Consider the following 113,335-nt stretch of genomic DNA (forward strand, 5'->3'; position numbering starts at 1 on the left):
CAAACGCATCAAGGTCGGCGACTTCTTCGCAGGAGGGGGCCGCCAGATAGAGCCGCGCCTTTAATCCGGCGCGTCGCAGCGTCGCCAGGGTGTCGGATGCGCCGGTAAAGTCATCCGCGACAAATATATAGCGCATGCCTAGCGCTCACCGAAGAAGTCGAGCGCCCTGGCAAGCGCTGGGCGGTTGGCGCACTCTAACGGCGTGTCTGCTTCAATGCTTTGCCAGGCCTCTTGAAGGCTTGCCACACCGGCAGCCACGCCGTCAGGATGCGCCAAGATGCCGCCTCCGGCTAAAAACATAAAGTCAGCGCTTTGGATTTTAGTGCAGGTAAGCGGCAGGGTGCCTGCCCATTGGCCAGATGAAAATACCGGCATCACGCGATCATCTGTACCCCCTAGTGTGTTGAGCGAAAGCTTGGCAGCATGAGCCACTTCGTCGGTTTGGTCGGCAAACTTTCCGCCCATGCCATGGACGTGCATGTGATCAATGCCCGCCAGGCGGTACAGCGTTTGATAGGCGGAAAAATCGATGCCTAAAGCAGGATGGCGTGCGAAGGCGCCAAAGCCGTTACGATGGCCGTGAATGGCTAGCGGCGTTGACGCGCGCAAACTTTGCAGCGCAGAAAGCCCACACCAGTTAAGGCTCGCCATCACGCAGCTGCCGCCTTCGGCCTGAACGTGGTCTGCATGGCGGCGCATGGCATCCAGCTCGTCGGTGATATTGAACGCGACCATGACGTTGCGGCCGGTACGCTCTCTAAATTGCCTGATACGCTGCATCACCACGCTGACGCGTTCTTCTACCGGCGCATACGGGTGATTACCTGCGATTTCGTCATCCTTAATGAAGTCGACGCCAGCCTCGCAAAGCTGCTCGACAAGGTCGGCGGTTTCAGTGGGGCTCATACCGATATTAGGCTTTAAAATAGTCCCAAACAGGGGGCGATTTGCCACGCCTGTTGCACTGCGCGTACCGGCAATACCGTGAGTCGGCAGCGAGTAGCGGTCGCGATATTCCGGGCGCAGCTGCAGTTCCATCAAGCGTAGCCCAGTGAGCTCGCCTAAGTCGAAAAGATTGCCGGCGACGGTCGCGGCAAGGTTTGGTAAGTTAACCCCTACGTTGTCTTCGGGATATTCAATCTCCACCGCCACTTTTTTCCATGGGCCTTTAACACCCTTGCGCTCAAGATAGGCGCTGTGAAGACTGGGGGAGTCCAGTTCCTCCAGAACGTTTAAGTGAGTGACCCTGGCACCAAAGCGCTCCCTGATGGCGTCGGTCTCGCCCATTACTTTGACGAAGGTGCCTGAGCTTTGCTCACCGGCCATCATCTCTGCCACGAGCGATGGATCAAGTGGTGTCTCAATCTGATAGGCAGCGCGAATCATGCTTCTGCCTCTTTCAGGTTCGGGAAGGGGCGCACGGGGTCTTTACCGTCCCAGTTTTCGGACGCTTCGCGGATCATGCGGAACATTTTGCCTTTGGGGCCCAGCACCTCGGAAAGCTCAATAACAGTACCGGGGTGATATTCACGATCAAAATACGCAAAACGCCCATTGGCACCCACTTCACCGCTCATTTTGACGTGATAGCCCCTGGCCTGCATGGCGGCAAGGTCGGTGTCATAGTCTTCCGTCCAAAAAGCAACATGCTGTAAACCTGTATTGCCCGCTTGTAGAAAATCACGGTACATGGAAGGGGCATCGTTGCGTGTTTGGATCAGCTCAACCTGAATGAAGCCCGAGTTAGCCAGGGCCACCGAGTTATGCACGTCATATTGCTTGCCGTCATACGTATAGTTCTCGATAGGTACGCGCGGGTTGTAGAAAAAAGGCCCCACGCCCATCACTTTGTTCCAGTACTCCATGGCCGCTTCGATATCGTTGACCACATAACCTAATTGACGAATAGCTCCAAGATATTGGCTCATGACACTTCCTACATAACAAGGTTAGGCAACCAGGTGGACAAAGAGGGCACCAGAGTGACCAACGCCAAGGCTGCAAAAAGGGAAAGATAGAAGGGGGCCACACCGCGAATAATCGAGGAAAGCGGCATCTTGGTAATGATCGATACCATATAAAGACTCATGCCTACCGGCGGGGTCAGCAGTCCAAGCATCAGGTTGAGTACGAACACCACGCCTAGCTGTTCCGGGGGTACACCTGCTTGCAGCAAGGCGGGTGTCACAATCGGGGCGATGATAAGGATCGCGACGATAGCTTCCAGGAACATGCCCACAACCAGTAAAAGCAGATTCAGTAGAAGCAGAAGAACGAGCGGATTATCCGACACGCTCAATAACCACTCACCTGCATGGGCTGGAACACGATCCATGGTGAGTACCCAGGCAAACAAGGCCGCGGAGGCGACAACAAAAAGCACGTTGGCGGTCGATAACACGGTTTCCCGGGTGCAGGTCAGAAAAGAACGAACGGTTAAAGTGCGGTAAATAACCACGCCAATAAGAATGGCATAGGCAGTGGTCATGCCCGCCGCTTCCGTTGGCCCGAAGTAACCGCTGACCATCCCGCCGACTAACAGCACCGGGGCGAGTAAGGCAGGCAGAGAAATCAGCGTTTTTCTACGAAAGGCGGCAAAGCTTGGCTGTACATCATCACGCGGCAGTTGAGAGCGTCTTGCCATGACCGCGACTTGTATCATTAACGCCGCTGCCACTACGAGCGCAGGGACGACGCCAGCCAACAGCGCACGAATGGTGGAAACTTCAGCCGCCGTGGCAAAGATGATCAGGGGAATCGACGGGGGAAAGATCGGCCCAATCGTCGCCGCGGCAATCGTAAGACCGGCTGCAAAGCGCTTGGTGTAGCCCTGTTGCTCCATTTGACGAATTTGAATCCCGCCCAATGCCCCGATATCGGCTAATGCTGCGCCGGACATGCCGGAAAAGATCAGGCTGGTGAGTACATTAACGTGTGCCATACCGCCGCGAATGCGCCCAACCACCATACGCATCAGTTCAAACAGATGCGTGGTGACACCGGTGGCGCCCAGCAATGACGCTGCGAGTATGAAAAGCGGCACCGCCAACAGTGGCGTACTGTCCAGCGTATTAATGGCGCGCTGCGCCATGACAGTGAACGGCAGGTCGTAGAAAAAAATCACCAGTCCAGCGGACAGGCCCAGACTAACCGCGACCGGCGCACCAATCAGCAAGCTTCCCGCAAAGATGAGCAGTAGCGTTACGGACATACTAAAGCCCTCCGCTGCATCATCCGCCCCAGGCGATAGACTGATATCACCGCCAGCAACCCGATGCTGATAAGCGCTGGCATGTATAGCCACAGGTTGGGAATCCCCATGGCGGGCGAGGAAAAGCGCCCCGCGCGCAATAGAAAGCGATAAAACCCGTAAAGTGTCAGGGCGCAAAAGCCTAACGTTGCGAGTTCCGCTATCGCTAAACACAAGGTGCGCTTAACGCCTGATAGCGCATCCGCCAGCATGGTGACTGCGACATGCTGGCCGTGGAACAGCAGGTAAGGAGTCGCCAGATACACCATGGAAATACCCGCAAACCGGGAGGCTTCATCCGCCCATGGCAGCCCAGTGCTAAAGAGGTTTCTGGCGAGTACCTGAGCGACGACCAGCACGGTGATGATCATCAGCAATAGCATCGCAATACCCACACAAATCTCGGACAGCCGGCTAAGACTTCGCCCTAATAGAGGTTCTTGACCGTCCATGGCTTAACGCGTTTCGCTGATGAGTTGATAGAGATCACCGTATTGGCTATCGAACTCTTCGGTAATTCGCGCTTGCACACGGGTACGAAAGGCATCTACATCCAGGCCTTCTTCTGGGCCAATAATCTGCATACCTGCCTCGGCAAGTTGCGCAAGGTCACTGGCTTCTGCTTCTTGCATAGCGGTGGTAGCGCGTTCGCGTACTTCCAGCGCCGCTTCAGCGATAGCCGCTTGATTCTCGTGGGATAAGGACTGCCAAGTATCATCGTTAATGACGATAACCTGCGCGGCACTGATGTGGCCCGTCAGCATCATGTGGCTTTGTACTTCATTAAGTTTGGCGCTGACCACCACGTTGACCGGGTTTTCCTGGCCTTCAACCACGCCGGTTGCAAGTGCCGTGGGTACTTCTGACCAATCCACCGGCACCGGGATGGCGCCCATTCCTTCAACGGTCGCCATATAGATGGGGAATGGAATCGAGCGAATTTTGACACCGGCTAAGTCGTCAGGCGTATGGATCTCCTGGTTGGCCGTAAGATGACGGGTGCCAAAGTAGAAGGCATACAGCAAGCGTACGCCTGAAGCATCAGCCAGTTCTTCGTTCAGCGTGCTCATCACCGGAGAATCGACATCCATCACCTTCATCAGATGATCAACATCGCGATAAAGGTAGGGTGTATCAAAGGCGGCGAACGGAGCGTAGAGAGAGCCAATAGCACCCGCGGTATTGTGGGAAAGCGCAATGGAGCCTGTGGAAACCGCTTCGGCGAGTTCCTGCAGGCGGCCTAGCTGGGAGTTGGGGTAGATCTCAACGGCCACATTGCCGCCCGTTTTTTCTTCAATGGCGTCCGCCAGCCATTCGGCCTGCATACCCGCAATGGAGTTGGGCGTATGCATATGTCCGTAGCGAAGAGTGACTTCCTGCGCGGCTGCACTTCCTGCACTTAGCGCGAAGGCGCCTGCTATTAAAGCGAGATGGCTATTGCGAACTAGTTTAACTAGCATTGTTATTCTCCAGGCGATGATTGTTTTTTATTGTTTTGTAGCCAAGTGTTTTCCACCTGCTACTAACCAATAGGCTAGGGCAGGGCTGCTCTTTTAAGCAATGAGGAATTCATGATGGTTTTTGATGTAAAGCGTCCCTTGATACCCGACATTGCCATGGCCGCAGGCGTCTCAACGGCAACCGTGGATCGCGTTCTGAACAGGCGGCCCGGCGTGCGCAACGTTACGCTTCATCGCGTGCTGGAAGCGGCAGTTAAGGTGGGCTATTTAGGTGAAGAGGAGGTTAAAGTCCGCCTTGGACCCGCCTTTTCCAAGGTGGTGTTTTTATTGCCGCAGGGTACCAATCCGTATCTTACCGGGCTAAATACCTATGTAAGAGCCTTGGCAGAACAGTCGGTGGAGCCTCTCAAAGTGCGCAGCCACTTTATCGAAAGCTTCAATCCAGAGGCGTTGGTTCACGCCTTGCGGCGCTACGGCAAAACCTCTGATGCGGTGATTTTCATGGCCATTGAGCATCCCAAAGTGCGCCAGGTGATCGATGAGCTGGTGAATGCCGGAAAACGCGTCGTTACCATTATCTCTGACCTGCCCACCTCGAACCGGCATGCCTATATCGGGATTGATAACTTTGCCGCAGGGCGTACCGCCGCCAAAGTAATGGGACGCTTCTGCCGTGCCCCTCAAGGTAAGTTGGCACTCGTGGCGGCGAGCCGCGCTTATCGCGCGCATATGGAAAGGGAAATGGGATTTTTGGCGCTGATCGAGGAGAGCTTTCCTCATTTAACGGTGATTGGGCCTCAGGAAGGCCACGATAACCGGGATGAAAACTACCACAACACGTGCCGTTTATTGGAGCAGCACCCGGATATTGTCGGAATCTATAATGTCGGCGGCTCATCCGACGGAATTGGCCGAGCGCTGCATGAATCAAAGCGCGACAAAGAAATATGTTTTATAGGACATGGGCTAACCCCCGATACGCGCAGCATGCTGGTCGAGGGCGTAATGGATATGGTCATCACCCAGAACCCCAGCGCCATCTACGCCCGGGCCATTGAAGTAGCAAGCGGTGAAAAAACGGGTAGCGGCGCTGTCTCGATGGAAATCTACTTTTCAGAAAACCTTCCGATCGTAAACCCTTCGTAGCCGCCGTAGAGGAGGGTTTTGATGGAAATCGTTAAATCCATTGAAAACGCCTTGATCTTTGCTGATCAAGGCGTTTTTTTATGCCTCACCCGTTATCTGACGTAGCAGGCAAAGTGGACTTCAATTGGACTGGATTAAAGCCTGGTTATTGACTTACCCAGGACTCATTGACGCGAACGTACTTGATTCGCTGGCGGAAGTAAGTGAAAGCGATATGCAGGTCGCCTTCCTGGCCCTGGATGATCGTGGGGTAGGAGTACTCACGGTTTTTCTTTTCTGTCGAGTTATTAGTCATGCAGTAACCGTCACCGATTTCCAGGTCGCGGCGAATGGGCCAGCTGCGCCCACCATCGGTTGAGACCGCAAGCGTCATGGGCGCGCGCGGTGCGCCCCAGAAGGCTGACTTTCCAGCGTTGCTGGCTTGATCTACTAATTCGCCGTGGTCCTCGGCGTCTTCAATATCGTCGTAAAGCGAGGCGCGCCGTTCGGCGTTAGGGGAGGCTCGGCGATGGTTATACACCAGTGCCAAGTGACCATTGTCCAGGCAGGTGAACTGGATGGACGAGTTGTTATTAGGCAGCTCGGTTGCCTCCGGTGCGCTCCAGTTAACGGCATCTTGCGAACGGCTCAGGTAGATGCAATCCGCCCAGCGGCTGCGATAAAGCGCGATGAACGAGCCGTCCTTGAGCGGCTGAATATTCATGTGTACACAGCCAACGCTTTCGGGAACGTCCTGCTGTTGCCAAGTATTGCCAGCATCCTTGGAGATCATGACGGCGCTGATATCATCGTTCCCGGTCCAGCGCTCGCCTTCGGCGACACGGCACAGAAATACCGGAAGCACCCAACTGCCATCCTGGGTGAATACCGGGGGTTGGCGAATAAAGATGCCTGGCGTTTTGAATAAATCTTCTGTCGCGCTCCACGTCTTACCGCCATCGTATGAGCGTCGGCGACGTACGATGGCCGTGTTCTGATGACCAGATAACTGTGCAGTATAAGTCAGCCACAGCGCACCGTCGGGGGCGGTGAAGAGTACGGGATTCTGTTCAGAACGGGTGGCATCGTCAGAGAGTTTGTGGGGCTCTGACCACTCTAGCTCACCTTTGGCGAGCCTTGCCACGAAGATGGAGATATCCGGCACGCCTTCCTGTGTTCCACCAAACCAGGCGCATAGGAGATCGCCATTATCGAGTTCATGTAGAAACGAAGCGTGATTTTGCAGGCAGGGAGTAGGCAAGTATGCTTCTAGTCTTCCGCCATCAATCGCTGCAGTGTGCAGTTGACCAGCTGGGGGGGAGAAAGTGAATTCGTTCATGTTCATCCTCAAAATCGTTATTCAGGAGTGCTGGTTGCGACATGCGGGCGAGGTCTGATGCGTCGAAACACGTAGCGCAGTAGCGGTAAATAAAGAGGTAATAATGCTATGGCCCAGATAACAGCACTGATAGGGGTGATGAAGTCCAGATAGTTGCCGCGGGTTATCAAAAGCCCACGAGCGATTTCGCTTTCAATGATCGGGCCCAGCGTCATACCGATGACGATAGGCGCACGCGGAATACCGGCCTTTGCCATGTAGTAGCCAAAGACACCAACGCCCAGCATGACCAGAATATCCCAGGGGTTATTGCGGAGCGCGTAAGCGCCAATGATGCATATCAGCAAAATGATCGGTAAAAGAATGCTCTCTTTCACCTGAAGCGCCCGAGAGAAAAGCTTGGCGCCTGGAAGGCCGATCAGCAGCACGATGAAATTGACGATAACGGTGGTGGCAAAGAACTGATAGACCAGCGGCGCATGGTCTCGCATCAATAGCGGCCCCGGTTGCAGTCCGTGAATCATGAAGCTGCCGATGATCACCGCGGTGACCGCCCCGCCGGGTAGGCCAAGGGTCAGCAGGGGAATCAGGGCGCCCACGCCCGAAGCGCTGTTGGCGGTTTCTGAGCAGGCAATACCTTCGGGCTCGCCCGAGCCGAAACGCTCACGGTACTTAGAAAGGTTGCGCCCCTGGCTGTAGGAGATAAGCGAGGCCACATCGGCGCCAGCGCCGGGTATTGCCCCTACGATGGTGCCGATGCCGGTTGAACGAAGCTGGGCGGGAATCAACCGTCTCAGTAGCGGCCAGGAGGGCAAAACTTTGGATACTTGTACGATAGGCTGAGTGCGATGAGAAATACGCTCGAAGCGCTGCATGATTTCCGGGATAGCGAACAAACCGATAATCACCGCAATGAACGGGATGCCGCCCATCAGGTAGGGGAGGCCCATCGTAAAGCGGGGCTGTCCGTTGATTTCATCAAGCCCGACAGTGGCTAGAAAAAGCCCGAGCAGACAGGCGATCGCTCCCTTCAGGAACGACCCGCCAGAGAGTGAGGCGACGGCCATCAATGCCAGCACGGCAATGGCGCAGTACTCACGTGGGCCTAATGAGAGTGCAAACTGCGAGATAGGATAGGCGAGGACGATCAGTATCAGTGAAGCAAGCACACCGCCGATGAACGACGATATCGTACTGAGCCCCAGCGCCAATCCCGCTTGTCCCTTGCGCCCCATCGGGTAACCATCAAATACCGTGGTGACCGCCATCGCCGAACCGGGGATACCAATCACCGTGGCAGGGATCGAGCCGCCGAAAACAGCGCCGATATAGATACCCAGCAGGCAGCTGATACCGGTGAAAGGGTCGAACACGAACGTTAATGGGCTTGCAATCGCCACCCCAAGCGAGGGGGATATCCCCGGCATGGCACCTACCACGATACCAATGGCGACCGCCCCTACCAGTAGCAGTAGCAGAATTGGATCCAGAAGGGATGCAAACCCTTGTATCAATAGCTCAAACATGCAGGGCTCCTTACCAGATCGATCCTAAGGGGAGGGGAATACTAAAGACGTGATAAAAGACCATGTAGGTGCTTACCGCGATCACCACGTTGATGACCCCGATCTTTATCAGCCCGGTGACACTCAGCTCGGCGCGCAGCAGCGCCATGATTAGTGATGTGACCAGGATGGACGTGAAAATAAAGCCCACGATATTCATCAAAAATGGAAAGAGCGCAATTGCCAACAGCGTAATGGGGATGGCATAGGCGCGGCCACGGGCAGCCTGGGCCTTTACCGCAATACCCCGGGCACCCTGGTCTGCCAGTGCGCCCAGAAGTGTCTGTGCGTACTCTGAATTACTTGAGTGCCAGGGCACCTGTACATGCTGAAGCTGCGCGGTAAATGCTGGGGAGCCAAATGCCTTTTCAAGGCGCAGGGTATTTTGTTGGCGGGCCTCGTTTGCTTGATCATCAGGTACGAAAAGCGCCGCCCAGTCGCCATAGATCAGACCGCTCTTACCAGAGGTTGTGCCATCAAACGCTTCTAACACCGTGAGCTCATTGGCCTGTAAGGATTCCTCAAGCCCGGATCGAGCGGCTAGAACGGCGTCTATCTTGCCCTCAGCTAGCGCCACGCGTAGCGCCTCAATCTCCATGGGCTGCCACTGCTTTTCAAAAGGCCTCGAAAGTTCTGGATGCTGTCGCAGCGTCTCCAAGAAGACGGTGTCGTCAAGCAGGTTGTCGTATCCTATCTTGAGTTGTCCAAGCGTCTCGTTAGAGGTAGTAGTGCCGAGGCGCACCGCTAGAACGAAGGCATCGAAGTAGAGCAGCGTCAGTGGCGTAAAACCCCTCAAATGCTCTTTTGCAGCCAGTTCTGCATTGACTTGAGTTGCCCGTGAAGAGGCGGCGAGAACTGAAATGTCGGGGTGGCTTCGCTTGATAACACTCAGTGCTGAAAAACTACCCAGCCCCGTATGGCTTGAGAGAGTAAAGCGGTGACCGTTTTGCGTGTTAAGAGCCGTTGTTAGAGTCTTAAAGGTAGTATCGTCTTCAGAGCCTTCGGGAAAATTGGTATAAATCTTATGGTGCGGGTTAGTCAAGAACCGCACCAGTGCAACCAGCGTACAGCTGAGAAGACCAACCAATACAATGGTGGGGATAAAGCCGGGGCCTATGGTGCGGCGCATCTCAAACGGCATGCCCAGGGCCTGGGCAAGAAAATAACTTCCCGCTAAAAACAACAAGAGTAGTGTCCAAAACTCTATGGTTTTCACCCGGTATTTAAGGGTCTGATAGTTCATCAAAGCGCTATCCCTACGAAGTGAAGGAGCATTCAGTTCGAACCTGAATGCTCCTGCTTATGGGTCGTGGTTTACTGCTCCAGTAGGCCTGCAGCGGCGGCAAACGCTTCGTTCTGGCGTGTGAGCCACGCTTTGAAGTCGTCACCGGTGCGTAGCTGAACGTTAAAGCCGATACGGTTCATCCGCTCAACGAACGCTTCATCCTGAGCGATATGCGTGCAGGCATCAATCAAGTAGCTCTCGACGTCTTCAGGCAGGTTGGCCGGCGCGCCGATGGCACGGAAAAGGCCGATGTCCAGCGGGTAGCCCTCTTCGGCAGAAGTGGGAACATCCGGCAGGCTCTTGGAGCGCTCGTCACTGAAGAAAGTCAGCATGCGAAGCTGATCGGCCTGAACTTGTGAGTAGGCTTCTGCATCGGAGACCACCGCGCCATCCACGTGGCCACCAATAACGGCAGTAATCGAGTCACCCGAGCCAGAGTAAGGAATGAGCGTGGGGTCGGTGTCGGTAACATTGCCTGCCGAGAGTGCGATTAGCTCACCAATAGAGGTGTAGCCCAGCGCGAGACGGTCAGGGTCTTCTTGGGCAATCGATACCCAGTCCTCAAGGGTTTCGATATCGCTGCTGGCGCTAACGGCAATGCCTACAGGCTCGGCGGAAAGTAGGCAGATCGGCGTGAAGCCATCAATGCTTGCTGGAAAGCCGTTAATAATATGGGGGTTGCCGACCAGCGAGCTGTTGATCATGGCGATTGTATAACCATCAGGGCGAGCCGATGAGGCGGCATGAAAGCCCACCGCGCCGCTTCCGCCTGTACGGTTGACCGGCAGAACATCCACATCTGAGTACTCGGCCAGGGATTGAGAAAAAGCGCGACCCACCAGGTCATTGCCGCCCCCCTGACCAAACGGAATGACCAGTTCGATCGAGCGTTCCGGGTAATCGGCAAAGGCCGTCACAGGAACGAGTAGCGAAGTGGCGAGAAGTGCTCCGAGTGATTTACGTACCGTCATGTGGCTCTCCGGTTTTTTATTGTGCAGTGCATTATGAGTAAAGGTGTGATGCAGAAGGCTTTCATCAATGGGTATTTTCTAACGCGCTAGTCCTTCTATGCCTACAAAATGATTGAATTGATCACTTGATGCATTTGCACTTTTGTCTTATATGCTAAAGTTAATTCACTTAAATTTTTATTATTTACAGTCATTTATATTAAAAATGACTGTTTTGATCATTTTTTATTGCGTGGTTTGCTTGCGATATCTTCTCGAATCAATCATTTTTGTGATCGATTTAGTCGAAAATGCATTCAAAGGACGCCAGGCTCATGACGCTATTCAAAGGGATTATTCCCGCCTTAATTACCCCCATGAACGACCGTCAGGCGGTAGATGAAGCCGCACTGCGCACGTTGGTGGATACCTTGATCGAGAAGGGCGTTCATGGGCTGTTCGCGCTGGGCACCAACGGTGAGTTCTTCGCGCTCAACGAAGATGAAAAATTGAAAGTCGCTCACATCGTTGTTGACCAGGCGCGGGGGCGAGTGCCTGTCATTGCAGGTACCGGGGCCTTTACCACACAGGGCGTGATCGATATGAATGCCAGGATGGAGCAGGTCGGCGTGGATGCCTGCTCGATTATCACCCCTTACTTCAACGCGGTGTCCCAGCACGAGCTTGTGGTTCACTATTCGGCGATTGCTGAACAGGCGCAACTGCCCTTTATGCTTTACAACATTCCGGCTAAAACCGGCGGCACGATCAGCGTTGATACTGTTGAGGAGCTTTCGCACCTGCCGATGGTGCAGGGTATCAAGGACAGCGGCGGCGATTTTGACCGGTTAACGCAACTTATTGGCTTGAAACGTGACGACTTTGCCGTGTTCACGGGTACCGATTCGCTCATTCTTTGGGGCCTTTTGGCCGGTGCCGATGGCGCGGTAGCGGCGACCACCAACGCCGTGCCCGATGTTGTGATGACCATCTATAACGCCTTCCAGGCGGGCGATATAGAAACAGCGCGAGAGGCTCAGGAAAAACTGCGCGTGCTGCGTACCGCCTTTGGCATGGCCACCATGCCGGTCGTCTTGAAAGCAGCGGCCGAGTTGATGGGTATGCCAGCTGGTCCCACCCGCGCACCAGCGCTTCCCCTAAGCGAGCAGCAGCGTCAGCAGCTCGATGAACTTATGCAGGTTTATCGCTGATGGCCGGGGAGTCGTCAACGTCTCTGGCAGACACCACACAGCTTGTCATGCTAGCCGATGACCTTTCGGGTGCGGCTGACTGTGCAGTGAGCTACGCCAAGAGCGGTTTGACCACCGCCATTGAGCTTACCCTACAAAACAGGGCCGATGCCCAAGTAGTGGTTTTCGATACCGACTCCCGCCATCTGGCTGCCGACCAGGCCGCAGCTTTGAATGTGCAAGCTTTGAAAGCACTGCGCAGCACGAATCTTCGGCTGTATAAAAAGATCGATTCGACGCTTCGCGGTAACTGGGCGCAGGAAGTCGCGGCGCTGATTCCCGAAGCGGGAATGGCGATAGTGGCGCCGGCAATGCCTGCCATGAGGCGCTTTACTCGCCATGCAAGGCAGTACATCGACCAGATACCCGTTGAAGAAACCGAGGTATGGGGCAATGAGGGCCGTTCTGGCAGGGCGTCGCTCAGCGACATGTTGCGCGAGACAGGCGTTGACGCCGAGTACTTGCCGCTTGCCACGCTTCGCCAGTTATCCCCGGATGTGCTCGAACAGTGGTTTTCAACGCATCAGCAAAATCAGGTGGGGGCGGTGGTTATCGATGCCGAGAGCGACAGCGACCTTGACCGTATCGCTCAGGCGACGCAGCGTCTTCCCGGCATTTTCTGGGTGGGGTCGGCAGGGCTATCCAAGGCGCTTTGTCCCTACGTGCATGAGCATCTAAAGACGCTTCCTGAAAAGCAGGGGGCGGTGTTGGCGCCCTCCTTCACGGTAAAGGGTCCGGTGTTGATGGTGGTGGCCAGCATGTCGCCTATTTCACATCGCCAGATCAATCATTTGTTGCAGAAGGGCGGTGACGCGCTTGCGCATGTCCAAGTGGATATCGCCTCGCTGATGGCATCCCAGGAAGCACCTTCGATGCTGAACAGAGCGCTGAATGCGCTTGAGGCAGGGCAAGATGTACTCGTGACTCTCGCTCAGCAAACACCGGATCCTTCCATTGACGGCTATAGGCTGTCTCAGCGCCTGGCCAGCCATCTGGGTGGCCATGTAGAACGGCTCGGTGCTTTGGTCGCCACGGGGGGCGAAACGGCCAAGGCGTTGCTCAGGGCGGCCGGTATCGATCATCTGCGTCTCCTAGATGAGCTTGAGCCGGGGGTCGTGCTTTCAATGAATAATCAATGCATGCCGGTGGTCACCAAGGCAGGTGCCTTTGGTAATGAAGCCACGCTTTTTAAGGTCTGGCGTATCTTGGCCGATAAGCGCGAAGCCGGTTTATCTCGCCGCTGAGCTTTTCAAACGACTTACTTCGGAGTAACAACACCAATGAGCTACCTTCCAGTCGTAGGTATTACCATGGGGGATGCCGCCGGTATCGGCCCTGAAGTCATTATGAAGGCGCTTGCCCATGACAGCGTATACGACACCTGTCGACCGCTGGTGATTGGCGATGCAGGCCGCTTGAAAAAGGCCGGGCAGATTGTCGGCAGTCAGTTAATCCTGAACATGATCGACGATGTTAGTGAGGCGACATTCACGCCGGGCACAGTGGATTGCATCAATCTGGGCTTGATCCCTGAAGACCTGGCGTATGGTCAGGTATCGCCGGTTGCTGGTGATGCAGCTTATCAGTTCATCGCACGTACCGTTGAATTGACTCACAGTGGCGCGCTTGACGCCATCTGTACGGCACCGCTTAACAAGGAGGCGCTGCACGCCGGTGGGCATATCTTTCCAGGGCATACGGAGATGCTAGCGCATCTGACCGGTATCGAAGAGGTCTCGATGATGCTGGTGGCGCCCAACCTTCGTGTGATTCATGTGACTACTCATATCGGGCTTTTGGATGCCATTAACCGCATCGAACCAGGGCTTGTTAAACGTACCATCGAGCGGGCACATGAAACGCTGGTACGCTCGGGGATCGACCATCCGCGCATCGGTGTTTGCGGCATCAACCCACACGCAGGTGAGAACGGTTTGTTCGGCTATGGTGAGGAAGAGGAGAAGATTGTTCCCGCGATCGAAGAACTCACCTCAAGGGGGTGGGACGTTCAAGGGCCGCTTCCCGCCGATACGCTGTTCTTCCGTGCCGGGCGGGGTGACTTCGATGTGGTAGTCGCCATGTATCATGATCAAGGGCATGGCCCGGTGAAAGTGATGGGGCTCGAAGCGGGCGTCAACGTGACCGTAGGGCTGCCGGTCATCCGTACCTCGGTGGATCATGGCACGGCGTTCGATATTGCCGGTAAAGGAATCGCCGATGAACGCAGCCTTCTTGAGGCGCTCAAGCAGGCTGTCGACCTTGCCAACCGCCGTGAAAAATCCGCTGAATCCAGTACCGCTAAGGGGAACATCTAATGAAACGTATCGGTTTTATCGGTTTGGGCCTGATGGGCGCCAACATTGCTCGTAACATCATGCAGGGCGGCTATCCAATGTCCGTCTTCGACCCGCGTCAGGAGAGCCTCGCGCCGCTTCTGGAGCAGGGCGCGCAGGCAGTAGACTCACCCATGGCGCTGGCGCAGCGCTGCGATATAGTGTTTATCTGTGTACCCGGCGCTCCACAGGTCGAGGCGATTGTCGAAGGCGAACAGGGGTTGGCGCAGGGTGCTCATGAGGGGCTGGTGATTATCGATTGTTCGACCTCCGACCCGACTCTGACGCGACGCTTGAATGAAGCGCTTGCCGCCAAAGGAACCATCTTCATGGACGCTGCGTTGGGCGGCACCCCGACCCAGGCAGAATCCGGTGAACTTCAGGCGATTGTGGGGACCGATGAAGCGACGCTCGAAGCTATACGCCCGGTGTTAAACTGTTGGGCAGGTAAGATATTGCACGTGGGCCCCGCCGGTGCTGGCCATACTATGAAGCTTCTCAACCAGTTTTTGGCGATGGGCTACGGCGCGATCTACTCTGAAGCGCTAACCATCGGCGCCAAGGCCGGCGTGACGCCAGCGGTATTCGATAGCGTCATTCGCGGCAGCCGGATGGATAGCGGTTTTTATCAAACGTTTTTCCAGTACGTGCTGGAGCGCGACCGCAACGCACATCGCTTTTCGTTGGCCAATGCTGGCAAGGATATCCGCTACGTTGCCAATCTGGCAGACGACCTGAACGTTCAGGCGGGTGTCGCTCACGCCATTAAAGAATTATACGCAAGCGCGCTGGACGAGGGTGCTGGTGAAAGCTTCGTACCCGAGCTTTCCGATATCGTCGCCAAGCGTCATGGCGTCTCTTTTTCATCCTGATAACGGGTATTCGATACCGCTTTAAGGAGCCTCAATGAAAGTCGCCAAGCGACGCAGTGCCATGCTAGAGGCGGTTCACAACGGTATTACTGATGTGGAAACGCTTTGTGAGCGTTTTCAAATCTCCGAGGCGACCGTTCGGCGCGATTTAGCATCGCTCGCCGATGAGGGTTACATCGTGCGTACTTATGGCGGCGCGGCGGCAGTGGTGGGCAAGCGTGAGCCGGAGCTTTCGCTGGTTCAGCGCCAACATGAACGGGGCGACATCAAGGCCCACCTGGCGCGCGCAGCGCTTGAGCATATCGAGGATGGCGATACGCTGCTGCTCGACGGCGGGTCTACCACCACCGCACTTGCCAAGCTCCTAGGCCAGCGCCGCAGACTGCATATCTTTACAAATAACATGACTGCGCTGCCCGCTTTGGCGGCTATAAAAGATTGTAAAGTGACGTTTCTAGGAGGGGATTTACGCTCCGCTAGCATGACCACCTATGGCGTGACGGCCCAGGCAGCGCTTGAACGCTTGTCGGTTGATAAGCTTTTCATGAGTGCCGACGGAGTAGTCGCGGATTTAGGGCTTTGCGAGGCAAGCGCCGAGCAGGCCTATCTCAAAGAGCTAATGATTCGACGCGCTCTGAAAGTGGTGGTGCTCGCTGACTCCAGTAAGTTGGGTAACGCGCGACAACAACACTGGACGCCTATGCTCAGCCACTGGACATTGATTACCGACAACCAGGCCGGTGATGACCGGTTAGAAGCGTTCAAACGCCGTCGTGGCGTTACGCTTGAAGTGGTCAAGACATAGCTATAGTGGTCGAAGACACTGATTATTGAAAACATAGCTATTAAAGACATAGCTATTAAAGAAATAGTTAGTAAAGAAATAGTTATTTATAGGTCAAACTCGGGAAAATGGATCCATGCATTTATTAGTGACAGGGTGCAGTTCGGGAATTGGATTGGCGATCTGCCAGCATCTGCTTGAACAAGGGCATGAAATTACCGGGCTTTCGAGGCGTCCTGCACCCATTGAAAGCGAGCGTTTTCATTGGGTAAGTGCCGACTTGGGGGCACTTTCCTCTACTATGCTCAAGCTCGATTCAAGCAGCTTCGATGGTTTCGTGCACGCAGCGGGCATCATGCATACAGGTGATATACAGGCCTATGAGCATGAGCTCGCCCAACAGATGTGGCGGCTTCATGTCGACGCGCCAGCGCTATTGGTTCAAAAACTTCTCGCCGAGCAGGCACCCTTGACTCGGATAGTGCTGATCGGCAGTCGAACCCAGCAGGGCGCGCTTGGCAAAAGCGCTTACGCGGCCTCGAAAGCGGCTCAGCAAGGCTTGATACGTTCCTGGGCAATGGAGCTGGTGGGCAAGCAGGTCACCGTGAATTTAGTCGCTCCGGGTGCCACGCGAACCCCCATGCTTGAAGACCCTAACCGGGCTGGCGTGGCGCCCAAGCTACCCCCGATGGGTCGATTTATCGAACCCGATGAGATTGCCGCAAGCGTTTCATTTCTACTCAGCGACTCCGCACGTTCTATTACCGGGCAGACACTGACGGTCTGTGCAGGCGCCTCGCTTTAGGCACCTCCCTCACAGCGGCGTTTTGCTCGCTTCCCCAGGCACTTCGCGCACTAGCCTGGGCATTAAAAAGCCGGGTAAGTGCTCACGCAGCTGAGTGACGAGTGTACGCGCTTCGTCATCCGGCACATCAAAATGTGCCGCTCCCTGAACCGGGTCTAGAACATGCAGATAGTAGGGCAGTACGCCCGCCTCAAACAGCCGCTCGGAAAGCGTTGCCAGCGTTTCGACGTCGTCATTTATATCGCGTAGCAGCACGCTTTGATTAAGCAGCGTCACACCTGCTGCTTTTAGCCGGGTGCAGGCATCAATAACCGCTTGATCGATCTCATTGGCGTGGTTGATATGCAGCACCATGACTTTTTGCAGACGCGTGGTGCCCAGCCAGTCAAGCAGTGCGCTATCCACCCGGTCAGGTATCACCACCGGTAATCGCGTATGAATACGCAAGCGCTTAAGGTGGGGTATTTTTTCCAGCTCACCCACCAGCCAGGCGAGTTGACGGTCGTTAGCTGCCAGCGGGTCGCCGCCCGAGAGAATCGCCTCATGGATGGAGGGATCGTCACGTAGATATTGCAGCGCGTCCTGCCACTCGGCGCGTGAAGGTGAGTTATCGCTATACGGAAAATGGCGGCGGAAACAGTAGCGGCAGTTAATCGCGCAGTTGGGACTCGCGATCAGCAGCACCCGGCCTGAGTACTTGTGAATCAGGCCGCGGGCGGGTCGATGCTCGGCCTCTTCCAGCGGGTCGGTGACATAGCCTATGGCTGACACGGCCTCATTACCCAGCGGCAACACCTGGCGGAGTAAGGGATCGTCCGGCGTGGCATGGGCGATTCTTGAAAGGTAAGCGTCGGGCACGCACACTTCAAAGAGTTGATGCCCCTTACGAGCACCAGGCAGCCACGCCTCGCTTAACCCAAGGCGTTGGCAGAGCTCATGCGGATCGCGAATGGCACTTGAAAGCTGCCGTTGCCACGTCGGGCTTTGGGCTTCGTTGAATCGCTCGTGCTTATCCGAGGCAACGATCATAATGTTCTCCTGCAAAAAGGCCCTCCTTCGGGTTATCATGCGCGCACTTATTTGACGATGCTATCCACGCTGCGGCGAAGTATGCTGCCATGCATCGCTAACTGTAATAGCTAACTGAAATAGATCACTGAGAGGCAACATGGCTAACTATTCTACCAATGAATTCAAAGGCGGTTTAAAAGTAATGCTCGACGGCGATCCTTGCTCGATCGTTGAGAACGAATTGGTCAAGCCCGGCAAGGGCCAGGCGTTCAACCGCGTTAAACTGCGTAACCTGATGACCGGCCGTGTGGGCGAGCGTACCTTTAAATCCGGTGACTCGCTGGAAGGTGCTGATGTCATGGATCTGGAGATGGAATATCTCTACACCGACGGTGACATGTGGCACTTCATGAAAACCGATGGTTCTTTCGAGCAGTACGCCGTTGAAAAGAAAGCCTTGGGTGATACCGCAAAATGGCTCAAAGAGCAGGTGCCCTATACGATTACGTTGTGGAATGACAAGGCGATCTCCGTCACTCCGCCCAACTTCATTGAACTTGAAGTTGTCGAGACTGACCCTGGCCTTAAAGGCGACACGGCGCAGGGCGGCTCTAAGCCAGCAACCCTTTCTTCGGGTGCCGTTGTACGTGTACCGCTATTTATTAACCAGGGCGAAGTGCTGAAAATCGATACCCGCTCTGGCGAGTACGTTTCCCGCGCCTAAAACACCGTTCAATCAGTGCGTAGCTTGAGTATATTGGCTACGCACTAAACGGCACGTGTACTACCTTATTGCCACGCGTTAGCGTGGCTTTTATTTTGTCTAAGGAGCGGTAATGGCCATTGATTGGCGTCCCAGTGCGGAAATTACCACGCTGCGTGAGCGTGCCCACCTGCTTGCAAACGTACGAGCATTTTTTGCCCAGCGTGACGTTATGGAAGTGGAAACCCCCGTGCTTGGGCAGGGGGGAGGCACCGACGTGCACCTGGTGTCGCTGGTTACTCAGGCGCGCACCGATAAAGGCCAGCGCCGTTTATGGCTGCAAACCTCGCCTGAATTTCATATGAAGCGGTTGCTGGCTGCAGGCAGTGGGCCTATTTACCAGCTGGCGCGAAGCTTTCGTGATGGTGAAGTCGGCTCCCGGCACAATATTGAATTCACCATGCTCGAGTGGTATCGCCCGGGGTTCGCGCTGGGCGAGCTGATCGATGAGACGACCAATCTGGTGATGACGCTGTTGCCTTCGTTTGCCGGGCCGGTCGTGCACTACCGGTATCGTGAGTTGTTTCACACCTATCTGGCGGTCGACCCGTTTACCACCTCGCTTGAAAAGCTGCGTACGCTGGCTTCAGAGCGGGGGCAGATGCCCGCGGGGACATTGGCCAACGAAGGTCGCGATACCTGCCTTGATTTACTGATGAGCATGGTGATTGAGCCGCAGTTGGGCCAGAACGAATTAAGCGTGGTGCTGGAGTATCCTGCTAGCCAAGCGGCACTGGCGCGCCGCCATCAAGACGTTGACGGTGAGTGGGTGGCGTCGCGCTTTGAGCTTTACCTGAACGGTATTGAGCTGGCCAATGGTTATCATGAACTGACCGATGCCGCCGAGCAGCGAGCGCGCTTTAATGAAGACAACGCCGAACGGCGTCGCCTGGGCCTGCCTGAGGTCGATATTGATGAGCATTTGCTTGCCGCGCTTGAGCACGGCATGCCGGAAGGTGCGGGCGTCGCGCTGGGTATTGACCGCCTGATTCAGCTAGCACTGGGTAAAGCACGCCTGGAAGACGTGCTGGCGTTCGCTACGCCCAACTGTTGAATTTTGGGCTAGCTGCCCGCTAAGCCTTGAGGCGTTTGAGTAAAAATACCAGTGGCACCGTAGCGATATAAATCAGGCCCAGCCAGGTAAAGATGTCATTGAAGGCCAGCACCTGGGCCTGCTGTGAGACCCGCTGCGCAAGTAATCCCACGGCGGCGTGGTAGGCATCGGGTACCGTGCCACTTAGCATGGCCTCATACTTGGCGATCTCTGCCACCACCACATCGCGCCCAGTATCGATAGCCGGAATTAGCTGGTTCCAGTGAAAGTCCTCGCGGATATCACGCACGGTGTCGAGTAGTGCCAGACCCATGGCACCGCCCAGATTGCGCATCACGTTAAATAGCCCGCTGGCGTTACCCACTTCGCTTGGGGGCAGGGTGCCGAGAGCGATCCGCGATGCCGGTATGATGCACATGATAAGACCCATGCCGCGCACGATTTGTGGCACACAGAACTGCCAGAATCCTGACTCTACCGTGAGGTTGGCGTTCATCATGGTGCCCACGCCGACTAGCAGCAGACCCAAAAACAGCAATACGCGCAGATCCAGACGGTTGGAGGCTTGGCCGATGATGGGGGCGCATAGGAACATGGTAATTCCAGTCACGAACATCACCTGGCCGATTTGCAGGCTGGAGTAGCCACGCACATAGCCAAAGAAAAGCGGCATGATGTAAACCAGCCCATACAGGGCAATGCCGATGATAAAGCCCATCCCCGCGCCGATAGCAAAGTTGCGGTTGGCGAAAGCGCGCAGATCGACGATGGGATGATCGCTGCGCAGCGTACGCGCAAAAAACCAGATGCCCGCGACTAAACAGACCAGGCTAAACAGGGTGATCTGGCGGCTGGCGAACCAGTCATCGCCCGGACCTTCCTCGAGCACGAACTCAAGCGTTCCCAGAAATACCGCGATAAGGGCCAGACCGACAAGATCCAGCCTGCGCGCGATGGCGTGGTTGGGTTTATCGATATCCAGAAACGTCCACGCCGCCCAGCACACCAGAATGCCGGGAATCACGTTGGCCAAAAATAGCCAGTGCCAGCTCTGGGTTTCAGTAATGTAGCCGCCCACGGTTGGGCCAATCGACGGTGCCATGGTAACGACCATGCCGATCACCGCCTGAACGCTACCCATCACCCGCCGGGGGAAAATCGAAAAGCTGACCGCCTGGGTGATCGGAATCATCGCACCGCCCATGAAGCCCTGAATGGCGCGCAACACAATCAGCTGCTCAATGGATGTGGCCAGCGCGCAGCCAAGGCTCGCCAACGTAAAACCCGCGCAGGAGAGGGTAAAGGCGACCCGGGTCGAGAGAATGCGCATCAGCATGCCCGAGAGCGGGATCATCACGATCTCCGCAATCAGGTAGGAGGTCTGTACCCAGGATATCTGGTCTTCGCTGGCCGAGAGCCCCGATTGGATCTCGTTAAGCGAGCTCGCGACGATCTGGATATCCAAAATGGCCATGAACATGCCAAATACGGCAGCGATAAAGCCAATTCGCTGCCGCCAGGGCGGCATGTCGCTGACGCCCACCGCTGGGCTTGCGGCTGCCTCGCTCATAGCCGGGGATGTTGCTGAGACGCGTTAGTGGCGTTTGAATGGGCAAGCCGTGCGCTATTTTCCCGCTGGGGTTCAGGTTCAAACTTAGGCTCAAGTTCCCGCGTATCGATTTCGGGAATGGCTGAAAGCCCCGCGCGCAGTAGAGGTAACGCTTCTTCGGGGGCGGTAATCCGAATCTTGACCGGTACCCGCTGAACGATTTTGTTGAAGTTGCCGGTCGCGTTGTCCTGGGGTAGCAGGCTGAACTCGGTGCCCGTGGCAGGCGATAAGCTATCGACGATGCCTTCAAAGATTATATTGGGGTAAGCGTCCAGGTGCACCTTAACCGCCTGGCCGATACGAATTCGCTCAAGCTGGGTCTCTTTGAAGTTGGCTGCTACGTAGGCCGACTCGATGGGCACCAATTGCAACAGCGTTAACGACGGCTGCGCGACAGTGCCAACTTCAACCCGAAGGTTGCCGATCACTCCATCACGCGGCGCAAGAATGCGGGTTTTGTCTAGCTGATGGCGAGTGTAGGCAAGATCGGCACTCGCGGCGTCCAGGTTGGCTTCGGCGCGGGTCACATCGCTCTCAGCCACGGCCAGTTGGCGTCTGGCCGAGACAACGGCTGCCTGGCTGCTGGCCAGATTGGCCTCAGCGACGCGCAGCGCAGTTTGATCATCCTCACGCTGCTGGCGCGAGCCGTAGTTGTTGGCCGCCAGTGACGATGAGCGCTCAAGGTGCTGGCGCGCTCGGTCAACATCGGCCTGGGCAGCATCGACCTGGGTTGTCGCCTGATCGATGGCTGCCTGCTGAAGCTCCACCTGGCGACGCGACTGGACAATCGAGGCTGCCGCCACCGCTTGTTGAGCCTCGGCTTGCGCCACCTGATCGCGGTAGCTTTCATCGTCCAGGCGCACCAGCAGGTCACCTTGCTTAACCGTCTGGTTGTCGTTCACCGCAACCTGTGCGACGCGTGCAGAAAGTTCGGCGCGCACAGCCACGCTGTCGGTGCGCACATAGGCATTGTCGGTCTCTTCCATAAAGCGTCCGACCTGCCACCAGCCTACGCCCCACCAGATAATCCCGGCTAGCGCGATGAGGCCTACCAGCACCGCCAGAATCTTGCGCTTGGGTTTGCCGCTGGAGTGGCTGTTGGCGAGCGCCACTGACGCATCGCTTTGATGTGTATCCGGGGTTTCGCTTTGCTTGCCATTTGAGCTCATGGCCACTCCTCAACGCATGTCATCCCGTTGAACGGTCATCGGGTAGGAAGCTATATAGTGTAATGAATGCTACACTACATAGCTACTTTGTTAGCACGCTACATGTAAAATTAAAAATGGCGTTAGCGTCTGAACAGCTATATGCCATTACAACGGTTTGAATAGGAGTAAGAATGTCACGCTTAAGGTCTTCTGCTACCGCTGAACAGCCTGACAATGAAGGCGTTACGTTGACCGCACGCGGGGTAGCGCGGCGCGAGCGACTGCTGGACGCTGCCCGGGATGTTTTTCTTGAGCAGGGCTATGCGGGCGCCAGCGTCAACGAGGTAGTGGCACGCGCCGGCGGGTCGCTTGCGACGTTATACAAGCAGTTCGGCAATAAAGAGGGGTTATTCACGGCGGCGATGGAGCGCCATATTGGCGCGGCCTGGGCAGTACTCGAAGAAGGGCGGCGGGACCGTCAGGCCCCTGAACAGGTGCTGTACGAACTAGGGCGGCGTATGTTGATGCTGATATTTAACCCGAGCGTGATACGGCTAGTGCGCGGCCTGGCGTTCGAGGCTGAGCGGTCCCCTGAGCTTGGCGAGCTGTTTTTGACCCGGGGGCCTGATCAGACCCGCCAGGCGCTCGCCAACTATCTCAGTGATCAGGTGGCAAGCGGCCGTCTGGATATTGAAGATCCGCGCGAGGCCGCCGGGATTTTCATGGGGATGCTGATAGGCGAATGGCATATCGATGCTTTGCTTGGCCGTGACCTGCAGCTTGACGAGGCGCAGTGCAACGCGCGGGCGAAACGCTGCTTGACGATCTTTCTTGCTGGCGTAACGTCGTCTTCAAACTAAGGCTTGGCGCTGTATCGGCTGGCTTACAAAATCGCCTAGCGTTTGGCCCATGCTTACCATGGTTTCCGGCGGATAATCGGCAAACGCGACCGGGTTGGCAAAGCACATCACCACGGTAGAGCCGAGTTTAAATAGACCCATTTCCTCGCCGCGCTCAAGGGTGATCGTGTTGTCAAAGCGCGTGCGTTGGGGCACGCCCGCCAGCGGCGTTACCTGCCCAGACCACACGGTTTCAATGGCGGCAACCACCATTGCGCCGACCAGCACCATGGCAAACGGGCCATGCTCGGAATCAAAAATGCACACCAGGCGTTCATTGCGTGCAAATAGGTTCGGCACGTAGCTTGCGGTGGCTTTATTGACCGAGAAGATACGTCCAGGCACATAGATCATCTCGCGCAGCGTGCCGGTCATCGGCATATGTACGCGGTGATAGTCACGTGGCGAAAGATAGACGGTCGCAAAACTCCCCCCCATGAATTCTTCAGCCAGCGCCGCATCCCCACCCAGCAACGTTTGCGCTGAATAGGTATGGCCCTTGGCTTGAACCAGCTGGCCCGCCTGCAGGCGGCCATGGCGCGAAAGCGAGCCGTCGGTCGGGCTTAGTATGCCTTCACCCAGCGGGCGGGCATCGGCTTGTAAAACGCGGGTAAAGAACGCGTTAAAATTGGCATAGGCCGTCGGGTCCGGTTCAAGCGCCTGGCTCATGTCGACGTTAAACCGTTTGATAAACGCTTTAATCAGCGCGTTTTTCAGCCACGGCACCTCGCTCTGCGCAAATTTGCCGGTCAGGCGCGAGATGGCGTGATGCGGAAGCGGATACTGGAGTAACGAAAAAGCTTTTTGAGATAGCGTCACATTAATTACTTTTAGCAGTGGTTAAACGTAGAGCCAGCACGGCCGGCCACGTTACTTTTCAATCGGCGTATCGTCGCGGTTGCCCCATTCGCCCCAAGAGCCCGCATAGCCGCGTATATTAAATCCTAGTGCTTTACCCACCAGCCAGGTAAAGCTGCTGCGGTGGTGGCTCTGGCAGTGGGTGGCCACTTCCATATCTGGCGTCAGGCCCATGGCTCCAAGCTCGGTGATAAGCTCGGCGTAGTCGCGAATACGCAAGGCGCGAGTACGGTCCATGGCATTAAGCCAATCCATGTTTACCGCACCTGGGATGTGGCCAAGATGCTTGTTATTGCCTTTCTCGCCGTCATATTCGCCTTTGGAGCGGGCATCCCAAACCGCAAACTGCTTGTCACCCAGCTTGGCTTTAATCTCATCACAGGTAATGAGCGCCTGCGGGTTTAAAATCTGCGCATGGTATTCACTAGGCGAAGGGCGTGTTTGCTCGGTGCTTTCGGGCATGCCCGTATCGCGCCAAGCGTGAATGCCGCCGTTTAAATAGGAGTAACGAGTGTGTCCAATCAGCTCCAATGTCCATAAAAGGCGCGCAGCCCAGCCGCCGCCTTCATCATCATACGCCACAACATGGGTATCACGCGTAAGGCCGAGTGCGCTGAACAGCTGAGATAAAAACTCGACGCTGGGAACGTCGTTGGGCACCGGCCCTTCGCCACGCATCAAATAGCGGAAATCGAGATATACAGCCCCAGGCACATGCCCCTGGCGGTAGCTGTTCGGGTTGACCGGCACATCAATAATCAGCAGTTCAGGGCTGTCTAGATGAGGCTTGAGCTGCTCGGGTTCAACAATGAGCGGCAGAAAATTTGATTCTGATGACGGGTGCTCGGTGCTCATGGACGGCTCCTATAAAATTCAGGCATCTAGGCTATCGAGAATACGACGATAGCTGGCAAAACGTTCTGGATGAATCTTGCCTGCCTCAACCGCTTCAAGTAAAGCGCAGCCGGGTTCCGCCCGGTGCCGGCAATCGCGGAAGCGGCAATGTCCAATAAAGGGATGAAACTCAATAAAGCCGTCGGTCACGTCCTGCTCGGTCAAGTGAATCAAGCCGAACTCACGAATACCGGGGGAGTCGATCAGCTCACCGTCTGTGACTTCATCACGGTTCATGGTGTAAAGCCGAGCTGTCGTTGTGGTGTGCGTGCCCTTACGCGAATCTTCGGAAAGCGCGCCGATACGCAGCGATTCATCGGGTAGCAGCAGATCGATCAAGGAGGATTTACCCACGCCGCTTTGGCCGACGAAAACCGATGTGCGGCCTTCAAGCTGCTGACGTAAAGGTTCAAGCCCTGCTTCATTAGCCGTGGTGGTACGCACCACCGGATAGCCCAGGCTGTGATAGCGCTCAAGCAGTTTGCTTAACTCTCCGCCGTCTTCCGGAAGCAGATCGATTTTATTAAGCACAAGCACAGGCGCGATATCGGTCGCTTCGGCGGCGACTAGATAGCGGTCGATGAGGTTAGGGTGCGGCGCAGGCTCCACGGCGAATACAATCAGTATCTGATCAATATTTGCGGCAACCGGCTTTAAAAGCCCGCGGGCGTCAGGACGTTTGAGGACGCTGTCACGCTCTTCGCGTGCTACCACAACGCCTGAACCGTCTTGGCCTGCGCGCCAGATCACCCGGTCGCCGGTTACCAAGCCTTCCAGATTAGCGCGTAGATGGCAGCGTATGGGGTTGCCATCGGCATCGCGTACTTCCAGCGTGCGCCCAAAATGGGCCATTACGCGGCCTGGTTGTTCGGCGCCATATTCTCCGGCGGCGAGTTTATCCGTATCCTGCACTTCACGCTTTTCAGCGCGTTGGGCACGTTCGGCCTGGATCTTGTCGACCCGCCATTGCTGTTGACGGCTTAATTTACGTTTGCTCATGACCACCCGATGCTCGGTACAATAGACTTATTGTACCTGTTAACTGACGCCGGGTAACTCGACCCGTCGGCTATCTTGGAGAAAAGCATGAACGACACTACCGCACCGCGCAGCGATCTGCTGGTATGGATTGACCTTGAGATGACCGGCCTGGATCCGAATAAAGAGCGCATTATTGAGGTCGCCACGTTAATTACCGATGCAGATCTAAACGTCGTGGCTGAAGGCCCGGTGATTGCGGTGAAGCAGTCGGACAGCCTGCTCGCCAGTATGGATGACTGGAACCAGAAAACCCATGGGGAATCGGGGCTGGTTGCACGCGTTAAGGCAAGTAACGTCGATACGGCCAGTGCGGAGCAGCAAACGCTGGAGTTTTTACGCCAATACGTAACGCCCGGTAGCTCACCGATGTGTGGCAACAGTATTCATCAGGACCGACGCTTTCTGGAGCGCGAAATGCCCGCGCTATGGAGCTTTTTTCACTACCGCAACTTGGATGTTTCAAGCGTTAAGGAGCTCGCCAAGCGTTGGAACCCAGGGGCGCTTGCTGGTTTTAGCAAACGCAACGTTCACCTGGCGATGGATGATATTAAAGAGTCGATTGCCGAGCTTGCCCACTACCGCAATACCTTCTTGCGCGTAGCTGGAGAGCATGACGAAGAAGAGTAAGCCTCGGCAGTGTTAGCGCGCGCTCGTGGCAATACGTGCATCGCGCTTAAAGCGCTGCTCTTCCAGTGCCCAGGTGACATGCTCACGTACCAGGGCGCTGGGGTAAGCCCGGCGTGCCCAAAGTGCGGCTTCAACGGCTTCGCTCCAGGGTGCATTGCCCAGGCCAATGGCGATATTGCGCAGCCAGCGCTCATAGCCGATACGCCGAATGGGACTGCCAGCGGTTTTATCCAGAAATTCCTCTTCGCCCCAGGCAAACAGGTTGATGAGTGACGCGCGGTCGAGGTCGTGGCGGGGGGCAAAATCCTGCTCGTTGCTTACCCGCGTGAAGCGTGTGAAAGGGCATACCAGCTGGCAGTCGTCGCAGCCATACACGCGGTTACCCATGGCGCGGCGAAACTCCACCGGAATCGCGCCGTGCAGCTCAATGGTCAAATAAGAGATGCACTTGCGCGAATCAACCACCTTGTCATCGACAATCGCACCGGTCGGGCACGCGGTCTGGCAGGCGTCGCAGCTGCCGCAATGCTCCCGTTCATAGGGCGGGTCAACAGGCAGGGGCAGGTCGGTATAAAGCTCGCCCAGAAAAAACAGCGAACCCGCTTTGGGGTTTAAGAGCATGGCGTTTTTGCCAAACCAGCCTAGGCCCGCTTTTTGCGCCAGGGCACGCTCCATCACCGGGGCGGAATCCACAAACGCGCGGTAGCCGAAGGGGCCTACTTCCTGCTCGATTTTTTTACCCAGCTGGGCCAGACGCTTGCGTATCAGCTTATGATAATCACGGCCCAGCGCGTAGCGTGATACATAGGCTTTGCTGGGCTGACCAAGCAGCCGGGTGGTTTCGACTTCCGGGGGCAAATAATCCATGCGGACACTGATCACCCGCCGTGTGCCCGGTTCAAGTTCAGCCGGGCGAGTACGCTTGGTGCCGTGCTTATCCATAAAGCCCATTTCACCGTGGTAACCTTTGTCCAGCCACGCGTTGAGATGCTGCTCGTGGGTATCGAGCTGCGTATCGGTAATACCTACTTGCTGAAAGCCAAGTTCGCGGCCCCAGGTTTTGATGAGGTCGGCAAGGCGTGCCAGCTCATGGTGAGAAAGTGCAGAAGCAGTGGAAGAGGGCATCATCAGTCTACGGTCGAGCATTAGTCGCGCTATGCTAACGCATTGACCGCCATCAAAACATGCGAAAGGAGAGATTGTGCTTACCTTGAGTGCTTCCACACTACGCCCATTATTTACCGCAGAACAGGTTCGTGAACTGGACCGTCGCACCATTGCCGGGGGCATTGAGGGCTTCGCCCTCATGCAGCGAGCCGCATCCAGTGCCTGGCATAGTTTTCGGGCGCGCTGGCCCCAGGTGCGTAGTTTAACGGTGCTGTGTGGTGGCGGTAATAATGGCGGGGATGGCCACGTGCTGGCGGCGTTGGCCATTCAGTCGGGCCTTAAAGTACAGCGTATTACGCTTAAGCCGCTGGATACATTGACGGGCGATGCTGCTCGGGCAGCGGCGCTAGCTACCTCGGCTGGCGTCGGCTGTGAAGAGTGGCAGGCAGAGTGTATTTTTACCGGCGAGGTGATTATCGATGCCCTGTTAGGTATCGGTGTAAACGGAGAAATCACGGGACCAGCCAGGCAGGCGATTAGAGCGATTAATGCGGCCAAGCGTCCCGTAATGGCGATTGATATTCCTTCGGGGCTTGCGGCCGGTACCGGGGCAGTGCTGGGCGAAGCTGTCCAGGCCAGCTGCACGGTAACGTTTATCGGTGACAAGATGGGCCTGCATACCGGAGAAGCTCCCGCCCACACGGGGGAAATCGATTTTCGTCCTTTAGGCGTTAAGGCGCAGGCATTTGTTGATATTCCGCCCTTTGCATGGCGGTTGGATGAGGCGTGGCTCAAAGAGGCCTTTGCTCCGCGCTCGCGAACCAGCCATAAAGGCGATATGGGCCATGTGCTGGTGCTTGGCGGTGCCCCCGGTTTTGGTGGCGCGGCGTTATTAGCCTCTCGGGCGGCGGCGCGGCTGGGGGCCGGAAAAGTGAGCCTGGCAACAGCGCCGGAGCACATCACGGCCAGTTTAATCAACTGTCCCGAAGTCATGGCACATGGCGTGCGCGGTGGTGCTGACTTGGATGAACTGCCTCAGAAAGCTGACGTGATGGTGGTGGGACCAGGTACAGGCCAGGCTGCCTGGGGGCAAGCGGTGCTTCAGTATGCGTTGGCCTCTGAGGAGCCGCTGGTGATTGATGCCGATGGGCTGAACTTACTCTCAAGCCACTGGCCGGAGGAGCGCCGCGACAACTGGATATTGACGCCACATCCCGGTGAGGCCGCACGCCTGCTGGGCTGTTCCACGGCGGATGTTCAGGCGGATCGGCCTGCCGCAGTGCGCGCATTGCAGAAAGCCCGCGGTGGGGTGGTGATTTTAAAAGGCTCGGGTAGCTTGATTGCCAGCCAGTATGGGCTGGCAGTATGCCCTTACGGAAACCCAGGCATGGCCAGCGGTGGCATGGGCGATGTACTTAGCGGCATGCTGGGCGCGCTGGTGGCGCAACGTGGGGATGCCGAACAGTGTGCCTGGCTTGGCACGCTGGTGCATGCTCTTGCTGCAGATCGCGCCGCTAAGGTGTCAGGAGAACGTGGCTTGCTGGCAAGCGATCTGGCATTCTATGCGCGAGAATTGATCAACCCGTAAAGGCAGCCCGCATGCAGGTGCAATTGGATAACGAAGAGGCACAAGTCGCCTTTGGTGAGGCGCTAGGACGCGCATTGCAGGGGCGTGGGCGTATTTATCTGGAAGGTGACTTAGGTGCCGGTAAAACGACGTTAACGCGCGGCATATTACGTGCCTATGGGCACCTTGGTGCGGTAAAAAGCCCGACCTATACGCTGGTCGAACCTTATGAGCTGGATGAACAGCGTATTTATCATCTGGACCTCTATCGTGTGGCAGACCCTGAAGAGCTTGAGTTTATAGGCGGTCGCGATGTGCTTTCAGACGAGGCCATCTGCATCATTGAGTGGCCAAGCCGAGGTGAAGGCTGGCTGCCCGCGCCTGATATTCGCTTGTCGCTTGCGGTAGCTGATCTGGGGCGTCAGGTTACGTTAACTCCCTACAATGAACATGGCGAACGCGTCCTTAACAGGCTGCAGTCCACTATGTTGTTCAAGCAGTCAGAAGACGGTACCCCTTCATGGTCATAAGCAGTAAAAAAACCGGCTTTATGCGCTTTATAACGCCAGGGCTGATTGCGCTGATGGCAGGGATCTCTTCGGTGCAGGCCGCCAACGTTGAAAGTATGCGTTTATGGGCCGCCCCTGACCATGCACGACTTGTATTTGATCTTTCCGGGCTAACGAGTGCTAACGTTTTCGCACTTGATAATCCCGAGCGCTTGGTGATTGATCTGGACGAGAGTGTTCTGAATACCGATGCCTCTACGCTTCCATTAGAGGGCAGCGCTATTGACGCTGTGCGCACCGGCACGCGCGACGGTGGCGGTTTGCGCGTAGTGCTTGAGCTCAATCGCGAGGTTGAACCGCGTCATTTCGTGCTGCCCCCCAATGATCAATACGGCCACCGCCTGGTGGTTGATCTTGAGTACCCTGGTGAAAGCGCGGTTGAAAACCCCATCGACCCGATCGAGGCGATGATTCGCGACCAGGAAATGCTCGCCCAGCAGAGCAATGCCCAGGCGCAAGCTCAAGTGCCGGGCAGCCAGGTGGCGCCTGAGGCGCCGGCCGCGCCTGTTGAAGTGCAGCCAGCACAGCCTCATCCCCAGCGCGATATCATTATTGCGGTCGATCCGGGCCACGGTGGTGAAGACCCAGGCGCTATTGGCCCCGCCGGTACGCGGGAAAAAGACGTGGTGCTGAACATCGCACGACGTTTAGCCTCGGATATCAACAACACACCGGGCTTTAAGGCGGTGCTGACGCGGGACAGCGATTACTATATAGGGCTACGCCAACGTACCCAGCTGGCGCGTGAGCAAAAAGCGGACTTTTTCGTTTCTGTGCATGCGGATGCCTTTAATAGCCCGCGACCTGAAGGTAGCTCGGTGTATGCGCTTTCACAGCGTGGTGCTACCTCGGAAACCGCGCAGTGGCTGGCCGATAGTGAAAACCGCGCGGATTTGATTGGTGGGGTGGATGGCAGTCTTTCACTGCGTGATAAAGATCAGGTCCTGAGAGGCGTTTTGCTCGATCTGACCATGACGGCTACGTTAAATGATTCGCTCTCTATCGGTGGGCAGGTGCTCGAACAGCTGGGGCGGATTAACCGTTTGCACAAATCACGTGTCGAGCAGGCAGGCTTTATGGTTCTGAAGTCACCTGATATTCCTTCGCTTTTGATTGAGGTCGGGTTTATTTCCAACCCCGCCGAAGAGCGTCGACTGCGTGATCCTGTTCACCAACAGGGGCTTGCGACGGCTATTTTTAGTGGTCTACGCGCGCACTTTGAGCGTAACCCTCCGCCGACGAGCCTATTGGCATGGCAGCGCGATAACCAGCGTCGGCCCACGGGTAATGAATATCGGATTCAGTCCGGCGATACGCTCTCTTCAATTGCTGTACGCCACGGCGTGCCGGTGAATCAGCTTCGTCAGGCCAACGATTTAAGTGGTGATGTTATCCGTGTGGGCCAAGTTTTACGTATTCCCAACTCTTGAGGTATCTGGTGTCTGAGTCGACCTCTCTATCGGCGCGTATTCAAGTCCTCGACCCTCGCCTGGCTAACCAGATTGCTGCGGGGGAAGTGGTTGAGCGCCCGTCTTCGGTAACCAAAGAGCTGATTGAGAATGCCATTGATGCGGGTAGTCAGCGCATCGAGGTGGAAATCGAGCAGGGCGGTGCACGGCTCATAAAAGTGCGCGATGACGGTATCGGCATTGGCGAAGACGACCTTCCGCTGGCGCTGGCGCGGCATGCCACCAGCAAAATCGGCAGCCTGGAAGACCTGGAGGGCGTCAGCTCACTGGGCTTTCGCGGGGAGGCGCTGGCCTCAATAAGTTCTGTGTCACGGCTTGAGCTTATCTCTAACGCCGACGAAGATCCGCGCAGCGGCTGGCGAGTGGTGGCGGAAGGACGCGGTATGGAGGCGCGGGTAACGCCGGCGCCGCATCCGCGTGGTACAAGTGTCGCAGTGCGCGACCTGTTTTTTAATACCCCCGCGCGGCGCAAGTTTCTGCGTACCGAAAAAACCGAATTTGCTCACGTGGAAGAGGCATTTCGGCGCCAGGCGCTTTCGCGCTACGACATTGCCTGGGTATTGCGCCATAACCAAAAGGTCGTGCATCAACTGCCCCCCGGCCACTCAGCGGCAGCACAGGAACGGCGCATCGCCTCGCTGCTGGGTAAAAACTTTATCGAGCACGCACGCTACATCGAGCGTGAGGCAGGCGGCCTGCGCCTGAGCGGTTGGGTGGGCTTGCCTACGCATTCGCGCTCCCAGGCAGACCAGCAGTACTTTTTCGTTAATGGGCGAGTCGTGCGTGATCGCCTGGTGGCCCATGCGGTGCGACAGGCCTACCGGGACGTGCTGTATAACGGTCGCCATCCGGTGTTTGTGCTGTATTTGACTCTGGATCCCGATGTAGTGGACGTCAACGTTCACCCTACCAAGCATGAAGTACGCTTTCGCGATGGGCGCATGGTGCATGATTTTCTCTACTCCAGCCTGCACCACTGCCTGGCGACATCCAAGCCGACGCAAGATAGCGAAGATGAACCCATTAACGCGGCAAGTCCGTCAGCGGAACAAGACAGCGGTGAGGTAGCTGAACCTGGCACTGAATCTGGTCAAACTCAGGCCACGCCCGCGTGGCAGCAGCAGGGAATGGCGCTTTCGCAAACGCCAGATCGTCACCCCGGGGCTGAAAAAGTGCGCCGCTTTATGCAGGCCTATCAGGCGCTGCACCCTGGGCATGAAGAAACACTGCTAACCCCGCAAACGCCGGGTGCCTGGGCTGCTGAGGCTCCGCCTGCCCGTGAGGTTCGGGAAGCCCCCATTGTGATGCCCGAAAGCGACCCTACCAGCGCACCGCCGTTAGGCTTTGCGCTGGGGCAGCTGCATGGTATCTATATTTTGGCGCAAAATGCCCAAGGGCTAGTGCTGGTGGATATGCATGCCGCGCACGAGCGGATTGTGTATGAGCGCATGAAAAACCAGCTTGCAGCGGCCGAGGGGATTGATACCCAGCCGCTGCTGGTGCCTGTTTCTCTGGCTGCCAGCCGTGCGGAGGTAGCCACGGCTGAAAGCGAGCAGGAGGCCATTTCCCGGTTAGGAATTGAGCTGGATATTGCCGGGCCGGAAACGCTTTTAGTGCGCCAGTTGCCGGCACTCTTGGCCCAGGCAGACCCTGAGGCGCTGGTGCGTGAAATGCTTGAAGAGCTAGCCCGTTTCGGGCGTACTCGCCAGGTCGAGGCGCGGATTCATGAATTGCTTTCCACCATGGCCTGCCATGGCAGCGTGCGTGCCAATCGGCGGTTAACCATTGAGGAGATGAATGCGCTGTTGCGCGATATGGAGCGCACCGAGCGTAGCGACCAGTGCAATCATGGCAGACCTACCTGGACGCAAATGGGTTTAAAAGCGCTTGATCGATTATTCTTGCGCGGTCAGTAGTCACACGGCCAGTCACCGTTAGGCTGGCCCCTTCCTGTTATTTCTTTTTGGCGGAGTTTGCCACCAAATGGCTGATACACGCCCCTGGGCGATTTTTTTAATGGGGCCCACGGCGGCCGGAAAAACCGATACCGCGATAGCGCTTCACGAACAACTTGGGCATGAGCTGATTAGTGTCGATTCGGCGATGGTTTACCGCGGCATGGATATTGGCAGCGCAAAGCCCAATGCTGCGGAACTTGCCCGCGCGCCGCATCGGTTGATTGACCTTCGTGACCCCACGGAGCCTTATTCGGCGGCTGATTTTCGACAAGACGCGCTCAATGAGATGCGGCAAATTAGCGCAGCGGGAAAGGTGCCGCTACTGGTTGGCGGCACCATGCTGTATTACAAACACTTGGTGGAAGGCGTGGCGAATATGCCCGCTGCTGACCCGGTGATTCGTGAACGCTTAGCCGCGCAGCGCCAGGCTGAAGGCTTGGAGGCGTTGCATCAAACGTTGATGGATGTGGATCCAATATCCGCGCAGCGGATTCATCCCAACGACCCGCAGCGCCTGATGCGCGCACTGGAAGTCTATTACGCCAGTGGCCGACCGATGAGTGAGTTATGGAAAGAGCAGCAGCCAGAAACCTTTCCCTGGCGGGTGTTGTCGATAGCCTTGTCGCCCAGCGACAGAAGCGTTTTGCATGCGCGTATTGAAAAACGTTTTACCGCTATGCTGTCAGAGGGCTTGATAGATGAGGTCGCCGCCCTCAAAAAGCGTGATGACCTGCATATCGACCTTCCTGCCATGAAGAGTGTCGGCTATCGTCAGGTGTGGGAGTATCTTGATGGTGAGTACGATTACGCGGCGTTGAAAGAGCGCGGTGTGATTGCTACTCGCCAGTTGGCTAAGCGTCAGCTAACGTGGTTAAGAAGCTGGTCGAATCTTACCTGGATTGATTCACAGCAGGCGGGCGTAGTGGATAAGACGCTGAAATTCGTGCGTGAAAGCGGTGCTTAGCGTAAGATAGTGATTTCGTAAGTATGTGTTTTCAAGTGGCCGGATGGCGCTTTGACAACACAGGCCTTTCGGGCAAAAAAAGATTGCGGCGTAGCACCAGTAGGGCGCGCCATTAATAACCAACCCCAACGACAGTTTTAGGGAGAGCAACATGTCCAAAGGGCAGTCCCTTCAAGACCCGTACTTGAATATTCTGCGCAAAGAGCGCATTCCGGTCTCTATCTTTTTGGTGAACGGCATTAAGCTGCAAGGCCAAATCGAATCGTTTGACCAGTTTGTCATCCTGCTGCGTAATACGGTTAGTCAGATGGTTTATAAGCATGCTATTTCCACGGTGGTGCCTTCGCGCAATGTACGTTTGCCGGCACAGGATCCAGCCGCACCCGATGCGGATATTTAACACCGCTGGATGAGCCATAGAGTCCACGAGGTATTGATTGTTTTTTGAACGCCCTGAAGCCGGTGAGACGGCAGTTCTTGTTCATGTAGACTTCCATGATGAGCAAGCACGTGAAGATCCGGGTGAGTTCTTGGAGCTCGTGCGCTCTGCAGGTGCAGAGCCCGCGACGCTGCTCACCGCCAGTCGTCAGCGTCCTGATTCTCGAACCTTTATTGGCTCGGGCAAGCTGGAAGAGCTGCGAGCGTTGCTCGCGGCTCACCAGGCGGAACTCGTGATCTTCAATCATAGTTTAAGTCCTTCCCAGCAGCGCAACCTTGAGAAAGAACTCAAGTGTCGTGTTCTCGACCGTACCGGTTTGATTCTCGATATTTTTGCGCAGCGGGCACGAACCCATGAAGGTAAGCTGCAGGTTGAGCTTGCTCAGTTAGAATATATGTCCACGCGCCTTGTACGCGGATGGACGCACCTTGAACGCCAGAAAGGCGGTATTGGTCTGCGCGGCCCCGGTGAAACGCAGCTGGAAACCGACCGCCGCCTGTTAAGAGGGCGCATCAAGTCGATCAATAAGCGCCTGGATAAAGTGCGCAGCCAGCGCGAGCAGAATCGCCGCGCCCGTGCACGCGCTGAAATTCATAGCGTATCGCTGGTAGGCTATACCAACGCGGGTAAATCAACGCTGTTTAATGCGTTAACCAATGCCGAGGTATACGCCGCCGACCAGCTGTTTGCAACGCTAGACCCAACGTTAAGACGCCTTGAAATTGAAGACGTGGGCCCCGTGGTAATGGCAGATACGGTTGGTTTTATCCGGCATTTGCCCCACAAGCTTGTCGAGGCGTTCCAGGCAACGCTCCAGGAGGCGGCTGAGGCCACGCTGCTGGTGCACGTTATTGATGCTGCCGACCCTGATCGCGAGCTAAACGTCGAGCAGGTAGAGCGGGTGTTAAAAGAGATCGGCGCCGATAACGTGCCGGTGCTCCAGGTAATGAATAAGATCGATAAGCTTGATAGCGCACCGCGTATTGAGCGTGATGGTCATGGCGTACCTGAAGTGGTTTGGCTATCAGCCCAGCAGGGGCAGGGGCTTGAGTTACTTCACGAGGCGCTTACCGAGCGCCTGGCAAATGACGTTATCGGTTTTTCACTGACGCTGACGCCGGAGCAGGGCAAGCTGCGGGCGGGGCTTCACGAATTGAACGCCGTGCGTGAAGAAGCGTTTGATGAGCAGGGGCGTTCGGTGCTGGATGTTCGACTGCCACGCCGCGACTTTAATCAGTTAATGGCGCAGCTCGGTGAGCGTGCCAATACGTATTTGCCCGAAGCGCTGCGCGAAGCTGATGAGTGGTAAGTGGTTAGCTACCGATTATGTAAAAATTGTAATAACAGCTTGATATAGCAATAATTTCAATAAAGCGCATCGGTTTGCCCGCTGGCATGCGGTGTGCAGGTGAGCACCTTAGTGGAGACGAAGTATGGCCTGGAATGAGCCTGGTGGTGGCAACCAGCACGACCCATGGAGTGGTGGTGGCCGACGCGGTGATAACGATGGTGGTAACCGTGGCGGCAACGATGGGGGCAATCGTGGGGGGAATAATGGGGGCAACAACCAAGGGCCTCCCGACCTTGATGAAGCACTCAAAAAGTTTCAAGACAAGCTGAACGGCATGCTCGGCGGTGGCGGCAAGAAAAAGGGCGGCGGTAGTAAGCGAGATGGCGGTGGTGGTAAACCACGCAACTCACTTGCATTGCCAGGCCTTTTGGTTGTCGTTGCACTGGCGATATGGGCGGCATCCGGTTTCTATCTTGTCGATCAGTCCGAGCGTGGCGTAGTGCTGCGTTTTGGCGAGTATCAGGGCGTTGTTCAACCCGGTCTGCAGTGGAATCCGCCGCTGATTGACGATGTGCGTATGGTAAACGTCACGCGAGTGCGTTCTGTGTCACAAACGCAGTCGATGCTGACGCGCGATGAAAACATCGTGGAAGTGGAAATTTCTGCGCAGTATCAGGTACAGGATCCACGCGATTTCGTACTCAACGTGCGTGATCCTGCGCTGTCTATCGAAAACGCGCTTGATTCCGCGCTGCGCCACGTCGTAGGTGGTACGGATATGATCGATATCCTGACGTCCGGACGTGAAATTCTGGGCAGCTCGGTGGCGAGTCGTCTGCAGTCTTACCTGGACGCTTACGGCGCTGGTGTTCGTTTGCAAACGATCAACATTGAGTCTACGTCTGCGCCGGCGCCCGTCATTGATGCCTTTGACGACGTTATTCGTGCACGTGAAGACCGTCAGCGTACCATCAACGAAGGTATGGCCTACGCCAATGCAATCATTCCTGCGGCTCAAGGTCAGGCGCAGCGCGTGGTCGAGCAGGGGCAGGGTTACCGTGAATCCGTAGTGGCCGAAGCACAGGGTCAGGCTAACCGCTTCAATGCGCTGTTAACCGAGTACCGTAACGCACCGGACACCATGCGTGAGCGTATGTACCTGGATACCATCGAGGCCGTATTTAGCAGTACGCCCAAGGTCCTGCTGGACGTCAGTGAAAATGCTCCGCTCATGTACTTGCCGCTTGATCAGATGCGCGGTAATAACGAGCGCAGTGGTTCAGCATCTGGCGGTAGCAACAACAGCAGTAATACGGGTGGCGAAGAGCTGGATCCGCGCGTAATTGAAAGCCTGCGTGGTAGCCAAGGTAACAGCAGTTCTTCATCTTCAGGTAGTAGCTCCATCCGCAGGGAGGGCCGGTAAATGATTAATAATCGATCCCTGCTGATCGTAGGCGGTTTGGCAGTTGTGGCGTGGTTGGCAAGCAATAGTCTGTATGTTGTCGATGAAACTCAGCGTGCCGTCAAGCTGCGCTTTGGTGAAGTCATCGAAGAAAACATTCAGGCGGGTTTGCACGTTAAAATCCCGGTTGCCCAAACGGTACGTAAGTTTGATACCCGCTTGCTAACCCTTGATACCGACACCAGCCGTTATCTGACGCTTGAGCAGAAGGCGGTAATTGTTGATTCCTACGTCAAGTGGCAGGTCATCAACCCGACTCGCTATTACGAGGCAACGGCAGGCGATGAAATGATGGCGATTCGCCTCATTCAGCCGCGTGTTGATGAAAGTCTGCGTAACGAGTTTGGCCGGCTAAACCTTCAGGAAATTATCGCTGAGCGCCGTGACGACCTGATGATCGGTCCCACGGAAGAACTTGATAACCTGATGCGTGAAGAGCTGGGTGTGGCGATACGTGATATCCGAATCAAGCGTATCGATCTGCCGGAAGATGTATCGGCCGCCGTATTTGAGCGTATGCGCTCAGAACGTGAGCGTGAAGCCCGCGAATGGCGTGCCCAGGGTCAGGAGGAAGCCGAGCGTATTCGTGCTAACGCCGACCGTCGTCGTCAGGTACTTATCGCTCAGGCCAATGAGCGTGCGGAAACTCTGCGCGGTGAGGGTGACGCCGAAGCAGCCGGCATATTCTCTGAAGCGTATGGTCAGGATCAGGAGTTTTTCGCTTTCTGGCGTAGCCTGAATGCCTACCGTACAAGCTTTGCAGGAGATGATAATCTCATGGTGCTTGAGCCGAGCAGCGACTTTTTTCGCTACTTGCGCAGCGCCAACCCTGGCACAGAAGCGGGCGACGAAGAGTAAGCCTGTGTGGGGATGAAGTTTGCCAGGCAGCATGATGCTTGGCGGGGTTCATCCCTGCGATAAACGTGGTAGACTTAATTGAACCGGGCGTCGCCCGGTTTTTTTGTGGCCCTCGTTTACCGTTAATGCGTTAAATGCGTATTTATCTGGCCCAGGGCTTTCATTGTCTTGCAGGATTGTTCACATGACCATCGCTGACCGCTGGCTGTTGCCCGACGGCATGGATGAGGTGCTTCCACCTCAGGCAAGCCGCATGGAAGAGCTGCGCCGTGCGCTACTTGATCTTTACCATTGCTGGGGTTACGACCAAGTAATGCCGCCGCCGGTGGAGTTTCTAGACTCCTTGCTTACCGGTACGGGTACCGACCTTGATCTGCAAACCTTTAAGCTTACTGACCAGTTAACGGGCCGTATGATGGGCGCCTCGGCGGATGTAACGCCGCAGGTGGCGCGTATGGATGCCCATTCGCTCAAGCGTCAAGGGCCGGTGCGGTTGTGCTACTGCACCAATGTATTGCGCGCTAAAGCCGATCAGCATCAAGGCGGTCGTAGTCCAGTTCAGGTGGGCGTTGAGCTGTTTGGTCATGCAGGATTAGAGGCCGATAGTGAAATCATTCACTTGGCGCTGGCCAGTTTAAAGGCAGCGGGCGCTGACGAAATACACCTGGCTCTTGGCCATATTGGTATTTATCGTAGTTTGGTAGAAGCTGCTGCGCTGAATGACCAGCAAGAGAGCGCGCTGTTTGAAGCGCTGGCATTAAAGTCACCTGGCCAGTTGGCACAGCAAGTAGCGGCGAGCGTGAGCGACCCTGCCTTGGCTGATATGTTCATGGCGCTGGGCGAGCTTCACGGTGATGCCGGAATACTGGGTCAAGCGCGCGAACGCTTTGCCGGTGCGCCCGTGTCGGTTACCGCCGCGCTTGATCAATTGGATGCTCTTTATCAGGGCATATTAGCCCGCTTTGATGTATCGCTTTATTTTGACCTTGCGGAGCTGCGCGGGTACCAATACCACACGGGTATGATGTTCGCCGCCTATGTGCCGGGCTACGGTCATGCGCTGGCCAAAGGCGGCCGCTATGATGATACGGGGCGCGCCTTTGGTCGTGCGCGCCCGGCCACTGGCTTTTCAATGGATCTCAAGCAGCTGGCATCATTAGCCCTGGCTTCGCCAGGCAACGGCGCGATTTGGGCGCCCGCCGAAGAGAACGAGTCTCTCAACGCTGCCATTGTTGCACTGCGAGAGCAGGGAGAACGCGTGATTCAAGCGCTGCCTGGGCAGCGTACTGGGCCGGCGGAGCACGACTGTGACCGCCGTCTTGAGTTTATCGATGGCTGTTGGCAGACAACGGCCCTGACACAAGAGACGAGTGCATAATGGGTAAGAATGTCGTAGTCCTGGGCACCCAATGGGGTGATGAAGGTAAAGGCAAAATCGTCGACCTGCTCACTGAGTCAGCGGCGGCGGTAGTGCGTTTCCAGGGTGGCCACAATGCGGGCCATACGCTGGTGATTGACGGTGAAAAAACCGTGCTTCACCTCATTCCGTCGGGCGTTTTGCGTCCGGGCAAAACCTGCGTAATCGGCAACGGGGTGGTGCTGTCTCCCGAAGCGCTGATCAAAGAGATTCGCGAGCTTGAAGACAAAGGTGTACCGGTGCGCGAGCGCTTGCGCCTGTCGCCTGCCTGCCCGCTGATTCTGCCGTACCACGTGCGTCTGGATCAGGCGCGTGAAAAAGCCCGCGGCGTTGCCAAAATTGGTACTACCGGCCGTGGTATTGGTCCTGCGTACGAAGACAAAGTCGCTCGCCGCGGCCTGCGTCTGGGCGATATGCTCCACCGCGAGCGTTTTGCCTCCAAGCTGGGTGAAGTGCTGGACTACCACAACTTCGTACTGGTCAACTACCACGGCGAACCGGCGGTAGACTTCCAGGAAGTGCTGGATAGCGCCATGCAGATGGCTGACGAGCTGCGCCCGATGGTGTGCGACACGGTCAGCATGGTGCATGACCTGCGCAAGGCCGGTGAGAATATCCTGTTTGAGGGCGCCCAAGGCTCGTTGCTGGATATCGACCACGGTACCTATCCCTACGTGACAAGCTCTAACACCACAGCTGGCGGCACGGCAACCGGTTCTGGTGTAGGCCCGCTCTATCTGGACTACGTACTGGGTATTACCAAAGCGTATACCACCCGCGTGGGTTCCGGACCGTTCCCCACGGAGCTGTTCGATGACCACGGCCGCCATTTGGCCGAACGAGGTCACGAGTTTGGTGCGACCACCGGTCGTCCGCGTCGCTGCGGTTGGTTTGATGCCGTCGCGCTACGTCATGCGGTACAGATCAACTCGGTTTCCGGTATCTGCCTGACCAAGCTTGACGTACTTGATGGCCTGGAAAATATTCGTGTCTGCGTAGGTTATCGCAGCAAAGATGGCGAAGTGCTGGACAACCCGGTTGATTCTGAAGGCTACGAAGCCGTCGAGCCGCTGTACCAGGATCTGCCGGGCTGGAAAGAGTCGACCCTGGGTGCTAAAAACGTTGATGATCTGCCGGCTAATGCGCGTTCTTACATCAGCTTTTTGGAAGAGCAGGTGGGTACCAGCATCGATATTATTTCAACCGGTCCGGATCGCGTTGAAACCATCGTGCTACGCAACCCGTTTGATAGCTAATTCCGCCTTTGCGGTAGGTTATAAATAGTCACAAACGTAGTTGTGTAAAAGTAGTACGAAAGTAATGAGGGGCGCCTAGGCGCCCCTTTTGCGTACTTATACCCAAGCGTTTAAAAGTCGATGCCGCGACGAGCCTGCAAACCATTATTGAAGGCGTGGCGAATTTCCTGCATTTCCGTCACCGTGTCTGCCATGGCAACAAGCTCGCGGTGTGCGTTACGCCCGGTGATGATCACGGTCTGTTCACGGGGGCGATTTTCAAGCGCCGTCTTGACGGTTGCGATATCCAGGTAGCCGAATTTAAGCATGTAGGTAATTTCATCCAGCACGACAAGGTAGGTGTCGGGATCGGCCAGCATACGCTCGGCTTCTTTCCATACCGCTTGGCAAGCCAGGGTGTCGGCTTCACGGTTTTGTGTCTCCCAGGTAAACCCTGTTGCCATAATGACCACCTCCAGATTGGGGTCCGCTTCCAGGCGATTGCGCTCACCACACTCCCATAAGCCTTTAATAAACTGAATAACACCCACTTTATAGTCATAGCCCAACGCGCGGGTCACTGTGCCCCAGGCCGCGGTCGTTTTACCTTTACCATTCCCGGTGTTTATCAACAGCAAACCACGCTGCTCGGTTGCGCTGGCGATTTTCTCATCCACGTGATTTTTAAGCTTTTCCATTGATGCTTTATGACGCGTATCGCGATCTGTCATGGTTACTCCTTCACCCTGCGTGTCGATTCAAGCGCCAAGTAGCGTACGGCATCTCACACGCAATGCGAATAAAAGTGAGTGAAATTTGTACAGTATGTAAGGTTTCACCCCAGGCGCATTAAAATTTTTAGCAGTAATTGACAACAGGATTGGCCGGTAGGGGGCTAGCTGCTCTAAAATAATGGGTCATGTCTTGTTAGGATAAATGCCATGCCCTCTTTTGATATTGTGTCTGAATTCGATCAGCACGAAGCTCTGAACGCTATCGATCAAGCAAACCGTGAAGTTCAGTCGCGCTTTGATTTTAAAGGTGTTGATGCAAGCTTTGCCCTTGAAGGTGAAAAAGTACAGCTGGAAGCCCAAGTTGATTTTCAGCTTAAGCAGATGCTGGATGTACTGCGTGGCCGGTTAATCGCCCGGGGCATCGATGCGCGCTGCATGGATGTCAAGGACCCCGAGCTTTCCGGGGTAAAGGCGCGTCAGGAAGTTGTGTTAAAGCAGGGGTTGGATGCGGCAGAAGCCAAGGATGTGGTCAAGCGTATCAAGGCCAGCAAGCTTAAAGTACAGGCGCAGATCCAGGGCGAAAAAGTTCGCGTGACGGGCAAAAAGCGCGACGACTTACAAAGCGTTATGGCACTGCTGCGTGGCGAAGAGGGCCCTGAACTGCCGCTGCAGTTTGATAACTTCCGCGATTAAGTCCTATCACGTGTAGGGGCATACGTTGCCCCGGTTATCGCCTACTATCAATTATCGTTCATTACAGGAGCCAAGCACTATGTCTGATCCGCAGCCGGTTTATTTAAGCGACTATCAGCCGCCCGCCTACCGAGTTACCCATACCGAGCTGACGTTTGATCTTGACCCTGCCGCCACCCGCGTAAAAGCACGATTATTGATGGAGCGTAACGACGAGGTAAGTGACCAGGCGCCATTGGTGCTCAACGGCGAGCATCTGGCGCTGATCTCGTTAGCCATAGACGGCACGCCGCTAAGTAACGCCGATTACCAGCTGGATGAAAAAAACTTGTGCATCCCTAAAGTGCCGGCATCCTTTAGCCTTGAAAGCGAAGTAGAAATTGCGCCCAGCACCAACACTGCTCTTGAAGGTCTTTATCAGTCGAGTGGTATGTACTGCACACAATGTGAAGCGGAAGGCTTTCGGCGTATTACCTTCTATCCAGATCGCCCTGATGTTATGGCGACCTTTACCGTTACGGTGATTGGTGATCAAGAAAGCGAGCCCGTTTTGTTGGCCAACGGTAATCCCGTGGACAGCGGTAAGCTTGAGAATGGCCGTCATTTTGCAACCTGGGAAGATCCGCACCCCAAACCGTGTTACCTGTTTGCACTTGTTGCAGGCAATTTACACAAGGTCGAGGATCACTTTTCGACCATGAGCGGGCGTAACGTCACGCTGCAAATCTGGGTCGAAAAAGACAATCTGGATAAAACCGAACACGCCATGGCCTCGCTCAAGCGTTCAATGGCGTGGGATGAGCAGACCTATGGCCGTGAATACGACCTTGATCTGTTTATGATCGTGGCGGTCAGCGATTTCAATATGGGCGCGATGGAGAATAAAGGGCTTAATATCTTTAACTCCGCTGCCGTGTTGACGCACCCGCATACCGCCACCGATGCAACCTTCCAAAATGTTGAAGGCATTGTGGCGCATGAATATTTTCATAACTGGTCGGGCAATCGCGTTACCTGTCGAGACTGGTTCCAGCTGTCATTGAAAGAGGGATTCACCGTCTTTCGTGATCAGTGTTTCTCCGCCGATACTAATTCAGCGCCGGTAAAGCGGATTCAGGACGTATCGTTTTTCCGTACGGCGCAGTTTGCCGAGGATGCAGGGCCCACAGCGCATCCAGTTCGCCCGGATCATTTTATTGAAATCACCAATTTTTACACCCTGACGATTTACGAAAAGGGCGCTGAAGTCGTGCGCATGCTGTGCAATCTGGTGGGGTGGGACAATTTCCGGCGCGGCGCCGATCAATACTTTGACCGCTTTGACGGCCAGGCCGTCACCATCGAAGACTTCGTGGGCTGCATGGCGGATACCTCCGGTGAAGATCTAAGCCAGTTCATGCGCTGGTATGCACAGGCGGGCACTCCAGAAATCGATGCCCACGGCAAATATGACTATGTAAAGAGCGAGTATCATTTAACGCTTCGTCAGCGTACCCCGGCGACGCCTGGGCAAGCCACCAAACAGCCGCTGCATATTCCGGTACGTATGGGGCTGGTGGGTACCAAGTCTGGCCAGGATTTGGCGCTTACTTTAGAAGGCGAGACGCTGGGTAAAGACGCCGTCATTCATCTGCGTGATAACGAGCAGACCTTTGTGTTTACCGATGTCGCCGAGGCGCCTGTGCCCTCGCTGCTGCGTGATTTCTCCGCCCCTGTAAAGCTGCATTTCCCCTATTCGCGTGAAGAGCTGGCGTTTCTGCTCACCCACGACAGCGACGGCTTCAACCGCTGGGATGCGGGGCAGCGCTTGGCTATGCTGGCGTTGGATGATTTGATTGCCGCGCACCGTAATGGCGTTGAAAAAGTCATGGATGCCCGCGTTATCGAAGCGTTTAGAACACTTCTGACAGGGTCGGTTTCCGATAAAGCGGTACTCGCGGAAATGCTCACGCTGCCATCTGAGGCCTATATTGCCGAGCAGCAGCCCATCGTGGATGTCGATGCGATTCACGCCGCTCGGGAATTTGTACGCCAGTCGTTGGCGTTGGCGCTTCGCGATGAGTTTGTTGCCACGTTTGAAGCCAATCGCTCAGATGAGCCTTATGCGCCGACACCTGAACAAATTGCCCAACGTAGCCTCAAAAACATAGCGCTTAGCTATTTGATGTCGATTGAAGATGAGCAGGCTATCGCATTTTGTCAGGCGCAGTTTGCTGCTGATCATAATATGACCGATGTGCGTCATGCGTTAACCCTGCTTGTACACAGCGATCGCGACGATTTATCCTCGCCCGCTTTAAAAGCCTTTGGCGAAAAGTGGGCGCATGATCCGTTGGTGATGGATCAGTGGTTTACGATCCAGGTGACGCGGCCCCAGAGCGATGTGCTGGAGCGCGTACAGTTCTTGATGCAGCATCCGGCGTTTTCCATCAAGAACCCCAATAAAGTGCGTGCGCTGATAGGTGCTTTTGCGCAAAATCGAATCAACTTCCACCGTTTGGATGGGCAAGGGTACGCATTACTCGCCGATGTGGTTATTGAGCTCAATCGCTTGAACCCTGAAATAGCGGCGCGGCTTATTACCCCATTAACGCGCTGGCAGCGGTTTGATGAAGCGCGCCAGTCATTAATGCGTACTCAGCTTGAGCGTATCAAGCAAGAGCCACTATCTTCTAATGTGTACGAGGTAGTCGAAAAAGCGCTGGCATAAACCTTACCAGCGACTCAACCATGAAAGGGAATACATTGGTGAAAGACTTACAACAGCGTTTTTTACTTATTGTAAATGGTAAGTCAGCCGGGAACCCGGCATTGCGTGAAGCCGTTGAAGAGCAGCGGGAGGCAGGGATGCCTATTACCGTTCGCTCGACCTGGGAGGGCGGTGATGCAGCCCTTTTTGCCGAGCAGGCCGCCGACATGGGTATTACCCATGTTATTGCCTGTGGTGGCGATGGCACTGTCAATGAAGTGGTGAACGGGCTGATGCGCGTTCCTCATGACAAGCGTCCTGCACTGGGGATCGTTCCATTAGGCAGCGCCAACGACTTTGCAACCTCCACGGGCCTTCCTTTAGAGCCTGGCCCTGCCTTGGCGGCGGCCAGAAACTTAACGTCCTATCCGATCGATATCGTTCGGGTCACGGCTGAAGCGAATGACAAAAGCGTCACTCAGTATTACGTCAATATGACGACCGGCGGGTTTGGTGCGGAGATAACGTCGACAACGCCGAAAACCCTCAAGCGTATGCTGGGCGGAGGCGCTTACTCTTTAATGGGAGCGCTTAAAGCCTGGCGGCATCGCAGCTATCGGGGCACCTTGCACTGGGGTGACAAAGAGCAGGACGCCTCGCTGCTTTTATTGGCCCTGGGTAACGGGCGGCAATCCGGCGGTGGGCAAGTGCTTGCCCCGCGTGCCAAGCTTGATGATGGTCGTTTGGACGTACTGCTGGTGAAAGACTTCAGCTCCGTGACAGAGCTACCTAGGCTGATTAACGAACTGCAGAACTTTCCGGCTGAAGGTGAGTACGTGCGTTATTTTACAACGAGCCAGTTTACCGTCACTACTCGACGTGAGGATCCTGCCTGGCCGTTAACACTGGATGGCGAGGCGTGCCACTACGATCGTTTTTGCGCTGAGGTAGTCCCATTGGCACTGCGCGTATTATTGCCTGAGGACTGCCCGCTATTATCGGCAAACGATCGACACTGATTCGGCACTGATCTCGCCACCCTTTAAAAGTTTTTTAAGGAGAGGGATTGAATGACAAATCGTTTATGGCTGCCTGCGCTTGCCGCATTAGCACTGTTACTTAGCGCATGTGGCGATTCTCAAGAAGAGTCCAGCGTGACGCTTGATGAACCCTCGTCGGTTTCTGATGATGAGGTCGTGCAAGAGGAAGAAGCGCCTGCAGCGGCTGAGAATGCTGCCGAGATGCCAAGCCCAGATGAGGTAGAAGATGATATTGAGTCGCGTCAGGCTGCAGAGGAGCTTGAACGAGCAGAAGCGCTTCGCAGCGATACCCAGGAAGACCCGGTTAGCGCTGATGAGCCTCTGCAGGAAGTAGAGGCAAATGAGGATACGTTGGCAGCCGACCCCGATGATGTATTGGAAGAGGGCGGCGCGATGCCTGGGGAAGCGACCCGTTCCGATGTGGATCAGATGATCGAGGAAACCGAGCAGCGTTTCGAGGAAGCTCAGCGTCGGTTGAATGAGCAGTTTGAAGAAGTAGAGCAGCAGTCGGTTGAGCCGGATGCTTTTGATGAAGATACGTTCTCGACCGACTGGGAAGTGGAAAGCAGCCTGCCCGAAAACCCACGGCTGGAAGATAACCTGGAAGCGACCGATGTTGACGCCCTGATTGAAGACACCGAGCGTCGGTTTGAGGAAGCCCAGAAGCGTCTTGAAGAGCAGTTCAAAGAAATCGAACGTGAACATGATGATAGCCGTAGCCGCGGCGCTATTCTGAGTGAAGACGCAGACGCAGACGCAGACGCAGACGCAGACGCAGACGCAGACGCAGACGCAGACGCAGACGCAGACGCAGACGCAGACACAGCAGAAACGACTAATCAGACTAATTAATCAGTAGGTAAGCAAGCACAAAAAAGGCCCGCCTAGGCGGGCCTTGCTACATTCGGCTGCTTTTAGGCAAGACGAATGTTAGACGCCTGAAGGCCTTTTTTACCCTGAGTTACCTCAAAGCTGACTTTCTGACCATCCTGCAGGGTCTTGAAGCCTTCAGCCTGAATTTCTGAGAAGTGGGCAAAAAGGTCGTCGCTGCCATCATCAGGAGAGATGAAGCCATAACCTTTTGTATCGTTGAACCACTTGACTGTACCAGTTGCCATTGTCGTTTCCTTAACGTGCTTATAATTAGGCGGGCAGACATACTGTCTGCCCGCCAAAATCAATGTAGATGCAAAAAAACGGGTCGTCCAGTGACGATCTAACGTTTCTTTATTCCTTATCGAGTGCGCCTGTATGTCGCCAGTAAGCCTGTTGGATTCGCAGTTTGTGCCTTTTTTGATCGCTATTACGCTGCTATCAATTACCCCTGGAGTGGACACCTTGCTTGTCATCCGCAATACCGCGCGGGGAGGAATTCGCGACGGCGTGGCCACGAGTATTGCGATCTGCTGTGGGCTATTTGTCCACGCGACGATTTCGGCGCTGGGCATTTCGCTGATTCTGCTGCAATCGGCCTGGGCATTTCATGTGCTGAAGCTTGCGGGGGCGGGCTATCTGGTATGGCTGGGTATCACAAGTCTCATGGCCGCTCGGCGCGGGCAGCCCTTGCCAGTTAAGGGCGCCATGGGTGCTGTGGCGCCTGTTTCGCTCTGGCAGCCGATTAAAGAGGGCGTGCTCTCCAACGTGCTTAACCCCAAAACCGTCATTTTCTATATGGCTTTTTTGCCGCAGTTTATCGCTCCAGGCGACCCGGCATTAATCAAATCACTGTGGTTGGCAGGCGTGCACTTTGTGATTGCCAATATCTGGCAAATTGGCGTGGTGTTCATGGTGGGAGGTGCCAGCCGATGGCTTGCCAGCGTGCGCTTTGCAAAGACGCTAAATGCCGCCACGGGGGCCGTGCTGATTGCGTTTGGGGTGCGCCTGGCGTTGGAACAGCGCCCGATTTAGCCGGGCGCTTTGATCCAGGTGTTTTCAATCGATGTGCTAGCGGCGGGCTAGCAGTGCTCGGTCGTAACGTACCTGCTGTTCGTTTTCATTGAGTAGTGTAACGCCTTCGCTGTTGCCGCCATTGGCCAGGCTTTCAAAAATCACCCGGTAGCTGAGCACCGCCTGTACATAGTCACGCGTTTCACGAAAGGGAATGCTTTCGACAAATAAATCAAACGATTCCATGCCGTTGCCCAGCCACTGATCCACACGCCCTGGGCCCGCGTTATAAGCGGCGGCAGCGGCCAGTCGGTTGCCTTGGTAGCGGTTCAGCTTATCGCGCAGGTAGGTGCTGCCTAAGCGAATATTAAGCTCTGGATCCAGAACGCCGTACGGGCCAGGGTCATTGATACCCAACTGGCGGCTTACCAGGCTTGCGGTACCCGGCATGAGCTGCATTAAGCCGCGTGCGCCAGCGGGGGACAAGGCCTCAGGGTTGTATGCGCTTTCCCGACGGGTAATCGCCATCAGCAGGTAAGGGTCAACGCCGGTTTGGCGGCCCCAGTGTAAAAAGCTATCCCGATAAGCCTCAGGGAAGCGCCAATCAAGGGCGTCCCACATGCCGCCTGCAATAGTGGTCTGCACTAAGCGCGCATGCCACTGTTGATGTGCGGCATAATCAGCCAGCGCGCGCGCCTGCTGAGGAGAGCCGTTTTGCACTGCATACAACCACTCGCTATTCGCCAAGCCGTCTTCACCAATACGCAGCAAGGCTTCGGTACGCTGTACCACGGGAAGCCTTGCGGTATGCTCGCGCGAGGCTTCGTCAAAACGGTTGCGTTCAAGATTCAACTGGTAAGGCTGGCCGAGTTTTTCGGCCGCCGCAAAGCCGAAAAAGCTTCGATCAGTGGCGGCCTGACGGTAGCGGGCCATCGCTGCTTCCTGATTACCCAGTTGCTCATTGGCACGCGCCAGCCAATACTGCCAGCGGCTATTTTCCTGTTGGCTTGCCGGCATTTCGGCTATCCAGTGCAGTACGTCCTGCCACTGGCGTTCGGCCAAGGCACGACGCACACGAAGTTCCAGAACGCGCTCGCTTTCCAGGGAGGGGAGTACGCTATCCACCCAGCCTAAGGTGCCGGGCACTTCGCGCACCAGAGCGTAAAACGCAAGCTCTTCTTCAATGACCTGCTGGTCGCTGGGAAGCAGGTTCAAACCCTGGGCCATGGTTTGCCAGGCGCTGAGCGCTGCGGGCGTATCTTCTCGGGTAAAGCGCTGCATGGCGGCCTTGTAAAAACTCGCCGTGGCCGCACACTCAGGTCCGAGGCAAGCAGGCGCCGACGTGACTGCTCGAATGTTGGCGTCAACGTTATCCGCAGTTTCGACAGCAGTTTGCCATTGGCTATTAAGCTGCCCATTTAAATAGGCTGACAAGCGGCCTTCACCGGCCTGCCAGGCAAGCATTTTACGTTCCCAGATAGCCGTTGAATCAATAGTGCCATTGGCACGCAGGCGATTAAACAGCGGGTCGCACGCATCAGGTTGCGATTTGCCCTCAAGCCATAGCGCAAGCCCTGCAGTGGCCGACTGTTGCGGCTGAGAGTCCAGCAGTGCCGTGTAGTAGTAACACTGACGGGCCGTGCCCGCGGGCTCGCCATCGGCAATGCTCAGCAGATCGCTATAGCGCCCGGAGTTGCCGTACTTCGCGATGGCCTGACCGCGCAGCCACTCCGAAAGCGGCGAGTCGCTATGCTGGTCGATAAAGCCTTGCACCTGAGCGGGCGAGACGTTGGGTAACCGGTTGCGCAGCCGGTGATACTCGACATAGCCACTCAGAATATGGCCTTCAATGGCGCGCTCATCAACGCGGCTCCATTGCTCTTGTCGAGCCGCTTCCAGCGCATCGCGCATCGCGCTGTCGGAGGCGGCCCAGGACGCCGTGGGTATGCTTACCAGTAGCGCCGCGCAAAGGGTGCGAAAAGGGGATTTGAATGACGATGCCTGCATGACACTCTCTCTTGATCGCTAACGGATTAACAGCCGCTATAGTGAACTAAATGGATAAAAATTGTTCAGACAATCGTGACACTTGGAGGATTCAATTACGATGGCCCGATTATCCACTTGGTGGTTATTTCGTCGACTTAAGTCCCGAGTTTGGGCGGTAAAGCGTATTGGACGAGCCTTAAAGCTGTTTATCCCCATGACGCGTGATGTGGTCAGTGGCCGCTTTCGTCCCATCCCCTGGTCTGCGTTTGGCATGATGGCGCTCGCGCTTGCCTATCTTGCAATGCCGTTCGATTTAATCCCAGATTTTCTCGTATTCATAGGCCTGGTTGACGATGTCTTGATTGTCGGCTGGCTGCTTAATCGTATCGATCAACGCCTGGCGGATTACCGTGCCTGGAAAGACGGTGATATCGATATTGCGACTTCTCAACACTCACCTTCTTGAAATCGCTCTGCTTATCCCCATATTCACTTCACAGATTTTTCGTTCCTGTCTCACGCTAGACAGGAACACTAAACAAACGTGATTGATGAGGGCTAAGCGCATGACAACGGCGACTCACGAAGAGACGTTAGGCTTCCAGACGGAAGTTAAGCAACTTCTCAACCTGATGATTCACTCCCTGTATTCAAACCGGGAGATTTTCTTACGCGAGCTTATCTCTAACGCCGCGGATGCCTGCGATAAATTACGCTACGCCGCACTGGATAACGATGCGCTGTACGAAGGCGATAGCGAGCTGCGCATTGAAATCGAGCATGATCGCGAAGCCAATACCGTGACGCTGCGTGATAACGGCATTGGCATGAACCGCGAGGACGTCATCGCTAACCTGGGTACGATTGCGCGCTCCGGCACGGCGGAGTTTCTTAAGCAGATGTCCGGCGAGCAGCAAAAAGATGCCAAGCTTATCGGACAGTTTGGTGTCGGCTTCTACTCAGGCTTCATCGTCGCTGACGAAGTCGCCGTGCGTACCCGTAAAGCCGGTACCGACGCATCAGAAGGCGTTGAGTGGCGCTCCAAAGGTGAAGGCGAATTCACCGTTGCCGATATTGAGCGTGAAGTTCACGGCACCGAAATTATTCTTCACCTGAAAGACGACGCCAAAGAGTTTGCCGACGATTATCGTCTGCAAAGCTTGGTGCGCAAGTACTCTGATCATATTGAAGTGCCGGTGCGCATGCCCAAGACTGAAACTGCCAAAGACGATGAAGGCAACGACATCGAAGGCAGCGAAGTGACCACTTGGGAAACCGTTAACGAAGCCACCGCACTCTGGGCGCGCCCCAAGAGCGAGGTTTCTGATGACGAGTACAAGGCATTTTACAAGCACGTTGCCCACGACTTTAGCGACCCGCTTACCTGGAGCCATAACAAGGTAGAAGGCAAGCTTGAGTACACCAGCTTACTGTACGTGCCGGGCCGTGCGCCGTTTGATATGTACGAGCGTGACGGCGCCCGTGGCGTCAAGCTTTATGTCCAGCGCGTGTTTATCATGGACGACGCTGAGCAGTTCCTGCCGCTTTACCTGCGCTTTATCAAAGGCGTGCTGGATACGCGCGACCTGTCGCTCAACGTCTCCCGCGAGCTTCTCCAGCAGGATCCCAAGGTCGACAAGATCAAAGGGGCGCTTACCAAGCGTGCGCTGGATATGCTTAAAAAGCTGTCCAAAGAAAGCGAGCAGTATCAGACGTTCTGGAACACGTTTGGTAGCGTGTTGAAAGAAGGCCCGGGTGAAGACGCCGCCAACCGCGAGAAAATCGCTGGCCTGCTGCGCTTTGCGTCCACCCATACCGATACGTCGGTCCAGGAGCAATCGCTCGCTGACTACGTCGAGCGGATGAAAGAAGGCCAGAAGAAGATTTACTACGTGGTGGCGGATAGCTTCAATGCTGCGAAAAACAGCCCGCACCTGGAAATCTTCCGTAAGAAAGGCATCGAAGTACTGCTGCTGTCTGACCGTATCGATGAGTGGCTGATGAGCCACCTGACCGAGTTTGACGGTAAATCCTTTGCAGATGTGGCCAAAGGCGAGCTGGACCTTGGCGACGTGGAAGATGAAGCCGAGAAAAAAGCTCAGGAAGAAACTGCCAAGGCCAAGGAAGATCTGGTCAAGCGGGTAAAAGAAGCGCTGAGCGACGGTGTGCAGGAAGTTAAAGTTACGCACCGGTTAACCGATTCGCCAGCCTGTGTGGTACTGCCTGAGCATGAGATGGGTTACCAGATGCGCCGCATCATGGAAGCCGCCGGACAGCCGCTGCCTGAAGTGAAGCCCATTTTGGAGCTTAACCCGGAGCACCCACTGGTCGCCCGTCTTGAAAGCTCGGAAGGTGATCTGTTTGGGCAGCTAGCGCATATTTTGCTGGATCAGGCGATCATTGCCGAAGGCGGTCATTTGGATGACCCCGCCGCTTACGTTAAGCGCCTGAATAGCGTATTGACCGCTTAACACGACGCGTTTGAAAAATAACGGCCCGTTTGGATTCCCAGGCGGGCCGTTTGTGTTAAGAAAATAGGTCGTTAGTTTTGGTAAAATAGTTAGTACGCTTTCATGAGACTTTAGGACATCCTTATGGCTGAGCAGCAAATCAAGGTCGCGGTGCTGGGTGGGGGCAGTTTTGGCACTGCCTTGGCAAGCATCGCGGCGGATAACGGTGCCCATGTGCGTCAATGGATGCGCGATGAAGCGCTCGTGGCGCAAATTAATCAGGAGCATCGCAATGGCCGCTATTTGCCTCACTACGCGATTAACCCTGCGGTTCAGGCCACAACCGATTTGCGCTCGGCGTTAGAAAACGCTGAGCTGGTATTGATTGCGATCCCCTCAAAAGCATTTCGTAGCGTGGTCCAGGCCGCAAAGCCGTGGCTCACGGCGCAACAAATTCTCGTAAGCACCACTAAAGGCATTGAGCAGGACAGCTTTTTGCTCATGAGTCAGGTGCTAAGCGAGGAGACCGGTTTTACCCATATCGGGGTGATCGCCGGGCCTAATCTGGCGTCTGAAATTGCCGACAAGCAGCTAACCGCCACGGTGATTGCCAGCGCCGATGCACTTACCCGTACCCGGGTACAGCAGGCGCTGGGCTGCCGCTATTTTCGCGTGTATGCCAGTGATGACCGCCATGGCGTCGAGCTAGGCGGAGCACTTAAAAATATTTATGCAATTGCCGCCGGCATGGCCGCAGCGTTGGGCATGGGCGAAAACACCCGCAGTATGCTGATGACCCGGGCGCTGGCGGAAATGAGCCGCTTCGCCGTGGCGGAAGGCGCTAACCCGATGACCTTTTTGGGCTTGGCGGGAGTCGGCGATCTTATTGTTACCTGCTCGTCCAATCTTTCGCGCAATTACCGAGTGGGCTATGCCATGGGTGAAGGGCGCAGCCTGGAAGACGCTATCGCTGCCCTGGGCCAGGTAGCTGAAGGCGTCAATACGGTTAAGCTGGTATGCGCCAAGGCGAAAGAGCTGGGCGTCTATATGCCGCTTGCTGAAGGGCTTTATCATGTCTTGTTCGATGGTGTTCCTGCGCAGGATATGGCACGCACCCTCATGATGGGCGAGCAGAGCAGCGACGTGGAGTTCATTCTGCCCCGTGAAGCCGTGCAGCAGGCGCATCTGGATAATCGAGGCTGGCATGAGTAGCTTATTGATTATGCGCCACGGGGAGGCCGCGCCAGGCTTTCCTGATAGCCAGCGGATACTGACGCCGCAGGGTGAAAGCGAAGCCGCTGGCATGGCGCGTTGGCTGGCGGCGCGTAGGGCGAAAGGGGAGCTTGCCTTGCCCAGTCTTTACGCAAGCCCCTATGCGCGCGCCCAGCAGACGGCGGGTATTATTGCTGATGCGTTGGGTTGTCCGCTCAATACGCTGGACTTTATCACGCCCGAGGACGACCCGGCCGAGGTATGTGATTGGCTGTTAACTCAGCCGGAAAGCGCGCTTATCATGTTGGTCAGCCATATGCCGCTGGTAGGCAATCTGACGGAGCTGCTGGTAGACGGTAGGTTTGGGCAGGGATTGGGCTTCGCTACTGCAGGCGTTGCTGAATTAGAGGCGGACGTTTGGGCGGCGGGCTGCGCGCAGCTAAAGCGCTATACGCCACCCAGCCAACTGGCTTAGCGTTTATCTGGCAACCAGAGTGCGACACTGACTAAAACGGGCGGCCCAAGGGCCGCCCGTTTTTTACGTGAACACGATATCTGTTGGCTTACAGCAGAGCGTCAAGCTTCGCTATCAGCACGCCGTTAACCTGCTGGGGGTTTGCCGTGCCGCGTGAGGCTTTCATCACCTGACCCACAAAGTAGCCGATCATCTTGCCGCGTTTCTCAGGCTCGGCATCACGATACTGGGCCACCTGGGCCGGGCTTTCGGCAATCACCTGGTCGATCATGGCTTCAATCGCACCAGTGTCCGTGACCTGCTTGAGGCCTTTAGCTTCGATGATTGCATCGGCATTTTCGCCTTGGCCGTTCCACAGCGCCTGGAAGACCTGCTTCGCGGCTTTGCCATTGATCGTGCCGTCAATCACCCGGCTTAGCAGGCCACCCAGCTGGCGCGCCGAGATTGGGCTATTCGTGATGCTCAGGTTCTCACGGTTGAGCGCGCCGGAAAGCTCGCCCTGCACCCAGTTGGCGGCCTGCTTGGCATCACCACACACGTGATGCACTTCCTCGAAGAACTCAGCCATTTCCCGACTGGCCGATAGCACGGCGGCATCGTAAGCAGAAAGGCCCAATTCACTTTGGAAGCGCTCGCGTTTGTCGGCGGGCAGTTCGGGCAGCTGGCTGCGCAAGTGATCCAGGTAGGCTTCATCGAGCACGACCGGAAGCAGATCCGGGCAAGGGAAGTAGCGATAGTCGTTAGCTTCCTCTTTGGTACGCATGCTGCGAGTTTCGTCGCGTTCAGGATCGAACAGGCGTGTCTCTTGAACCACCGTGCCGCCATCTTCAATCAGCTCGATCTGGCGCTCTACTTCAAACGCGATCGCGCGCTCGACAAAACGGAACGAGTTGACGTTCTTGATCTCGGCCCGCGTACCAAAAGCTTCCTGCCCTTTGGGGCGTACCGAGACGTTGACGTCGCAGCGCATGGAGCCTTCGGCCATGTTGCCATCGGAAATGCCCAGATAGGTCACGATGGCATGGATCGCCTTGAGATACGCCACCGCTTCCTTGGCGCTGCGCATGTCCGGCTCGGAGACGATTTCCAGAAGCGGCGTGCCGGCACGGTTAAGGTCGATACCGGTCATGCCCAGGAAGTCTTCGTGCAGCGACTTGCCGGCATCCTCTTCCAGGTGGGCGTGGTGAATGCGAATACGCTTGGTGGTGTCGTCATCCAGCGTGATATCCACGTCACCCGGGCCGACGATGGGGTGGTACATCTGGCTGGTCTGATAGCCCTTGGGCAGGTCAGCGTAAAAGTAGTTTTTACGATCAAACACCGATACTTCGGCGATATCGGCATGTACCGCCAGGCCAAACTGAACGGCCATGGCTACGGCCTGCTCATTGAGTACCGGCAATGTCCCGGGAAGCCCCAGATCAACCGCACACGCCTGGGTGTTGGGCTCAGCGCCAAAGGCGGTTGAGGCGCCGGAAAAAATCTTGGAACGGGTCGCGAGCTGAACGTGGACTTCAAGCCCAATTACGGTTTCCCATTGCATTAGGCGTTCTCCTCGGCGAAAGCAGGAAGTTGAAGGTGCCAGTCAGTCGCTTGCTGGTACTGATGCGCCACGTTTAAAAGCTGCGCTTCGGCAAAATGTGTGCCCAGAATCTGTAGACCTATCGGGCGGCCACCTGCAAAGCCTGCTGGAACGCTGATGCCGGGAATACCCGCCAGGTTCACAGCGATGGTGTAGATATCCTGCAGATACATCGAAACCGGGTCTTTTTTGGCGCCCAGGTCAAATGCCGGGGTCGGCGAGGCCGGGCCCATGAGCACGTCAACGTCTTCAAAAACGTCGAGGAAGTCCTGGCGAATCAGGCGGCGTACTTTTTGCGCTTTGGTGTAGTAAGCGTCAAAGAAGCCTTCTGACAGGGTATGGGTGCCAATCAGAATCCGCCGCTTGACCTCTTCACCAAAGCCTTCCGCGCGGCTGCGCTTGTAAAGATCGATCAAATCGACCGGCTCTTTACAACGATGACCAAAACGCACGCCGTCGTAACGCGACAGGTTGGAGGAAGCTTCCGCCGGGGCGATAACGTAGTAGGCCGGAATCGCATAGTGGGTATGCGGCAGGCTCACTTCGCGCACCGTTGCGCCTAATGATTCATATACTTTCACCGCATCGCGTACGGCTTGTTCTACGTCAGGGTCTAACCCGTCGCCAAAATACTCTTTCGGCAGGCCAATTTTAAGGCCTGAAAGGGGGGCGTTCAGCGTTTCGGTATAGTCCGGTACGCCGCGGGCAACGCTTGTTGAGTCGCGCACGTCGTGCCCGGCAATCACGTTCATCAGGTGGGCGCAGTCTTCGGCGCTGCGTGCCATTGGGCCCGCCTGGTCCAGGCTTGAAGCGTAGGCAATGATGCCGTAGCGCGAAACGCGCCCATAGGTGGGCTTCAAGCCGGTAATGCCGCAAAACGCCGCCGGCTGACGGATCGAGCCGCCGGTATCGGTACCCATGGCGGCCGGTACAAGGCCTGCGGCCACCGCCGCGGCACTTCCGCCGGAACTGCCACCCGGCACCGCGGTTAAGTCCCAGGGATTTTTAACCGCGCCATAGTGGCTGTTTTCATTGGAGGAGCCCATCGCGAACTCATCCATGTTGGTTTTACCCAAGCTGATGGTGCCTGCCGCGTTAAGCTTTTCAACGACTGTGGCATTGTAAGGGGCGATAAAATTATCCAGCATTTTGGAGCCGCAGCTGGTTTTTACATCGCGGGTACAAAAAATATCCTTGAGCGCCAGCGGAATGCCGGTAAGCAGGCCTGCGTTACCCGCGGCGCGCGCTTTATCAGCGTCTTCTGCTTGATTGAGTGCCTGTTCGCCGGTCACGGTAATAAAGCTATTGAGCGTGCCGTCGGCTTTCTCAATTTTTTGCAAATAGTGCGAGGTCAGCTCGCGACTGGAAAACTCACCACTTTTTAAGGCGGCAGCGAGTTGCGTTAAAGTTTTATCATGCATGACCCGAAAGCTCCGTTCGAGAACGAAAGAGAAGTGTAGAAACTGCGCCAGGAAAGCCCGGGACTTGCTTATTCAACAACACGGGGAACCAGATACAAGCCGTTTTCCACTGCCGGTGCACAGCGCTGAAACATGTCGCGCTGATTGGTTTCCGTGACTTCATCCGCACGCAGACGCTGGGTTGCGTCCAGCGGGTGAGAGAGTGGGGAAACGCCTTCAGTATCAATGCTTTGAAGCTGGTCGACCATGTCCAAGATGCGGCTTAGATCGTCGACAAAACCGGTGGCTTGGTCATCGCTGACGGCGAGTCGGGCCAGGTGTGCGGCCCGGCGCACATGAGATTCTTCAAGCGCCATGATCGAAAAGTCCTCGCTAAAACGTGATGGAACGTATTCCGCTTTGTGCGGTATACAGACTGTCATCGAAAAAATCGTCTTGTGTAGCAGACGTGGAAAATAGCCGCAAAAGGTACCACATCTTGGCCTTCACGGGCAGTGTTCAGCGCGACTCGTGCTTGCTGCCAGGGGGTTGCGGTGATACCGTTTGCATCCGCACAGGTTCCCGGTCTGCACTAGGTAACAACATCCATGTTCAAACGTTTGAGGGGGCTGTTTTCCAGCGATCTGTCGATCGACTTGGGTACGGCCAACACACTGATTTATGTACGCGGGCGTGGCATCGTTCTCGATGAACCGTCCGTAGTCGCCATTCGCCAGTCTGGCAATATGCGCAGCGTTGCATCGGTAGGTGCTGACGCAAAGCGTATGTTGGGACGCACGCCTGGCAATATTACCGCCATTAGGCCCATGAAAGACGGCGTGATCGCTGACTTTACTGTCACCGAGCAGATGCTTCAGCACTTTATTCGTAAAGTGCACCAAAGCACCTTCCTGACGCCTAGCCCGCGCGTACTGGTATGCGTACCGTGCATGTCAACGCAGGTTGAGCGGCGAGCGATCCGTGAATCGGCTGAAGGGGCTGGCGCCCGTGAAGTGTTCCTGATCGAAGAGCCAATGGCCGCGGCCATCGGTGCAGGACTGCCGGTTGAGGAAGCGCAGGGTTCCATGGTGGTGGATATTGGTGGTGGTACCACTGAAATTGCCATTATTTCGCTCAATGGCGTGGTCTATTCAGAATCGATCCGCGTAGGCGGTGACCGTTTCGATGAGGCGATCACCGCGTATGTGCGACGCCACTACGGCAGTTTGATTGGCGAAGCCACGGCTGAGCGAATCAAGGAAGAGATTGGCTGCGCCTACCCTGGTGGCGAACTGCGTGAAATCGACGTGCGCGGGCGTAATTTAGCTGAAGGGATTCCGCGTAGCTTTACGCTGAACTCCCATGAAATTTTAGAAGCGCTGCAGGAAACGCTTGGCTCGATTGTGGCCGCCGTTAAAAGCGCGCTTGAGCAGTCTCCTCCCGAGCTTGCCTCCGATATTGCGGAGCGCGGTTTAGTGCTCACAGGTGGCGGCGCACTGCTGCGTGATCTGGATAAGCTGATTGCCGAAGAAACCGGTTTGCCGGTGATCGTGGCAGAAGATCCGCTTACCTGTGTTGCGCGTGGTGGCGGTAAAGCGCTTGAAATGATCGATCAGCATACCTTTGAGCTGCTGTCGAGCGATTAATTTTTAGCGGTTTATCGCGGGGGATTGCCTATTAAACCGCTATTTTCACACGGGCCGCTGCCGGGTTACCGGCTGTTTTTTTGCGTGTTGGCGGCAAGCATTCTGATGTTTGTCGACCATCGTTTTACACGTATGGAAGACGTGCGCGCCCAAATGACGATGGTTGTTGCACCTATTCAATGGGTTGTTAGCGTGCCTAGCGACTTGTTGAATTGGGGTGCGCTTGCGCTGTCTGATCAACAGGCTTTGGTCGATGAAAATCGTCGACTGCGCGAGCAAATTTTGACGCTGTCTCATCGAGGCCAGAGGCTGGCTAATTTAACGGCTGAAAATACCGAGCTGCGTCAATTGCTTAAAGCCGGTGAGCGGCGTCATATTCCTTATATTACCGCTGAACTACTTTCGCTGGATAACGACCCGTTTAGTCATCAAATGGTGATTGATCGTGGGCATCGTAATGGGGCGTACGTAGGTCAGCCGGTCATCGATGCGTCAGGCCTTGTCGGGCAAGTAACCGCAGTGTCGGCGTACTCCAGCCGCGTACTGTTATTGGCCGATGCAAGCCACGCACTTCCGGTTCAGATTAACCGCAACGGCTTGCGCTTTATCGTGCAGGGAGCCGGGCGCTACGGTAGCGTTAATGTGCTCCATGTGCCTGATACGGCTGATATTCGTGAAGGCGACCTGTTAACCACATCGGGACTTGCAGGGCGTTTTCCGCCGGGGTATCCCGTTGCCAGGGTTACCGAGGTCTATCACGACCCCGGTCAGCCGTTTGCTCGGGTTACCGCTGAGCCGACGGCGCAATTGCAACGTGCCCGCCACTTCCTGCTGTTATTTCCACCGCCGCGTGAAGACGTCGACGACCCTATTTGGGATGAGTCAATGGATATCTCAGCCGAAGCGATACACGCTGCCCAGCGGCTTGCTCCCACCGATCCAGCTGATGCTCAGGAGGACCGCTAATGGCGCGTGTGCCTGTAGTGCCGCTGGTAGTGGTGTGGCTTAGCCTTGTCCTGGCGCTTTGCCTGCAAGTAATGCCGCTGGCGGAAGGATGGCAGGTATATCGTCCTGAATGGATCGGCTTGATGCTGATTTATTGGTGCATGCGTGCGCCAGATCGGGTGGGCGTCTTTCACGGGTTCGTGCTCGGGGTGCTGCTGGACTTGATCGAGGGCACATCGCTTGGTCAGCATGCGCTGATCTTATCGCTGTTAGCGTTTTTGTGCGCGCTGGTCTATCCGCGCTTTCGCGCCTACTCGCTGGTTCAGCAGTCGGTGCTCGTGCTGGTACTGCTTGGTTTGGTACAGCTGATCGAGCAGTGGCTGCGTACGTTGACCGGTGAGTTCTCGATACACCTATCCTTTTTAATACCGTCATTAATCAGTGCGTTTCTATGGCCGTGGTTAGCCACTATGTTTAAAGCGTTGGAACGACGCTTACTGGGGCCTTGATCATGCCGCCTGCGCTGGATACTACCTCATCACCTATGCTGTGTTTGGCGTCTGCCTCACCCAGGCGGCGCGATCTGCTGGCCTCTATTGGCGTCACGGTCAGCATTCTGCCCAGCCATGTGGACGAGACGCCCAAAACGGGTGAAGCTGCCAGGGCTTATGTAGAGCGCCTTGCCGTTGCCAAAGCCGAAGCGTCGGCGCCGCTCACATCACTACCTACGTTAGGCTCGGATACCGCGGTTGTGGTGGATGGCGTACTGTTAGGCAAACCCGTGGATGCAGATGACGCCGCCGCCATGCTTGCGCGCCTTTCCGGTCGATGGCATGAGGTGCTTACCGCGGTTGCCGTTACCGGCCCTAAGGGTGTGCTTTGCCGCTGCGTCACCACGCACGTAAGAATGCGCGAGATTTCCGCGCGTGAAATTGCCGCCTATTGGCAAACCGGTGAGCCTGCAGATAAGGCAGGCGGGTATGCTATACAGGGACTGGCCGCGATTTTTGTGGAAGAAATCAAGGGTAGCCACTCAGCCGTGGTTGGTTTGCCGCTTTATGAAACGGCGCAGTTGCTAAATCAGCAGGGGGTGCCTATTTGGATGGGGCATTATTACTCGCACACCTAGTCGTCGTCTCATTGCCTATAGACGGGCGTGAAATACGTGAACCGAGAAGGAATTTTGCATGAGTGGTGAAGTCCTCATCAATTTAACGCCCATGGAAACCCGCGTTGCGCTTGTTGAAAACGGCGTTTTACAAGAGGCGCTTATTGAGCGCTCAAGGCGGCGTGGGATCGTAGGCAATATCTACAAAGGCAGAGTGGTTCGTGTATTACCTGGAATGCAGGCTGCCTTTGTTGATATTGGCCTGGAGCGAGCAGCGTTTATTCATGCCCACGAGGTCATGCCTTCCGGCACCCCAAGCGACGAGCAGCAAACCATCGGGCAGTTATTGCACGAGGGGCAGGCGCTGGTTGTACAGGTAACCAAGGACCCGATCGGTACAAAAGGGGCGCGCCTTACCACGCATCTCTCAATTCCCTCGCGCTATCTGGTATATATGCCGGATTCTCCCCACCATGGCGTGTCACAGCGTATAGAAGATGAGCGGGAGCGCGAGCGCCTTAAAGCGCTGCTGGATACCAGTATTGCCGAGCAAACGCTGGAAGTTACCGGCGGCTTTATTGTACGTACGGCGGCAGAAGGTGTGGGGGATGAAGAGCTGGTAAGCGATATGCACTTTTTGCTGCGAATCTGGCGAAAAGTCGCCGAGCGCAAAATTACCGCGGCGCCATCCAGCGTTATTTATGACGATCTACCGCTATTTATGCGCACTTTGCGCGATGTGATGCGCGATGATATCGAAAAGGTGCGTATCGATTCGCGAGAGAACTTCGTCAAGTTAGTCGAGTTTGCCGAAGAGTTTATGCCCGATGCCGTGGATAGAATTGAGTACTATCCTGGCGAGCGGCCTATCTTTGATCTGTATAGCGTTGAAGATGAAATTCAAAAGGCCTTGGGACGCAAGGTACAGCTTAAATCGGGCGGTTATCTAGTTATCGACCCTACCGAGGCGATGACCACGATTGATGTCAATACGGGCGGCTATGTTGGGCATCGCAATCTTGAAGAGACTATTTTCAAGACCAATCTGGAAGCAGCCACCGCCATTGCTCGCCAGCTTCGCCTGCGCAATTTGGGCGGCATTATCATTATCGACTTTATCGATATGATAGAAGTGGAGCACCAGCGGCAGGTGCTGCGCGTGCTTGAAAAAGCGCTGGAGCGCGACCACGCCAAAACCAAGTGTACTGGGGTGACGGAATTAGGCCTGGTGCAGTTAACCCGCAAGCGTACCCGCGAAAGCCTTGAGCAGACGCTGTGTGAGGCATGCCCAACGTGTAGCGGGCGCGGAACGTTGAAAACACCCGAAACGATATGCTATGAAATTTTCCGTGAAATCCTGCGTGAAGAGCGGGCCTATAGTCCGGAAACCTATATGGTATTGGCGTCTCAGCCGGTCGTTGATCGCTTGCTCGATGAAGAGTCAGCGGCTGTCGCTGATCTAGAAACGTTTATCAACAAAACCATTCGCTTTCAGGTGGAGCAGCATTATTCACAAGAGCAGTACGATATTGTGTTGATGTGATTGTATGAAGATCCATTCTCTGACGCGTTGGAGCTTACTTCTGCTCGCCTGGGTTCTGGGCGTTCTTGCGGTTGTAGTGCTGCTTTTTAGGCTTGCGGTTAGTCAGGCGGATGCCTTGACGCCGCACCTTGAAAGCTGGCTGGAAGCCAAGATTGGCGTACCGGTGCACATAGAGAATCTTGTTGTTTCCATGGCCCGTAATGACCTGATTCTTAAGCTTGAAGGTTTTGAGGCTGAAACGCCCAGCGGGCAGGCGCTATTTTCACTGCAGCAAGCCGAACTACGCCTGGATATAGTGGCTTCGCTAGGCAATTTCCTACCCATTTTCAGTGATATCAGGCTTCATCAAACAGAATTCCACCTTTACCAGGGGCTTGAAGATCAGTGGCAATGGCCAGAACCGGCTCACTTACCCCTTGATATAGCACCTGAACCAGAGGTTGATTTAGCCACCATTGATGGCCTGACAGAGTGGCTGCTGCGTCAGCGTATCTGGATCGACGATACCCGTGTTGTGCTCCATGGCCAGCAGGACCGCGTCATACTGGAAGCCCCAACGTTACTCTTGACGGGCAACTCGCAAGGCACCAGCTTGCAGGGCACGGTGGATATTCTTTCTGCCGACCAGGAAGAAGCACCATCAATCCCGGCAGTGCAACTGCTGGCCGAAATGCAGCCGGGCAAACGTGGTATCGATGATTTTTCTGCCACGCTCTCCCTGGAAACGCAGTTTGATCAGCTTCTGGTATTGGCGGAAATGTTTCGTCCCGACCATGTCCCTTTTCTAGAGCAAATGGGCGGCGATGCTCGTCTATGGGGCCGCTGGTATGAAGGCCGCCTACAGGAGGCGCGACTGGCTGTCGATGTTCCTCAGCTGGTTTTGCGTCAGGATATCCAATACGCCGTATTAAAAAATATCCAGGCGCATGGCGAGTGGCAGCGCGATGGCGATGGCGGAGAAGCGTGGCTAAGAGGCAATGCGCAAAACGTTGAGTGGGCGCAGCCGGAAGGCGTCACCGAAGGGCCTGCGCTGCCGCACTATTGGTATCTTGCTCATCAGCCCGGCCAGTGGGAACTACGTACCAGCGCATTCGAGCTTGCCTCATTGACGGCATGGCGTGATTACGTTTTTCTCCCCGAATCGGTAACGCGTGTTTTGCAGACGCTGGCTCCCCGAGGCCAGGTACAGGGGTTGCGCCTGGGCCAGAATGAAGGCCGCTGGGGGGTCGATGCGGCATTAACCAATGTGGAAGTATCGCCCTGGCAGCAGGCACCCGGTGGCGGGCCTGTGGATGCCTGGGTACAGGCGCGAGATTTTCGTGGGCGTGTCACGTTCAATAGCGCTGGCCGAAGCACCCTGTATTTCCCCGACCTGTTTCTCGTTCCCATGCAGCTTCAAAGCGCAGAAGGCGTGGTGGAGTGGGTCTACGACGGCCCCAGAACCATGATAAGTGGACGTCAGCTCAATGTGGATTGGGATGATGCCCAGGTAAGCGGTGGTTTTGGTTTGATCGCTAGTGAGAATTCGGGCCAGTTTGGACTGGATATCAATTTTGCCAACGTGGACGCTTTGGATCGCCCGCTGGCGCAATGGCTGCCGCTCAACGCTTTCGATGAGGAGCTGCGCACCTGGCTGCTTGACGATATCGGTGGCAAAGTGCCCAATGGCTCGCTCAAACTTAGCCTGCCGCTTGGCGGGGGCGTGACCGCTGATGATATATCTGCAACGCTTGCTCTGAGCGTTATTGAGGGGCATCTGCCCATTGCCCCCGATTGGCCACGTCTTGAAGAGGTGCAGGGGCGGTTGAAGTGGCAGAACCAGGTGCTTGAAGCCCACATCGACCATGCGCAAAGCCATGGGGTAACAGCTTCTCAAGGCGAGCTGGTCATGGAGGATGAAACGCTCAACGTATCGGGGAATTTGCAGAGCGATGGGGCGTCATTAAAAGCATTTCTACAGTCGATGCCCGATATTGATCTGGATATTCTCAACGATCTTCAGGCGGAAGGTAATGTGGAGGGTGATCTAGCCTTGTCGCTGCCTCTCTCAACGCCTGAAGCGCTCCAGCTTGAAATCAATGCAACGCCTGCCTTCACTCGTATTGTGTATACGCCGCTTAACCTGGCCCTGCAAGCTCTGCATGGCCAGTTAACCTGGCAGCAGCACGGTGAGAGCATGGCTTTGATAGGCGATGTGGGCGGAAAGTTACTCGGTGGTGATATCAATGCTGAGCTGCATACCCAGCGCCACGGCATCGCCTTGCGCGGCCAAACCCCGCTTGCACCACTGTTCCCATTGGCGGGTATTCCTGCCGAGCAGGGCACGCAGTTATTTAGTGGCGCGATCCAGTGGCAGGGCAACGTGTCGCTTGAACCAACGCCACGTTTGACGCTGGAAAGTCAGCTGGCGGGGGTGACCAGTGAGCTACCTGCGCCATTTGCTAAAGCAGCGGGAGAGCCTTGGCCCTGGACGCTCAACGCTGATTTTGAAAGCGGGCGTGTGGAAAGCCGCCTGTCGGATATTGCCCATCTGCGCTTACACCAGCACGGCGGATTGTCTGCCAGTTTGCATGTGGCGGAGGCGGATGTTAGTCCGCCTGAATGGCCTTCACAGCCAGGCGTGAATTTACAGGCAAGTATTCCCCGCATTGATCCTAAAGCTTGGCAGCAGGCCATAGCCCCGCTGTTGGCCGGTGATCAAAGCGTATCAGCAGGCTCAATGAGCAATCATCCTCCGCTTAAAGTAGACCTGGAAACCGCTTGTCTGGTGTATCAGCAGACCTGTGTGGGCACGGTGGCGTTAACCGGTGATATGTACAACGGGGCTATCAATGCAGCGCTTGATGGTGATTTGATCGCGGGGCGGGTTCATTATGACGCCGCCTCCCAATACCCGCTGGATATCACTATTGAGCAGCTGGCGCTGGATCCGCTGTTTAATTTGGCAGAATCCTCCGAGGCAGATGGCGCGACTTCGCCTGATTCCTGGATGCAGGAAGTGGAAATTCATAAGGCCACGCCAGCGGCTATTCCCGATTGGCTTGCCCAAGCGCCCGATGGCCGACTCAGGCTTGCAGAAATGAGTATGGGAGCGAGCCGGTTTGGGCCTTTATCGGCCTACTGGCATACTGATGACGACCGATTCTCGTTGACGCCGGTTGGGCTGACGCTTGGGCAACTTTCCGCCCGCGGTGAACTCTATTGGGAGGGCGATGCTTCTACTAGTCGTACCCGCGCCAATATTTCACTTCAGGGGGGCGATATAGGTACAGCACTTGAGCGGCTGGATCAGCCCGTTGCCTTGCGCAGCCGACGCACTGATGCAAGCGCCAACCTTTCTTGGGCGGGTGCGCCGTGGCAATTTGAGTTAAGTCAGGCCCAGGGCGAGATTGATGCCGATCTTCAGGATGGCCGCTTTATGACCCTGGAGTCCGCCCCGGTGCGGCTCGTTGGCCTACTAAACTTGGATAATATTTTTCGCCGCTTACGCCTGGATTTTTCTGACGTAACCGGCCAGGGCACTGCTTTTGATAGAGTTCATGGCTCGGCGAATGTGGCGAATGGTCAGCTTTCCTTGAACGAGCCATTGCAAATTGAAGCGCCTGCCGCCAACTTAACCTTAACGGGCAACGTTAACCTACTTCATCGCGAGCTCGACCAGCGCCTGGGCGTTGTACTGCCAGTGACACAGAGCTTGCCAATTGCCGCTATCGCAGTGGGTGCACCTGTGGTGGGTGGCGCATTATTTATTGCCGACCAGCTATTTGGTGATGCGCTGGATCGAGCGACGACCATTCATTATCGCGTGCGAGGCCCCTGGGCTTCGCCGCAGGTTACTTTAGAAGGCCCCCAATGACCGCAATTAAGAGCGACATAGAGTCCGCTGTTTCCATTCTGCTCACGCCGGGTGGTCTCGACCTTGATGGCCTTGATAAAGGCCTTGAATACGCCATGGGTGCGGGTGTGGATTATGCTGATCTGTATTTTCAGCGTACCTGGACGGAAGGCTGGGTATTAGAGGATGGCGAAGTCAAAGAAGCGAGTTATAACATTGACGGTGGTGTCGGCGTACGTGCGCTGGCAGGCGAAAAAACCGGCTTTGCCTACTCCAATCAAATTACGGCCGATGCGTTGATCGATACCGGGCGTACGGCGTCAGGTATTGTGCGTAGCGGCAAGCGCTTGCCCGGGCAGGTGGTAAAGCCTGTTGCAGCAGCGTCTTTTTATGCGGGCGTGGACCCTTTGGCGGGGCTAACCGCTGAAGAAAAGGTTGCCATGCTAAAAGAAGCAGATCGCGCGGCGCGCGCCGCAGACCCCAGCGTTACGCAGGTTAGTGCGTCGCTTTCGGGTACTTATGAAGTGGTCATGGTGCGCGCCAGTGACGGCACGTTGGCGGCTGATATCCGCCCGCTAGTGCGTTTTAACGTGAGCGTGATTGCGGTGAAAAATGGCCGCCGAGAGCGGGGCGGCTCAGGCGGTGGTGGACGCTACTCGATGTCGCGCCTGCGCGATGAAGGTGTCGCTGAGCGTTACGCTAAAGAGGCCGTACGCCAGGCGCTGGTGAATCTTGAGGCCGTTGACGCGCCTGCCGGGCAAATGCCTGTGGTGCTGGCTTCGGGCTGGCCGGGTATTTTGCTGCATGAGGCTGTGGGCCATGGCCTTGAAGGTGACTTCAACCGTAAAGGCAGCTCGGCGTTTTCCGGACGTATGGGACAGCGCGTGGCGGCTAAAGGCGTCACCGTGGTGGATGACGCTACCATTGCCGACGGGCGCGGCTCGTTGAGCATTGATGACGAAGGCACGCCGGGCCAAAACACCCCGCTGATCGAAGACGGTATTCTGACCGGCTATATGCAAGACAAGCTGAATGCGCGGCTAATGAATATGGCGCCAACCGGTAATGCACGCCGTGAGTCGTTTGCGCATTTACCCATGCCGCGTATGACCAATACGGTCATGCTGGCAGGCCAGGATGAGCCTGAAGACATTATCAAAAGCGTCAAACGCGGGATCTACGCCGTCAGTTTCGGTGGAGGCCAGGTGGATATCACGTCGGGTAAATTCGTGTTCTCCGCCAGTGAAGCCTATTTGATTGAAGACGGGCGTATCACCGTGCCGGTAAAAGGTGCCACGCTGATAGGCAATGGCCCCGAGGCGATGGGCCGCGTTTCCATGATTGGCCATGATATGGCACTGGATACCGGTATTGGCGTATGCGGTAAAGAAGGGCAGGGCGTGCCGGTAGGCGTAGGTCAGCCCACGCTAAAATTAGATGAGCTGACCGTTGGCGGTACGCAGTCTTCCTAAAGAGGTTAAAACTTAGGGCGTTAAAGCGCCAGCGTCTCGCGTAGATGTTTAAACAGTTTACGCGAGCTGGTGGGCGGTTTGCCCTGGTCACGTTCGCGCTGGGCATTACGGATTAATTGACGTAGCGCCTGGCGATCGGCGTCGGGGTATTCCGCCATAAACAGGTCAACGGCAGGATCGCCTTCTTCAACCAGCCGGTCCCGCCACTTTTCAAGGCGGTGAAAGGCATGATCACGCTGCTCTTTTTCCTGCTCGATGGAGTCAAATACTCCTTGAATCGCGACCAGATCCTCTTTGCGAATGAGCTTGCCGACGTACTGCATATGACGACGGCGCCCTTCGTGGGAGCGGATACGCGAGGTCTCTTCAATGGCCCTGAGCATATCGTCAGAGAGAGGAAAACGAGCACGCTCGGCGGGCTTCATGGCGATTAAGGTTTCGCCAAGCGCTTGAAGCGCATGCATTTCGCGTTTGAGTTGCGATTTGCTCGGCCGCTCTTCGGGCTCTTGAGTATCAAAGGGCTCGGGGCGTAGTTTCGGCATAATTAGACTCACAGACAAGATTCGTTGGCAGCATTATATCAGGCTGCGACCATAACATTGATTCGGCGATGCGATTCGTACGAAAAAGGAGGCCATATGGCACAGGCATTTGATGCATCCTCGCAGCAGGCACTTCTGACAGCGCGCGCGGAAGAAGCGCTGGCCCTGGCCAAACGACTGGGCGCAGATGCCGCCGAGGTGGGCGCAAGCGTCGATCAGGGCACAGGTGTCAGCGTACGCTTGGGTGAGGTAGAAACCGTTGAGCTTTCCCGCGACCAAGGCATTGCGGTAACGCTTTATGTGGGTAAGCGTAAAGGGAGTGCATCTTCAAGCGATGCAAGCAGTGCCTCTATTCAGGCCGTGGTTGAAAAGGCATTGGCGATTGCCCGATACACCGGTGAAGACCCAGTCGCTGGGCTTGCAGACGCTGACCAGATGGCCACTGAGCTTCCGGATCTGAAGGTGCATTATCCGTGGGCGCTGTCCACCGAGCAGGCTATTGAGATTGCGCTTGCCTGTGAGCAGGCGGGCCGCGGTGTTAAAGGTATTAGCCAGTCAGAGGGCGCTTCGCTCTCCAGTGGCGAAGGTGTACGGGTTTATGCCAATAGTCACGGCTTTTTAGGCACCCAGAAAGGCAGCAGTCATTCACTTTCCTGCATGTTGATCGCTCAGGATGATAGCGGCATGCAGCGCGATTACGACTATACCTCTGCGCGTAACCCTCTGCATTTACGTGACCCTGCTGAGGTTGGTCGAGAAGCGGCTGCGCGTACATTACGCCGGTTAGGTGCCCAGTTACCCCCGACGGGTACATTTCCAGTCCTGTTTGATCCTTCGCTATCTGCAGGGTTAATCGGTCATCTGCTCAGCGCCTTGGCTGGCGGCGCGCTGTATCGTCAGTCCTCGTTCCTGTGCGATCGTCTGGGGACACCGCTTTTTCCCGAGTGGTTCAATCTTGAAGAGCGACCTATGGAAGTTGGAGCCACGGCCAGTACGCCGTTTGATGGTGAAGGCGTTCAAACGCGCAACAATCGCTTTATCGATCAGGGCAGCATCGCAAGCTACATGCTCTCATCCTACAGCGCTCGTCGCCTGGGCATGCAGACCACCGGGAATGCGGGCGGTGCACGCAATGTGCGCCTTGACGCGCCCTTGAAAACGCGCGAAGCGCTGCTCAAGGAAATGGGGCGGGGTATCTGGGTAACCGAACTGATGGGGCAAGGCGTCAACGGGGTGACGGGTGACTATTCTCGCGGGGCGGCAGGTTTCTGGGTGGAGAATGGTGAGGTTCAGTATCCAATTGAAGAGTTCACCATTGCCGGAAACCTGGAGCGCATGTTCTCAGGGTTGGTAGGTATCGGCAGCGATACTGATACGCGTGGCAGTGTTCATACGGGTAGTTGGCTGATTGATGCGATGACGGTGGCGGGTAGCTAGGCGCTACTGGTCTTCGTCAAAGCGGGCGTCGAACAGGGCTTGTATGGCTTCAAGCGCGTGTTCGGCGTCGTCACCTTCCGCATGAATACGCAGTTCGGTGCCGCAAGGTGCTGCTAACATCAAAAGCGACATGATATTGGCAGCGTCAGCCATTTGCTGCTGTTTGTACACATGAATTTTGGCGGAGTATTGTTGGCCGCACTTGACCAGTTTGGTTGCTGCGCGGGCATGTAGGCCACGTTGATTGGTAAGTGTTAGCGTTCTTTCTGGCACCCTGGTTCCCTTTCTCCGAGTGGTGTCATTAATGATGTATGCGGTATGCGTTTACTGAGCGCTAGGTGCCCGCTCGGCTAATGAAGCTTTATCGAGCGGCTCTGCTTGCGTGCCGCTTAACGTATATTGCAGCCCTAGCTCGCGATGGCGCAACTGTACTTCGCCTATTAAAGGCGCAAGCTTTTGGGCCAACTGCTCGGCGATATACACGGAGCGGTGCTGCCCGCCAGTACAGCCAATGGCCACGGTCATATAGCTACGCTGACTATTCTGATAAGCTGGCAGCCAACGCTCTAGCAAAGCCTGAATGTCGTTGCTCATGTCTTCGACAATCGGATAGCCGCGCAGAAACGCAATAATCGTTGCGTCACGTCCTGTGTACTGACGTAGCGTTGGGTCCCAGTAAGGGTTGGGCAGGCAGCGCACGTCAAACACCAAATCTGCATCCATGGGCACGCCGTGCTTGTAGCCAAACGACTCAAAGGTAAGCGTTAGCTGATCTTTATGCTGATGGGCTACCTGGTCGGCTATGCGCCGACGCAAATCGTGTACCGATAAACGTGAGGTATCGATCCTGAGATCGGCTAAGTCGCGTATCTCATTAAGCGTCTCTTCCTCTTTGGTGATCGCCTCTTCAAGCGTCATATGGCTATCACGCGTTAATGGATGGCGTCGCCGTGTGGCAGAGTAGCGCTCAAGCAAAATGCGCGCATCGGTGGTCAGGTAGATGACCTGACAGTCAATCGGCCGCTGACGTAACTCTTCAAGCAGTGTTGGCAATCTTTCCAGCGCCGTAGGCAGATTGCGTGCATCAATACTCACTGCTAGATGCGTGCGCCCGCCTTCTTCACAAAGCTCATCTACCAGCGAGCCAAGCAACATTGCAGGCAGGTTGTCGATTGCATAATAGCCAATATCTTCCAGCGCCTGTAAAGCGATAGATTTGCCGGACCCTGAGCGGCCGCTAATGATCACCAGTTGCATAATGGCTCTCTTTGCGTGCTTTGGTAAAAGCATGGATGTGAAAGCGAGAAGAGATGCCGAACGCTCTAAAGGCTACGTTGTTGCCTGCTCACGAATTTTACTCATAAGCAGATCAACCAACTCACGCTGGCTATTGGTTTTTCGTAACGCTTGGCGCGTGCTGGCGTCATTCATAATGGTTGCCACCTGACCCAGAAGCGACAAATGCGTATCATCAGCCTCTTCAGGTACCAGCAGTACAAATACGAGATCAACCGGATCACCGTCTATAGCGTCAAAATCAACGGGCTCTGATAGCTTTAGAAAACCTGCAATAGGCGTAGCACAGTGCGGGCTACGCGCATGGGGAATGGCAACGCCGTTACCGATTCCCGTGCTGCCAAGTCGTTCGCGGCCAATCAGGCGGCTGAACACTTCTTGGCTATCCAGGCTGGGTGTGTTTTGAGCGATAAAGGTGCTGAAAAACTCCAGCACCCGTTTTTTGCTGCCCCCAGGCACATCGAAAAGCACGCGCTCTGGGGGGAGGATGGTTTCCAACGTCATTGAATTAACGCACGCCAGCGCCTTGGGCGCGGGCTTGTGCTTTTTCCTTATGCTTAACGAGTTGACGATCGATTTTATCGGCTAATGCGTCAATGGCTGCATACATATCGACATCTTCCGCATCGGCATGTAAGTCGGCGCCTGCCGCATGAAGGGTACACGCCGCTTGCTGGCGCTCCTTCTCAATGGATAAGGTTACTTGTACCGTGGTGATATTGTCGTAATGACGTTCGACGCGTTCAAGCTTTTCATTAACATAGTCACGCAAGGCGTCAGTCAGTTCTACGTGATGACCAGTGATGTTTACTTGCATTGACGTGCTCCTTATCCATCGGACTGTATTTCGATTGTAACCCTTTTTACCGTGTTGCAAAGCCCTTGTCGCGAGTTTTGCTGTTTCTCTTGTACAAAACTGTCTCAAACCCTGTCTCAAGTTCAGTCTCAAGTTCAGTCTCAAGCTCTGTCTCAAACCCTACCTCAAACGGCGGCGTTCACTGGAGGAGGGAATGCCCAGCGACTCGCGATATTTAGCCACGGTACGCCGTGCCACGGTAATGCCTCCCTCTTCAAGCAAGGTGACCAGACGGCTGTCAGATAGCGGTTTGCCGGGCGGTTCGTCTTGAATCAGCTTCTTGAGCCGGGCACGAATCGCCGTACTTGAGTGGCTGTCGCCTCCGTCCTGGCCGCTGATCTGGCTTGAGAAAAAGTATTTAAGCTCAAAGACGCCCCGGGGGGTGTGAATGTATTTTTGCGTCGTTACCCGTGAAATGGTGGATTCATGCATTTCCACGGCTTCCGCAATATCAGCAAGAATCAAAGGTTTCATGGCCTCTTCACCTTGCTCTAAAAAGCCGATTTGACGGGTGATGATTTCACGCCCTACGCGCAGCAGCGTATCGTTGCGGCTGGAAAGGCTTTTGATCAACCAGCGCGCTTCTTGCAAGTGCTCTTTTAAGAACTGGTTATCCTGACTCTTGTCGGCACGCTTGATTAAACTGGCGTAGTCGGGCTGGATGCGCAGGCGGGGAAGGGCTTCAGGGTTAAGCTCCAGGTGCCAGCCTTCATGATCGTGGCGTACCACCAGGTCGGGTGTGATATAGCTATCGTCGGTCACCCCGTAAGCGCTGCCAGGGCGTGGGTCTAGGCTTCGGATCAGGCCGATCACATCGTCTAACTGCTCATCGTCCAGCCCTAGGCGGCGCTTGAGTAGCCGCATATCATTTTTGCCGAGCGCTTCAAGAAACTGGCGTACCAGACGGCGCGCCGGGACGAGCAGGGGGGTGTCATCAGGCAGGGTGGCCAGTTGAAGCATCAGGCATTCGCGCAGGTCGCGCGCGAAAACGCCGGTCGGCTCAAACTGCTGCAGACGCAGCAGGATGGTTTCCATCTCGCGCTGACTAAGCGCTTCGATATTTTGAGCACGCAGTCCGTCGCGAATATCGGTTAACGGCTGCGTCAGGTAGCCATTGGCATCCAGCGCGTCGATCAAACTTTCCGCAATTTGCTGTTCACGTGCGCTGAAGTCGGTCATGGCAAGCTGCCAAAGCAGATGGCCGTGCAGGCTTTGACCTGCCGCCTGACGCTCAAAGTCAGGCCCTTCAGTGCTGCTGCCTGAACTGCCTACATCCTGGTAGGTGTCGGACCAGTCGCTATCAACGGAGAGTTCGTTGGGTATGCTTTCCGCCCACTCCGCTTCCTGCGTTTCAATGGTTGCCTGCTCACCGAATTCATCTTCCTGTTCCAGCATCGGGTTGGCGTCCAGCGCCTGCTGGATTTCCTGACGCAGATCCAATGTAGATAGCTGGAGCAGGGCAATGGCCTGCTGCAGCTGAGGTGTCATGGTCAGCTGCGTACCGATACGCAATTGGAGAGAAGCTTTCATGACCATCTGAGAACCACTCGTTAATCGGAAAGCTTCACCCTAGTGCGAGTCATGTTCATGTGCAAGTGCAATAAGCATGCCATTGATAATAATTCTGCTGCAGGTGCCTGTTTAAAGGCGGAAATCAGCACCCAGATAAACTTCTCTAACCTTCTGGTTGTTTAGGATGGTCTCGGGGCTGCCGCCCGCGATGATATGGCCATCGCCAACGATATAGGCGATGTCACAGATATCCAGCGTTTCGCGCACGTTATGGTCAGTAATCAACACGCCGATATGGCGCTGCTTCAGGGCACGAATAATGCTTTTGATTTCGCCGACGGAGATGGGGTCGACCCCGGCAAAAGGCTCATCGAGCAGGATAAAAGCCGGCTCTGTTGCAAGTGAGCGGGCAATCTCGACCCGGCGGCGCTCGCCACCCGAAAGGCTCATGCCCAGATTGTCGCGGATATGCGTGATATGGAAATCTTCAAGCAGCGCTTCAAGGCGTTGCTCGCGGCCAGCGCTATCTAGATCTTTGCGGGTTTCCAGGATCGCCATAATATTATCCGCCACCGAAAGTTTGCGGAAAATAGAGGCTTCCTGGGGAAGATAGCCAATGCCTGCCATGGCACGTTCGTGCATGGGAGCGCGGGTCAAATCAAGCTCGTCGATACTCACAGTGCCCGCATCAGACTTCACCAGGCCCACAATCATGTAAAACGAGGTGGTCTTGCCCGCACCGTTAGGGCCTAGAAGGCCCACAACGCTGCCTTGGGCTATCTCGAGGCTAATATCCTTGACCACACGGCGACGCTTATAGCTTTTGGCCAAATGATTGGCGTAGAGGGTCTTGATTGGCGGTGATTCCACAGTAGCCATCGGCCACTCCTATTGCGCTGGCTGAAGTGTCATACGAATACGCTGCGGCTCACTGCCACTCACATCTGAGCGTGCCTGCACTACTTCGCGATCAATAAAATATTCCAGACGACCACCGGTGAACTTGTCGCCCGCCTGGGTCAATTCGGCCTGGTCAATCAGCTCGACGCGCCGTTCAGACACGTGATAAATCACCCGTTTGCCCCAACCTTCCATCGGCGCATCCTGGTCTTCCAGCTGGTTACGCAGGTAGGCGCGGTCACCCGTTGCAATCGCACGGGAAAGCTCACCCGCATCGTTACGGAAAATTTCAACGCGATCGCCGCGTAACTGCATATTGCCTTGGCGAATATTGACGTTGCCTGAATACACGGCCGTGCCCGCACGCTGGTCGAGGTCTAGACGGTCGGCCTCTACTTCAACCGGGGCTTGGCTTGTCTGGGCCGCCGCCGATAGCGGCACCGCAAGCGCAAAAAGCGCAGTGCGAATAAAAGCTTTCATAGCGACTCCTAAGGAGTTTGTGTCACGGGAGGATGGTGCCCGCGTACGTTATCGGTTAACCGGACCTGGCTATCATCAAGCCAGACGTCCATACGTGATGCACTCATGCGCTGGGGCGGCTGCTGCAGTAACGCTGGCGTCTCGCTCCAGGCATGTCGCGTCAGGCCATCATAACGCAATAGGTCCGTATCAAGCTGCCAGCCTTCTGACGGAGCGATAAGCCGAGCCTCGCCAGATAGCGTCAGTTCCTGAGTATCCGTATTAAGCTCGCCTTCGTTGGCATTGGCGAGCCACTCACGGTTGTCGCTGTCAAACAGAGTGGCTTCAGGCCGCGTCGCTTGGGCCATAGTGCTCTGCGGTATATACACCAGCAGTGGGGCGGCCAGCGACTGCTGAATGCGTCCCGACTCGCCAAACAGGGTGATCTCGGCATTTTCCAGCACGTGGCCAGGCTCTTCGGCCTGGGCCGCCGGATCAACTGACTGGTCTTGTGGGCCGCGCGGATCCAGCCATACCAGCAGAACCCCTAAAGCGATGACCAATCCTGCTAGCCAGGCGCGTCTTTTAATCCGGCTAAACATTATGAGCGTCCGGGTAAATAGGTATCGAGTACGGCATCCCAGTGGCCCTGCGCTTCGAGTAGCGTATCGCAGATTTCACGTACCGCGCCGTGACCGCCCAGGCGGTCGGTAATCCAGTCGGCATGTGTATGCATGTAATCTGGTGCATTGGGTACCGTAATGCCTATGCCGGAGCGCTTGATGGGAGCAAGATCAGGCAGGTCATCACCGCAGTAGGCGACCTGGCTGAGATCCAGGTTCAGCTGCTGGCAAAGCCCTTTCAGGGTAGTGAGCTTGTCCTCACAGCCCTGGTGGACATGGGCGATCCCCAAGGCCGATGCACGCAGGCTTACCATGGGGGAGTCGCGACCGGTAATCAGCGCCACGTGAATGCCCACGCGTTTAAGCAGCTTCAGGCCATGCCCGTCCTGGGTATGGAACGCTTTGATTTCAACACCGTCTGTCTGGAAATAGAGGCGTCCATCGGTAAGAACACCATCAACGTCCAGGGCAAGTAAGCGCACATGGCGTAGCCGGTCAAGCAGGGCGGTAGGGAGGGCCATAAAAGGATCCTTGTCAGTAAATGATTAAATAACGCCGCTGGCGAGAAGATCATGCATATGCAGCGCGCCGATGGGGCGCTGCTCATCATCCACCACGGCTAGAGCGGTAATGCGGCTATCTTCCATAATGCGTACTGCTTCGGCGGCCAGTATGTCGGGGCTAATGCGTTTGCCGGGCCGCGTCATGACATCGTCTACCACCACCTCACGAAGGTCGTGAAACTGATCGAGGGTGCGGCGTAAATCACCATCGGTATAAACCCCTGCCAAGCGCCCTTCGCTATCCACCACGCAGGTGAAGCCGAGCCCCTGGCGAGTAATTTCAAGCAATGCATCGCGCAGTGGGCTGCCAAGCGCTACCTGGGGTAGACGTGCACCATCGTGCATGAGATCCCTGACCCGTAATAAAAGCCGTTTACCCAGGCTGCCGCCTGGGTGAGATAACGCAAAATCATCAGCGGTGAAGCCGCGGGCTTCAAGCAGAGCAACGGCAAGGGCATCGCCGAGTGCCAGTGCCGCTGTAGTAGAGCTTGTAGGTGCCAGATCAAGCGGGCAGGCCTCGCGCTCGACGCCGCTATCCAAGTGCGCATCGGCATGCTTGGCAAGCGTTGAGTTGGGCTTGCCAGTCATGCTGATCAGGGGTGTGCCCAGGCGCTTCAATAAGGGAAGCAGCGCAGTGACCTCGGCGGTTTCGCCGGAATTGGAAAGCGCCAGCACTACGTCGGCACGCGTAATCATGCCTAAGTCACCATGGCTGGCTTCGCCGGGATGAACAAAAAAAGCTGGCGTGCCCGTACTGGCAAGCGTTGCGGCAAGCTTTCCGGCAATATGCCCTGACTTGCCCATGCCGGTCACCACCACGCGGCCCTGACAGGCCAGCATTAGTTCGCAGGCACGGTCAAAGCTCTCATCAAGCTTGGCCTGAAGGCCGCCGATTGCCGCCTGTTCAATTTGTAGTGTGCGTAAAGCACTTTCACGCATCAGGCTAAGGGTGGAGGAGGGTTGGGGCATGAAAATCTCGTTTTGATTGAAACGTTCTGATTGAAACATATAGCGACTAGCCCATAAGAATAACATTTAGTCGCTGTGTATAAGCATAGCGCCTTGAAGGGTTTTTATGCCGCATTGGAACGTAGACTCGTCTGTTAGTGCCAATAGAGTTAAGATACGATGTTCGATAATATTTCGAAAACACTGTTTTTAAACTGTAGAATAGGTCAATCGTACTACTGGCCCGCTCTTAACCAGCGATAATGGGAGTCAATCAACCCATGACAGACGTTCCCTTCATTGAAATTGAAGACGTGCACTTCTCGCGTGGGAGCCATGAGATCTTTCGCGGCATCAATATGGTTATCCCTCAGGGTAAAGTCACGGCGATCATGGGACCTAGCGGTACCGGCAAGACTACGCTGCTTAAGCTAATTGGCGGGCAGTTAACGCCTGATCGCGGGCGCATCATAGTCGATGGGCAAGATGTGCATCGGTTATCGAGAAAGGCGCTATTTACGTTACGTAAGCGCATGGGAATGCTGTTTCAAAGCGGCGCGCTGTTTTCTGATCTGGATGTGTTTGAAAACGTGGCCTTCCCGCTACGCGTACACACTGATCTATCGGATGTCATGATCCGCGATCTGGTATTGCTCAAGCTTGAGGCCGTTGGTCTGCGCGGCGCGCGTCATCTTACCCCTGCCGAGCTGTCTGGGGGGATGGCAAGGCGTGTTGCCCTTGCCCGAGCGATTGCCCTCGATCCAGAGCTGATTCTTTATGATGAGCCTTTCGTCGGCCAAGACCCTATTTCCATGGGCGTGCTTGTACAGTTAATCAAACGCCTTAATCAGGCGCTTGAGCTCACTTCAGTCGTGGTATCGCACGATATTAAGGAAACGTTGAGCATTGCTGATTATCTGTACCTTCTAGCCGACGGGCAGGTGGTTGCCGAAGGGACGCCACACACCCTAAATGCCAATCAGGACCCGCGTGTCAGCCAGTTTGTACATGGCGAGCCTGATGGGCCGGTGCCGTTTCACTATCCCGCCGAGACGCTTTATCGCGATATTCTCGGTCAAGCTACCGCGACAAGGGCAGGGTAATGCAGTCGAGATTTCAACAAGGCGTCGACCAGATAGCCCGGTTAGGGCGAAAAGGGTGCGATGTGATGGAGGCGTTGGGCCGTGCAGGCCTGTTTCTGGCTCAGTCAGCGGTGGGAGTGCCCTCCCGAGAAGGGTGGTATCTCTGGCTTCGCCAGATGCACTTTGTCGGTGTGCTCTCGCTCGCCATTGTCCTGGTTTCGGGGCTATTTATCGGCATGGTGCTGGCGCTGCAGGGTTACACTATTCTGGTTGATTTTGGCGCTGAGCAGGCGCTGGGGCAAATGGTGGCACTTTCACTACTGCGCGAGCTGGCGCCGGTGGTCGCGGCACTGCTATTCGCCGGGCGGGCAGGATCGGCGCTCACCGCTGAAATCGGCTTGATGAAGGCAACCGAGCAGCTGACCAGCATGGAAATGATTGGGGTAGACCCTTTGCGCCGGGTCATTGCCCCCAGGCTCTGGGCTGGCTTCGTGGCACTGCCGATTCTTACCGTAGGGTTTGGCGTAGTGGGTATCTGGGGCGGCTATTTAGTAGGGGTGGAGTGGCTGGGCGTATTTGAAGGCTCTTACTGGAGCAATATGCAGGCCAGCGTCTCTTTTGTCAGCGATGTGGGTAACGGCATTATCAAAAGCCTGGTTTTCGCCGTGGTGGTCACTTGGATTGCCGTGTTCCAGGGATATGATCTGGTGCCTACGTCTGAAGGTATTTCGCGCGCTACCACGCGCACGGTGGTGTATTCGTCGCTTGCGGTACTGGGGCTTGATTTTGTATTAACCGCTGTCATGTTCGGCGGTCTCTAATGGGTGGAGTGATTTCATGAAGCGCAGTAAAACCATGGAGTTTGGTGTCGGCCTGTTTATGCTGGCGGGAATTGTCGGGCTGGTGTTTCTGGGCCTGCGTGTAAGTGGCTTAAGCCTTTCCGCGCCTTCTGAAACGTTCCGCCTGGAAGCGAACTTTGCCAATATCGGCGGGCTGAAACCCCGCGCCCGCGTCACCATGGCAGGCGTTACGGTGGGGCGCGTAGAGTCAATTGACCTGGATACAGAGTGGTATGACGCCAAAGTCACGCTACGCTTGGATAATGACCTGGAAGGCCAGCTGTCTCAGGATACTACCGCGGCGATTCTCACTGCTGGCTTGCTGGGCGAGCAGTATATCGGCTTAAGCGTAGGCGGTGACCCGGCAATCCTGGAAGATGGCGATACCATACGCGACACGCAGTCGGCGCTGGTGCTTGAAGAACTTATCCAGCAATTTGTATCCAATATGGCTAGTAACTAAACGTTCAGTAGAAGAGGTGAAGGTAATGCGAAAAACGACACTGCCGTTAATGCGTTGGCTGGTTGCTCTGATGGTGCTGGCATTGGCTCTGCCGCTTCAGGCCCAGGCTCAATCACAGTCACCTGAAGCGATGGTTCGCGAAAACGTGGATGCGCTGATGGGTGAGATCGAAGGCAAAAAAGACTACTACGCAAGCAATATCGATGAGCTTGAAGCGTTGGTTGACGATAGCCTTGAAGATGTGGCGGATTTTCGCTACATCGGCGCTAGCGTGATGGGTAGCTACTTCCGTAACGCGACGCCTGAGCAGCGCAGTCGCTTTGCCGACGTTTTCCGTCAAACCTTGATTGATACCTACACGCGTGGCTTGGTGACATTTGATTATCAGGATCTGCGCGTATTGGATAATCAGCGCAGCCAGCGCTATGAAGACCAGGCCAGCGTGGATATGGAAGTGGTGGCCACCAATGGCCAGGTTTATCCGGTCAGCTACAGCTTGCGCCTTTCAGACGGTGATTGGCGTGTAGTGAACGTGATCGTCAACGGTATTAATTTGGGCCTGACCTTCCGTAATCAGTTTGACCAGGCCATGCGTGATAATAACCGTGATTACGACGCGGTTATTCGCGGCTGGGCACCTGAAATTGGCGTAGACGAGTTAGAGCAAGGGGGCGATGCGTGACGGTGTTGCTGTCACAGTCCCAGGTAAGCCTTAAAGCAGAGCAGGGCACGCTATATGTGGCCGGCGATGCCGGTATGGCAACGGCGGCAGAGCTTGCCGCCGTTGGCAGTAAGTGGCTAAAGACTACTGAGTTAAACGCAGTGGCGCTTGATTTTAGCGGTGTTCAAAAAGCCAGTAGCGCCGTCATTAGCGTACTGTTCGAGTGGCTACGTACCTGTCAGGCGCGCGAGATCACGGTTAGCGGCGTAACGCTTTCTGCACCGCTTGAACGTTTGGCTTCTTTATCAGAAATTGAATCATTGATCCATTCGCCGACCCTCACCCGCTAGGGTTGGCACCCTTGGCATCGCCAAGCGTGTCGCTTTTCTTTATTATGTTGCCTTATTAGCATTATTCACACTGACCCGAAGGAGTTTCCTGTCTCATGCAACCCAATGAGGTAAAAGCGCTGCTTGAATCCCGTGTCGATGGATGTGAGTTCCATATCCAGGGCGAAGGCTGTAATTTCCAAGTGATTGCGGTTGGTGAAGCCTTCGAAGGTCTCTCTCCGGTTAAGCGTCAGCAATTGGTTTACGCAGCACTCAGTGATGAGATCGCTTCAGGCGCTCTGCACGCCATTAGCATTAAAACGTTTACCCCGGCGCAGTGGTCTACTGCGTCGGAAAACGCCCAGTAACGGCGGCTGCATGGATAAGTTAATTATTACCGGCAACGGGTCGGTCGACGGTGAAGTCTGGGTAAGCGGCGCCAAAAATGCTGCTCTGCCTATTTTATGTGCCACCCTCTTGGCGGATGGCCCGGTAGTGATTGGTAACCTGCCGCATCTTCAGGATATCACCACCACGCTTGAGCTATTGGGTCGCATGGGCGTTGAACCCGTCATGGGTGAAAAGCTCAGCATTCAGCTGGATGGCTCGCAAGTGACGCATTGCCACGCGCCTTATGAGCTGGTCAAGAAGATGCGCGCCTCTATTCTGGTATTGGGTCCGCTGCTTGCTCATTTTGGTGAAGCGGATGTATCGCTGCCCGGCGGCTGCGCGATCGGCTCGCGTCCGGTTGATCTGCATATCCGTGGCCTTGAAGCCATGGGTGCTGATATTCGTGTTGAGAGCGGGTATATCCGTGCCCGTGTTGATGGTCGCTTAAAAGGCGCCACGATCTTCTTCGATACGGTGACGGTCACGGGTACTGAAAACCTGCTCATGGCGGCAACGCTTGCCGAGGGCAAAACCGTTCTTGAGAACGCTGCTCGCGAGCCGGAAATTGTCGACCTTGCTGAGTGCCTGATCAAAATGGGTGCCAATATCCGTGGTCACGGTACTGATACGATTGTGATTGAAGGTGTCGAGAAGCTTCATGGTTGCCACCATGACGTGATGCCGGATCGCATCGAAACCGGTACGTTCTTGGTTGCTGCCGCCATGACTGGCGGGCGGGTAAAGGTAAAGCGTACGCGAGCGGATATTCTCGATGCGGTGCTTGCCAAGCTTGAGGAGGCGGGTGCCGAGATCACCACCGGTGATGATTGGATCGCTCTGGATATGCATGGCAAGCGGCCAAAAGCCGTCAATATACGCACCGCGCCTTATCCGGCTTTCCCAACCGACATGCAAGCGCAGTTCGTTGCCATGAATGCGGTGGCCACTGGGCACTCGCGGGTGGTGGAAACCATCTTCGAAAACCGCTTTATGCACGTACAAGAGCTTAACCGCATGGGGGCGGATATCACGCTGGAAGGCAACACTGCGCTAATCAATGGCGTAGAAAAGCTTTCCGGTGCCCCCGTGATGGCTACTGATCTGCGCGCCTCGGCCTCTCTGGTGATTGCGGCGATGATGGCGGAAGGCGAAACGCTGGTCGACCGTATCTATCATATTGATCGTGGCTACGAGTGTATCGAAGAGAAATTGCAGCTGCTGGGTGCACGCATTCGCCGTATTCCTGGCTAAGCCATGCTATTAACCATTGGCCAATACAATGAGTAAGCAACTAATTTTAGCCCTTTCCAAAGGGCGCATTTTGGACGAAACGCTACCACTGCTCGCCGATGCAGGTATTACGCCAGCGGAAGATTTAGGCAAGAGCCGTAAGCTGCTGTTCGACACCAATCTGCCGGATGTAAAGCTGGTAGTGATTCGGGCAACCGACGTGCCTACCTATGTACAGCTGGGTGCTGCTGACCTGGGTATCGCGGGTAAAGACGTTCTTCTGGAGCATGGCGCCGAAGGCCTTTATGAGCCGCTGGATCTGGAGATTGCCCGCTGCAAGCTGATGACGGCGGGCGTTACCGGACAGCAACCAGCGCTTGCGCGCCGCCGCGTTGCGACCAAGTTTGTCGATATTGCCCGGCGTTACTATGCCGAGCAGGGTATTCAGGCTGAAGTCATCAAGCTTTACGGTGCGATGGAGCTGGCGCCTTTGATGAACTTGGCCGATGAAATCGTGGATATTGTGGATACCGGCAATACGCTGCGTGCCAATGGCATGGAGCCGCGTGAGCTGATTGCCCACATCAGTACGCGTTTGGTGGTTAATAAGGCCGCCATGACCATGAAGCACGAGCGTATCAAGCCACTTTTGGCACGCTTGGATAGCGCGGTTAAAAAGCGCCAGACCCTCGCAACTGAATGATCCGGGAGAGCTTATGAGCACTATGTCTTCAGCCAGTACGGCTACTATATCCCGGCTCTCAACGCTTGATGCCACGTTTGACCAGCACCTGGGGGCGCTCCTGGATTGGGAGGGCGTCTCGGATTCGGCGGTTCAATCACGTGTTGATGAAATTTTAAGTGATGTTAAAAAGCGTGGCGACGCCGCAGTAATTGAGGCGACCAATCGCTTTGACCGACTATCGGTTGAGGGGATGGAAGAGCTGCGCTTAAAGCCCGAGCAGCTCAAACAGGCCTTCGATAACCTGCCTGCTGAGCAACGCGATGCGCTTGCCAGCGCCGCTGAGCGGATAAGGCTTTATCACGAACGCCAAAAGCCCACGTCCTGGCAGTATGAGGAGGCTGACGGCACCGTGCTTGGCCAGCAGGTAACCGCGCTTGATCGGGCGGGTATCTACGTGCCGGGTGGCAAGGCTGCCTATCCATCGTCTGTGTTGATGAACGCGATCCCGGCGCACGTGGCTGGCGTTCGTGAAATCGTCATGGTGGTGCCTACGCCGGATGGTGTTGTGAACGAGCTGGTCTTGGCGGCCGCTCACCTGGCAGGCGTCGACTATGTCTTCACCATCGGCGGCGCCCAGGCTATCGCCGCGATGGCATACGGTACCGAGACCGTGCCGAGAGTGGACAAAATTGTAGGCCCCGGCAATATTTATGTTGCCACGGCAAAGCGCGCGGTATTCGGGCAAGTGGGCATCGATATGATCGCGGGCCCTTCAGAAATTCTGGTGGTGTCCGACGGGCAAACCGATCCTGACTGGCTGGCGATGGATCTGTTTTCTCAGGCAGAGCATGACGAGGATGCTCAGGCAATTCTGGTAAGCTGGGATAGCGCGCATCTGGATGCGGTAGCGGCCTCCATTGAGCGCCTGCTGCCCACTCTGGATCGCGAAGCCATTGTGCGTGAGTCGTTGAGCCGGCGCGGCGCGCTGATTCTTTGCCAGGATAAAGCCGACGCGATTGCCATGATTAACCGCATTGCGCCTGAGCACTTGGAGCTTTCTGTCGAAGCGCCCGATACATGGTTGGGCGAGGTTCGTCATGCGGGCGCCATCTTTATGGGGCGCTACACGGCAGAGGCGCTAGGCGATTACTGTGCAGGGCCTAACCATGTTCTGCCCACGTCGGGTACGGCGCGTTTCTCATCGCCTCTGGGTGTCTACGACTTCCAGAAACGCTCCTCGATTATTCACTGTTCAAGTGAAGGTGCTTCAGAGCTTGGTAAGGTTGCCTCTGTTTTGGCGCGTGGAGAGTCGCTGACCGCACATGCGCGGTCAGCTGAGTACCGTATCCGCAACTGAGCTATCCATAACTGTGCGCATTGGTCAGGCGAGCCTCAGGAGTCACTGGGTCGCTCGCCTGCCGGCGCATCGTTGATAACCGGGCGTTCGCCCACTTCAAGCGTAACGTCTATCCGCTCGCCGCTGCGTACAATGGTGAGCGGTAACGATGTGCCGGGCTCGATGGAGGCAATATTGCTCATGGTGGCGCGGGCATCCAGAACGGTTTTCCCGTCAACCGACAGCAAAATATCGCCGGGCTCAAGGCCTGCTTTATCTGCCGGGCCGCCACTGACGACGCCTGCCACAATGACTCCTTGAGGGGTGCGTAATCCAAACGAGGCGGCCAATTCCCGGGACAGCGCCTGCGCTTCGATTCCCAGCCAGCCACGAATGACCCGACCTTGAGTTACCAGCTCATCCAAAATGCTGTGTGCAAGGTTCGCGGGGATCGCAAAGCCGATACCTTGAGAGCCGCCCGAGCGGGAAAATATCGCAGTATTGATACCCACCAATGCCCCATCGGGGTTGACCAGCGCGCCGCCGGAGTTGCCGGGATTAATTGCCGCATCGGTCTGAATAAAGTCTTCGTAGGCATTTAGTCCTAAATGGCTTCGCCCCGTGGCGCTAATGATGCCCATGGTAACGGTTTGGCCAACGCCAAACGGATTGCCGATTGCCAGAGCCACATCGCCCACGGCGACATCTTCTGAATCAGCCATTTCAATAACCGGCAGGTCTTCAAGGTTGATACGCAGTACGGCTAAATCGCTTTCAGGATCGGTGCCGATGACTTCGGCAAGCGTTTCGCGGCCATCGCGTAGCGCGACCTGAATCTCGTCTGCGCCATTGATGACGTGATGGTTGGTCAGCACATAGCCGTCGTGGCTGATGATAACCCCCGACCCCAGGCTTGAGAGCATACGCTGGTGCGTTGTGGCGTCATCGCCATTAAAAAATTGCTGGAAGAAAGGGTCAGACATCAAGGGGTGCTGGTCACGCTCGACAATACGCGACGAATAAACGTTAACCACCGCGGGGGCGGCCTGATTGACTGCGTGCGAATAGCTGGCCGGGCCCTGGTCGCGGGAAAGGGGGGCTGCCTGGCGAACTTCAGGCGCCGGGCGGCTGCTTGCCTGTTCGCTGGCAGTGACTAGCGGCGAGGCGGGTGTCTGCGCAGGCGCGGGCGGCGCATTTTTAAATGGGTTCGGTATGTGCTCTGGAAACGCGAATAAAAGCAGGGCAGCGAGCAGTACCCCGGTTAAAATAGGCCATACATAAGGCAGCACAAGGCGGCGCATGCAAGAATTCCTCAGCGGGTAGTGGTCTTGTCAAACGTGAGGTTCGCGATAACACGAAGCGAGTTTTACTATGGCATGATGGTAACACTTTCTAGCCTAGTTCCTCACGGTAGTCAGAGAATCATTAAAGGAGTCTTTGTGACCCATCGCGATCAAATAGTAGCCGCTTGCGACCATCAGTTGCGGGCTTCGACGTTTAAAGATTTTACCATTAACGGTTTGCAGGTGGCCGGACGAGAGCAGGTGAGTCGTGTGATGACGGGTGTCACTGCTTGTCAGGCGCTATTGGATGAGGCCGTCGCTTGGCAAGCCGATATGGTCTTGGTTCACCATGGCTATTTTTGGAAAAATGAACCAGTCGCGATTACCGGCATGAAATATAAGCGCATCAAAACGTTGATGGATCATGATATCAACTTGCTTGCCTATCATTTGCCGCTTGATGCGCACAGTGAAATGGGTAACAACGCAGAGCTTGCCAGGCGTTTAGGCTGGAAAGTGGAGGGCTGTCTGGACGGCGAGCTGGGCGAGGGATTTCTCTGGTCGGGGCGCTTGCCCCAGGCACAACGTATTCACACCCTGGCGGTACAGATAGCCGGTACGTTGCATCGTTCTCCGCTGGTGATCGAGGCGGATAATGACACAGATATTGAGCGGATCGCGTGGTGTACAGGCGGGGCGCAGGACATGATTACGGCCGCTTATGAAGCCGGTGCCCAGGCCTTTATATCAGGAGAGATTTCCGAGCGGACGACTCATTTGGCGCGCGAGTTGGGCATTCACTATATTGCCGCGGGACATCATGCCACGGAGCGTTACGGCGTTCAGGCGCTGGGGGAGTGGTTGGCTGCTGAGCACGGTATTGAGCACCGCTTTGTCGATATAGATAACCCCGCCTGACCATGCGACAGGGAACGGGCAGCGGTTCACCGCTGCCCATCCGTTCACTTAATAGCACTAGCTTAGTAGCGGGGTGGCTGGGGCGCGTTCGTGGCGCTATCTTTCAAGCCGAAATTTTCTGACAGCGTGCCGTTCTTGCCATCGGCATAGTCGCGGGGCGTAGTGATTGGGCTATCTGGTGCCTGGCTGGCGGCCGGCTGGTGTATCGGCTGGCGCTCTTTGAGCTCAGGAGGGGTGCTGCTTCCCAGGTGCCACTCCTCAGCATCCTCTCTAATCTGGTGCTCAAGCTGGTCGGCCTCGGACCGAATGCTGTCCAGGCGTTGAAAAACGCCGGTGAGATGGCCGCCCATCCCTTTTTTGAGCTCGGCAATTTGATGTTCTCGTTCCAGCAGTGTTTGGCGCAAGGAGGCATTGTTACGCTCTCCTTTACTGAACAAACGATAGCATCCTAAACCGATGATGAAGCCGATAATGATGCCAACAATGGCAAAGGTATAAGGCGAGCTTGCTTCCACAGTTTTCTCCCTGACGCTTGATGCGCTCCGCCAATGTAAGGTGAGCGGTTTGCGAACGAACAATCTTCATTATAAGCGTCGATTGGTTGGTTAGGTCAATCCAACCATGCGCTTAGAGTGTTCGCCGCGTATAATCACCCCTTTTTGAAGGGCGGTCGGTCGCATCGTCAACACCGTCGTAATACGTTTTGGAGGCGATTAAATGCCATCTACTTCTGCAGATAAAAAGGTGAGTCCGTCATCTCGACCAACGCCGATCGAGCGCTATCGCGCTGATTTAACGCGCGAAGACTTTCAGTATGATGCGGCTCAGGAGTCGGCAGTCAAACATCTGCAGCGGCTTTATGACGATTTGATCGCCGCGCCGACTACCGTGCCTAAAACAGTGATCGCCAACAGAGGACTCAAGGCCAAGATGGCGGGCCTGTTTGGTAAATCAGCGTCTTCAGATGAGCCAGCCTTGCCTCAGGTGCGTGGCCTGTATTTCTGGGGTGGCGTGGGGCGTGGCAAAACGTATCTAGTGGATACCTTTTATGAGGCGCTACCTTTCCCCGAAAAGATGCGCACCCACTTCCATCGGTTTATGCAGCGGGTTCACAATGAGCTGACTCACTATAAAGGCGAAAAAAATCCGCTTACCTTAATTGCCGGTAAGTTCGCCTCGGAAGCGCGAGTGATCTGCTTTGATGAGTTTTTTGTCAAAGACATTACCGATGCCATGATTCTGGCGAATTTAATGGAAGCGTTGTTTGAACGTGGGGTTGTGCTGGTCGCTACGTCCAATATCGTACCCGATGACCTTTATAAGGATGGCCTGCAGCGGGCCCGTTTTCTGCCTGCCATCGACTTGGTCAAGCGCCACTGCGATGTCGTTAACGTTGATTCCGGCGTGGATTATCGACTGCGTGCGCTTGAGCGCGCTGAAATTTTTCACTCGCCGCTTGATGAGGCGGCAGAGCTGGAGCTTGCGCGCAGTTTTCGGGAGATCGCCGGGCAGGAAGGTGAAGCGGATGCCCCGCTGGAAATTAATCACCGGGTGCTTAAAACCCGCAGGCTTCAGGAAAATGTCGCGTGGTTCGAGTTTTTAGAACTATGCGATGGGCCGCGTAGCCAGAATGACTATATTGAGCTTGCGCGAGGTTTTAATGCCGTACTGGTGTCCAATGTCACGCAAATGGATGCAAAGCATGATGACCAGGCGCGTCGGTTTATCAACATGGTCGACGAATTTTATGACCGTGGCGTAAAGCTTCTAATGTCCGCAGAAGTGCCTATTGAGTCGCTTTATAGTGGCGGCAAGCTAACCTTTGAGTTTCAACGCACGCTGTCGCGCCTTCAGGAGATGCAGTCGCGCGAATACCTGGCGTTGCCGCATAAGCCTTGATATAGGCCAGCTGGTGTTTACCGAAGCAGCAGAGCAGAGAAAAACGTCGATAGGCCTTAACTTGTCGAGTGTCTTACTGTAGAATGCCGCCTCGCTACATGTTGCTAAGGTAATTTCTTGGCAACCAAAAAAAATAGGGATGGTGCTTCACCGCTTGGCGGTGGTAGTTACCCAACACACTTAATCTGGTGATTTCATCCATGAAGACGTTCAGTGCTAAGCCGCAGTCCGTCCAGCGCGACTGGTATGTAGTCGACGCCACGGACAAAACGCTCGGTCGTCTGGCAACCGAGATTGCTCGCCGCCTGCGTGGCAAGCATAAGCCCGAATTTACCCCTCACGTTGATACTGGCGACTACATCGTTGTGATTAACGCCGAGAAAGTCCATGTAACCGGTAACAAGGCGAAGGCTAAGACCTATTACCGCCACACTGGTTACCCGGGCGGTCTGCGTTCCATGACGTTTGACAAAATGCTTGATCATGCGCCCGAGCGTATCATTGAGTTCGCCGTTAAAGGTATGCTGCCGAAAGGTCCGCTGGGTCGCGCCATGTATACCAAGTTAAAAGTGTACGCCGGTGCCGAGCATCCGCATGCTGCTCAACAGCCGCTTGAACTGAACATCTGAGGAAATCTTCGCCATGACACAGCAGTATTACGGTACCGGGCGCCGCAAGACTTCCACCGCTCGCGTGTTTATGAAGCCGGGCTCTGGCAAAATTACCGTCAACGATAAAGATCTCGACCTGTATTTTGGTCGCGTTACTGGTCGTATGGTGGTTCGTCAGCCGCTTGAGTTGACTGAGACGCTGAACCAGTTTGACCTGTTCATCACTGTCGCTGGCGGTGGTGGCTCCTCTCAAGCAGGTGCTATTCGTCACGGTATTACTCGCGCCCTGATGAACTACAACGAAGACCTGCGTCCTGCGCTACGTGCCGCTGGCTACGTTACGCGTGATGCTCGTCAAGTTGAGCGTAAGAAAGTCGGCCTGCGCAAAGCACGTCGTCGTCCGCAGTTCTCCAAGCGTTAATTTTTCAACGCTGTGCGGCAAAACGCCCAGGCCATCGGCCTGGGCGTTTTTTATTGTAAAATCAAAACCCCTATGGCTTTGGCGTTATGCTATTTTGCTGTCTTTAAAGCGGTGAGTGGCAGCATTTCTGCGTGTCGCACTCAGTACTCTGCGCGCTTATTGTTAAACGCTAATTTATAGCCACATGTTTATAGTCACATGAAGATTTGAATGGGAGAAGTCCCGTATGGCAGATCACGGCGTTAATAAAGGTCGACGACGTTTCCTTGTCGGGGCTACTTCCGTTATGGGAGCTGTAGGTGTAATCGGCGTAGCCGTTCCTTTTGTGGCTTCGTGGAAGCCCAGCGCGCGAGCGCGTGCGGCGGGTGCGCCGGTTCAGGCTGATATATCCAAACTGCGCCCAGGGCAGCGTATGACCGTTGAGTGGCGGGGGCGGCCGGTATGGATCATTCGCCGCACGCCTGAAATGATCGCGCGTACGCAGGCGCTTCCAGCGGATTATCTGGCAGATCCTGATTCGCGCCAGCCGCAGCAGCCTGCTTACGTGCAAGGGGAGCTCCGTTCGCTCAAGCCTGAAATCGGTGTGCTGGTTGGCCTGTGTACGCATTTTGGCTGCTCGCCGCTGTATCGCCCCGAGCCTGATGCTCAGGCGGGTGATGATCATTGGCCTGGAGGGTTCTTCTGTCCTTGCCATAGCTCGCGGTTTGATTTGGCCGGGCGTGTGTATGCAAGCATGCCCGCGCCAATCAATCTGGAGGTGCCGCCTTATCATTATCTGAGCGACAATATTATCGTAGTGGGTGAGGATAAGGAGGCGGGTTGATGGCGTCGCAGGACAAGACAGGCGGTGGTTTTATGAAATGGCTGGACGCGCGTTTTCCGGCAAGCAGGTTATGGCGCGACCATCTCGCCAGCTACTACGTTCCTAAAAACCTTAATGTCTGGTACGTGTTTGGCTCGCTGGCTCTATTGGTGTTGGTTAATCAGCTGTTAACCGGCATCTGGCTAACTATGAGCTATAGTCCGACCGCCGAAGGGGCCTTCGCATCCATTGAGTACATTATGCGTGACGTGGAGTGGGGATGGCTGATCCGTCATATGCATACCACCGGCGCCTCAGCGCTGTTTATCGTTGTCTATCTGCATATGTTTCGTGGGCTTCTGTACGGCTCATACAAGGCGCCGCGCGAGCTTGTGTGGGTGTTTGGAATGGCCTTGTATCTGGTGCTGATGGCTGAGGCGTTTATGGGCTATCTGCTGCCTTGGGGGCAGATGTCCTATTGGGGGGCGCAGGTAATTACATCGCTATTCTCGGCGATTCCAGGCATAGGGGAGGGGCTTGCTGAGTGGGTGCGTGGCGATTACCTGGTATCGAGTGTTACCTTGAATCGTTTTTTTGCACTGCATGTCGTTGCATTGCCGCTGGTTATTCTGGGCCTGGTAGTGCTGCATATTGTGGCGTTGCATGAAGTGGGGTCGAATAATCCCGATGGCATTGATATTCGAATGCACACCGACGATGCGGGTAAACCGCTGGATGGCATTCCGTTTCATCCGTATTATACCGTCAAGGATTTAGTTGGCGTGGCGATCTTCTTGTTTGTTTTCTGTGGCGTTATTTTTTATTTTCCAGAAGGCGGCGGTTATTTTATTGAGCAGCCGAACTTCGAGCCGGCCAATCCGCTGCAAACGTCTGATCATATTGCGCCGGTTTGGTACTTCACTCCCTTTTACGCAATTTTACGCGCGATCAACTTTTCAATATTTGGTTTGGACGCCAGATTTCTGGGCGTAATTTTCATGGGCGGCGCCATTGCGGTACTTTTTGTTGTGCCGTGGTTGGACCGTAGCCCAGTTCGTTCCATGCGCTATAAGGGCTGGCTGTCAAAGCTAATGTTGGGGCTGTTTGTGGCAAGTTTTGTCGCTTTGGGCGTACTGGGTGTGTTGCCATCCACGCCCGTACGAACGCACTTGGCGCAACTATTTACCGCGACTTACTTCGCCTATTTTCTGTTGATGCCTATTTACACCCGTTTGGAAAAAACCAAACCCGTGCCTGAAAGGGTGACCGGCTGATGAAGCATCTATGGATAGTAGTGTGCTTTTTGCTAATGCCCATAATGGCAGTGGGTGGGCAGGGCGGGCGCGAATTACGCTCGGGGGCGCCTGACTTGCAGGATCAGGCGTCACTACAGAATGGCCTTAAGCTTTACGTCAATTATTGCCTGGGTTGCCATACGCTGAGCTATCAACGATTTTCACGTACGGCCAATGATCTGAATATTCCTCAGGCACTGATGGAGGACGCCGTCATGTTTTCATCGGCGGCAGCCTTTGATGACCCGATGCATAACGCCTTGAGGGCGGAAGAGGCAGCGCAGTGGTGGGGCGTTGCACCGCCGGATTTGTCGCTCACGGTACGTCTGCGGGGGGCGGACTGGGTGAATGCTTTTCTGCTGGGGTTTTATCAAGACTCTGATCGTCCGAATGGCGTCAATAATACGCTGTTTGATTCAGTGGCCATGCCCAATGTGCTTGAGCCGCTTCAGGGTGTGCAGGTGCTGGATTGCTCTAAGACCGAGCAGCAAGAATGCGACCGTTTGAAAGTGATAACGCCTGGGTTGATGGCGCCCGATGAGTTTGAGAGTGCGGTATACGATATTACTAATTTCTTAGCCTATGTTAGTGAACCTTATCGACTGAAGGCTCAAGCTGTAGCGCCTAAGGTTATGATTTTTTTATTTATTTTTGGCGTTATTGCCTATTTTCTTAAGCGTGAATACTGGAAAGATGTGTATTGACGTGGTGGGGCGTAAATAAGTTGGCAGCATAAGTCATGCTTATGTTGTTTTGATGTCAAGCAGTAACCCAAAACGGGCTGCCTTACCATAAGGTGGCTTTGGCGTGTTATTATCCATAATTGTTTTGATGCGAGGATGCTTTCATGGGTGTTGTGGCCAAGCGGTCGTCGATGATTTTTTACTCAGGTAGTGATGATCATTTCAGTCATCGCGTGCGCATTGTGCTGGCTGAGAAGGGGGTGGCCGTTGATATCGTTGATGTTAATGTAGAACAGCCGCCTGAAGATTTAGCAGACCTCAACCCGTATAATAGCGTACCTACGCTTTTAGATCGTGATTTAGTGCTCTATGAGTCTAAAGTCATGATGGAGTATTTGGATGAGCGTTTTCCGCATCCTCCTTTGCTCCCTGTTTATCCTGTTGCCCGCGCGCAAAGTCGCTTGTGGATGCACCGTATTGAGCGTGAATGGTGCCCCATGGTCGACCAGATTCGCAGCGGCGGGAAGAAAGAGGCTGACAAGGCGCGTAAAGAGCTGCGTGAAAGCCTGATCGGTATTTCACCTATTTTTGAAGATATGCCCTTCTTTATGAGCGAAGAATTCACGTTAGTGGATTGCTGCCTTGCACCGATCTTGTGGCGCCTTCCGGACTTGAATATCGAATTGCCTGAAAAACAGGTAAAACCACTGTTAAGTTACATGTCGCGAGTATTTGAGCGGGAAGCGTTCAAAGCATCTTTGAATGAGCATGAAAAAGAGATGCGTGCTTGAATTTACATGGCCTCGTCGCCTGAGAAAGGCCGGGGCTTTACTTGTTAGGAGGAGGGAGTCTTATGAAATCGAGTCGCCCCTATCTCGCCCGAGCACTCTATGAGTGGCTGTTGGATAATGAGTTAACGCCCTATCTGGTCGTTGATGCGACGCAAGCCGGGGTCGAGGTGCCGCGTCAGTTTGTACAGAATGGTCAGATTGTCTTGAACGTGGCACCGACGGCTGTGCGCGATCTGTTTATGGAAAATCAAGCTATTGGTTTCAATGCCCGCTTTGGTGGTCAGCCAATGCAGGTGATGGTGCCGATTCCGGCGCTTATCGCTATCTATGCGCGTGAAAACGGTGTGGGCATGATCTTTGGTCATGAGCCGGAGTTGGGTGAAGCGACGGACGATGAGGAGGCTTTGTTTAATGAAGCACCTGATGCGCCTTCCAAGCCTGAGCTATCCGTGACGGAACCGGTGCCTGAAAGCGAGCTTGATGATGTTTCTGAATCATCAGCGGCGCCTTCAAAGCCCAAGAAAAAACCGACGCTTCGGGTGGTTAAATAACCAGGCATCGTGATTGATCAGGTCATAAAAAACCTCGCACTGTGTGCGAGGTTTTTTTTGTGGCTAGTGCTGAGTGCTTAGTCGATATATTCAAATACTTTGACGATGCGCTGAATGCCACCGACCGATGATGCGGCGTTGACGATCCGGTCGGCTTCCTCGTGGGTCACCATACCCATCAGATAAACGCTGGCATTTTCAGTTGTTACCTTAAGCTTCGATGAGTCAATGCGATCGTTGGTGGCCAGTGTGCTCACCACGTTGGTGGTTAACCAGGTATCTGTCAGGCGCTGGCTGGCTGGAAGACGAGCAGCGACGGTGAGTTCGTTATGCACTTGGTTAACACCGCGCAAGTTGCGCGCAACATCGCCGGCTTTCGTGCGTAGCTCTTCGCTGGGTACCTGGCCCACTAACAGCAGCGAGCCGTTGTAGCTGTGCGCGCGAATGCGGGCATCGCCCAGACGCGCATCGGCACGATCCAGCGCGCGTTCAGCCTCACGCTCAATGGTGGCGTCCACTGCTTGCACATCATCACTACGTTGGCCGTAGTTGGACGGGTTTGACGCGGTATTGGTCGCACAGCCGCTAACAAGTGCAGCAGATAACAGGGTCGCGACCAGCAGCTGGCGAGTAGAAAAACGTAGGGCCATGGTGAATGACTCCTTATTTTGATGAAAGTAATAAGAGGTGAGGCGGCGAGTTATGCAGCGCTGCCGAACAGCTGCTCATCAATAAGATCGCATAAGCAGTGAATGACCAGTAAATGAACCTCTTGGATTCTTGCCGTCGATGTCGCGGGAACGCGAATCTCGCAATCATCCTGGCCAAGCAGGGACGCCATATTACCACCATCGCGCCCGGTCAGAGCCACCACGGTCATTTCACGATCATGAGCGGCCTGGATCGCCTGCACGATGTTCGCGGAATTGCCGCTTGTCGAGATCGCAAGCAGAATATCGCCGGGCTGGCCTAATGCGCGGATCTGCTTGGAGAACACCTCGTTATAGCTATAGTCATTAGCAATTGAGGTCAGCGTTGAAGTATCGGTGGTTAATGCCAGGGCCGGCAGGCTGGGGCGTTCACGCTCAAATCGATTAAGCAGCTCCGACGAAAAGTGCTGGCTGTCACCGGCGCTACCGCCATTGCCACAGGCAAGAATCTTTCCTTCACTCACTAAGCACTGCACCATCATTTGGCTGGCAACTTCGATAAACGGTGGCAGTACTTCGCTGGCATAGGTTTTCGTATCAATGCTGGCGTTAAAGTGGTCAAGAATACGCGATTGAAAGTCCATTAGGGCTTCCTAGTTAAAATAGAATCAGTAGGCATCAAAAGCCGCTTTCTCCCAGTGGAACTCAAGGTTGGGCGGCGCGCCAGTAATAGCAAGAATATCAAAGCGGCAGGGAGATGTAAGGCCATATTTGCCAATATATAGCTGGGCCGCGCGTATTAGGCGCTGCCGTTTTGTAGCCGTTATGGTTTCCAGCGGATGGCCGTAGCGGGTGGTCACCCTATGTTTGACTTCCACAAATACCAGCGTGCTGCCGTCACGCATCACAATATCCAGCTCGCCACCTTTGACATGGTGGTTTTGAGCCACAAGCGTCAAACCCTTCTGCTGCAGCCATTGAGCGGCTAACTGCTCAATGGCTGCACCGCGCTTGCGCGCCGTTTGGGCGTTATTCATTACCGCTGGTTTGGCTCGGGATCAAGATGGGAGAAGGCGTGCCATTTTGAAACCTGGCCCACGGCAGTTCGCGATAAATACGGCCGTCGCCGGTTAGATAGAGCGTACCGGTGCTGCCGCGCATGCCGTCAAGCGAGGCGATATCCGATAGGTGCGTGGCGATTTCATAAGCATCCACGCCCATGGCCATCAGACGGAACATGGACGCATCGGCTTCTTCGCTCAGGCGTTGATAGGTGGGGTAAAAGGGCAGTATTTCTTCACCGCCTACCGCAGCATCAGGAATTTGCCAAGGGATATCCACAAACATGACGTCATTTAAGTCTTGGTCGCGGCGCGTTTGCAAACGGCCTTCATGCAGGTGTGAGGTTGCATAGATAGGTAGGTTCGGCGCGTAGTAGTAATCCAGTGTGGGCGGTACCTGGCGTGCGTAGTCGGGCAGTGCAAGCAGGAAAAGAGCGTCGATGTTACCAAGCTGAGCACGCTCGCCACTTACATTGAGGGCTGTTTTAACGGCATTGGCAACCGGGTTTTCAGGGTTATAGCGAACGGCGTTGGTGACCTCGCCTCCTTCGCGGTGGAATTCATTCCAGAAAGCCTCTCCCACGCGGCGTCCCCAGTCGTTGTCAGGCACCATCACCGACATGCTGCGGCGGCCGTCCTGATAGGCGCGACGGGCAGCTTGACGGGCTTCATCCTCGGCAGAAAGCCCGTACTGGAACAGGCGCGCAGCACGGTTTTGCTCACCGCTACCATAGTTAAGCGCAAGGGTAGGCAGTGGCACGCTATCACGCTGTTCCAGCTGGCTGACCTGATCTTTTTCAAGCGGGCCGATGACCAGCTGGGCATTCATCTGTTCGGCACGGCTATAAAGCTCATCCATTGAGTATTGAGAAGCATCCAGGAAGCTCAGCTGTACGTTGTCTCCCTTGATCTCATTATGGCGGCGCATTGCGGTAGCTAGCGTGTTTGCAACGCTGCTAAGCGGGCCAGACTCAGGCAGGGCAACCACGATGCGGCGGATATCCTGACCTTCAAGGCCGGGCAGCGCCAGGCTATCAGGATCAAGCTGGTTTAAGGCATTGCGTGCCCAGCTCTGGCGGTCGACCAGGGTTTCCTGCTGGTCATCCTGCATTGGCAGGTCGTCGTTGAGCACCTGGGTTGCGCGTAATACGGCGCGCGGGTCATCCATTGCGCGAGCGAGTTCTGAGAAAAGCAGCGCCCAGCGGACGCGATCCGTTTCTGACAGTCTGGCTTCATCAATGGCATCGGCGGCTGCAAAGGCATCTTCCCGCTGGCCTTGTTGCGCCAAAATAGTGGCCGCTTCCAGACGTGTCTTGGCGGCTTGATCCGGGGCTTGCTGTTCCGCCTGACTTAACAAGCGGCTCGCTTCCTGATCATCCGCGCGGTCGACCACGCTAGGTGACTGCATCGCACAGCCGGTCATGAGAAGTGCTATGAGGGCAGTGGCGAGTACGCCACGCAGAGACTGTTTCATGTATCCTTCCTTAGTTTTCATTTGCGCTGTCGCCGCTTGTCGGCATTTCGTTGGCATTGCACAAGCATAGCGCACCGTCAGAGCAAGCCATTAACAAATCTGGAGTCACGATGACACACCACAATCCGGGCACATTGTACGTGGTTGCCACCCCAATTGGGAATTTGGACGATCTATCGCCGCGTGCAGCCCGGGTATTAGCGGAAGTATCGCGCATCGCGGCAGAAGATACGCGCCATAGTGCACGCTTATTGGCCCATTTAGGGGTTAATACGCCCATGTTGTCGCTGCATGAACATAACGAGGCGCGCCGGGTGGATACGCTGGATGCCTACCTGGAGGCGGGCGAAAATATTGCCTTGATAAGTGATGCGGGAACGCCACTTATCTGCGACCCGGGCTTCGTTCTGGTGAGAGAGTTGCGCCTTCGTGGTCGGCATGTGGTGGCATTACCTGGCCCGTGTGCGCTGGTAACGGCGTTATCTGGCGCTGGCTTGCCTACAGACCGCTTTACCTTTGGCGGCTTTTTACCCGCCAAGCCGGGGGCGCGTCGCCAGGCGCTGGAAGAGTGGCAAGCTCGGGAAGAGACCCTGGTGTTTTACGAGTCGCCGCACCGTATTGTGCATACCCTTGAAGCGCTACACGAGCAGATGCCCGAGCGCAGTGTAGTGCTTGCCAGAGAGTTGACCAAAACGTTTGAGACATTTTTGCAAGGCACGCCTGAAGAACTGCTGGCCCAGTTGGCTGACGATCCTAATCAGGCAAGGGGTGAGTTTGTCGTCATGCTGGCGGGCGCGCCACCGGTTACACAGAGTGAGCATCAGGATATTAGCGCCGATCAGCTGATGAAGGTACTGCTGGATGAGGGAGTGGGGGTCAAGCAGGGGGCGGCGATAGTGGCTCGAATGCTGGGTGGGCGCAAGCAGGAATGGTATGCAAGATTGCAGGCAATTAAAACCGAGCATTGAGGCGAAGCGAGGGCGCTGGTATGCTTGCCGCCGGAGTTGGCCAGACAGTCGCCGCTAACCCATCTTTTTGATGGGCTGGGGGAGGAAAGTCCGGGCTCCATAGGGCAGAGTGCCAGGTAACGCCTGGGCGGCGTAAGCCGACGGAAAGTGCAGCAGAGAGTAGACCGCCTAAGCCCTTTGAAATAAACCTCAAGGGGCCGGTAAGGGTGAAAGGGTGCGGTAAGAGCGCACCGCGCGCCTGGCAACAGTGCGTGGCATGGTAAACCCCACTCGGAGCAAGACCAAATAGGGACCCAATGGCGCGGCCCGCGCTGGGTCCGGGTAGGTTGCTTGAGCGCTTTGGTGACAAAACGCCTAGAGGAATGACTGTCCACGACAGAACCCGGCTTATCGGCCGACTCCCCATTTCCATAAAGGGGCTCGCACTAGCGTGCCTCTCTAAATATTGTGTGAGAGTAACATGCCTTCTCCTGACGCTGACCAGGTCGTTTCCCCGTTTCGCCATACCAGCGTATTACTGGAAGGGGCTGTCGATACCCTTATACATAATCCCGACGGCGTTTATCTGGATGGCACGTTTGGCCGAGGAGGCCATTCGCGGCTGATCTTGTCGCGCCTGGGTGAACAGGGTCGCCTCATGGCGATGGATCGCGATCCTCAAGCCATTGCGGCTGCCGCTGAAGTTGATGATTCTCGCTTTCAAATTACCCAGCGTGAATTTGCCCACTTGGCAGACTATGCCCGTGAGCAGGGCGTATACGGAAAACTGTCCGGTGTATTGCTGGACGTCGGCGTTTCTTCTCCACAGCTGGATGATCCTGAGCGTGGGTTCAGCTTTATGCGCAATGGTCCGTTGGATATGCGCATGGACCCCACTCAGGGAGAGAGCGCGGCTGAGTTTCTCGCGCGCGCGAAGGAAGCCGACATCGCCCAGGTATTTAAAACATATGGCGAAGAGCGCTACGCCAAACGGTTGGCTCGTGCTGTAGTCGAGCGGCGTGTTGAAGCGCCGTTTACCCATACGGTCGATTTGGCCGAGGTGTTGAAAAAAGCCCACCCCGCCTGGGAAAAAGGCAAGCATCCGGCGACAAAAGCATTTCAAGGGTTACGAATTTATTTAAATGGCGAACTTGATCAGCTAGATGCTGCCTTAGACGCAGCGCTTGAAGCGCTGGCGCCGGGTGGTCATTTGGTGATTATCAGTTTCCATTCGCTGGAAGACCGTCGTGTAAAACGCTTTATCCGTCATCACGTACGTGGCGATACCCATTTGCCGCGCGGTGTACCTATCCGTGATGACCAACTAAATCGTCGCCTTGAAGCTTTAAGTCGAGGCGTACGCCCGAGTGATGAAGAGGTAGCTGGTAATCCACGTGCGCGGAGCGCCGTTATGCGGGCTGCCCGAAAACGAGTATAAGCATGAGCATGGATCGGATTGAGCGTTGGGCCTCAACGCTACGCACCGAATGGCCTTTCAAGTTACGTCTTCGTACGTGGCCCATCATCATTTGTCTGCTGTTTTTTCTTTGCATCATTAGTGGGTTGGCAACGGTTGCCATCACCCATATGACGCGCGTTCAGTTTGCCCAATTGCAGCATCTTCAGCAGGAAAAAAACCAGCTGCAAACTGAATGGGGCCAACTTTTATTGGAAGAGGGCGCATGGTCGACGCCCGCCCGGATTGAGCAAATTGCCACGGAACGCCTGGATATGCGTATTCCTGACGTGCATGACGTTGAGGTCATTCGGCCATGAGAAATGAGCGCCGGGGAGGGATGTCCCGTCAGCAGCCTATTGCCCCACCGCTGGGTGGCGGCCGTTTTGTGTTTATATTGATCATGGTCGGTTTAGTGACGTGCATTCTTATTGGGCGGATCACGTTGCTGCAGGTTATCGACCGGCCTTTCCTGCAAAGCCAGGGGGATGCGAGAACGCTTCGCCATGAGGCGATACCTGCCCACCGCGGTATGATCACTGACCGCAACGGTGAGCCTCTGGCTATTTCAACGCCTGTCGTGACGCTATGGGCGAATCCTCAGGAACTGCCTTCCGACGGTATTCAGCGCTTTATGCTGGCGCAGGCGCTGGGCATGTCATTAGACGATTTCGAGTCCCGGGTTGAGCGCTACAGTAGCCGCGAGTTCATGTATCTGCGTCGCCAGATGACGCCAGAGGCGGCGCAGCGCATCCTTGATTTACGCACTCCAGGTGTTTACCCGCAACGAGAGTACAAGCGCTACTACCCCGCCGGGGAAGTGGCGGCGCAGATACTCGGCGTAACCAACGTTGACGATGTGGGGCAAGAAGGCCTAGAGCTTTCCTACCAGCCGTTTTTGGCCGGGCACCCAGGCCAGCGCCGCGTGATTAAAGATCGTCGTGGTCGTTTGGTGCGTGAGCTGGGCGTTATCCGCGAAGCCCAGCCAGGCGGTGATCTGGTGCTCTCGATCGACCAGCGGATTCAATATATGGCGTATCGTGAGCTGCGCGCAGCCGTCGCCAAAAATGACGCCGACGGCGGGGTGCTAGTTACCATGGATGCCCGCACTGGTGAAGTGTTGGCGATGGCTAACCTGCCGTCGTACAACCCTAATAACCGCACCGGGCTTGATCCGCGTGGCCTGCGTAATCAGGCATTGGTCGATGTCTTTGAACCGGGTTCCGTCATGAAGCCGCTGGCCATGGCCGCTGTACTGGAAAGCGGTATTGTAGGCCGTGACGCGGTGGTCGATACATCGCCGGGTTGGATGCGTATCGATCAATTTACCATTCGCGATTTTCGTAATTATGGTGACTTGACGCTAGCGGGTATTCTGGAACACTCATCCAATATCGGTATGTCGCGCTTGGCGCTGCAGCTAAGCGATACGGCTATCTGGGAAAAATACAATCAGCTGGGGCTTGGGCAAGCACCTGGCACGGGGTTCCCCGGTGAGGCAAATGGCAGCTTGCCGGCGCCAGTGCGTTGGTCGCGTAGTGAGCGGGCAGCGCTGTCTTACGGTTACGGCTTGTCGGTTACCGCCGTTCAGCTGGCGAGTGCTTACACGGCATTGGCCAATGGCGGCATGCGTTTACCACCTTCTTTATTGCGCCTGTCTGAGCCACCCCAGGGAATTCCCGCGATTGATCCTTCCGTCGCCAACGATCTGCTGAGTATTCTGGAAACATCCGTTGCCGCCTATACCGGTGGTCGGCGCGCCCGTGTGGAAGGCTATCGAGTCGGTGGGAAAACCGGTACGGTGCGTAAATCCGGGCAGGGCGGTTACACCACGGATGCCTATCGCAGTGTGTTTGCCGGCATTGCGCCTATTTCTGATCCCCGTATTGTGACCGTTGTGATGATCGATCATCCGAAAGCCGGCGAATTTTATGGTGGTGCGGTTGCCGCGCCGGTCTTTTCAAGCGTGACGGGTAATGCGTTGCGCTTACTTGACGTGCCGCCAGACCATGAGGTCGAAGAGTAGCATGACTAAGGAGATTGCATGACGTTGGCTCCCAACGATTTATGGGAAGCGCTGGGTAGCGTATGGCCGAATGAGCCCTTTACTCAGACGCTGCCCGCACTGCCTGAGTCGCTGCGTTTGATTACCGATTCACGCAAGCTGGCAGCAGGTGATGTGTTTGTTGCCGTGCCGGGTAGTCAAGGTGACGGGCGTGACTACATTGAAATGGCTCTGGAGCAGGGCGCGTCGCTAGTGTTGGCGCATACCAAACAGGCCCATGCCGCTTGGGAAGGCCGGGTACTCTACCTGCCGCACCTATCCGTGCGTCTAGGCGAGCTGGGTAGGCAGCTTTTTGACGTGCCCACTGATCTTGAAGTGATCGCTGTTACAGGCACCAATGGGAAAAGCTCCGTTACGCATTATATTGCGGCGTTGAGCGAAGCGCTGGGCACTGCCGCTGGCGTAATTGGTACGTTAGGTGTGGGTCGCCCTGGCCAGCTGGCCGATAGTGGCTTGACCACGCCTGGTCCTTTGGCATTACAGGCAACGCTTGGCGAGCTTTCTCGGCAAGGGATCAAGCGAGTGGCGCTTGAGGCCTCCTCACACGCGTTGGATCAACACCGCCTTGACGCCGTCGATGTAAAAGTCGGCGTATTTACCAACCTGACCCGCGATCACCTTGATTACCACGGGAGCATGGCGGCGTATGCGGCAGCTAAAGCCAAGCTTTTTCGGCGTAGCGAGCTTGAGCTTGCCATTGTGAATGCTGACGATCCTCTGGCTCGGTTGATGCTGGCTGGCTGTGATCAGCGCGTGCGAGTGTTAGCCACCGGCCAGGATGAAGCCGTTACGTTTCGGGTGCTGGATGTCCAGTTGAAAGAAACGGGCCAGCAGGCACTAATTGCCACGCCGGACGGTGAGCGTGTATTGACGTTAGGCCTGATGGGGCGTTTCAACCTGGATAACGTCCTGTTGGCGATGGCTGTGCTTTACGGACTGGGTCAAGCGATTGACCCGCTGTTTGAGGCGGCCGCAGCACTTGATCCAGTGCCTGGACGTATGGCGCTGTACCACGCGAAAGCAGCACCCAGCGTTGTGATTGATTATGCCCATACGCCGGATGCGCTGCACAGTGCATTGCAAGCTCTGCGTGCGCATTTAGGCCAAGCGGGTAAGCTTTGGTGTGTGTTTGGCTGTGGGGGCGAGCGCGATACCGGCAAGCGTGCAGAAATGGCCAAAGCCGCGGAGCAGCTCGCAGACCAGGTGGTGGTCACCGATGACAACCCGCGGGGCGAGCCAGCAGAGCAGATTCGCCAGCAAATTATCGCGGGGCTCTCCTCGGCTATCACACCACTCGAAATAGGCGATCGTCGTCATGCCATTAGCCAAACGATTCAGCAGGCTGGTGACAGCGATGTGGTGCTGATTGCTGGAAAAGGCCACGAGGCCTATCAGGAAATCAATGGCGTACGCCACGCCTATAACGATGAAGATGAAGTGCTACGGGCCTTCGCGTTACGGAGTCATGCACCATGAGCTGGATGCTTGCTGAGGTAGCAACGGCGCTGGGCGTAGAAATATCTGAAGATCAAGCCGCGTTAGAGCTGACGGCAGTGGTTACCGATACCCGGCAAATTGTGCCCGGCTGCCTGTTCGTGGCGCTGAAAGGGCCGCGCTTTAACGGTCATGATTTTATCGGGCAGGCCCATGAGCAGGGGGCTACCGCGGCATTGGTTGAAGAGCCGGTAGACAGCCCGTTGCCCCAGCTTGTATGCCCCGATACCCGTCTTGGATTAGGGCTTTTAGCCGGTGCCTGGCGTAGCCGCTGGTCGATGCCGTTGATCGGAGTCACCGGTAATAGCGGCAAGACAACGGTCAAGGAAATGACGGCTGCCTTACTGGCGCCTCTCGGTAACGTGCTAGCGACCCAAGGCAATCTCAATAACGATATTGGCGTTCCGTTAACGCTTTTAAGATTAACCGAAGAGCATCAGGCGGGCGTTGTCGAGCTGGGGGCGAACCATCTGGGCGAAATTGCTTGGTCGAGTCGTTTAACGGTGCCTGATGTGGCTATTATCACCAACGTTACGGGGGCACACGTTGGCGAGTTTGGCGGCATGGGTCATATCGCCCAGGCGAAAAGCGAGCTGCTCAACGGTTTAAGCGACCAGGGCGTTGCGGTACTTAATCGCGATGATCATTACTACCCCTTCTGGGCTGCCTGTGCGGCTCCTCGACGCGTCATCAGCTTTGGGTTTGATAGCTCAGCGGATGTCTGCGCGTCGGCGCTTTCCTGTGACTCACAGGGGCGGTATGCTTTCACGCTTGTTCAGCATGGTAAGCCGCTGGGTAATGTACAGCTTGCTTTGCTGGGTAAGCACAACGTTAGCAATGCGCTGGCAGCGGCAGCGGCTGCATTGGCGGTCGGTATTGCGCCTGCCGATGTTGTAGCCGGTTTACAAAATCTGCCGGTACTTAACGCACGATTAAGCATCGTACCTGGGTTGCACGGTGCCACGCTGCTTGACGATACGTATAATGCCAATCCCGGAGCGGTCAAGGCCGCGATGGAAACATTAATGCGTTTCCCCGCGCCACGCTGGTGCGCGCTGGGCGCCATGGGTGAACTTGGCGATGACGCTGAAACATTGCATGCCGAGGTTGGCCGTTACGCGGCTGAGCTTGGCATCGACAGGCTGCTGACGCTGGGTGATGCAGCGCGTTCAGCCTGTGACGCCTTTGGTCACGGGCAGCATTTTGACGACCACGAGACGCTAACGCGTCATGTCATTAATACTTTGCCGCCCGCCACCACGCTTCTGGTGAAAGGGTCGCGCAGCGCGGGTATGGAGCAAATCATTGCTGCGCTGCGCTCGGATGAAATAAGGTAAACGCCGTTCATGTTACTTCACTTGGCGAATTTTCTAGCTCAGTACCAAACGGGCTTTCAGGTTTTCAACTATCTCACCTTGCGCGTCATCTTGGCGGCACTTACCTCACTGATGCTCTGTCTTTGGCTGGGGCCGTGGGTAATCCGCCGTCTTGTTGAAGGCCAGATAGGCCAGGCTGTGCGCGATGATGGCCCGCAATCCCATCTTTCAAAAGCGGGCACGCCCACCATGGGTGGCGTGATGATTTTGCTGGCGATGGCTATCAGCACATTCGTATGGGGCGATTTGACCAATCACTATGTGTGGGTGGTGCTAGCCGTAACGCTGGGATTCGGGGCCATTGGCTGGGTTGATGATTATCGTAAAGTGGTCGAGAAAAACCCCCGCGGTCTGCCTGCTCGCTGGAAGTATTTTTGGCAGTCGGTGGTCGGGATAGGTGCAGCGCTAGTGCTTTATTTCACGGCAGCTACGCCGGCCGAAACCAGTCTGCTCGTGCCGCTGTTTAAAGATATCGCGCTGCCGCTGGGCGTGTTTTATATCGTGCTGACCTACTTTGTGATTGTAGGTAGTTCTAACGCGGTGAACCTGACCGATGGTTTGGATGGCCTGGCGATCATGCCCACCGTGCTGGTGGCGATGGGCTTGTCAGTCTTTGCTTATGCCAGCGGTAACGCTGTATTCGCCAACTACCTGCATATCCCGTTTATTAACGGTACCGGGGAGCTTGCGATTTTCTGTGCGACCATCGCCGGAGCGGGGCTCGGCTTTTTGTGGTTCAACACCTATCCCGCCCAGGTATTTATGGGCGATGTAGGCGCGCTTGCGTTAGGTGCGGCGCTTGGCGTGGTCGCGGTAATTGTTCGCCAGGAAATCGTCCTGTTCATTATGGGCGGTATTTTTGTCGTCGAAACCCTATCGGTCATACTGCAGGTGGGATCTTATAAAATGACCGGACGGCGTATTTTCCGCATGGCGCCGCTACATCACCACTTCGAATTGAAAGGCTGGCCGGAGCCGCGTGTCATTGTGCGTTTCTGGATCATTACCGTGGTATTGGTACTACTGGGCCTCGCGACGCTCAAGGTTCGTTAATCGATGCGGTGATAGGGCCGCTGCAGCCTTAAGCGTATAACGCAAAGGAGCCAGATATGGTGCGAGTACCTAACGGAATGAGCGTTGTCGTTGGCCTGGGGCTTTCAGGTCGAGCAATTTGTCGGCATTTGGCACGCACGAATATACCTTTCATGGTGGCGGACACTCGCAGTGAGCCGCCGGGCCTTGCGGCTTTTCATGCGGCTCATCCCGGTGTGGATGTGGTATGCGGTCCGCTAGCCGCGCTGGATTTTACCGATGCCCATGAAGTGGTGCTTAGCCCTGGTGTTGATCCCGCAACGCCCGGGCTGGAGGGCTTGGCTGAACGTATCAACCCGCATACCGGGGACTCGATGGTGGTGGGCGAAACCGCTCTGTTTGTGCGGGCCAATCAAGTGCCGATTGCCGCTATTACCGGCTCTAATGCTAAATCCACAGTGACCACGCTACTCGGTGAAATGGCCAAAGCTGCTGGCTTGCGGGTAGCGGTGGGGGGGAATCTCGGCACTCCCGCGCTCGACCTGTTAGCCGATCAGCCCGATGCCGAGCTGTATATTCTAGAGCTTTCCAGCTTTCAGCTGGAAACCACGCCTGCGTTAGGCGCCAAGGCCGCTGCGTTTTTAAATCTTTGTGAAGATCATCTGGACAGGCATGGCGATATGCAGACCTACCGCCTGGCCAAGCAGCGCATCTTTATCGGTGCACAGCACGTCATTGTTAACCAGGATGACCCTTTGACCTGGCCTTCCCAGGAAGACGTAACGACTATGCGTTTTTCAGTGAATGCGCCCTCAGACAACCACTGGGGTCTCGTTTGGGAGGGGCCTGAGCTTAAGCTTATGCAAGGGCAAACTCAGTGGCTTTCCGCCCGCGAATTGAAAGTGGCCGGCCAGCACAACTATGCAAATGCCTTGGCAGCGCTTGCCATGGGCCAGGCGTTAGGGCTTAACGCATCCGCCATGATCGATACCCTTAAAACGTTTACCGGGCTGCCGCACCGTAGTGAAACGGTGGCGCATATTAACGACGTTACCTGGATAAACGACTCTAAAGGCACCAACGTGGGCGCCACATTGGCAGCGATCCAAGGGCTTGGCGCCACGCTTAAGGGCCGCCTGATCTGGCTTGCCGGTGGCGTTGGCAAGGGGGCTGACTTTACACCGCTTGCCGCACCGCTGGCGCGCTGCGCGCGTCAGGCGCTACTGTTTGGCGCGGACAGTGAGCGTATCGCCCAGGCCATAACCTCTCAAGTGCCGGTGCAAAAAGTGCATGATTTAACACAGGCAATGGAAGTAGCTTTCACCATGGCCCAGCCAGGAGACTGCGTGCTCTTATCGCCTGCCTGCGCGAGTTTTGATCAGTTTTCTGGCTATGAAGCCCGCGGTAAGGCTTTTCGTGACTGGGTAGAAAACAAAGCGGCGGAGGTATCCTTATGAGCCGAATACAGCGCTTGCATCGGGCATTAACCACGCGTGATTTCCCTTGCGATATTTGGTTGATAGCTGCCGCCGTGGCACTGGCCGGATTAGGCTGGGTCATGGTCAGTTCGGCCTCGGTAGGCCTTTTGGACAATAGTTTTTACTACTTCCGCCAGCACGGTATTTTCCTGGTGGTGTCAGCACTAGGCTGCCTGTTTATGCTCAGCGTACCGCTTGAGGCCTGGCGGCAAAATGCAGCGCTGATTTTCCTGGTCAGCGTTGGGCTGCTGGTGGTCGTACTGTTGTTCGGTCAGGAAATTAACGGTAGTAAGCGTTGGATTGCTCTGCCTGGGCCGCTGCCGAATCTTCAGGTGTCAGAGCTTGGCAAGATCGGCCTTATTTTTTACATGGCGATGTTTATGTCGCGCTTCACCTATGATTTACGTCTTCGTGCGTTTACGCTCTGGCGGCCTATCGCGGTACTGGCTGTGCCGGCCAGTTTACTTTTTTTAGCACCCGACTTTGGCGGTATGGTGGTGTACTCAGTGTGTGTGATCGGCATGCTGATGATGAGTGGCGCATCGCTTGTTTTGCTTATTGGTAGTGGCGGGGCACTTGCCGCCGGGGCGGTGATGTTGGTGGTATTAGAGCCGTATCGCCTAGCCCGCTGGACCAGCTTTCTAGATCCTTGGGCCGATCAGTTCGCGACCGGATATCAGCTTACCCAGGCATTGATTGCCTTTGGGCGTGGCCATGTGACCGGTACTGGGTTAGGTAATAGCGTTCAAAAGCTGCACTATCTGCCCGAGGCCCATACCGATTTCATCTTTGCGGTTATTGCCGAAGAGCTGGGCATGATTGGGGCTATCGCGGTGATATTGCTGTTTACGTTACTGGTTAGCCGCGCCATGCTGATTGGTCGCAAGGCAGAGCTCGCGGGCCATCTTTTCGGCGCCTATGTGAGTTACGGGATAGGCTTCGTTATTGCCTCGCAGGCATTTATCAATATGGCGGTTAGCTCAGGTTTGTTGCCCACCAAGGGTCTGACGCTACCGCTGGTAAGTTATGGCGGGTCGAGCCTGCTGGTCATCGGTATGATGATTGGCTTATTGCTGCGCGTAGATGCGGAAACCAGGCACCGGCCGCGTCGTACGCCAACCCCTTATAAATCGCGCAGCGAACCGCGGTTATCGTAATACTTTGTTAAGGAGTCGTTTGTGACGACGCACGCACATCGGCGCGTTTTAATCATGGCAGGAGGAACCGGGGGGCATGTCGTGCCCGCGCTTTCTCTGGCTCGTGCGCTCAAAGCACAGAATATCGAGGTTGAATGGCTGGGCAGCCCTCGCGGTATTGAAAACCGGCTGGTGCCTGACGCTGGTATCAAGCTGCACACCATTGCGGTAAGCGGGCTGCGCGGTAATGGCGCGGCTGGATGGCTTAAAGCACCGGTCAATCTTACCCGGGCGGTATGGCAGGCACGCCAGGTTATTAACACGTTTAAACCTCAGCTGGTCGTCGGGCTGGGTGGTTTTGCCAGTGGCCCAGGTGGGCTTGCCGCTTGGCTATCGCGTATACCGCTGGTAGTACATGAACAAAATGCCGTCGCGGGGCTAACCAATCGCGTGTTATCACGCTTAGCCACACGCAGTTACGCAGCCTTTCCTGAAGCATTTGGCGAGCGTGCTGAGGTGATCGGCAACCCCGTGCGCGAAGAAATAGCCGCGCTGGGTGAAACGCCGCGTACTGTGCAAGCGCTGCAGGGTCGCCCGCTGCGCCTGTTGGTGGTGGGCGGTTCTCTGGGCGCGGTAGCTTTAAATGAGCGTTTGCCTCAGGCGGTTGCCAGTTTGCCGACTGAAACGCGTCCTGAAATTCGTCACCAGGCGGGCAAGTCGCGGGATGTGCAAACTGCCGAAGGCTATGCCAAATACGGTGTAGACGCCGAGGTAACACCCTTTATTGATGATATGGCGGCAGCTTATGACTGGGCAGACCTTGTGGTATGTCGGTCAGGCGCGTTAACGGTAGCGGAGCTTGCCGCGGCAGCCAAACCGTCACTTCTGGTGCCTTTTCCGTTTGCGGTGGATGACCATCAGCGGGTTAATGCCGATGTGTTGGTCAAAGCCGGTGCTGCCCTGTGCGTTGTCCAGTCCGCGTTAACCCCTGACCGGTTGGCGCATTACTTGAGCGACTTGTTAGAGCCCGCGACGCTAGCACTGATGGCATCACGCGCGCGCCAAGCAGCCTATTTAGACGCCACTGAGCGATTAGCCGAAGGATGTCTGGCGATATTACCGAAAGGAGAAGCAGTGTGACCGACTCAGTAACTCAGCCCTTACCGCAACGGAGCATGCCCAGCGGCCCAGCGATGCGCCGTATTCAGCACATCCATTTTGTAGGCATTGGCGGTGCCGGTATGTGTGGTATTGCCGAAGTATTGGCAAACCAAGGTTACAAGGTTAGCGGCAGTGATATGAAAGCCTCTTCCGTTGTCGAGCGGTTGCGCCAATGCGGTATCTGCGTTGATATTGGTCACGCTGAAGCCAATGTGGAAGGAGCAGACGTAGTCGTCGTTTCAAGTGCTGTGGATACTACCAATCCTGAAATTCGCTGGGCGCATGAGCATCGCGTGCCCGTGGTGCGGCGCGCTGAAATGCTGGCTGAATTGATGCGCTTTCGTCATGGCATCGCGGTTGCCGGAACGCATGGTAAAACCACTACCACGAGCCTGACAGCGACGCTGTTGGCCGAGGGCGGCCTGGACCCTACCTTCGTTATCGGCGGGCGTTTAACCAGCGCCGGTGCTAACGCCCGTTTGGGAGAAGGTGATTATCTGGTCGCTGAGGCTGATGAGTCGGATGCATCGTTTCTTCATCTTCAGCCGATGATGTCGATTGTGACCAATATCGATGCGGATCACATGGCTACCTACGGCGGCGATTTTGAGCGTCTAAAAAGCACCTTCATCGAGTTTTTACATAATCTGCCCTTTTATGGACTGGCCGTACTGTGTATTGATGACCCGCACGTCCGTGAACTGTGCGAGCAGGTTAAGCGGCAGTTTGTGACCTATGGGTTTGATGCCGATGCGGATTACCGCATTGTGGATTTTGCCCAGCAGGGCGGGGAAGTCACATTTACCGCGCTGCGCCCCGGCAACGCCGAGCCTCTGAATATTTGCCTGGCCATGCCAGGAAGGCATAACGCTTTAAACGCGATGGCAGCGATTGTGGTCGCGACCGATGCTGGCGTGAGCGATGCGGCTATCTTACGTGGCTTGGCAAGCTTTGCCGGGGTAGGGCGACGTTTTCAGGTTCACGGCCATTTTCCGGCGCCCAAAGCCCCCGGCAAGATTATGCTGGTAGACGATTACGGCCATCATCCCCGTGAAGTGGATATGGTTATCAAGGCGGTTCGCGCAGGCTGGCCGGAGCGTCGTTTGGTCATGCTTTACCAGCCTCATCGCTATAGCCGCACGCGTGACTTGTATGAGGATTTTGTCAAAGTCCTTTCTCAGGTCGATACGCTGGTACTTCTAGATGTTTACAGTGCTGGTGAAGCCGTTATACCCGGCGCTGACGGTCGTGCGCTTGCCGGCTCGATTCGCCAGCGTGGCGAAGTGGATCCGCTGTTTATCGAGCATAAGCAGGAATTACCCGCGTTGCTGGCGAACGTATTACGTCCAAACGATATTTTAATTACTCAAGGGGCGGGCGATGTTGGCGGGATTTCGCTCTCTTTAGCCCAGGCTGAACTGGTATTAAGTGAGGTAGAGCTGTGAGCGCAGATAACGCCCAAGTGGATCGCTCTCGCGTAGTCGTGGTTTATGGCGGTTCCTCTGCTGAACGTGAAGTGTCGCTTAAAAGTGGCGCGGCCGTTCTGGAGGCCCTGAAACGTCAAAAGGTTAACGCAGAGGGCTATGATCTGCGTGATAAGGGGTTGGTCGGGCTAGAGGCGCTGGCACCCTCGGCGGTGTTCATTGCTCTGCACGGTCGGGGCGGTGAGGATGGCACGCTGCAAGGCGCGCTCGAGCTCTTGAACATTCCCTACACCGGTAGCGGCGTACTCGCCTCGGCGCTGGGCATGGACAAGCAGCGTACCAAGCAGGTGTGGCAGGCCATTGGGTTGCCTACCCCAGAAAGCATCATGCTCAATAAGGGCTCTGATTGGGATGGTGTCGTGGCAACGCTTGGCTTGCCGATGATGGTAAAGCCGGTGCATGAAGGTTCCACGCTGGGTATCAGTATCGTCAAAACGCGCGAGGCGCTGGAAGCCGCCTACCGCGAAGCCGCTCAGTTTGATGCCCGCGTCATGGCCGAGCGCTTTGTGGTAGGTGATGAATATACCGTGGCACTGCTGAATGAGCAGGTGCTGCCCGCCATTCGTGTAGAAGTGCCCGGTGGCTTTTACGATTTTGAGGCCAAGTACGTTTCCAATACCACTCAGTACCACTTGCCCTGCGGGCTTTCAGGCGAGGATGAAGCCGAGCTTGCCGGGCTGTGCCGTGAAGCCTTTGCTGCAATCGGCTGTGAGGGCTGGGGGCGGGTAGACGTCATGCGCGATGCAAAGGGGCAGTTCTGGCTGATCGAAGTCAATACGGTGCCGGGAATGACCGATCACAGTCTTGTACCGCAGGCCGCTGCGTATGCCGGTATCGAATTTGATGACCTGGTTGTACAGATCCTGCAAACGGCTGGTAAGCAGAGCGCATCATGAAGAGGCCTTATGAAAAGGCGTAATGCTTGGTTTGGCCTCATACTCCTGGCGCTGTTGCTCGGAGCGGGAAGCCGCGCGCTATGGCTATGGCTCGATCGTCCCATCGAGCGTGTATCGATTCGCGGTGAATGGGACTACGTCAGTGCTGATTATTTGCGCACTCAGCTGGCGCCATTGGTCCAGGGGGCTACATGGTTGTCGGCTGATCTGGGCGAACTGCGTAATCGTGCGCTGCAGGTGGGCTGGCTTCAAGAAGTGCGTATTTCCCGTGAATGGCCTAACGCTTTGGTGTTTGAGTTAGTTGAGCAGTCGCCGGTTGCGCGTTGGAACGATGATTTTTTACTTAATCCAGAAGGCGAGCCATTTTCCTTTGCGCCTATTGATGTACCCAAAGGGCTTCCTGATCTGGCTGGGCCTAATGGAAGTAGTGAAGAAGTCTTAAGTTACTATCATCGTTTAATGCCGCACTTTGAAGGTTTATCGCTGTCGCTTGCCCAGTTACGTTTAGAGCCGCGGGGAGCATGGCGGTTACAGTTAGATAACGGCGCCTGGGTAATGTTGGGTAGACGCGATCATGAGGTTCGTTTGGCACGGCTATCGGCTTCCTGGCAGCGAGAACTCTCCAAGTCCGGCGAACATATCCGCTATATCGACCTGCGTTACCCTAATGGCGTTGCGGTTGCCTGGCATGGTGAAAGTGATTTTGAGGAATCGGAGGAGTAATCTTCGTTTTACTTAACGTCTTTTAGCCAGAGTTAGTGATCGCCAACGTGGAAAAACCCATTAATGGGGTTTAAATTACTTGCCAAGCCCATTATTGTGGGCTGTCGCTAGTCGTATTATGGCGATTGTTTCTATACTATGGGCCAGTGAAAGTTTTTTGTGGGTTTATTCTCTCTCATCGGCGTTTAATGATAATTAGTCATCAACGCTTGTTGACTGCTAAGTTGTAATCACTAGGCGATGAGTTGAGTTAAGTGTCCCTTATTTATTTTACTATTTAAAAAGATTATAAGGAGTATTCCCGACTCATGGCAGGCTCACCCAATGCATCTAATATGGTGGTCGGGCTGGACATTGGAACGTCCAAGGTCGTCGCAATCGTCGGGCAACCTACCGATGATGGCGGCATCGAAATTGCGGGTATCGGCTCGCACCCCTCACGGGGCATGAAGCGCGGCGTCGTTATTAATATTGAGTCAACGGTTCAGTCTATTCAGCGAGCCGTGGAAGAAGCCGAGCTCATGGCAGGCTGTGATATTCACTCAGTATATGTCGGCGTTGCCGGTAGCCATATTAGTTCGATGAATTCCGATGGCGTAGTGGCCATCAAAGAGCGCGAAGTTACGCCCTCCGATATTGACCGCGTTATCGATTCAGCTAGAGCCCGGGCAATCTCAGAAGGCCAGCGCGTTTTACACGTGCTGCCCCAAGAATTTTCAATCGATGCTCAGGGCGGTATTCGTGAACCCTTGGGTATGTCGGGTGTCAGGCTGGAGGCGCAGGTCCACCTGGTAACCGCGGCTCTCAATGCTGTACAAAATATTGAGAAGTGCGTTCGCCGTTGTGGTTTGGATGTTGACGCCATCATCCTGGAGCAGCTGGCTTCCAGCATGGCGGTATTAACCGAAGATGAGCGTGAGCTCGGTGTCTGTATGGTGGATATTGGTGGCGGAACGACCGATATGGCCATATTTACCGAAGGCGCCATCCGGCATACTGCGGTTATTCCGATTGCTGGCGATCAGGTAACCAACGACATCGCCATGGCACTGCGTACGCCTACTCAGCACGCTGAAGAAATTAAAGTTAAGTATGCCTGCGCATTAACGCAGCTGGCATCTAGCGATGAAATGATCAAAGTTCCTAGTGTGGGTGACCGTCCGGCGCGTGATTTATCACGTCAGGCGCTCGCTGAAGTAGTGGAACCACGCTATGAAGAGCTATTCACACTGGTAAGAGACGAATTACGCCGTAGTGGCTATGAAGATATGGTTGCCGCTGGTGTGGTACTTACTGGTGGCACCTCACGCATGGAAGGTGTGAGTGAGCTGGCAGAGGAAATATTTCATATGCCGGTTCGTATCGCCTGTCCGCAAAATGTTCGAGGTTTGGCAGATGTCGTGCGTAACCCCATTTATGCGACAGGTGTCGGCTTACTGCATTATGCGTTGCAAGAAGTGCGTCATGGGCGAGGTCTAGAAAGCCACGGGGGAGTGGTTGCTGCCCATAAAGGACGCAACGAGCTTGCCCGGCGTG

General features: G+C 55.5%; 111 protein-coding genes and 1 other RNA gene (2 of these 112 only partly in view). 72 read left to right on the plus strand and 40 right to left on the minus strand.

The window, feature by feature from the left end:
* The 6 genes in view from D467_RS0101165 to D467_RS0101190 are tightly spaced (at most 8 nt apart) and all read right to left on the minus strand, a layout consistent with a single transcriptional unit that may run on beyond the window.
* Positions 1 to 136: the 5' portion of a four-carbon acid sugar kinase family protein gene (locus D467_RS0101165; RefSeq protein ID WP_018915670.1), read on the minus strand. The gene continues 1,076 nt to the left of window position 1, outside the view; 136 of the gene's 1,212 nt are visible here — the first part of the coding sequence; the start codon lies at positions 134 to 136; its stop codon lies off the left edge, out of view.
* Between the two features lie 2 nt (positions 137 to 138).
* The gene (locus D467_RS0101170; RefSeq protein WP_018915671.1) at positions 139 to 1,386 is read right to left on the minus strand and encodes a RuBisCO large subunit C-terminal-like domain-containing protein; all 1,248 of its coding nucleotides are present in this window, start codon (positions 1,384 to 1,386) and stop codon (positions 139 to 141) included.
* On the minus strand, positions 1,383 to 1,928 hold the full coding sequence (locus tag D467_RS0101175) for a VOC family protein (protein ID WP_018915672.1): 546 nt from the start codon (positions 1,926 to 1,928) through the stop codon (positions 1,383 to 1,385). Before D467_RS0101175 ends, D467_RS0101170 begins: the two co-directional genes overlap by 4 nt.
* A gap of 8 nt (positions 1,929 to 1,936) precedes the next feature.
* Positions 1,937 to 3,211 (minus strand): TRAP transporter large permease, encoded by a 1,275-nt coding sequence (locus tag D467_RS0101180; protein ID WP_018915673.1) that lies wholly within the window; start codon positions 3,209 to 3,211, stop codon positions 1,937 to 1,939.
* A complete protein-coding gene (locus tag D467_RS18910; RefSeq protein WP_018915674.1) occupies positions 3,202 to 3,702 on the minus strand; it encodes a TRAP transporter small permease in 501 nt (166 codons plus the stop codon). The genes D467_RS0101180 and D467_RS18910 overlap by 10 nt, the downstream gene beginning before the upstream one ends.
* Positions 3,703 to 3,705: 3 nt before the next feature.
* Entirely contained in the window at positions 3,706 to 4,710 is a 1,005-nt protein-coding gene (locus tag D467_RS0101190) for a TRAP transporter substrate-binding protein (protein WP_018915675.1), read from the minus strand.
* 111 nt (positions 4,711 to 4,821) lie between these two features.
* Here D467_RS0101190 and D467_RS18915 point away from each other — a divergent pair, with 111 nt between their 5' ends.
* Positions 4,822 to 5,856, plus strand: a complete 1,035-nt coding sequence (locus D467_RS18915; RefSeq protein ID WP_018915676.1) for a LacI family DNA-binding transcriptional regulator — start codon at positions 4,822 to 4,824, stop codon at positions 5,854 to 5,856.
* Positions 5,857 to 6,001: 145 nt separating this feature from the next.
* On the opposite strand, the gene D467_RS0101205 is transcribed toward D467_RS18915, so the two are convergent.
* The 4 genes from D467_RS0101205 to D467_RS0101220 all read right to left on the minus strand — a co-directional run bounded on the left by D467_RS0101205 (position 6,002) and on the right by D467_RS0101220 (position 10,995).
* Positions 6,002 to 7,174 (minus strand): sialidase family protein, encoded by a 1,173-nt coding sequence (locus D467_RS0101205; protein ID WP_040460027.1) that lies wholly within the window; start codon positions 7,172 to 7,174, stop codon positions 6,002 to 6,004.
* A 17-nt stretch (positions 7,175 to 7,191) separates the two neighbouring features.
* Entirely contained in the window at positions 7,192 to 8,700 is a 1,509-nt protein-coding gene (locus D467_RS0101210) for a tripartite tricarboxylate transporter permease (protein WP_018915678.1), read from the minus strand.
* A 10-nt stretch (positions 8,701 to 8,710) separates the two neighbouring features.
* Positions 8,711 to 9,982, minus strand: a complete 1,272-nt coding sequence (locus D467_RS0101215) for a tripartite tricarboxylate transporter TctB family protein (protein WP_018915679.1) — start codon at positions 9,980 to 9,982, stop codon at positions 8,711 to 8,713.
* Between the two features lie 71 nt (positions 9,983 to 10,053).
* Positions 10,054 to 10,995: a Bug family tripartite tricarboxylate transporter substrate binding protein gene (locus tag D467_RS0101220; RefSeq protein WP_018915680.1), complete on the minus strand. Its 942-nt coding sequence runs from the start codon at positions 10,993 to 10,995 to the stop codon at positions 10,054 to 10,056.
* Positions 10,996 to 11,309: 314 nt separating this feature from the next.
* Between D467_RS0101220 and dapA the strand changes: the two genes are divergently transcribed.
* From dapA to D467_RS0101250, 6 genes are all read left to right on the plus strand, one after another.
* Complete coding sequence (gene dapA / locus D467_RS0101225; RefSeq protein WP_018915681.1) at positions 11,310 to 12,185, plus strand: 4-hydroxy-tetrahydrodipicolinate synthase; 876 nt, start codon at positions 11,310 to 11,312, stop codon at positions 12,183 to 12,185.
* Positions 12,185 to 13,468 carry a four-carbon acid sugar kinase family protein gene (locus D467_RS0101230; RefSeq protein ID WP_018915682.1) on the plus strand — a complete coding sequence of 428 codons (1,284 nt, stop codon included), beginning with the start codon at positions 12,185 to 12,187 and terminating at the stop codon, positions 13,466 to 13,468. Before dapA ends, D467_RS0101230 begins: the two co-directional genes overlap by 1 nt.
* A gap of 36 nt (positions 13,469 to 13,504) precedes the next feature.
* Positions 13,505 to 14,539 (plus strand): 4-hydroxythreonine-4-phosphate dehydrogenase PdxA, encoded by a 1,035-nt coding sequence (pdxA, locus tag D467_RS0101235; RefSeq protein WP_018915683.1) that lies wholly within the window; start codon positions 13,505 to 13,507, stop codon positions 14,537 to 14,539.
* Positions 14,539 to 15,429: an NAD(P)-dependent oxidoreductase gene (locus D467_RS0101240; RefSeq protein WP_018915684.1), complete on the plus strand. Its 891-nt coding sequence runs from the start codon at positions 14,539 to 14,541 to the stop codon at positions 15,427 to 15,429. Before pdxA ends, D467_RS0101240 begins: the two co-directional genes overlap by 1 nt.
* Before the next feature lie 34 nt (positions 15,430 to 15,463).
* The gene (locus tag D467_RS0101245; RefSeq protein WP_018915685.1) at positions 15,464 to 16,234 is read left to right on the plus strand and encodes a DeoR/GlpR family DNA-binding transcription regulator; all 771 of its coding nucleotides are present in this window, start codon (positions 15,464 to 15,466) and stop codon (positions 16,232 to 16,234) included.
* Positions 16,235 to 16,349: 115 nt separating this feature from the next.
* Positions 16,350 to 17,018: an SDR family NAD(P)-dependent oxidoreductase gene (locus D467_RS0101250; RefSeq protein ID WP_026285554.1), complete on the plus strand. Its 669-nt coding sequence runs from the start codon at positions 16,350 to 16,352 to the stop codon at positions 17,016 to 17,018.
* Positions 17,019 to 17,027: 9 nt separating this feature from the next.
* Here D467_RS0101250 and epmB read toward each other — a convergent pair whose 3' ends face one another.
* A complete protein-coding gene (gene epmB / locus D467_RS0101255; RefSeq protein WP_018915687.1) occupies positions 17,028 to 18,047 on the minus strand; it encodes an EF-P beta-lysylation protein EpmB in 1,020 nt (339 codons plus the stop codon).
* Positions 18,048 to 18,186: 139 nt separating this feature from the next.
* On the opposite strand from epmB, the gene efp reads away from it, so the two are divergent.
* Together efp and epmA are read left to right on the plus strand one after the other, a co-directional pair.
* Positions 18,187 to 18,753, plus strand: coding sequence for an elongation factor P (gene efp / locus D467_RS0101260; protein WP_018915688.1), 567 nt, complete (start codon positions 18,187 to 18,189; stop codon positions 18,751 to 18,753).
* Positions 18,754 to 18,865: 112 nt separating this feature from the next.
* A complete protein-coding gene (epmA, locus tag D467_RS0101265; RefSeq protein ID WP_018915689.1) occupies positions 18,866 to 19,846 on the plus strand; it encodes an EF-P lysine aminoacylase EpmA in 981 nt (326 codons plus the stop codon).
* Between the two features lie 19 nt (positions 19,847 to 19,865).
* Here the strand turns inward: epmA and D467_RS0101270 are convergent, their stop codons facing one another.
* Positions 19,866 to 21,416 (minus strand): DHA2 family efflux MFS transporter permease subunit, encoded by a 1,551-nt coding sequence (locus tag D467_RS0101270; protein ID WP_018915690.1) that lies wholly within the window; start codon positions 21,414 to 21,416, stop codon positions 19,866 to 19,868.
* Entirely contained in the window at positions 21,413 to 22,624 is a 1,212-nt protein-coding gene (locus tag D467_RS0101275; protein WP_018915691.1) for an HlyD family secretion protein, read from the minus strand. The genes D467_RS0101270 and D467_RS0101275 overlap by 4 nt, the downstream gene beginning before the upstream one ends.
* 173 nt (positions 22,625 to 22,797) lie before the next feature.
* Here D467_RS0101275 and D467_RS18920 point away from each other — a divergent pair, with 173 nt between their 5' ends.
* A complete protein-coding gene (locus D467_RS18920; RefSeq protein WP_018915692.1) occupies positions 22,798 to 23,466 on the plus strand; it encodes a TetR/AcrR family transcriptional regulator in 669 nt (222 codons plus the stop codon).
* Here D467_RS18920 and asd read toward each other — a convergent pair.
* From asd to rsgA, 3 genes are read right to left on the minus strand one after another with little or no spacing between them, the layout of a single operon-like run.
* Positions 23,458 to 24,324 carry an archaetidylserine decarboxylase gene (gene asd / locus D467_RS0101285; protein WP_018915693.1) on the minus strand — a complete coding sequence of 289 codons (867 nt, stop codon included), beginning with the start codon at positions 24,322 to 24,324 and terminating at the stop codon, positions 23,458 to 23,460. The genes D467_RS18920 and asd overlap by 9 nt on opposite strands.
* A 51-nt stretch (positions 24,325 to 24,375) precedes the next feature.
* Positions 24,376 to 25,218 (minus strand): sulfurtransferase, encoded by an 843-nt coding sequence (locus tag D467_RS0101290; RefSeq protein WP_018915694.1) that lies wholly within the window; start codon positions 25,216 to 25,218, stop codon positions 24,376 to 24,378.
* Between the two features lie 18 nt (positions 25,219 to 25,236).
* Entirely contained in the window at positions 25,237 to 26,256 is a 1,020-nt protein-coding gene (gene rsgA, locus D467_RS0101295; protein WP_018915695.1) for a small ribosomal subunit biogenesis GTPase RsgA, read from the minus strand.
* Between the two features lie 87 nt (positions 26,257 to 26,343).
* Here rsgA and orn point away from each other — a divergent pair, with 87 nt between their 5' ends.
* Positions 26,344 to 26,925: an oligoribonuclease gene (gene orn, locus D467_RS0101300; protein WP_018915696.1), complete on the plus strand. Its 582-nt coding sequence runs from the start codon at positions 26,344 to 26,346 to the stop codon at positions 26,923 to 26,925.
* A 12-nt stretch (positions 26,926 to 26,937) separates the two neighbouring features.
* Here the strand turns inward: orn and queG are convergent, their stop codons facing one another.
* The gene (gene queG / locus D467_RS0101305; protein WP_018915697.1) at positions 26,938 to 28,071 is read right to left on the minus strand and encodes a tRNA epoxyqueuosine(34) reductase QueG; all 1,134 of its coding nucleotides are present in this window, start codon (positions 28,069 to 28,071) and stop codon (positions 26,938 to 26,940) included.
* A gap of 55 nt (positions 28,072 to 28,126) precedes the next feature.
* Here queG and D467_RS0101310 point away from each other — a divergent pair, with 55 nt between their 5' ends.
* From D467_RS0101310 to D467_RS0101360, 11 genes are all read left to right on the plus strand, one after another.
* A complete protein-coding gene (locus D467_RS0101310) occupies positions 28,127 to 29,620 on the plus strand; it encodes a bifunctional ADP-dependent NAD(P)H-hydrate dehydratase/NAD(P)H-hydrate epimerase (protein WP_018915698.1) in 1,494 nt (497 codons plus the stop codon).
* Positions 29,621 to 29,631: 11 nt separating this feature from the next.
* A complete protein-coding gene (gene tsaE, locus D467_RS18925) occupies positions 29,632 to 30,129 on the plus strand; it encodes a tRNA (adenosine(37)-N6)-threonylcarbamoyltransferase complex ATPase subunit type 1 TsaE (protein ID WP_018915699.1) in 498 nt (165 codons plus the stop codon).
* Positions 30,130 to 30,149: 20 nt separating this feature from the next.
* Positions 30,150 to 31,598 (plus strand): N-acetylmuramoyl-L-alanine amidase, encoded by a 1,449-nt coding sequence (locus D467_RS0101320; protein WP_026285556.1) that lies wholly within the window; start codon positions 30,150 to 30,152, stop codon positions 31,596 to 31,598.
* Positions 31,599 to 31,606: 8 nt separating this feature from the next.
* A complete protein-coding gene (gene mutL / locus D467_RS0101325) occupies positions 31,607 to 33,553 on the plus strand; it encodes a DNA mismatch repair endonuclease MutL (protein WP_018915701.1) in 1,947 nt (648 codons plus the stop codon).
* A gap of 67 nt (positions 33,554 to 33,620) precedes the next feature.
* Complete coding sequence (gene miaA, locus D467_RS0101330) at positions 33,621 to 34,559, plus strand: tRNA (adenosine(37)-N6)-dimethylallyltransferase MiaA (protein ID WP_018915702.1); 939 nt, start codon at positions 33,621 to 33,623, stop codon at positions 34,557 to 34,559.
* A 151-nt stretch (positions 34,560 to 34,710) separates the two neighbouring features.
* Positions 34,711 to 34,959, plus strand: coding sequence for an RNA chaperone Hfq (gene hfq, locus D467_RS0101335; protein ID WP_009099947.1), 249 nt, complete (start codon positions 34,711 to 34,713; stop codon positions 34,957 to 34,959).
* A 37-nt stretch (positions 34,960 to 34,996) separates the two neighbouring features.
* The gene (hflX, locus tag D467_RS0101340) at positions 34,997 to 36,307 is read left to right on the plus strand and encodes a ribosome rescue GTPase HflX (RefSeq protein ID WP_018915703.1); all 1,311 of its coding nucleotides are present in this window, start codon (positions 34,997 to 34,999) and stop codon (positions 36,305 to 36,307) included.
* 124 nt (positions 36,308 to 36,431) lie between these two features.
* Entirely contained in the window at positions 36,432 to 37,712 is a 1,281-nt protein-coding gene (hflK, locus tag D467_RS0101345) for an FtsH protease activity modulator HflK (RefSeq protein ID WP_018915704.1), read from the plus strand.
* Complete coding sequence (hflC, locus tag D467_RS0101350; RefSeq protein WP_018915705.1) at positions 37,713 to 38,609, plus strand: protease modulator HflC; 897 nt, start codon at positions 37,713 to 37,715, stop codon at positions 38,607 to 38,609.
* A gap of 184 nt (positions 38,610 to 38,793) precedes the next feature.
* The gene (locus D467_RS0101355; protein ID WP_018915706.1) at positions 38,794 to 39,987 is read left to right on the plus strand and encodes an ATP phosphoribosyltransferase regulatory subunit; all 1,194 of its coding nucleotides are present in this window, start codon (positions 38,794 to 38,796) and stop codon (positions 39,985 to 39,987) included.
* Positions 39,987 to 41,282, plus strand: a complete 1,296-nt coding sequence (locus tag D467_RS0101360) for an adenylosuccinate synthase (protein WP_018915707.1) — start codon at positions 39,987 to 39,989, stop codon at positions 41,280 to 41,282. Before D467_RS0101355 ends, D467_RS0101360 begins: the two co-directional genes overlap by 1 nt.
* Before the next feature lie 110 nt (positions 41,283 to 41,392).
* On the opposite strand, the gene cobO is transcribed toward D467_RS0101360, so the two are convergent.
* The gene (gene cobO / locus D467_RS0101365) at positions 41,393 to 41,992 is read right to left on the minus strand and encodes a cob(I)yrinic acid a,c-diamide adenosyltransferase (protein WP_018915708.1); all 600 of its coding nucleotides are present in this window, start codon (positions 41,990 to 41,992) and stop codon (positions 41,393 to 41,395) included.
* A 210-nt stretch (positions 41,993 to 42,202) separates the two neighbouring features.
* Between cobO and D467_RS0101370 the strand changes: the two genes are divergently transcribed.
* The 4 genes from D467_RS0101370 to D467_RS0101385 all read left to right on the plus strand — a co-directional run bounded on the left by D467_RS0101370 (position 42,203) and on the right by D467_RS0101385 (position 47,269).
* Positions 42,203 to 42,688: a YajQ family cyclic di-GMP-binding protein gene (locus D467_RS0101370; protein ID WP_018915709.1), complete on the plus strand. Its 486-nt coding sequence runs from the start codon at positions 42,203 to 42,205 to the stop codon at positions 42,686 to 42,688.
* A 79-nt stretch (positions 42,689 to 42,767) separates the two neighbouring features.
* Positions 42,768 to 45,398 carry an aminopeptidase N gene (pepN, locus tag D467_RS0101375; RefSeq protein ID WP_018915710.1) on the plus strand — a complete coding sequence of 877 codons (2,631 nt, stop codon included), beginning with the start codon at positions 42,768 to 42,770 and terminating at the stop codon, positions 45,396 to 45,398.
* A 38-nt stretch (positions 45,399 to 45,436) separates the two neighbouring features.
* Positions 45,437 to 46,396 carry a lipid kinase YegS gene (gene yegS / locus D467_RS0101380; RefSeq protein WP_018915711.1) on the plus strand — a complete coding sequence of 320 codons (960 nt, stop codon included), beginning with the start codon at positions 45,437 to 45,439 and terminating at the stop codon, positions 46,394 to 46,396.
* Between the two features lie 51 nt (positions 46,397 to 46,447).
* The gene (locus D467_RS0101385; RefSeq protein ID WP_018915712.1) at positions 46,448 to 47,269 is read left to right on the plus strand and encodes a hypothetical protein; all 822 of its coding nucleotides are present in this window, start codon (positions 46,448 to 46,450) and stop codon (positions 47,267 to 47,269) included.
* A 62-nt stretch (positions 47,270 to 47,331) separates the two neighbouring features.
* Here D467_RS0101385 and D467_RS0101390 read toward each other — a convergent pair whose 3' ends face one another.
* Positions 47,332 to 47,535, minus strand: a complete 204-nt coding sequence (locus D467_RS0101390) for a cold-shock protein (protein WP_018915713.1) — start codon at positions 47,533 to 47,535, stop codon at positions 47,332 to 47,334.
* 133 nt (positions 47,536 to 47,668) lie between these two features.
* Between D467_RS0101390 and D467_RS0101395 the strand changes: the two genes are divergently transcribed.
* On the plus strand, positions 47,669 to 48,325 hold the full coding sequence (locus D467_RS0101395) for a LysE family translocator (protein WP_018915714.1): 657 nt from the start codon (positions 47,669 to 47,671) through the stop codon (positions 48,323 to 48,325).
* Positions 48,326 to 48,361: 36 nt separating this feature from the next.
* Here the strand turns inward: D467_RS0101395 and D467_RS0101400 are convergent, their stop codons facing one another.
* Positions 48,362 to 50,311: a transglycosylase SLT domain-containing protein gene (locus D467_RS0101400; RefSeq protein WP_018915715.1), complete on the minus strand. Its 1,950-nt coding sequence runs from the start codon at positions 50,309 to 50,311 to the stop codon at positions 48,362 to 48,364.
* A 100-nt stretch (positions 50,312 to 50,411) separates the two neighbouring features.
* On the opposite strand from D467_RS0101400, the gene D467_RS0101405 reads away from it, so the two are divergent.
* From D467_RS0101405 to sixA, 4 genes are all read left to right on the plus strand, one after another.
* Positions 50,412 to 50,759 (plus strand): YkvA family protein, encoded by a 348-nt coding sequence (locus D467_RS0101405; protein ID WP_026285557.1) that lies wholly within the window; start codon positions 50,412 to 50,414, stop codon positions 50,757 to 50,759.
* Positions 50,760 to 50,859: 100 nt separating this feature from the next.
* Complete coding sequence (htpG, locus tag D467_RS0101410; protein ID WP_018915717.1) at positions 50,860 to 52,764, plus strand: molecular chaperone HtpG; 1,905 nt, start codon at positions 50,860 to 50,862, stop codon at positions 52,762 to 52,764.
* A 123-nt stretch (positions 52,765 to 52,887) separates the two neighbouring features.
* The gene (locus tag D467_RS0101415; RefSeq protein ID WP_018915718.1) at positions 52,888 to 53,955 is read left to right on the plus strand and encodes an NAD(P)H-dependent glycerol-3-phosphate dehydrogenase; all 1,068 of its coding nucleotides are present in this window, start codon (positions 52,888 to 52,890) and stop codon (positions 53,953 to 53,955) included.
* Positions 53,948 to 54,430: a phosphohistidine phosphatase SixA gene (sixA, locus tag D467_RS0101420; protein ID WP_018915719.1), complete on the plus strand. Its 483-nt coding sequence runs from the start codon at positions 53,948 to 53,950 to the stop codon at positions 54,428 to 54,430. The genes D467_RS0101415 and sixA overlap by 8 nt, the downstream gene beginning before the upstream one ends.
* 88 nt (positions 54,431 to 54,518) lie before the next feature.
* On the opposite strand, the gene gatB is transcribed toward sixA, so the two are convergent.
* The 3 genes from gatB to gatC all read right to left on the minus strand — a co-directional run bounded on the left by gatB (position 54,519) and on the right by gatC (position 57,789).
* A complete protein-coding gene (gatB, locus tag D467_RS0101425; RefSeq protein ID WP_018915720.1) occupies positions 54,519 to 55,973 on the minus strand; it encodes an Asp-tRNA(Asn)/Glu-tRNA(Gln) amidotransferase subunit GatB in 1,455 nt (484 codons plus the stop codon).
* Positions 55,973 to 57,433, minus strand: coding sequence for an Asp-tRNA(Asn)/Glu-tRNA(Gln) amidotransferase subunit GatA (gene gatA, locus D467_RS0101430; RefSeq protein ID WP_018915721.1), 1,461 nt, complete (start codon positions 57,431 to 57,433; stop codon positions 55,973 to 55,975). Before gatA ends, gatB begins: the two co-directional genes overlap by 1 nt.
* 68 nt (positions 57,434 to 57,501) lie before the next feature.
* On the minus strand, positions 57,502 to 57,789 hold the full coding sequence (gene gatC / locus D467_RS0101435; RefSeq protein ID WP_018915722.1) for an Asp-tRNA(Asn)/Glu-tRNA(Gln) amidotransferase subunit GatC: 288 nt from the start codon (positions 57,787 to 57,789) through the stop codon (positions 57,502 to 57,504).
* Between the two features lie 231 nt (positions 57,790 to 58,020).
* On the opposite strand from gatC, the gene D467_RS0101440 reads away from it, so the two are divergent.
* The 7 genes from D467_RS0101440 to tldD are packed head-to-tail and all read left to right on the plus strand — an operon-like array spanning position 58,021 to position 67,961.
* Positions 58,021 to 59,058 carry a rod shape-determining protein gene (locus D467_RS0101440; protein ID WP_018915723.1) on the plus strand — a complete coding sequence of 346 codons (1,038 nt, stop codon included), beginning with the start codon at positions 58,021 to 58,023 and terminating at the stop codon, positions 59,056 to 59,058.
* 24 nt (positions 59,059 to 59,082) lie between these two features.
* Entirely contained in the window at positions 59,083 to 60,024 is a 942-nt protein-coding gene (gene mreC / locus D467_RS0101445; RefSeq protein ID WP_018915724.1) for a rod shape-determining protein MreC, read from the plus strand.
* Positions 60,024 to 60,512 carry a rod shape-determining protein MreD gene (mreD, locus tag D467_RS0101450; RefSeq protein ID WP_018915725.1) on the plus strand — a complete coding sequence of 163 codons (489 nt, stop codon included), beginning with the start codon at positions 60,024 to 60,026 and terminating at the stop codon, positions 60,510 to 60,512. The genes mreC and mreD overlap by 1 nt, the downstream gene beginning before the upstream one ends.
* Positions 60,513 to 60,514: 2 nt before the next feature.
* Positions 60,515 to 61,132, plus strand: coding sequence for a Maf family protein (locus D467_RS0101455; RefSeq protein ID WP_018915726.1), 618 nt, complete (start codon positions 60,515 to 60,517; stop codon positions 61,130 to 61,132).
* Positions 61,133 to 61,190: 58 nt separating this feature from the next.
* Positions 61,191 to 62,654 (plus strand): ribonuclease G, encoded by a 1,464-nt coding sequence (gene rng, locus D467_RS0101460; protein ID WP_018915727.1) that lies wholly within the window; start codon positions 61,191 to 61,193, stop codon positions 62,652 to 62,654.
* 4 nt (positions 62,655 to 62,658) lie between these two features.
* Positions 62,659 to 66,510, plus strand: a complete 3,852-nt coding sequence (locus tag D467_RS0101465) for a YhdP family phospholipid transporter (RefSeq protein ID WP_018915728.1) — start codon at positions 62,659 to 62,661, stop codon at positions 66,508 to 66,510.
* Positions 66,507 to 67,961, plus strand: a complete 1,455-nt coding sequence (tldD, locus tag D467_RS0101470) for a metalloprotease TldD (protein WP_018915729.1) — start codon at positions 66,507 to 66,509, stop codon at positions 67,959 to 67,961. The genes D467_RS0101465 and tldD overlap by 4 nt, the downstream gene beginning before the upstream one ends.
* A 20-nt stretch (positions 67,962 to 67,981) precedes the next feature.
* On the opposite strand, the gene yjgA is transcribed toward tldD, so the two are convergent.
* Positions 67,982 to 68,503 carry a ribosome biogenesis factor YjgA gene (gene yjgA, locus D467_RS0101475; protein ID WP_018915730.1) on the minus strand — a complete coding sequence of 174 codons (522 nt, stop codon included), beginning with the start codon at positions 68,501 to 68,503 and terminating at the stop codon, positions 67,982 to 67,984.
* 96 nt (positions 68,504 to 68,599) lie between these two features.
* Here yjgA and pmbA point away from each other — a divergent pair, with 96 nt between their 5' ends.
* Entirely contained in the window at positions 68,600 to 69,940 is a 1,341-nt protein-coding gene (pmbA, locus tag D467_RS0101480; RefSeq protein ID WP_018915731.1) for a metalloprotease PmbA, read from the plus strand.
* Positions 69,941 to 69,943: 3 nt separating this feature from the next.
* On the opposite strand, the gene D467_RS0101485 is transcribed toward pmbA, so the two are convergent.
* The 10 genes from D467_RS0101485 to D467_RS0101530 form a co-directional block, all read right to left on the minus strand.
* Positions 69,944 to 70,213 (minus strand): HPr family phosphocarrier protein, encoded by a 270-nt coding sequence (locus D467_RS0101485; RefSeq protein WP_018915732.1) that lies wholly within the window; start codon positions 70,211 to 70,213, stop codon positions 69,944 to 69,946.
* Between the two features lie 51 nt (positions 70,214 to 70,264).
* The gene (gene rapZ, locus D467_RS0101490) at positions 70,265 to 71,197 is read right to left on the minus strand and encodes an RNase adapter RapZ (RefSeq protein ID WP_018915733.1); all 933 of its coding nucleotides are present in this window, start codon (positions 71,195 to 71,197) and stop codon (positions 70,265 to 70,267) included.
* 72 nt (positions 71,198 to 71,269) lie between these two features.
* Positions 71,270 to 71,740: a PTS IIA-like nitrogen regulatory protein PtsN gene (ptsN, locus tag D467_RS0101495; RefSeq protein WP_018915734.1), complete on the minus strand. Its 471-nt coding sequence runs from the start codon at positions 71,738 to 71,740 to the stop codon at positions 71,270 to 71,272.
* A gap of 4 nt (positions 71,741 to 71,744) precedes the next feature.
* Positions 71,745 to 72,053, minus strand: a complete 309-nt coding sequence (hpf, locus tag D467_RS0101500) for a ribosome hibernation-promoting factor, HPF/YfiA family (protein ID WP_018915735.1) — start codon at positions 72,051 to 72,053, stop codon at positions 71,745 to 71,747.
* A 159-nt stretch (positions 72,054 to 72,212) separates the two neighbouring features.
* A complete protein-coding gene (locus tag D467_RS0101505) occupies positions 72,213 to 73,628 on the minus strand; it encodes an RNA polymerase factor sigma-54 (protein ID WP_018915736.1) in 1,416 nt (471 codons plus the stop codon).
* Positions 73,629 to 73,733: 105 nt separating this feature from the next.
* On the minus strand, positions 73,734 to 74,483 hold the full coding sequence (lptB, locus tag D467_RS0101510; RefSeq protein ID WP_018915737.1) for an LPS export ABC transporter ATP-binding protein: 750 nt from the start codon (positions 74,481 to 74,483) through the stop codon (positions 73,734 to 73,736).
* 9 nt (positions 74,484 to 74,492) lie between these two features.
* A complete protein-coding gene (lptA, locus tag D467_RS0101515; RefSeq protein WP_018915738.1) occupies positions 74,493 to 74,984 on the minus strand; it encodes a lipopolysaccharide transport periplasmic protein LptA in 492 nt (163 codons plus the stop codon).
* An 8-nt stretch (positions 74,985 to 74,992) separates the two neighbouring features.
* Positions 74,993 to 75,565, minus strand: coding sequence for an LPS export ABC transporter periplasmic protein LptC (lptC, locus tag D467_RS0101520; protein WP_018915739.1), 573 nt, complete (start codon positions 75,563 to 75,565; stop codon positions 74,993 to 74,995).
* A complete protein-coding gene (locus tag D467_RS0101525; protein ID WP_018915740.1) occupies positions 75,565 to 76,107 on the minus strand; it encodes a KdsC family phosphatase in 543 nt (180 codons plus the stop codon). The genes lptC and D467_RS0101525 overlap by 1 nt, the downstream gene beginning before the upstream one ends.
* Positions 76,108 to 76,131: 24 nt before the next feature.
* Positions 76,132 to 77,118 (minus strand): KpsF/GutQ family sugar-phosphate isomerase, encoded by a 987-nt coding sequence (locus D467_RS0101530; protein ID WP_026285559.1) that lies wholly within the window; start codon positions 77,116 to 77,118, stop codon positions 76,132 to 76,134.
* A 260-nt stretch (positions 77,119 to 77,378) separates the two neighbouring features.
* Between D467_RS0101530 and D467_RS0101535 the strand changes: the two genes are divergently transcribed.
* From D467_RS0101535 to hisD, 9 genes are all read left to right on the plus strand, one after another.
* A complete protein-coding gene (locus tag D467_RS0101535; RefSeq protein ID WP_018915742.1) occupies positions 77,379 to 78,200 on the plus strand; it encodes an ABC transporter ATP-binding protein in 822 nt (273 codons plus the stop codon).
* Complete coding sequence (gene mlaE, locus D467_RS0101540) at positions 78,200 to 79,000, plus strand: lipid asymmetry maintenance ABC transporter permease subunit MlaE (protein WP_040459963.1); 801 nt, start codon at positions 78,200 to 78,202, stop codon at positions 78,998 to 79,000. Before D467_RS0101535 ends, mlaE begins: the two co-directional genes overlap by 1 nt.
* Before the next feature lie 16 nt (positions 79,001 to 79,016).
* Positions 79,017 to 79,481: an outer membrane lipid asymmetry maintenance protein MlaD gene (mlaD, locus tag D467_RS0101545; protein WP_018915744.1), complete on the plus strand. Its 465-nt coding sequence runs from the start codon at positions 79,017 to 79,019 to the stop codon at positions 79,479 to 79,481.
* A 25-nt stretch (positions 79,482 to 79,506) separates the two neighbouring features.
* Entirely contained in the window at positions 79,507 to 80,163 is a 657-nt protein-coding gene (locus D467_RS0101550; RefSeq protein ID WP_018915745.1) for an MlaC/ttg2D family ABC transporter substrate-binding protein, read from the plus strand.
* On the plus strand, positions 80,160 to 80,492 hold the full coding sequence (locus D467_RS0101555) for an STAS domain-containing protein (protein WP_018915746.1): 333 nt from the start codon (positions 80,160 to 80,162) through the stop codon (positions 80,490 to 80,492). Before D467_RS0101550 ends, D467_RS0101555 begins: the two co-directional genes overlap by 4 nt.
* A gap of 95 nt (positions 80,493 to 80,587) precedes the next feature.
* On the plus strand, positions 80,588 to 80,839 hold the full coding sequence (locus D467_RS0101560; protein WP_018915747.1) for a BolA family protein: 252 nt from the start codon (positions 80,588 to 80,590) through the stop codon (positions 80,837 to 80,839).
* 10 nt (positions 80,840 to 80,849) lie between these two features.
* Positions 80,850 to 82,112, plus strand: a complete 1,263-nt coding sequence (gene murA, locus D467_RS0101565) for a UDP-N-acetylglucosamine 1-carboxyvinyltransferase (protein WP_018915748.1) — start codon at positions 80,850 to 80,852, stop codon at positions 82,110 to 82,112.
* Positions 82,113 to 82,140: 28 nt separating this feature from the next.
* Positions 82,141 to 82,794, plus strand: a complete 654-nt coding sequence (gene hisG, locus D467_RS0101570; RefSeq protein ID WP_018915749.1) for an ATP phosphoribosyltransferase — start codon at positions 82,141 to 82,143, stop codon at positions 82,792 to 82,794.
* Positions 82,795 to 82,816: 22 nt separating this feature from the next.
* Positions 82,817 to 84,133, plus strand: a complete 1,317-nt coding sequence (gene hisD, locus D467_RS0101575) for a histidinol dehydrogenase (protein WP_026285562.1) — start codon at positions 82,817 to 82,819, stop codon at positions 84,131 to 84,133.
* A gap of 35 nt (positions 84,134 to 84,168) precedes the next feature.
* On the opposite strand, the gene D467_RS0101580 is transcribed toward hisD, so the two are convergent.
* Entirely contained in the window at positions 84,169 to 85,413 is a 1,245-nt protein-coding gene (locus tag D467_RS0101580) for a Do family serine endopeptidase (RefSeq protein ID WP_018915751.1), read from the minus strand.
* 138 nt (positions 85,414 to 85,551) lie between these two features.
* Here D467_RS0101580 and D467_RS0101585 point away from each other — a divergent pair, with 138 nt between their 5' ends.
* Positions 85,552 to 86,313, plus strand: coding sequence for a Nif3-like dinuclear metal center hexameric protein (locus D467_RS0101585; RefSeq protein WP_018915752.1), 762 nt, complete (start codon positions 85,552 to 85,554; stop codon positions 86,311 to 86,313).
* A gap of 62 nt (positions 86,314 to 86,375) precedes the next feature.
* Here D467_RS0101585 and D467_RS0101590 read toward each other — a convergent pair whose 3' ends face one another.
* On the minus strand, positions 86,376 to 86,828 hold the full coding sequence (locus tag D467_RS0101590; protein ID WP_018915753.1) for a ZapG family protein: 453 nt from the start codon (positions 86,826 to 86,828) through the stop codon (positions 86,376 to 86,378).
* A 202-nt stretch (positions 86,829 to 87,030) separates the two neighbouring features.
* On the opposite strand from D467_RS0101590, the gene zapE reads away from it, so the two are divergent.
* From zapE to D467_RS0101630, 8 genes are all read left to right on the plus strand, one after another.
* Positions 87,031 to 88,212 carry a cell division protein ZapE gene (gene zapE / locus D467_RS0101595; RefSeq protein WP_018915754.1) on the plus strand — a complete coding sequence of 394 codons (1,182 nt, stop codon included), beginning with the start codon at positions 87,031 to 87,033 and terminating at the stop codon, positions 88,210 to 88,212.
* 200 nt (positions 88,213 to 88,412) lie between these two features.
* On the plus strand, positions 88,413 to 88,841 hold the full coding sequence (gene rplM, locus D467_RS0101600) for a 50S ribosomal protein L13 (RefSeq protein ID WP_018915755.1): 429 nt from the start codon (positions 88,413 to 88,415) through the stop codon (positions 88,839 to 88,841).
* Positions 88,842 to 88,854: 13 nt separating this feature from the next.
* Positions 88,855 to 89,244, plus strand: coding sequence for a 30S ribosomal protein S9 (gene rpsI / locus D467_RS0101605; protein WP_018915756.1), 390 nt, complete (start codon positions 88,855 to 88,857; stop codon positions 89,242 to 89,244).
* Positions 89,245 to 89,470: 226 nt separating this feature from the next.
* A complete protein-coding gene (gene petA, locus D467_RS0101610) occupies positions 89,471 to 90,067 on the plus strand; it encodes a ubiquinol-cytochrome c reductase iron-sulfur subunit (RefSeq protein WP_018915757.1) in 597 nt (198 codons plus the stop codon).
* Positions 90,067 to 91,320 (plus strand): cytochrome b, encoded by a 1,254-nt coding sequence (locus D467_RS0101615; protein WP_018915758.1) that lies wholly within the window; start codon positions 90,067 to 90,069, stop codon positions 91,318 to 91,320. Before petA ends, D467_RS0101615 begins: the two co-directional genes overlap by 1 nt.
* Positions 91,320 to 92,045 carry a cytochrome c1 gene (locus tag D467_RS0101620; RefSeq protein WP_026285563.1) on the plus strand — a complete coding sequence of 242 codons (726 nt, stop codon included), beginning with the start codon at positions 91,320 to 91,322 and terminating at the stop codon, positions 92,043 to 92,045. Before D467_RS0101615 ends, D467_RS0101620 begins: the two co-directional genes overlap by 1 nt.
* A gap of 143 nt (positions 92,046 to 92,188) precedes the next feature.
* Entirely contained in the window at positions 92,189 to 92,815 is a 627-nt protein-coding gene (sspA, locus tag D467_RS0101625) for a stringent starvation protein SspA (protein WP_018915760.1), read from the plus strand.
* Positions 92,816 to 92,877: 62 nt separating this feature from the next.
* Positions 92,878 to 93,366 (plus strand): ClpXP protease specificity-enhancing factor, encoded by a 489-nt coding sequence (locus tag D467_RS0101630; protein WP_018915761.1) that lies wholly within the window; start codon positions 92,878 to 92,880, stop codon positions 93,364 to 93,366.
* A gap of 77 nt (positions 93,367 to 93,443) precedes the next feature.
* Here D467_RS0101630 and D467_RS0101635 read toward each other — a convergent pair whose 3' ends face one another.
* The 4 genes from D467_RS0101635 to D467_RS0101650 are packed head-to-tail and all read right to left on the minus strand — an operon-like array spanning position 93,444 to position 96,551.
* Positions 93,444 to 94,016: a BON domain-containing protein gene (locus D467_RS0101635; RefSeq protein ID WP_018915762.1), complete on the minus strand. Its 573-nt coding sequence runs from the start codon at positions 94,014 to 94,016 to the stop codon at positions 93,444 to 93,446.
* A gap of 50 nt (positions 94,017 to 94,066) precedes the next feature.
* The gene (locus D467_RS0101640) at positions 94,067 to 94,660 is read right to left on the minus strand and encodes a phosphoheptose isomerase (RefSeq protein WP_018915763.1); all 594 of its coding nucleotides are present in this window, start codon (positions 94,658 to 94,660) and stop codon (positions 94,067 to 94,069) included.
* A gap of 24 nt (positions 94,661 to 94,684) precedes the next feature.
* Positions 94,685 to 95,053 (minus strand): YraN family protein, encoded by a 369-nt coding sequence (locus D467_RS0101645; RefSeq protein WP_018915764.1) that lies wholly within the window; start codon positions 95,051 to 95,053, stop codon positions 94,685 to 94,687.
* Positions 95,046 to 96,551 (minus strand): penicillin-binding protein activator, encoded by a 1,506-nt coding sequence (locus D467_RS0101650; RefSeq protein ID WP_018915765.1) that lies wholly within the window; start codon positions 96,549 to 96,551, stop codon positions 95,046 to 95,048. Before D467_RS0101650 ends, D467_RS0101645 begins: the two co-directional genes overlap by 8 nt.
* 110 nt (positions 96,552 to 96,661) lie before the next feature.
* On the opposite strand from D467_RS0101650, the gene rsmI reads away from it, so the two are divergent.
* The 15 genes from rsmI to ftsA form a co-directional block, all read left to right on the plus strand.
* A complete protein-coding gene (gene rsmI, locus D467_RS0101655; protein WP_018915766.1) occupies positions 96,662 to 97,519 on the plus strand; it encodes a 16S rRNA (cytidine(1402)-2'-O)-methyltransferase in 858 nt (285 codons plus the stop codon).
* A 32-nt stretch (positions 97,520 to 97,551) separates the two neighbouring features.
* An RNA gene (gene rnpB, locus D467_RS19520) (RNase P RNA component class A) lies at positions 97,552 to 97,925 on the plus strand.
* Positions 97,926 to 97,979: 54 nt separating this feature from the next.
* Positions 97,980 to 98,936 carry a 16S rRNA (cytosine(1402)-N(4))-methyltransferase RsmH gene (gene rsmH / locus D467_RS0101660; protein WP_018915767.1) on the plus strand — a complete coding sequence of 319 codons (957 nt, stop codon included), beginning with the start codon at positions 97,980 to 97,982 and terminating at the stop codon, positions 98,934 to 98,936.
* A gap of 2 nt (positions 98,937 to 98,938) precedes the next feature.
* On the plus strand, positions 98,939 to 99,274 hold the full coding sequence (ftsL, locus tag D467_RS0101665; RefSeq protein ID WP_018915768.1) for a cell division protein FtsL: 336 nt from the start codon (positions 98,939 to 98,941) through the stop codon (positions 99,272 to 99,274).
* A 20-nt stretch (positions 99,275 to 99,294) separates the two neighbouring features.
* Positions 99,295 to 100,980, plus strand: coding sequence for a peptidoglycan D,D-transpeptidase FtsI family protein (locus tag D467_RS0101670; protein ID WP_018915769.1), 1,686 nt, complete (start codon positions 99,295 to 99,297; stop codon positions 100,978 to 100,980).
* A gap of 18 nt (positions 100,981 to 100,998) precedes the next feature.
* The gene (locus D467_RS0101675) at positions 100,999 to 102,495 is read left to right on the plus strand and encodes a UDP-N-acetylmuramoyl-L-alanyl-D-glutamate--2,6-diaminopimelate ligase (RefSeq protein WP_018915770.1); all 1,497 of its coding nucleotides are present in this window, start codon (positions 100,999 to 101,001) and stop codon (positions 102,493 to 102,495) included.
* A complete protein-coding gene (locus D467_RS0101680; RefSeq protein WP_018915771.1) occupies positions 102,492 to 103,850 on the plus strand; it encodes a UDP-N-acetylmuramoyl-tripeptide--D-alanyl-D-alanine ligase in 1,359 nt (452 codons plus the stop codon). Before D467_RS0101675 ends, D467_RS0101680 begins: the two co-directional genes overlap by 4 nt.
* A gap of 9 nt (positions 103,851 to 103,859) precedes the next feature.
* Positions 103,860 to 104,942 (plus strand): phospho-N-acetylmuramoyl-pentapeptide-transferase, encoded by a 1,083-nt coding sequence (gene mraY / locus D467_RS0101685; RefSeq protein ID WP_018915772.1) that lies wholly within the window; start codon positions 103,860 to 103,862, stop codon positions 104,940 to 104,942.
* A 56-nt stretch (positions 104,943 to 104,998) separates the two neighbouring features.
* Positions 104,999 to 106,378: a UDP-N-acetylmuramoyl-L-alanine--D-glutamate ligase gene (murD, locus tag D467_RS0101690; RefSeq protein WP_018915773.1), complete on the plus strand. Its 1,380-nt coding sequence runs from the start codon at positions 104,999 to 105,001 to the stop codon at positions 106,376 to 106,378.
* Positions 106,375 to 107,556 (plus strand): putative lipid II flippase FtsW, encoded by a 1,182-nt coding sequence (gene ftsW / locus D467_RS0101695; protein ID WP_018915774.1) that lies wholly within the window; start codon positions 106,375 to 106,377, stop codon positions 107,554 to 107,556. Before murD ends, ftsW begins: the two co-directional genes overlap by 4 nt.
* Before the next feature lie 21 nt (positions 107,557 to 107,577).
* A complete protein-coding gene (murG, locus tag D467_RS0101700) occupies positions 107,578 to 108,675 on the plus strand; it encodes an undecaprenyldiphospho-muramoylpentapeptide beta-N-acetylglucosaminyltransferase (RefSeq protein ID WP_018915775.1) in 1,098 nt (365 codons plus the stop codon).
* Positions 108,676 to 108,710: 35 nt separating this feature from the next.
* Positions 108,711 to 110,141, plus strand: coding sequence for a UDP-N-acetylmuramate--L-alanine ligase (gene murC / locus D467_RS0101705; RefSeq protein WP_051081702.1), 1,431 nt, complete (start codon positions 108,711 to 108,713; stop codon positions 110,139 to 110,141).
* Positions 110,138 to 111,076 carry a D-alanine--D-alanine ligase gene (locus D467_RS0101710; RefSeq protein ID WP_018915777.1) on the plus strand — a complete coding sequence of 313 codons (939 nt, stop codon included), beginning with the start codon at positions 110,138 to 110,140 and terminating at the stop codon, positions 111,074 to 111,076. Before murC ends, D467_RS0101710 begins: the two co-directional genes overlap by 4 nt.
* 9 nt (positions 111,077 to 111,085) lie before the next feature.
* Positions 111,086 to 111,799, plus strand: a complete 714-nt coding sequence (locus D467_RS0101715) for a cell division protein FtsQ/DivIB (RefSeq protein ID WP_018915778.1) — start codon at positions 111,086 to 111,088, stop codon at positions 111,797 to 111,799.
* A gap of 308 nt (positions 111,800 to 112,107) precedes the next feature.
* Positions 112,108 to 113,335, plus strand: partial view of a cell division protein FtsA gene (ftsA, locus tag D467_RS0101720; RefSeq protein ID WP_018915779.1) — the 5' portion only. It continues 62 nt past the right edge of the window; 1,228 of the gene's 1,290 nt are visible here — the first part of the coding sequence; its start codon is at positions 112,108 to 112,110; the stop codon falls past the right edge of the window.

The organism is Vreelandella zhanjiangensis DSM 21076, assembly GCF_000377665.1.
Classification (GTDB): domain Bacteria; phylum Pseudomonadota; class Gammaproteobacteria; order Pseudomonadales; family Halomonadaceae; genus Vreelandella; species Vreelandella zhanjiangensis.

Excerpts from the sequence above, each read along its gene's own strand:
- D467_RS0101275 (WP_018915691.1), bottom strand. The coding sequence starts at position 22,624 with ATGAGCTCAAATGGCAAGCAAAGCGAAACCCCGGATACACATCAAAGC.
- htpG (WP_018915717.1), top strand. The coding sequence starts at position 50,860 with ATGACAACGGCGACTCACGAAGAGACGTTAGGCTTCCAGACGGAAGTT.
- pepN (WP_018915710.1), top strand. The coding sequence starts at position 42,768 with ATGTCTGATCCGCAGCCGGTTTATTTAAGCGACTATCAGCCGCCCGCC.
- pmbA (WP_018915731.1), top strand. The coding sequence starts at position 68,600 with ATGGCACAGGCATTTGATGCATCCTCGCAGCAGGCACTTCTGACAGCG.
- D467_RS0101645 (WP_018915764.1), bottom strand. The coding sequence starts at position 95,053 with ATGAATAACGCCCAAACGGCGCGCAAGCGCGGTGCAGCCATTGAGCAG.
- D467_RS0101175 (WP_018915672.1), bottom strand. The coding sequence starts at position 1,928 with ATGAGCCAATATCTTGGAGCTATTCGTCAATTAGGTTATGTGGTCAAC.
- D467_RS0101715 (WP_018915778.1), top strand. The coding sequence starts at position 111,086 with ATGAAAAGGCGTAATGCTTGGTTTGGCCTCATACTCCTGGCGCTGTTG.
- D467_RS0101550 (WP_018915745.1), top strand. The coding sequence starts at position 79,507 with ATGCGAAAAACGACACTGCCGTTAATGCGTTGGCTGGTTGCTCTGATG.
- orn (WP_018915696.1), top strand. The coding sequence starts at position 26,344 with ATGAACGACACTACCGCACCGCGCAGCGATCTGCTGGTATGGATTGAC.
- D467_RS0101640 (WP_018915763.1), bottom strand. The coding sequence starts at position 94,660 with ATGGACTTTCAATCGCGTATTCTTGACCACTTTAACGCCAGCATTGAT.
- gatA (WP_018915721.1), bottom strand. The coding sequence starts at position 57,433 with ATGCATGATAAAACTTTAACGCAACTCGCTGCCGCCTTAAAAAGTGGT.
- lptB (WP_018915737.1), bottom strand. The coding sequence starts at position 74,483 with ATGGCTACTGTGGAATCACCGCCAATCAAGACCCTCTACGCCAATCAT.
- D467_RS0101220 (WP_018915680.1), bottom strand. The coding sequence starts at position 10,995 with ATGACGGTACGTAAATCACTCGGAGCACTTCTCGCCACTTCGCTACTC.
- D467_RS0101390 (WP_018915713.1), bottom strand. The coding sequence starts at position 47,535 with ATGGCAACTGGTACAGTCAAGTGGTTCAACGATACAAAAGGTTATGGC.
- D467_RS0101675 (WP_018915770.1), top strand. The coding sequence starts at position 100,999 with ATGACGTTGGCTCCCAACGATTTATGGGAAGCGCTGGGTAGCGTATGG.
- D467_RS0101405 (WP_026285557.1), top strand. The coding sequence starts at position 50,412 with ATGGCCCGATTATCCACTTGGTGGTTATTTCGTCGACTTAAGTCCCGA.
- D467_RS0101630 (WP_018915761.1), top strand. The coding sequence starts at position 92,878 with ATGAAATCGAGTCGCCCCTATCTCGCCCGAGCACTCTATGAGTGGCTG.
- zapE (WP_018915754.1), top strand. The coding sequence starts at position 87,031 with ATGCCATCTACTTCTGCAGATAAAAAGGTGAGTCCGTCATCTCGACCA.
- rapZ (WP_018915733.1), bottom strand. The coding sequence starts at position 71,197 with ATGCAACTGGTGATCATTAGCGGCCGCTCAGGGTCCGGCAAATCTATC.
- cobO (WP_018915708.1), bottom strand. The coding sequence starts at position 41,992 with ATGACAGATCGCGATACGCGTCATAAAGCATCAATGGAAAAGCTTAAA.
- D467_RS0101245 (WP_018915685.1), top strand. The coding sequence starts at position 15,464 with ATGAAAGTCGCCAAGCGACGCAGTGCCATGCTAGAGGCGGTTCACAAC.
- murA (WP_018915748.1), top strand. The coding sequence starts at position 80,850 with ATGGATAAGTTAATTATTACCGGCAACGGGTCGGTCGACGGTGAAGTC.
- D467_RS0101455 (WP_018915726.1), top strand. The coding sequence starts at position 60,515 with ATGCCGCCTGCGCTGGATACTACCTCATCACCTATGCTGTGTTTGGCG.
- tsaE (WP_018915699.1), top strand. The coding sequence starts at position 29,632 with ATGCAGGTGCAATTGGATAACGAAGAGGCACAAGTCGCCTTTGGTGAG.
- hpf (WP_018915735.1), bottom strand. The coding sequence starts at position 72,053 with ATGCAAGTAAACATCACTGGTCATCACGTAGAACTGACTGACGCCTTG.
- D467_RS0101635 (WP_018915762.1), bottom strand. The coding sequence starts at position 94,016 with ATGGCCCTACGTTTTTCTACTCGCCAGCTGCTGGTCGCGACCCTGTTA.
- mlaD (WP_018915744.1), top strand. The coding sequence starts at position 79,017 with ATGAAGCGCAGTAAAACCATGGAGTTTGGTGTCGGCCTGTTTATGCTG.
- D467_RS0101580 (WP_018915751.1), bottom strand. The coding sequence starts at position 85,413 with ATGCGCCGCCTTGTGCTGCCTTATGTATGGCCTATTTTAACCGGGGTA.
- D467_RS0101395 (WP_018915714.1), top strand. The coding sequence starts at position 47,669 with ATGTCGCCAGTAAGCCTGTTGGATTCGCAGTTTGTGCCTTTTTTGATC.
- ftsW (WP_018915774.1), top strand. The coding sequence starts at position 106,375 with ATGAGCCGAATACAGCGCTTGCATCGGGCATTAACCACGCGTGATTTC.
- D467_RS0101270 (WP_018915690.1), bottom strand. The coding sequence starts at position 21,416 with ATGAGCGAGGCAGCCGCAAGCCCAGCGGTGGGCGTCAGCGACATGCCG.
- epmA (WP_018915689.1), top strand. The coding sequence starts at position 18,866 with ATGGCCATTGATTGGCGTCCCAGTGCGGAAATTACCACGCTGCGTGAG.
- murD (WP_018915773.1), top strand. The coding sequence starts at position 104,999 with ATGGTGCGAGTACCTAACGGAATGAGCGTTGTCGTTGGCCTGGGGCTT.
- ptsN (WP_018915734.1), bottom strand. The coding sequence starts at position 71,740 with ATGACGTTGGAAACCATCCTCCCCCCAGAGCGCGTGCTTTTCGATGTG.
- D467_RS0101355 (WP_018915706.1), top strand. The coding sequence starts at position 38,794 with ATGACCATCGCTGACCGCTGGCTGTTGCCCGACGGCATGGATGAGGTG.
- D467_RS0101370 (WP_018915709.1), top strand. The coding sequence starts at position 42,203 with ATGCCCTCTTTTGATATTGTGTCTGAATTCGATCAGCACGAAGCTCTG.
- D467_RS0101615 (WP_018915758.1), top strand. The coding sequence starts at position 90,067 with ATGGCGTCGCAGGACAAGACAGGCGGTGGTTTTATGAAATGGCTGGAC.
- D467_RS0101400 (WP_018915715.1), bottom strand. The coding sequence starts at position 50,311 with ATGCAGGCATCGTCATTCAAATCCCCTTTTCGCACCCTTTGCGCGGCG.
- miaA (WP_018915702.1), top strand. The coding sequence starts at position 33,621 with ATGGCTGATACACGCCCCTGGGCGATTTTTTTAATGGGGCCCACGGCG.
- D467_RS0101415 (WP_018915718.1), top strand. The coding sequence starts at position 52,888 with ATGGCTGAGCAGCAAATCAAGGTCGCGGTGCTGGGTGGGGGCAGTTTT.
- efp (WP_018915688.1), top strand. The coding sequence starts at position 18,187 with ATGGCTAACTATTCTACCAATGAATTCAAAGGCGGTTTAAAAGTAATG.
- gatB (WP_018915720.1), bottom strand. The coding sequence starts at position 55,973 with ATGCAATGGGAAACCGTAATTGGGCTTGAAGTCCACGTTCAGCTCGCG.
- lptC (WP_018915739.1), bottom strand. The coding sequence starts at position 75,565 with ATGTTTAGCCGGATTAAAAGACGCGCCTGGCTAGCAGGATTGGTCATC.
- D467_RS18915 (WP_018915676.1), top strand. The coding sequence starts at position 4,822 with ATGATGGTTTTTGATGTAAAGCGTCCCTTGATACCCGACATTGCCATG.
- rsgA (WP_018915695.1), bottom strand. The coding sequence starts at position 26,256 with ATGAGCAAACGTAAATTAAGCCGTCAACAGCAATGGCGGGTCGACAAG.
- rpsI (WP_018915756.1), top strand. The coding sequence starts at position 88,855 with ATGACACAGCAGTATTACGGTACCGGGCGCCGCAAGACTTCCACCGCT.
- sixA (WP_018915719.1), top strand. The coding sequence starts at position 53,948 with ATGAGTAGCTTATTGATTATGCGCCACGGGGAGGCCGCGCCAGGCTTT.
- rng (WP_018915727.1), top strand. The coding sequence starts at position 61,191 with ATGAGTGGTGAAGTCCTCATCAATTTAACGCCCATGGAAACCCGCGTT.
- D467_RS0101250 (WP_026285554.1), top strand. The coding sequence starts at position 16,350 with ATGCATTTATTAGTGACAGGGTGCAGTTCGGGAATTGGATTGGCGATC.
- D467_RS0101230 (WP_018915682.1), top strand. The coding sequence starts at position 12,185 with ATGGCCGGGGAGTCGTCAACGTCTCTGGCAGACACCACACAGCTTGTC.
- D467_RS0101560 (WP_018915747.1), top strand. The coding sequence starts at position 80,588 with ATGCAACCCAATGAGGTAAAAGCGCTGCTTGAATCCCGTGTCGATGGA.
- D467_RS0101210 (WP_018915678.1), bottom strand. The coding sequence starts at position 8,700 with ATGTTTGAGCTATTGATACAAGGGTTTGCATCCCTTCTGGATCCAATT.
- lptA (WP_018915738.1), bottom strand. The coding sequence starts at position 74,984 with ATGAAAGCTTTTATTCGCACTGCGCTTTTTGCGCTTGCGGTGCCGCTA.
- yjgA (WP_018915730.1), bottom strand. The coding sequence starts at position 68,503 with ATGCCGAAACTACGCCCCGAGCCCTTTGATACTCAAGAGCCCGAAGAG.
- D467_RS0101320 (WP_026285556.1), top strand. The coding sequence starts at position 30,150 with ATGCGCTTTATAACGCCAGGGCTGATTGCGCTGATGGCAGGGATCTCT.
- D467_RS18910 (WP_018915674.1), bottom strand. The coding sequence starts at position 3,702 with ATGGACGGTCAAGAACCTCTATTAGGGCGAAGTCTTAGCCGGCTGTCC.
- D467_RS0101530 (WP_026285559.1), bottom strand. The coding sequence starts at position 77,118 with ATGCCCCAACCCTCCTCCACCCTTAGCCTGATGCGTGAAAGTGCTTTA.
- D467_RS0101440 (WP_018915723.1), top strand. The coding sequence starts at position 58,021 with ATGTTCAAACGTTTGAGGGGGCTGTTTTCCAGCGATCTGTCGATCGAC.
- D467_RS0101670 (WP_018915769.1), top strand. The coding sequence starts at position 99,295 with ATGTCCCGTCAGCAGCCTATTGCCCCACCGCTGGGTGGCGGCCGTTTT.
- epmB (WP_018915687.1), bottom strand. The coding sequence starts at position 18,047 with ATGATCGTTGCCTCGGATAAGCACGAGCGATTCAACGAAGCCCAAAGC.
- dapA (WP_018915681.1), top strand. The coding sequence starts at position 11,310 with ATGACGCTATTCAAAGGGATTATTCCCGCCTTAATTACCCCCATGAAC.
- D467_RS0101465 (WP_018915728.1), top strand. The coding sequence starts at position 62,659 with ATGAAGATCCATTCTCTGACGCGTTGGAGCTTACTTCTGCTCGCCTGG.
- D467_RS0101620 (WP_026285563.1), top strand. The coding sequence starts at position 91,320 with ATGAAGCATCTATGGATAGTAGTGTGCTTTTTGCTAATGCCCATAATG.
- D467_RS0101385 (WP_018915712.1), top strand. The coding sequence starts at position 46,448 with ATGACAAATCGTTTATGGCTGCCTGCGCTTGCCGCATTAGCACTGTTA.
- D467_RS0101170 (WP_018915671.1), bottom strand. The coding sequence starts at position 1,386 with ATGATTCGCGCTGCCTATCAGATTGAGACACCACTTGATCCATCGCTC.
- pdxA (WP_018915683.1), top strand. The coding sequence starts at position 13,505 with ATGAGCTACCTTCCAGTCGTAGGTATTACCATGGGGGATGCCGCCGGT.
- D467_RS0101190 (WP_018915675.1), bottom strand. The coding sequence starts at position 4,710 with ATGCTAGTTAAACTAGTTCGCAATAGCCATCTCGCTTTAATAGCAGGC.
- hflC (WP_018915705.1), top strand. The coding sequence starts at position 37,713 with ATGATTAATAATCGATCCCTGCTGATCGTAGGCGGTTTGGCAGTTGTG.
- tldD (WP_018915729.1), top strand. The coding sequence starts at position 66,507 with ATGACCGCAATTAAGAGCGACATAGAGTCCGCTGTTTCCATTCTGCTC.
- mraY (WP_018915772.1), top strand. The coding sequence starts at position 103,860 with ATGTTACTTCACTTGGCGAATTTTCTAGCTCAGTACCAAACGGGCTTT.
- gatC (WP_018915722.1), bottom strand. The coding sequence starts at position 57,789 with ATGGCGCTTGAAGAATCTCATGTGCGCCGGGCCGCACACCTGGCCCGA.
- D467_RS0101650 (WP_018915765.1), bottom strand. The coding sequence starts at position 96,551 with ATGAAACAGTCTCTGCGTGGCGTACTCGCCACTGCCCTCATAGCACTT.
- hfq (WP_009099947.1), top strand. The coding sequence starts at position 34,711 with ATGTCCAAAGGGCAGTCCCTTCAAGACCCGTACTTGAATATTCTGCGC.
- ftsL (WP_018915768.1), top strand. The coding sequence starts at position 98,939 with ATGAGCATGGATCGGATTGAGCGTTGGGCCTCAACGCTACGCACCGAA.
- hisG (WP_018915749.1), top strand. The coding sequence starts at position 82,141 with ATGAGTAAGCAACTAATTTTAGCCCTTTCCAAAGGGCGCATTTTGGAC.
- petA (WP_018915757.1), top strand. The coding sequence starts at position 89,471 with ATGGCAGATCACGGCGTTAATAAAGGTCGACGACGTTTCCTTGTCGGG.
- hisD (WP_026285562.1), top strand. The coding sequence starts at position 82,817 with ATGTCTTCAGCCAGTACGGCTACTATATCCCGGCTCTCAACGCTTGAT.
- rplM (WP_018915755.1), top strand. The coding sequence starts at position 88,413 with ATGAAGACGTTCAGTGCTAAGCCGCAGTCCGTCCAGCGCGACTGGTAT.
- D467_RS0101525 (WP_018915740.1), bottom strand. The coding sequence starts at position 76,107 with ATGGCCCTCCCTACCGCCCTGCTTGACCGGCTACGCCATGTGCGCTTA.
- sspA (WP_018915760.1), top strand. The coding sequence starts at position 92,189 with ATGGGTGTTGTGGCCAAGCGGTCGTCGATGATTTTTTACTCAGGTAGT.
- D467_RS18920 (WP_018915692.1), top strand. The coding sequence starts at position 22,798 with ATGTCACGCTTAAGGTCTTCTGCTACCGCTGAACAGCCTGACAATGAA.
- D467_RS0101180 (WP_018915673.1), bottom strand. The coding sequence starts at position 3,211 with ATGTCCGTAACGCTACTGCTCATCTTTGCGGGAAGCTTGCTGATTGGT.
- mlaE (WP_040459963.1), top strand. The coding sequence starts at position 78,200 with ATGCAGTCGAGATTTCAACAAGGCGTCGACCAGATAGCCCGGTTAGGG.
- D467_RS0101215 (WP_018915679.1), bottom strand. The coding sequence starts at position 9,982 with ATGAACTATCAGACCCTTAAATACCGGGTGAAAACCATAGAGTTTTGG.
- D467_RS0101680 (WP_018915771.1), top strand. The coding sequence starts at position 102,492 with ATGAGCTGGATGCTTGCTGAGGTAGCAACGGCGCTGGGCGTAGAAATA.
- D467_RS0101240 (WP_018915684.1), top strand. The coding sequence starts at position 14,539 with ATGAAACGTATCGGTTTTATCGGTTTGGGCCTGATGGGCGCCAACATT.
- mreD (WP_018915725.1), top strand. The coding sequence starts at position 60,024 with ATGGCGCGTGTGCCTGTAGTGCCGCTGGTAGTGGTGTGGCTTAGCCTT.
- queG (WP_018915697.1), bottom strand. The coding sequence starts at position 28,071 with ATGCTCGACCGTAGACTGATGATGCCCTCTTCCACTGCTTCTGCACTT.
- murC (WP_051081702.1), top strand. The coding sequence starts at position 108,711 with ATGCCCAGCGGCCCAGCGATGCGCCGTATTCAGCACATCCATTTTGTA.
- D467_RS0101535 (WP_018915742.1), top strand. The coding sequence starts at position 77,379 with ATGACAGACGTTCCCTTCATTGAAATTGAAGACGTGCACTTCTCGCGT.
- rsmI (WP_018915766.1), top strand. The coding sequence starts at position 96,662 with ATGACACACCACAATCCGGGCACATTGTACGTGGTTGCCACCCCAATT.
- D467_RS0101360 (WP_018915707.1), top strand. The coding sequence starts at position 39,987 with ATGGGTAAGAATGTCGTAGTCCTGGGCACCCAATGGGGTGATGAAGGT.
- D467_RS0101205 (WP_040460027.1), bottom strand. The coding sequence starts at position 7,174 with ATGAACGAATTCACTTTCTCCCCCCCAGCTGGTCAACTGCACACTGCA.
- D467_RS0101505 (WP_018915736.1), bottom strand. The coding sequence starts at position 73,628 with ATGGTCATGAAAGCTTCTCTCCAATTGCGTATCGGTACGCAGCTGACC.
- D467_RS0101290 (WP_018915694.1), bottom strand. The coding sequence starts at position 25,218 with ATGAGCACCGAGCACCCGTCATCAGAATCAAATTTTCTGCCGCTCATT.
- hflK (WP_018915704.1), top strand. The coding sequence starts at position 36,432 with ATGGCCTGGAATGAGCCTGGTGGTGGCAACCAGCACGACCCATGGAGT.
- rsmH (WP_018915767.1), top strand. The coding sequence starts at position 97,980 with ATGCCTTCTCCTGACGCTGACCAGGTCGTTTCCCCGTTTCGCCATACC.